This is a genomic window from Lactococcus sp. LG1074 (genome assembly GCF_017309525.1).
GTDB lineage: Bacteria > Bacillota > Bacilli > Lactobacillales > Streptococcaceae > Lactococcus > Lactococcus petauri.
Window position 1 is genome coordinate 1,612,547 of record NZ_CP071293.1, and the last position, 115,343, is coordinate 1,727,889.

Here is a 115,343-nt window from a genome sequence, read left to right on the forward strand (position 1 = left end):
TCGCCATCCTTGAGCCATGTTAATCCTAAAATAATTACAATTAATGCCGAGATACCTAATAAGTTATATTCCATTTGTCTGCTCTTCCTTTCCTATAAGACTGTTTACCAGCTTAAATTTATTATATCCTTCATTATTAGATTGTTCCACTTCGTTTAAAAAATTATACTTTAGCCTTTGTCAGTGTTATAATTGGTATAGGCAGATCACAATAATATAATTAATACATCTTTCAAAGGTCACCTCTCTGCCTAGGTGGCTTTTTTCATAACCTGTACTTACTTTAGTCACTTCTTTCTCCTCTCATAACTTCATTTATCTAAAAAATTAGCGGAAGCGTTCGAATTTCAGAAAAAAAATATAAAACATGGTAATATAGAGATAATGGAAACTTACGATTATCATTAAGCTTTCGTATAGAGTACATAAATGAAATACACACATTTATTAAAAGGTTAAGTTAATAGAAGCTTACATGTCCTTGAAATAAGACTTTTAATAGAAACTCGAAAGAGAGGAAAGAACAATTATATATCTAGATAATGCCGCAACAACACCGATACTTCCTGAAGTTGTTGATGTCATGACGGAAGTTCTTGCTAACAATTTTGGCAATCCGTCCAGTACGCACACTTTTGGTCGCCAAGCGAGCCAACTCGTACGTCAGGCACGAGAAACAGTAGCTAAGGCACTTCAAGTTTCACCTGGAACAATTACTTTTACTTCCGGCGGAAGTGAATCCAACTCCACCGCTTTGGTCGGTTACGCTTTAGCCAACCGTCAAAATGGTAATCATATTATCACCACTGCCTTAGAGCATCCATCAGTACTTAATGCCCTTGACTACTTGAAAACACGTCATGGCTTTGATGTTACTTTTGTTCAACCCAAAACTGATGGCTCTTTCCCCGCCCAATTGATTGAAAATGAATTGCGGGAAGAGACAATTCTTGTTTCAATGATGATGGCCAATAATGAAACTGGGCAACTACTTCCCATCAAAGAAGTGGGGCAACTTTTAGAAAATCATCAAGCTGTTTTTCATGTTGATTCAGTACAAACAATGGGGAAAATCCCCGTACATCCTGAGGAGCTAAAAATAGATTTTCTATCAGCTAGTGCTCACAAATTCCATGGTCCAAAAGGTGTTGGCTTTCTTTATCATCGTTCCGGACTAAAATTTGACAGTATTATACACGGCGGCGAACAAGAAGAAAAACGACGTGCAGGTACAGAAAATCTTCATTCTCTTTTGGGTATGGCAAAAGCACTACAAATTGCAACAGATAACATGAGTGCTAATTATGCCCATGTTGAAAAACTGAAAGCTTCACTTCTAGACGATCTTGCAGATATTGAGTATTATACACACGAATTTGGTCCGAGTATGCCACATGTTGTAAATATCGGGTTCCCAGGGAAAAATCATGATTTATTACTCGCAAAACTTGATCTTGCTGGTGTGGCAATTTCAACTGGTTCAGCCTGCACCGCTGGAACAGTTGATCCTTCCCATGTTCTCGAAGCTGTATATGGTAGTGAATCACAAAAACTTAAAGAAAATATTCGTGTTTCTTTTTCAGAACTCAATACTGAAGAAGAAATTCACAATTTTGTTCAAACACTAAAAGAAAGGGCACTATAAAAGATGGCTTTTATTACTGAAAAAAAACTTGAGGGCTGCAAATACAGCTACACATTATCACCAAAAGTTAAGAAATTTACTCTCAAAGACACAACTTTTTCTCAAAATAATATTGGAAACTTTGAATTTAAACGTATACTTGAAGAAGTTCCAAATTCGGGTCAAGGTTTTCTCCTTAAAATTATTATTAATCCTGATTTAACAGGTTTTAAACTATCAGTTACTGATAAATCTGGATTACGTAATGTGAATATCTTTAAAAATGCTAGCGAAATTATCCAAGAAAAATTTTATTTCCAAATGGATACTTTTGTTGATCGTGAAATCTTTATTAAAAATGAAGTCTAAAAAAACTCCCAAATGGGAGCTTTTTTATTTTCTAATCTCAAACCTATTCATCAAAAAAACCTCACAAAATGTGAGGTTTTTTAGGAAGTGAGTTCACTTCAATAATTCTTAACGAATTATGCTTTGATTTCAGCTACGATACCTGAACCAACAGTACGTCCACCTTCACGGATAGAGAAAGTAGTTCCTTGTTCGATGGCAACTGGGTGGATAAGTTCAACATCGATGTGAACGTTATCACCAGGCATTACCATTTCAGTACCTTCTGGAAGTTTAACTGAACCAGTAACGTCAGTTGTGTGGAAGTAGAATTGAGGACGGTAGTTGTCGAAGAATGGAGTGTGACGTCCACCTTCTTCTTTGCTCAATACGTAAACTTCACCTTCGAATTTAGTATGTGGAGTGATTGAACCTGGTTTAGCGATAACTTGACCACGTTCGATTTCGTCACGTTGAACACCACGGAGAAGTACACCAACGTTATCGCCGGCAAGACCTTCATCAAGTGTTTTACGGAACATTTCGATACCAGTAACGACAGCTTTTTTAGTGTCTTCTTTGATACCAACGATTTCGATTTCGTCGTTGACTTTAACAGTACCACGTTCGATACGACCTGAAGCAACTGTACCACGACCAGTGATTGAGAATACGTCTTCGACTGGAAGCAACAATGGTTTGTCAGTGTCACGTTCTGGAGTTGGGATATATTCGTCAACGATGTCCATAAGTTCTTCAACTTTAGCAACCCATTGAGGTTCACCGTTCAAAGCACCAAGAGCTGAACCAGCGATTACTGGAGTATCGTCACCTGGGAAGTCGTATTCTGACAAGAGGTCACGTACTTCCATTTCAACAAGTTCCATAAGTTCTTCGTCATCAACGAGGTCAGCTTTGTTAAGGAATACGATAAGGTATTTAACACCAACTTGACGTGAAAGCAAGATGTGTTCACGTGTTTGTGGCATTGGTCCGTCAGTTGCAGCAACTACGAGGATCGCGCCGTCCATTTGGGCAGCACCAGTGATCATGTTTTTAACGTAGTCCGCGTGACCTGGGGCGTCGATGTGGGCATAGTGACGTTTATCAGTTTCGTACTCGATGTGAGCAGTGTTGATAGTGATACCACGTTCGCGTTCTTCTGGCGCAGCATCGATAGATGCGAAATCAGTCGCTTTAGAGTAACCTTTGTCAGACAATACTTTAGAGATTGCAGCTGAGAGGGTAGTTTTACCATGGTCAACGTGTCCGATAGTACCAATATTTACGTGCGGTTTGCTACGGTCGTAAACTTCTTTAGCCATTTTAAAATGTCTCCTTTGAGAAAAAATATATTTTTTATAGGTAGCAGTGCTTTACACAAACTACCGTTCCATAACATTATACTGGATTTTCGCTTTAAATGCAAACTTTATTGCTATTTATCTGGCTTTTTTTGACTTTTCGTAGTAAAATATATAAAAAATGATAAGGAGTAATATCGATATGGGATTAACTTTTAGAAAACGTGATGATTTCGATAAAATGATGGATGATTTAGGCGTCTCAACCGGTAATTTAGACACTGATAAAGCAACAGCGAAAACTGAGAAGCAAGAAGATCCATTTGCAAAATTCTTAGAACCAAAAGAGTCTTCAAAATCTGAAACGGACAATTCTGGTAAATAGTGTGACATTTTACTAATTTATTGCTAGAATAGAACTGAGAATAATAAATATTGAGGAAACTATGGCTTACAAAAAGAAACAAAAATCTACTTTTCAAAAAGTGACGATGGTTGTTGTCGTTGCGATGCTGCTACTTATTGTCTTTAGCTCCCTAGCTATGGCTCTGTCTGCATTTTAAAAACTGCTTGAAGCAGTTTTTTATATTATAAAAAGCTTGGATATCCAAGCTTTTTATTTTATTCAAACCCATCAGTTAATACTTGAGGAAATTCATTTTTTACAATGGTAGCACAGCTTGAGCAAAGGGCATGTAAATGTTCATTTTCATCAGTCCCAACGGTCACATCTGTACGGCGACAACGGTCACATACTTGACCTGCTGCTTGTTCCACAAGAATAGCTACATCATCAAATTTAACAGCTTCTTCTGGTGCTCCCTCATTTGATACAGAGAATTCTGAAACAATGAGAAGTTGAGCAACATTTTCATCAAGACTTACAAGAAGACTTGAAACCACTTCATTAGGATATACAGTAACTTTTGCTTCAAGTGATTTACCGATTAATTTTGCTTCTCGTGCTTCTTCAAGCGCTTTAAGTACTTTATTTCGGAAATCAAGGAATGCTTCCCATTCACCGAGTAACTCTTCTGAGCCAGTGAAGTCTTTAACTTCAGGCATTTCAGCAAGATAAGCGAACTCTTCCGTTTCTGCTTCAAGGTATGACCAGATTTCTTCTGCTGTGTGCGGCAGAATCGGAACTAAAAGTTTTGTCAAATCTGCAAGCATTGTATACATCACGGTTTGCATTGAACGACGATCTGCAGCATTGACTGCCTCGATGTATACCACATCCTTAGCAAAATCAAGATAGAAAGCAGACAAATCATTGGTCAAGAAGTTAATCACTTGCTTATAAACACTCATGAAATTGTATGAATCATAAGCTTCACGTACTGATTCTACTAGTGTATTGAATTTGACAAGCATATATTTATCAACACTACGTAAGTTTTCATAAGAAACCGCATTTGTGTTTTTATCAAAATCGGTAGTATTTGCGATTAGGAAACGCATTGTGTTACGGATTTTACGATAAACTTCTGAAACTTGATTAAGGATCTCCATAGAAACACGAACATCGGCTTCAGTATCGACAGAAGCTACCCAGAGACGAAGAATATCTGCCCCTAATTTTCCTGTCACATCTGAAGGTAAAATTGTATTACCAATAGATTTAGACATTTTACGTCCTTTTCCATCAAGAACAAAACCTTGTGACAGAACTGCTTTGTATGGAGAAACACCGTTAACAGCAACTGAAGTTGTGATTGATGAGTTAAACCAACCACGATATTGATCTGAACCTTCAAGATAAAGATCGGCAGGGTAAGATAGGTAATCGCGTTCGTTCAGAACACCATTCCATGATGAACCTGAATCAAACCAGACATCCATGATGTCTTTTTCTTTTGTGAATTTACCGTTTGGAGAACCAGGATGAGTGAAGCCTTCTGGTAACAACTCTTTAGCTTCACGTTCAACCCAAACTTTTGAACCGTGTTCCGCAAAAAGCTGGGCAACATGTTCTGTTGTTTCCGGCGTAATGATTGCCTCTCCATTTTCCGCATAGAAGATTGGCAGTGGAACACCCCAAGCGCGTTGACGAGAAATGACCCAATCTCCACGGTCACGAACCATATTATAGAGACGTGTTTTCCCCCAAGGGATAATCCAATCCACTTGTTCAATTTCACTTAGGATATTTTCACGGAAGTCATCAATCGATGCAAACCATTGTGGTGTTGCACGGAAAATAACGGGTTTCTTCGTACGCCAATCATGTGGATAACTGTGTGTAAAGAAGTCAAGCTTCAGCAAAGCTCCTTTTTCTTCTAACCATTTACTTACAATTTTGTTTCCTTCATCGTAGAAGATACCTTCTAAACCAGGTGCTTCATCCGTATAGTAACCACGGTTGTCCACAGGTGATAGAACTTCAAGTTTATATTTACGGCTAAAGAAGTAGTCATCTTCACCATGACCTGGTGCGCTATGAACGAGTCCAGTACCAGAATCAAGTGTGACATAATCCCCATTCATAATCAATGATTCACGATTATAAAATGGGTGATAAGCCGTCATCATATCCATTTCAGAACCTTTAAGTGTTTGAATTACCGTTGGGTTTTCCCACTCTAAAGTCTCTGCCACCTTGCTAAGCATTTCTGAAGCAACAACAAATTTACGATTTCCTACTTCTACAACTGAATATTCGTAGTCTGGATGTACAAAAATCCCCATATTTGCTGGCAATGTCCAAGGTGTCGTTGTCCAGATAACAAATTCTGCATCTTCTGGTAACAAGCCCTTAACATCTTTTGCTTTGAAAGCCACAAAGATTGATGCCGAACGGACATCTTGGTATTCAATTTCCGCTTCTGCCAATGAACTTTCTGATGAAGGAGACCAGTAAATTGGTTTTTGACCTTTGTAGATATAGCCTTTTTCCGCCATTTTACCGAAGACACGAATTTGTGCAGCCTCATATTCTGGGAGAAGTGTCATATATGGACGTTCCCAATCTGCTAAAACTCCTAAAGACTTAAAGTCTGAACGTTGCATATCTACTTGCTTGAGCGCATATTTGCGACACTCCTCAAGATAGTCTAACATGTCCATTTCTTTACGGTTCATACCCGCTTTTGAAAGTTGTTGTTCGATAGGTAAACCGTGAGTATCCCATCCTGGTACATATGGTGCACGGAAACCAGACATGGATTTATAGCGTACAATAATATCTTTCGAAATTTTATTTAGGGCATGTCCAACGTGGATATTTCCATTTGCATAGGGAGGTCCATCATGCAACATAAACGATGGTTTACCTTCATTCAGTTCTTGACGTGCTTCATAAAGTTTAGCTTCTTCCCAGCCTTTTTGCCAGCCAGCTTCTTTATTTGGCAAGCCTGCTCGCATCGGGAAAGCCGTTTTCCCTAAATTCAATGTATCTTTAATTTTCATAATTTTTACCTTTCTTTTAAACTTTATCTGTTTACCAGTATCTCTAAACTCTCTGTTTCTTGCGTATTATCATTCTAATCCGCTAAAGCGGAAAGAATGATAATAAAAAACGGTCTTTCGAAAAAGGACGAAAGACCGTGGTACCACCTTAATTTTTCTCACGAAAAGTGAGAACTCTTACGTACGTAACGTGTACAGCGTCTAAACTTACTTGACTTGGGCTTAGAATAATTTAGGTGATAATCCGAAAAACAGGGAATATGAGACTTCCATCAACTCTCACTTGCTGTAAATATATTTTTCTTTTCTTGTCCTAAAATTAAATTATTTATGTTCAGGTACTTCTACTTCTGGAACTTCTGTTTGCATTTCTGGAAAAACTGGATAAGAAGTTTCTTCATTTTTTTCAGTTTCTGCAACTTTCCCTTCTTCTGAGGGTATTTTTTGAGTTTCCTCTTCAAGAGCAGGAGCCAAAACTTCTTTCACAGTCTGTGGAATTTCAGTTTCTTCAACTTCAACTATTTTTTCAGTTTCTTCCTTAACTGTAGGTTCTACAACAGTGTTTTCTTCAGCCTTAGCGGGTTCATCTTTAGCGATATTTCCTTGTAAAGATGTATCACTCAACTGCATATCCACAATTTCTTGAAGCTTTTCTTCAGGATTTGTAATATGTGAAGATGTTGCTTCTAGAGTATCTTGCCAATCTTCTGAATGAATACTTGCCAACTGAGCCTCAATGATTGAAGTCATACGTTGGTGATAAAGACGCATTTTACGTTTCAAATCATCTGTATCACGAACCAAGCGACGTGCATCATCCGAAGCTTGATTAAGGATTGTTCCTGCTTCTTTTTTAGCGGCTTCAATAATGAGCTGACCTTTTTGACTAGCTTCAGCAATAATGCTGTTTGATTCACTCTGTGCTTGAACACGTAAATTGTCGGCCGCATCTTGTGCAACGACAATAGATTTATTCAAGGAATCTTTCATATCATCGAAATATTTTACGCGTTCACGTAAAGCCTTAAGCTCACGCTCTTGATCTTTAATTTTTTGTGCAAATTCATCGTAATCACGAACAACGATATCTAAAAATTCTTCAATTTCATGTTTGTTGTAACCACGCATTTGTGTATTAAATGTTTTATTTTGAACATCTAAACTATTTAATGCCATAAGTACCTCCAATCTCCCAAGAGACTCTATCTTTTCTTATGATTCTTAGTAATTTCACATTCGATTTTCTGTTTACCTTTTTTGGTTTCACCTAAAATTCTTAGAATCTTAATACGACCTAGGCCACGAACACTGATTAAATCTCCTTGTTCGACAGTAAAATCTTTCTTTTCAATTTCAAGGTAATTTAATTTTACCTTTCTTGATTGTAACATATTTACGGCAAGATTGCGAGAAATCTCGAAAGTGCTTGCAATAATTTTGTCAATACGCATACTCGAAACTAAGACTACTTTCATTACTGAGGCAGCTTCTGTTTCTATCAGCTCTTCAAATGGTTTTTCAACAAATTGTACGGTGGCAGAACCAATTTTTTTGATATTATTCTGAAAGATTTCAAGAAGATGTTTGGAAACAAAAACTTGTGCCCTTCCTTCGCTTAAAATAATATCGCCAAGCTCTGAACGCCGAATTCCCGTTTGACCTAAGAAACTTCCCAAAATTTGGGAATGCTTGAGTTGACAAAATTTCTTAGCGTATAAAATTTCTAACAACGCCAGGTCAAAGTCTGCGACATCTAACTGATAAAATTCAGGCGCAATAATAATCTTAGTAAGTTCGGTCTGGGCAATATCCTGAGTAGAAAAAATCTGAAGTTCCCGCTTATTTGCTAAAGATTCGAGAATTTCAACTTCTCTAGGATTTAGAAAATAAGTAGTAACTACAGAATAATTGTTTTCCACACGATCCATCCAGTCTAAGACGCGATCAATAAATTGCTTTTCATCAGGATAAAAGTGTTGATATATATTTTCATGACTCATAAGAAGCGTAAAAGAAGTTGTTGAATAACTTGTAAAGCAATTACACCAAGCACGATTGTGAAATCTAATCCTGCAAAACGTAATGGAATACCTTCAAATAAGCTCAGATAAGGTCTTGAAATTTTGACAATAAAACGGCCTACAGCTGTATCATAAAGGCTTGGTATCCAACTCATCAGAGCATAAGCTACTAAAACCCAGGTATAAAGACCAATCAGTCGAATTAAAATATATATAATCATAGTTTATTAAATATCGAAGTTCTCAAAGTTTTGCCCTGCCAAGATACTTAATTCTTGGGAAGCATCAACTGTGATATTCGCCGGTGTAAGTAAGAAAATTTGTCCGCCAACATTTTGAACATCACCATCAAGTGTAAATACAACACCAGTCAAGAAGTCAATTGAACGTCGTGCTTGGTTATCTGGCATAAACTTGAAGTTAACCAAAACCGACTCTCCATTTTTAACGATGCGCGCAGATTCCATAATATCAGAATAGGCACGTGGCTCTTTGATGGCAATAACTTGTCCTGCATTTGTTGTGGCTTGATTCATCATAGGTTTTTGAACTTTTTTCTCTGTTGTTTTAGTGTTATTTGTTGTTGAAGAAAAGGATGCTGGGCGTTTAGCAGTTGATTTTGCTTGCGCTTGTCTTTGAGGTTGAACCGGACGATTCATACCTGTGGCTTTCTTTTCTGTGTTTACTGCTGAAGACTTTTGCGGTTGTGGTTGTGGCTTTTGTGCCGCTACAACGGGTTCATCATACTCATCGTCGTCCTCTTCGAAAAATTTTTTTAATTTATCAAATTGATCTTTTAAGGCCATACTTCCCTCCGTTTTCAATGCTTAAGATTCTATACAAATTTTATTCAAAAAATGCTGTACCAATTCGAACAAAGGTCGCTCCTTGTTGAATTGCTCTTGTATAATCACGGCTCATTCCCATACTCAATTCAGTACAAGGAATATTAGTAATTTCTTTAGCCGCAATTTCGATTTGCAATTGCTTCATCGAAGCGAAAATGTTATCCAACTGCTCATTATCAGCATCAATCGGCGCCATCGTCATCAAGCCCACAATTTCCACATTATCTAACTGTGAGATTTCTGCTAAAGCTTGATCTATGTCTTCTGGCGCAAATCCATGTTTTGTCTCTTCACCTGAGATATTGACTTCGAGGAAACATTTTATCATATGTTCCGCACGTTTTTCAATTTCTTTGGCAAGCTTGACCGAATCTAAAGCATGAAAGTAATCAACTAAATTAATGACATCTTTTACTTTACGGCGTTGCAAATTTCCGATGAGATGCCAAGTAATATCTTTGTTTTCAAGAGCCTTATATTTTTCAAGAAATAAATCTGTACGATTTTCTGCTAAATGATGAATACCTGCTTCAACTACTTGTGCTGCTTTTGCAGTATCGACATACTTGGTTACGGCAATCACCTGAACGTCTTGATTTGAATAAGGAGATGTAGCTTTTGCCACATCTACCTTGTTCAAAATATTTTTAACATTTTCTGCTATACTCATTATTTACGGAAAAATGGTGGAGTATCGATATCTTCATCTGTAGATGGGATACCTGAGAAGCTTGTAACATTCGAAGAGTTTTCACGGTTTTGATTTCCGTTTTGACGCGGTGAAGCATCGCGACGAAGATCCCAATCACCAAAAGCAGATCCTGATTTTTGTGTAGGAGCTTGTTGGGCTTGTGACGGCTGTGAAGCTTGTGCTGGTCGTGAAGTTGGCGCTGAGGCTTGTTTCATCGAAGTATGTTGAAAGTTCGGTTGACGACGTGGTTCATCTACAACTGGAGCTGTAGATGTTCCTAAATATTCATCAGTTGCATCTTGTGAAACACCTGTGGCTACAACAGTAACACGAATTTCATCACTGAGTGAGTCATCAATAGATGTACCCAACAAGATGTTCACATCGTTACCTGCAGCTTGAATAACAATTTCTGAAGCATCCTGAGCTTCAATAAGGCTCATATCCATACCACCTGTAACATTAAGGAGGACATTTTCAGCACCTTCAATTGTTGTTTCAAGCAATGGTGAGTAAATCGCTTTACGTGTTGCTTCAATGACACGATCTTCACCAGTTGCAACACCGATACCCATGAGGGCATCTCCTTTGTTCGCCATAACTGTTTTCACATCAGCGAAGTCAAGGTTAATCATACCTGGATTTGTAATCAAGTCAGTAACACCTTGAACACCTTGGCGGAGAACATTATCTGCTTCACGCAATGCCTCTGTCAAAGGAGTTTTCTTATCAACGATTTCAAGCAAGTTGTTGTTTGAGATGATAAGTAATGTGTCTACATTTGCACGAAGATCTTCAATGCCTTCTGTTGCAAAGTAGCTACGTTTTGAGCCTTCAAAACCAAATGGACGAGTTACAACTGCAACTGTCAAAGCACCAATTTCTTTTGCGATTTGAGCGATTACAGGAGCAGCACCTGTTCCTGTTCCACCACCCATACCAGCAGTGATGAAGACCATATCTGCGCCTTCAAAAGATTGGGCAATTGTTTCTGCAGATTCTTCTGCGGCACGGCGACCAACCTCAGGCTGTGCACCTGCACCAAGTCCTCGTGTCAATTTTGGACCAAGTTGAATTACTGTATCTGCTTTTGAACTGCGCAAAGCTTGTACATCTGTATTAGCTACGATAAAGTCAACGCCAGAAACGCCTTCTTCAATCATGCGGTTAACTGCGTTACCACCGCCGCCACCAACACCGATAACTTTAATTACAGCGCCTTGAGCGATTTCTGTATCAAATGAAAATTCCATGTTTTATTTCTCCGTTATTAAGTCGTTTTAGTCAAAAAGGTTTGAGAACATGTTGCGCATACGATCCACAACACCTTCTTTTTCTTCTTCAGGTTCAGCTGCTGGTTGAGCAACTGGACGAGTTGGAGCTTCTGTTTGGTAGAAGTTATTTTCTTCATAATCCATTGTATCTGTTGCCGGAAGAACAGGTTCTTCATATTGCGCAACAGGAGCAACATATGTGCTGTCAGAAGCAATGGCTTGTGATACAAGTCGATCAATGTCTGTGCGTTCACCAACGTAGTTGACAACACTGATTACTTGAGCGAAAGCTGGGTTACGTAAGCCCATTTCGCTTGGTACGAAAAGACGTGCATTCATCCCAATAACTTTTGTTGCAAGATTCACTGTGCCAGGCATTGCCGCAGCTCCGCCAAGGACCACAATTCCACCAGGATAATCTAATGAACGTGTGTTTTCCAAATCTGATTTCACACGGTTAAAAATTTGTGTTAAACGTGCTTCAATAATTTGTGAAAGGTAATATTCTGTGATTTCTTCTGGGTCTGTTTGTCCAACAACGTCAACCGGGAAGTATTCTTCTTGACTGGCGCGCTCAGTACTTGCTTCACCATAATTTAGTTTCAAATCTTCTGCTTCACTCAATGAAGTATTAAGTACAGTAGAAATGTCACGTGTCACATAATCGCCACCTTCTGGGCTTGTATGTGCAAACTTCAGCTGTTGATCACGAACAGCGGAAACTGTTGTTTGGCCTGCACCAAGATCAATCATTACTGTACCAAACTCACGTTCTCCTTCTGAAAGTACATAGTGACTCATAGCCAGCGGAGCAATCACGAGATTATCCACAATCAAGCCAGCACGTTCCACAACTTTACGAATGTTGTGTACTAATGTTTTTGGACCAGTATAAATGATACCACGCATACCTAAACGCACACCAAACATCCCACGAGGGTCAGATATTCCTGTGAAATCATCAACTGTAAACTCAGTTGTCTCTACAGAAATTATTTCACGTTCAGGAACTACACCACGCATCAATGCATTTTGCACCGTTTGCATTACATCATCTTCTGTAATTTCTTTTGAAGTCCCGATAATTGGAACCATGCCTTGGCAGTTTTCCATTTCGAGTTGATTGGCAGGAATACTGACATTAATTTTGTCAATCGTAATCCCCGCACGTTCTTCAGCAGCGTTAACAGCCTTGCGCAAAGCTGTTGCCACCTTTTCAATATCTACAATAATTCCGTTTTTTAGACCGTCAGATTTTGCATTACCGACGCCAATTATATTCATTTCGTCTGAGACGTACTCCGCAACCAACACTTTAATAGTATTTGTACCGATGTCAACGCCCGTATAAAGTCCACTTTTTAGCATAAAAGCGACCCCTTTCCTCACATATCACAATTCATATTTTCAATTTATCGAGTTTACACTCACTCTATATTTTAACACAAAATCACAGTAAAACAAGAGTTCAACTGTGATTTTTTATATTATTTTCTATTTTTTTTAGTAATTGAAAAAATCGCCAAAGTACCAGAACCTGTATGAGTGACAATCGTTGGACTCAGAGGACGGATGTCAACCTTGTCAACATGTTGTTCCAAGAAGAGTTGTTTCACTTCTTGAGCAGTGGCTTCGCTCCCAGAATAGGCCACAATTACATGTGAATAAGCCGGGTCCATCTCTTCAAGTGTCATGTCAACTAAACTTTTTATTGCTTTCTTCTTGCCACGTACTTTAGTCAGTTGTGTCAACTTGCCTTCTGTATCTACGGTAAGGAGAGGTTTGATGTTGGCCATCGTTCCAACCATAGCAACAGCTTTGGGAATACGTCCTCCACGTGCCAGATGATTCAAGTCGTCAACCATGAAAAGACTCTTAAGGCGTAAAATAAGTGTTTCAAAAATAGGCAACGCTTCTGTCAAACTCTTCCCAGATTCTCGTAGATTCACCATTTCTTGGACCAAGAAACCCTCTCCAGAAGCTGCGGCCAATGTATCCACTACCGTAATTTTAGCTTTCGGATATTCTTCTAGAATCATTTCTCGAGCAATAACGGCAGATTGATAAGTACCTGATAAGCCTGATGAAAAGGCCAGATACACAATTTCTTCTTCTGGATTTTGGCTTATAAATTTTTTGAATAACTCGGAAAACTGGCCAGAATTAATTTGTGATGTTTGAACAGTTTTGCCTGCTTTAATTTCTCGGAGAAGGTGTTCATTACTCAGGCTATTTTCGCCAATAGTTGGATAGGTTTGCTCACCAATAGTGACAGTCATTCCTAATACAGCTATGTCGTACTTTTGTAAATAATCTTCACTCAAATCCGCTGTTGAATCAGTAACAATGCGAAAAGTCATCTTTTTCCCCTTACATCTTATTTCTAAAAATTTCGTACATCAAAATACTGGCAGCAACACTTGCATTCAAACTTTGAACATGGCCAACCATCGGAATAGTAATCATCTCGTCCACTTGTTTCTTCAGATTTTGACCAATACCTTTTCCTTCATTTCCAATCACCAAGGCAACTTTACCCGAGGTATTCCATTTAGAATAAGTGGTACCGTCCATGTCGGTTCCAAAAGTCCAAAAACCAGCTTCTTTTAGTTTATCTAACGTTTGAGAAAGATTAGTAACACGTACCACGGGCACATGTTGCAAAGCACCTGTACTTGCTTTTACTGCTGTTGGCGTGATCCCTACCGCGCGGTGTTTTGGAATAATAATCGCATCTACTCCTGTTGCATCTGCTGTTCGGGCAATTGATCCTAAATTGTGAGGATCTGTCAGCTCATCTAAAATTAAAATTGTCGCAGTTTCTTTATCCGAAACTTGTGCTAAAATTGTTGCCAATTCTGCATAAGCAAATTCTGCCACACGGGCAACAAAACCTTGATGAACTCCGTTTTCTGATATTTTATTTAATTCAGTTTTAGGTGTCCAAGAGATGTTTACTTTTTTTTCACGCGCAAGTTCCTTGATTTTCTCAACGTTCTTACCCCGTAATTTTTCCTCGACATAGAGTTTATTGACTACTCCTGCATTGAGTGACTCTGTTACAGCGTGTAAGCCGTATATGATATCCGTATTTTCCATAATATTATTATAGCAAAAAAGATGTCCATATGGGACATCTTCTCTTCTTTTAAGCCAAAGCTCCCATAGGATCCCAAGGTAAGAGGATCTGAGGTTCAGCATTGTAGGCTGCAAGTTCTTCAGGAGTGAGCAAATCTTTGCGTACTACGATTTGGTAGGTATATTCATCCATCCAAGCATCAGAGGCCACAAAATAGCCTTCCTTACCAACATCTTTCCCCCAAGAGTTTTCAACTTTCCATTTCGTAGGTGCTCCATTTTCATCCAAATCTACACCTGTTAAAACCATAGCATGTGTCATTAAAGATTCAGCATAATCTAAGCGTGAGGCTTTGTCCTGTGTAAAGTGAATATCAAGCGCTGTCTCAAAATCATATGCATCAAGAGTCAACAAACCATCCTTACGATTTGAAACTTGTCCAACATCACAACCAAACCAAACTGTTTCACCTGCTTGCATTTGTGCAATGGCGAGTTTTTTGAAACGATCCATGTCAAGATTCAAGTGCTTAACATCACGAGCTCCAACCACATTTCCCAGAAATTCAACTGTGTATGATTTGTTGTAAGGTTTATCTTCTGTTGGTGCATTAATGACCGAAACATAGTCATCAAGTTTGATATCTACATATTGAGCATAAAATTCTTGGGCTGTGCCTGAGAATTTTTCTAATGCGCTTTCTTTGTCACGGAATGCATACTCAAAATGTTGCGGAGGAAGTCCAAGAGTTGCTGCTAAAAAGTTAAAAATTTCTTGTAACAAATCTTCTTTAAGAACTTGTACATCTTCGCCCTTTGCCAGTGCTTCTCTCAATAATTGAGCATCTTGGCGCAACAGTTTGTCTAAATACTGGTTGAGTTCACGCGAATTAGAAGATGCTGCTGATTCAGGATAAATATCCTTAGGAACAACACCGTATTTTTCAAAAAGCGCCACAACCATATCCCATTGTCCACCATCTTGTTGTGGTGTTTGGAGTAAAAATTTCAAGCGACGATCGTCCATATCTACATGGTTAATAATTTGTTCCATAAACCAATTTGACTTTTCGTATTTATCCCAAAAGAAAGTGTAAGCCTGTGACAGTTCAAAGTTTTCTAACTTAAATTGTCCAATCATTTTATGACGGAAAGTATTCAGAGCAGCAAACATCCAACAACGACCTGATTGTTTTTGATTCGTTACTTTATCTTTGGTAAGGTCAATTGAAAACTCTGGAATATTGTTGGCATGTGAGCTACGAACTTCCAAAGCATTCAGGAGCCCATTTTTCGTCGCTGCATTCTCTACAGCACGAAATTTAGGGTTTTCCGCAAAGTTGTCATAAAGTTTTTGTGTGAAATCTTGAGTAATAGTCATTTCATTCTTCTCCACTTCCATGTATTGATTTTATTATTATAACTTTTTCTGGTGAAAAAGTCAGCTAATTATCGTTTATTCCATATTGTTCAGAAAATTCATTAATGTTTGGGCAGATTTGCGACCAGCTTCAATAATAAATTCATCAAATTTCACATTTGCATCGTGGCTTGCTGTATCCGACATCGCACGAATAATGACAAACGGTTTTTTCAAGGCTGTTGCTGCTTGGGCAATCGAAGCCCCTTCCATTTCAACGGCCAAAACATCTGGAAAGTGTTTTTTAATTTCAGCAATGCGGCCGTCGCTAGAAATAAAGCTGTCAGAGCTTGTAATCAGACCAACAACAGGATTCTCAATCGCTTTTTTAAGCTCTGAAACAAAATATTTACTGCTCTCAAAATAAAGCGGCTGTTGCGCCATTTGCCCAAAAGCATAGCCAAAAGCTGTAACATCAACATCATGATAAGCAAGCTTGTCAGCAACAACAACATCGCCTATTTTTAATTCGTGATTAACCGCACCAGCAGAACCTGTATTAATAATCCCTTCAACGGAAAAAACTTCAACCAACAAAGTAACTGCCATTGCAGACATCACTTTACCTATTCCTGATTGGACCAGTACAACCTCATGACGACCTATTGATCCGGTATGAAAGACATAACCGTGACGTGTAATCTTACTTGCATTGTCAAGATTTTCTACAAGAGTACGGAGCTCTTCTTCCATTGCACAAATAATTCCTAATTTCATTTTTATTCTCCTTTTTCTTTCATTGTGGTAAGTACATTATATAGTATAAAAGTTTAAAATAAAACCCCACATATATGTGAGGTATAGATATCGTTTAGAAATAGTACCAGAAAAACAAAATTCCTATCCCAATTACAACAAGCGAAGTAATAAGGAGCCATTTGTTTACACGACTACTTCGTTTTTTCTGCTTGGCATTTTCAATGCGGCGACTTTTATAAACCGCATTTTTTGATAAATCACGTTCAAGTTTATCGTATTTCTCTGATATTTCTCGATCTTGCTCTAATTCTTCTTTGAGACTTCTCTCTAAACGTCTTCTTTTTCGCTCTGCATCCTCAATGATATCATCTGTCAAAAGTGGTTTAGGCATCTAAATCTCCTTGTTTTTTCAGATTTTTCAGCTCCCAGTACCAAACAGCCATGATTGTCTTAGCATCACAAATTTGCCCTTCTTCAATCATTGTCTTAGCTTCCGGAAGCGTCACTTCAATCATTTCAAGAAATTCTCCTTCGTCTTTCGGACGAGGGTTTTCAACCTTCGTGAGTCCAATAGGGAAATAAAGATATGTTTTTTCAGAAGAAAAACCAGGTGTACCATAAAAGCTCGTAATTTCGACAAGTTGTTCTGCTGTGTAGCCCGTCTCTTCTTCTAATTCACGTAAAGCGGCGGCTTTCGGGTCATCCAACTCATCGGCTTCTAGTTTCCCCGCAGGCACTTCATAAATAAATTTTTCAAAAGCTTTACGATATTGTCCTACCAATACAAGCTTATCTCCACTTATTGGTGCAACAGCAACACCACCATTATGAAAAACTAGCTCTCTTGTTGCCATTGTTTCATCTGGTAAACTTACTAAGTCTTTTACCACTCGAAAAATTTGTCCGTGAAAAATTTGCTCACGAGACAAAGTGGGTTCTTCAAACTTTTTCTCGTCAAATTCTCGCATGTTTATCTCCGTTATCTTTATTTTCTTATTTTTTACTCACCACGAAAATGCGGCAAGCGACGTGCAGCACCTGACTTTTCAACTTGACGTGAACGTCCAATTGCGATACTTTCTGGTGCAACATCCTTAGTAATGGTTGAGCCGGCAGCAGTCAAGGCGTTTTTACCCACACGAAGTGGTGCTACTAATGTTGAGTTAGAACCAATAAAGGCAAAATCATCAATTTCCGTATTGTATTTATTTTGACCATCATAATTTACAGTGATTGTTCCAGCACCGAAGTTCACTTTTTCACCAACTGTTGCATTACCAATGTAAGTAAGGTGACCGGCTTTTGTTCCTTTACCGAGTGTTGAGCCCTTGATTTCAACAAAGTTACCCACATGAACTTTTTCGCTGAGAACCGTTCCTGGGCGTAAGTGAGCATATGGTCCAACATTACTCATAATGTTCATTTTACTGCTTTCAATCCATGACGAACGGATTTCACAATGAGAATGAATTTCTGAATTCTCAATGCGGCTTCCACTTGTAATCAAGGTTTTCTTACCAATAACGGTATTACCCATAATTTGTACATTTGGTTCAATGACCGTTTCTTCACCGATTTCGATATCTGCATCAATATAAGTTGTTTCTGGATCAATAAGTGTCACACCATTAACCATATGTTGATGGTTGATGCGACGACGCATAATTTTTTCTGCTTGTGCTAAAGCAACACGATCGTTTACACCAAGACTTTCATCAAAGTCTTCTAAAATATGGGCCGTAACAGTTTTTCCTTGCTTTTTGAAAATTTCGATAACATCTGTCAAGTAGTATTCACCTTGTGCGTTATCCGTTGTGAGATTTTCAAGCGCTGAGAACAAAGCCTTGTTATCAAAGATATAAGTACCTGTATTAATTTCTTGAATAGCTTGCTCTTCTGCAGAAGCATCTTTTTGCTCCACAATTTTTTCCACACAATCCTCAGCATCGCGGATGATACGTCCATAGCCTGTAGGATTTGGTGCAATAGCTGTTAAAATAGTTGCGGTAGCTTTTTGCGCCACATGATACTCAAATAATTGTTCTAAAGTTTCGCCTGTAATTAAAGGTGTATCTCCCGCAATAACCAAAGTTGCACCTTCTTCATTTTCAAGTAAATCTGAGGCAATACGAACCGCATGGCCAGTTCCTAATTGCTCATCTTGTTTCACAAAGTTTGTTCCTTTAGGAAGAGTTTCAATAACTTTATCTGCTTCATGCCCAACAATCACGATACGTTTTTCCATATCCACTTGATTCACACTTTGTAAAACGTGACCTAGCATTGTTTTTCCTGCCACATTGTGAAGAACTTTTGGTAAAGACGATTTCATGCGCGTGCCTTTTCCAGCCGCGAGTATAATTGCATATTTTTCCATTTTATATGGCCTCCAAAACTTGTTAAATTTCTAATAGAATATACATCGATTATATCACATTCTAAGAGTATTTCTAATTATTGTCTTTGTTTCTATAAATATGCTAAAATATATGCTAAAATATATGCTAAAATGAAGGAAGTTCTACTATAAAGAAAATGGAGATAAAATGAAAACAATTGGTTTTATAGGTGTCGGTAAGATGGCATCTGCTATCATTACTGGACTTGATAAGTCAAATGTCCGCGTGCTTATTTCGGGACGTGATTTGAGAAAGACACAGGAGCAAGCTGATAAATTGGGTGTGTTTGCTAGTCATTCACATGGTGAGCTCGTTGAACAATCTGATCTTATCGTTATGGCTGTCAAACCTCAAATTTTGCCTGACATCATGGAAGAAATTTCCCCTCTGTTTACGAAAGATAAAACCCTTATTTCTATCGTAGCCGGTTTCGATTTGGAAGCCTTATCAGACATGTCTAAAACATATGACTTTCCTATCATTCGCGTAATGCCAAACATTAACGCACAAATTCAAAAATCGACTTCTGCGATTGTACGTAATGAGTATGTAAGTTCTGATATCTATCAGTTGACTCAAGAAATCTTCTCTTCCATCGGTACTGTTCATGAAGTTGCTGAAAAAGATTTTTCTACTTTCACAGCGATTGCTGGTTCTAGTCCTGCATATATCTATATGTTTGTTGATGCTTTGAGCCGAGCTGGTGTTCTTCATGGTATTCCTAAAGATCAAGCTACCAAAATCGTTGCAGAAACCGTTGCAGCTTCTGCTCAAATGATTTTGGAATCAGGTGAAGGTCCTTGGACTTTGGTCGATAAAGTTTCAAGTCCTGGCGGGACCACTGTTGCCGGTGTTGTTTCTTTAGAACAAAATCATTTTGTAGCCACAGTAATTGATGCAATCACTGCAACGATTGAAAAAGAAAATACCTTAAACTAAAACAGCTTTTGTTACCTAATAAGCTTGTAAAAAGTCTAAAAATAGTGTAAGATAAGTAGGTAGTTTTTTACAACTCATTCTTGGTTTTGCGCTTTGCCTGCGCTCTACTCGGTATGAGCACTAAATAAAAAGGAGAAAAACTCATGGCAATCTCAAAAGAAAAAAAACAAGAAATCATCAAGCAATATGCGCGCACTGAAGGCGATACTGGTTCACCTGAAGTTCAAATCGCTGTTTTGACTTGGGAAATCAACCACCTTAACGACCACATCAAATCACACAAAAAAGACCACGCAACTTACCGTGGATTGATGAAAAAAATCGGTCACCGTCGTAACCTTCTTGCTTACCTTCGTGAAAAAGATGTTCAACGTTACCGCGAACTTATCGCTTCACTCGGTCTTCGTCGTTAAGACTCAGAAAAAACTGCCTTTGGGCAGTTTTTTTCTTTTACTATATAAAAAACTTCCAGATATCTGGAAGTTTTTTTTGTGTCAAGACGCTTGTTCCGTTGTACTATTCGTGTCTCCATTGTTTGATGAAGAATCTTTTTCTTGGTTGGAAGAGTCTTTACCTTGTTCTGGTGAAGTCTCTGGTGTTGTTTCTGGAGTCGTCTCTGGTGTTGTTTCCGGAGTTGTTTCAGTTGTAGTTTCTGACGTTTGATTGCCACCAGTATTACTATTGTTAGCTTTAGCCACTGTCAATGTAATTTTTGTATTTGAAGGATTAAATTCTTTTCCTGATTCAGGGCTGGTCTGTGTTACATAATAACCATCGAGGTTAGAACTTGAAACCTTGCTAGCCGTGCTAGCATCAACAAAAGTTATATTGGATGTAGGAACACCAAGACTTTCAAGCTGATTGAGGTAACTGATTGCTGATGTTGAGCTTAATCCACCTGAAGTAAGAGCAAGCGCAGGCATAATTACTGTCTCGCCTTCGGATACATCAAATGTAATTTGATCGTTACCTGTCGGATCGAAAAACTCTCCTTTAGCTGGCGTTTGTTTCACAATAGTGCCAGAATCTTCGGAGCTTGTCACGTAGTTAACCTTAATTTGGCTCTTACTGATATTTTTATTCAAAACAAGCTCGTCAACAACGTCTTCATATTTTTGACCTACATAGTCGTCCATCTTGAAGCCGGTTGCACCTTGTGAGACATAGATATCTACTTTGCTATTTTTTCGGACATTTGATCCAGATTCAGGATTTGTACGTGTTACTTTATCTTTTTCAACCGTCGTACTTAGTTCGGGAATAATATTTCCTACAGCAAGATTTTTCTCTTTCAGTTTACTTTCTGCTTCTGCCTGTGTCATATTTGTCACATCAGGAACAGAAACATTTTGAGGTGTTGTAATCATCCAAGCTGTGATGCCGCCTGCAATAAGTACAAGGGCAAGGATAATCCAAGCAATTAAGCCTTTGCGTGATTTTTTCTTTTTTGGCTCAGAATCTGTTTTTGCCTTATCTTCAGACGCTTTATCTTTAGCTTCATCCTTTTGCTCAGCTTGCGGATGATCAATTAATGGCTTCGTATCATAAGGATTAATTAACTTACTAGGCAAAGCTTTAGTTGCATCTAAATCCTTATCAAAGGTAAGTTTCGGTTCTCCTTTACGATCCAAACTGGTAGCCGTAGCGAGATCTGTCATCATCTCCTCAACATTCGCATAGCGATTGTCGATATCTTTAGCTGTTGCTTTGATTACGACATTTTCTAACGCTTGAGGTACATTTTTGTTGATGTTGATAATGCTGGGTACATTTTCCTGAAAATGTTTCAAGGCAATGGCTACGGCAGAATCACCATCAAACGGGATCTGCCCTGTCAACAACTCAAACAAGATAATACCAATAGCATAAATATCTGACTGAAGCGTTGCATTGGCACCACGCGCTTGTTCTGGCGATAAGTAGTGAACACTACCAAACATCGTGTTCGTTTGTGTTAAACTCGTTTCTGTTAAGGCTTTGGCAATACCGAAGTCCGTCACTTTCACGTTACCACTTTGTGAGAGTAACACATTTTGCGGTTTCAGATCCCGGTGAATAATGCCATGGTTATGTGCACATTCCATAGCCGAAAGTATTTCTGAAGTAATATTCACTGCCTCATCATTTGATAAAGGGGCGTGTTCATTGATGTATTGCTTTAAAGTCATACCATCAACATATTCCATTACGATATATTGTTGATTTTCAGACTCTCCTACATCAGAAATACTAACGATATTGGGGTGAGAAAGTTCTGCCATTGCGAATGCTTCTCTTTGAAAACGAGCAATGGCAATATTGTCATTTTCAAAATTAGAACGCAAAACTTTAATAGCGACTTGCCGATTATCAAGATACGTATCTTCACCTTGATAAACATTAGCCATACCACCACGACCAACTTCTTTAATGATTTTATAGCGATCTGCAAAGATTTTTCCGATTTGAATCATCAGTCAACCTCCACATCTTCATTCACCACTGCAGACTCTTCGTCAATTTTCACCAAGATTACTGTGATATTGTCATGACCACCTGCTTCATTTGCAAGACCTACAAGTATTTCCGTTTTCTCTTCAATACTAGCCTCAGAATAAACAACTTCTAAAATTTCCTCAGCAGAAATCATATTGGTCAAACCATCAGAGTTCATCAACAGATAGTCCCCTGGCTGAACATCAACAGCTTGTAAATCAGCTTGTACTTCGGCTGACTGGCCAAGAGAACGTGTAATGATATTTTTGTTAGGGTGTATTTCAGCTTCCTCTTCAGTAATTTGACCTGCATCAACAAGTTCTTGAACTAAAGAATGATCTGTTGTAATTTTTTGCAATTGTCCATCACGAATGAGATAGGTACGACTGTCACCAACGTGAGCCGAAATGACTTGTCCTTCTTGCATCACTAAAGCTTCAAGAGTTGTTCCCATCCCTTGATATTCATCTAGTTTACCTAAATCTGCAATATTTTCACTTTCATTACGGATTTGATTGCGAAGCCATGTTTCCATTGTCGCAACAGGTGTGCCATCATCAAAAAATGATTCGGACCACAATTTCCCCAAATCCTCTACGGTTAATTTACTAGCGACATTGCCTGCTTTGTGACCACCCATACCATCTGCTAAAAGAAAAAGACGATAACCTGCGCGGTTAACATAAGTGCCTGCAAAGTCTTGGTTGGCAGTACGTTTCATACCAATGTCTGATAAAATACTATATTCCACTTTTGCTCCTTATAAAAGAATTAAAGTTTTCTGAATTTCGCAATAAAGAAACCATCTGTATGGTACATTTCCGGTGTAATGAAAATACAACCGTCTGTGACAATATCTTCTTTTTCGTGCGAAATTTCAACCTGTTCAAATTCTGGATGAGCCTCAAGGAACTTATTGACTACCTCAAAGTTTTCTTCATCAAAAATTGTGCAGGTACTGTAAACCATTATACCATTTTTCTTCAGCTTTTTCGAAGCACTGTCCAATATTCTTAGTTGGATTTCCTGTAAATTAAGAAAATCAGAGCTTTCTTTACGATAGCGAATATCAGGTTTGCGACGAATTAAACCAATACCCGAACACGGTGCATCAACCAAGATGCGGTCAAAGTCCTCATCATCTGCAAAACGTTCTTCTAATTGTGTTGCATCGGCTTTGACTGTCGTAATTTTTTCCCACACGCCTTGACGTTCCGCATTGTCTTCAATGAGCTTTAGCTTGTGATCGTATAAATCACAGGCTGTAACATGTCCTGTATCAAGATATTGAGCGATATGTGTTGTTTTACCTCCTGGGGCAGCACAGGCATCAAGAACCCGCTCGCTTCCCGTTAAATCAAGTTGTGGGGCTACCAACTGACTTGTCTCATCCTGAATGGTCATTTTTCCTTCAATAAATGCTTGGCTATGAGCAAAATTACCATGGTCTGCCACACGGCCAACCGGCGAGAGTTCTGAAGGAACTGTGTCAGGAATAGTAACTTGAGGATCAATTATTCTGAGACTGGCTTTACTTGGTTTTTCTAAGCTCTCTAAAATCATTCCTGTACGTTTCCCACCAAACTGACGTACCATTTTATCCAAAAGAAGTTTCGGCATAGAATATTTGATTTCCCAAGTTTTTGGTTCTTCATTTCGGCGTTCTGACCGCATAAAATTACGTAAAACAGCATTAATAAAGTTTCCTGCTTGCTGTCCATCCTTACGTTTAGCTATCTTAACAGCCTCATCAACCGCAGCTGAAGTTGGCACTTTATCCATAAAAAGGATTTGATATATAGTCATTATCAAAAGCATCTTGGCCCAAGGTTTCGGTTGTTTTTTAAAGAAAGGCTCTAGATACCACTCCAAAAGTTTTTCCTTGGACACTACACCATAGACCAAAGCCGTTACAAAATTACGATCTAAGTCCGAAAGTTGTACCTCACGTAACGTTCTATCTAAGGCGATATTCGCATACGCATCATTCCCAAAAATATCATTAAGCACATCGAGTGCGACTTGTCTTGCATTACTTGCCAAATTGATCACCTATATTTACTTTCTGTCCTAAACCATTGAGGAAACTAACAATATCCATTTTGGGCTTTCCAGCCGGCTGTACTTCTAAAAGTTCTAAGGCACCAGAACCTGTTGCCACTACGAGCGATTTTTTTGTTTTGTCAATGATTTCGCCAGGCTGTCCGTGTTTGTCTGTGTCAATGGGACGACTATTGTAGATTTTGAAACGCCCTTCATTCCATGTGGTATGTGCCACAGGGAAAGGATTCATACCACGAATCTGATTAAAGATTTGACGATTATTTTTTGTCCAGTCTATTTTTTCTTCTTCAGGACTAATGTTTGGCGAAAAAGTAGCTTGCGTTTCATCCTGTGCTTCTGGCTTGATTTCTCCTGCAACATAGAGAGGGAGTGTTTCAAGAAGAAGATCACGACCGACAACAGCTAATTTTTCAAACATTGTACCTACATTATCTTCTTCTAAAATCGGAGTAGAAGCTTTTGCAACCATATCGCCTGCATCCATTTTTCTAACCATCTCCATAATGGTCACGCCTGCTTCTTTTTCGCCATTCATAATTGCATAATGAATAGGTGCTCCGCCACGGTATTTAGGCAATAAAGACGCGTGAACATTTACCGCAAAAGCCATTGCATCAAGCAATTTCCCCGGCAAAAATTGTCCGAAGGCTGCCGTTACAATACCTGCACCTTGAGCGCCAAAGGCTAACAATTCTTCCATTTCAGGTGAACCAGATAATTTCTCTGGTTGTAAAATTTTCAAGTTAGCTTTCAATGCTAACTCTTTTACAGGTGTTTGTCGAAGTTCTTGCTTACGTCCCACCTTACGATCTGGTTGCGTCACCACAGCTAAAATATCATAACGTTGGCTATCAATTAATCCTTGCAAAACCGTTTGAGAAAACTGAGGTGTCCCCATAAATATGATTTTCGTTTTTGTCATAGTATTATTTTAACACGTTGTCTAAACCTTTTTCTTAATATTTCAAGTTCATGATAATTTCCTTGAACAGGTTACTCGTGCTCTTTATCCTCCTCTTTTATTTTTCATAAAAAATTTTTTCTTATCCTATAAAAAATGTGTGCCCTTTATTATAACATTTTCTTACTCCCTATTCCTTTTCATACCCTTAATTATAGGCTTTCAACTCAGCATAACTCTTCTTTACGATAAAAAAGAAAAAAGAGAGAAAATCAATACCTCTCTTTTTGTTATTTGTTCGCCCCGAAATGAATAAAAAATAAATAATAACTATATATATTTGCCGGTATAAGGTATAGTTTGAGCTTCCATAAAATCATATGTTTCTACTTGCTCAGCTTCGGTAAAGAAGGCGGTATTTCGCTCTGTGAGCATAATATTTCCCGGTACATCTTCCTCAAAACGTACTAAGAAAGTCGGTTTGCCTTTCGCAATCGCATAGCCTAATTCCCATGCAGTGCCCGAATCAGTATCCTGGCCATCATAATCCAAGATGGCAACAATCACATCAGCAGCTTCAACTTCTTTAACATCGTTTTCCATCGTAGCTTTTGCCCACACTGGTGTAAATGGCTCAATATCCTCTGCTAATCCTTCTGGACGTTGGCAACGCATCGGACTAAAATAAGACGCTACTGTTTCATTACTTGCAAGTGCTGCTTCTAATTTTTTCACTTTTTGAATTTGACTCTCGCTGAAAAAGGGTGCTGCAAGATATACTTTTACTGCCTGTTCAAATGGCTTGTTCATAATTTAAATCTCCTAATAACTCCATTGCTTGTTCGGTTGTTTCAACAAGATGAACGGCTTCTAAAACTTCTAAAGATAACATTTCTTCTTGGGTTTGTTGTTGAATCATATTAAATAAAGGAAGATAAAAGTCTTTATCAATGAAAATAACTGGGCGAATTGCTGTTTGCCCAATACTCATTTCTGTCAAGAGTTGAAAAACTTCTTCCATTGTCCCAAATCCTCCAGGCAAAATAATAAATGCTTCGCCCAGATCAATCAACTTGCGCTTGCGTTCATCCATATTTTTGGCCAGATAGAGCTCTGTTGCATTTTGGCGAGGTGGTTCTAAAGGCAAAACCCCATCCGGGTAAACAGCAATAACTTGTCCTTTATTCTCTAGCACCGCATCTGATACAGCACCCATACATCCTTCTTGGGAACCTCCATAAACTAAGGTATGTCCACAACGCGTTATCGCTTCACCGAGTTTCTTGCTACGTAATAAATGTGTCGGATTTTTCCCATCACGAGCCGATAAGAAAACAGTCAGATTCATTTGTTGTTCTCCTTCTCAATTTCTGCGAGTTTATCTTTAATTTGTTCAAGGACAAACAATTTTGCTTCTTCATCCTCAACAAAATCATACTTATCGCCGTCAATCTGAATTTTAGGACAAATATCAAAATCCTCAAACCATTTTTCGTAACGCTTGTTTAACTCTTGATAATAGCCATACAATGAACTATCGTATTCCAATTGTTCAAATTCGCGTCCTCTTTTTTGGATACGTTCCAACATTTTTTCAAAAGATACACTTACATGAATCAATAAATCAGGGCGCTTTTTAAAAGTTAGCGTATTGATTTCCTCTAACATATTTTCCAGTAAAGCATCATAAACCTCTACTTCAATCTCTGTTGCTCGTCCCAAATCTGCATTCAGGTGAAAAAGCAAACTGTCCTCATAAATTGAACGATCAAGCACGTTATTGTTATGCGAAAGTGCTCTTTTAATCGAGTCAAATCTCTTATTTAAAAAATAGATTTGCAACAAGAAGGCATATTTTTGTGGATCTTGATAAAAGAGAGGCAAAACCTCATTATCATCTACACTCTCATAGAACGCCTCTGTTCCCAGCTCTTCTGCTAACATCTCTGTAAGTGAACTTTTGCCAGCTCCAATTGTTCCAGCTAATACTAACACTGCCATTTTTTCCTTCCTAACTTTTTGTATTCTTACTCCCAGAATACTATTTGAAAAGGTTCATTGATCTCATGAACACACTTTTTTTGTTCAAAATCGCTCCAACGCACAAACACAACATGTAGTGGTTAAAGGCATTTTTAATTATAACACAACACAACATATAGTGCTAACTTTAAAAATGTAAGCAATGAAAACCTGATAAAATTCAGACAATGTTCCACAAAAAAAACGACAAGTAGCTTGTCATTTTTATACAAAACTTTGGGGTTCACTATCGATAAGAACTCTAACATCTTTATTTTCACGTTTTTGTGTTAAATCAAGGACCTGATTTAAGACTTCTTCCAGTTGCTCCTCAAAACGATACTTCACCAGTATCTGATAATGATAAAGATTATGTGTTCGTGCAATAGGTTTTGGAGTTGGTCCTAATATTTTAGCCTTCTCTGATAAACTGGCCTTAATTATGCTTGCTATCTCATAAGCTTTTTTTGCAACTGTATCCTCATCCTTATGACTAACTAAGATCTGAACCGTAAAATAATAGGGCGGATAAGAAAGTTGTTGCCGGTAATACATCTCTTGACGGTAGAAGGCTTCATAATCTTGATCAGCAACAAGTTTAACCGCATAGTGACCTGGATTAAATGTTTGGATGATAACTTCACCTTTTTTATCCGCACGCCCAGCACGTCCTGCAACTTGCATGAGCAGCTGAAAACTGCGCTCACTTGCTCGAAAATCGGGGAGATTTAAACCAGTGTCCGCATTAATCACACCGACCAGTGTCACATTAGGAAAATCCAGTCCCTTCGCAATCATTTGTGTTCCTAAAAGTACATCTGCCTCATGATGACCAAATTTCTTTAAAATTTTCTCATGGGCATTTTTTGTTTTTGTTGTATCAACATCCATACGTAAAATGCGGATTTCTGGTAGAAGTTTTTCTAATTCTTCTTGAACCTTCTGCGTACCTGAGCCATAATACCGTATTTTTCGACTTTGACAGCTCGGACATGTTTGTGGAATCCCCTCTTGATGACCACAATAATGGCAATTCAAAGTTTTTGTATCCATATGAAGGGTCAAAGAAATATCACAGTTCGGGCATTCAACAACAAAACCACAATCTCTACACATCACAAAAGAACTATAACCCCGACGGTTAAGCATCAAGATTACTTGTTCATTTCGCTCAATTTTTTCGCGAATTTTTTGTAGTAAAATATCTGAGAAATTGGCCGACTTGTCACTAAGGTTATTACGCATATCTACGATTTGAACTTCAGGTAGGAAAGCTTGGTCATTAGCTCGATGTGTGAGTGTCAATAAATGATAAACATTTCGCTGAGCACGTGCTCGGCTTTCGAGACTAGGGGTCGCTGAACCGAGAACTAACCGTGCATGATGATATTGTGCACGTAATAAGGCAATATCTCTGGCATGGTAACGTGGGCTCGAATCTTGCTTGTAGCTTGTTTCATGCTCCTCATCAATAATAATAACCCCAATATTTTCTAAAGGTGCGAAGATAGCGGAACGCGCCCCCACAACAACCTGAGCTCGTCCTTCCTTTATCTTACGCCATTCGTCATATTTTTCACCGTCCGAAAGTCCCGAATGCATAATCGCAACTTTTTCCCCAAAGCGCGCAATAAAACGATTAGACATTTGTGGTGTTAGAGAAATCTCAGGCACCAGCATAATTGCAGTTTGTCCCTTTTCCAAAAAATGTTCAATAACCTGTAAATAAATTTCTGTCTTTCCTGATCCTGTAATTCCTTCCAGTAAAAAGGGCTTTTCTGCAGAAGAAACAATTGCCTCAAAGGCAAGTTGCTGCTCATGATTCAAAACTTTTGCTTTATCAGGAACGACAGCTTCAAAAACAGCCGCTGTTCTTGAAATCTCTTTTTCAGTCACTTCAACAAGTTCATTTTCTATAAAATACTTGATGATAGCCGAAGAAAATGGTAAGTCTTTTTGACGCACACTTGCTTCTTGGTTTAAAAGATAATCTTTCAATTCTGCTCTTTTTTTGGCCGCTTTGCCAATCTCAAAGGTAGCCAATTTAGCATTAGCCTTTAAATACTTTTCTGTTTTCTTATTTTCTTTTGACTTTGCAGAGTAGTTAACGGATAACTTTCCTGACTTGACATCTTTTAATGCTCGGACTTTTTGACTTTCACTAAGCGCGCTCCATTTGGTTTGAATGCCTTCTTGATTAGTCAAAATCTTATCATAGCTTGAATTCAATAAATTAGGCAACATGGCTTTAAGGCAAGAAATTTTGTAAGAAAAGACAGTATGGCGCATTTCATCTGCCAAGCGGAGTTGTTCCTTTGTCAAAACAGGCTCTAAGTCGAGCAGCTCCGCTATTTCTTTGAGTCCCTCTTCTTCCTCATCTACACTTTCAATAATAATTCCTTGAACCAGCCGATTGCCTTTACCAAAGGGAACATGAACGCGCATTCCTGGCTCAATCAACTCTTGCAATTCTGTAGGAATAGCATAGGAGAACGGTTTGTCTATCTGCATCAGAGGAACATCTACAATAATTCGTGCTGTTTTTTTGAACATTTTTCTCCTCTGCTTACTTCTTCTGTATCTAAATATAGTAATTTAATTATAGCAAAAAGAGCTAACCGAATGTCAACTCTGAATTTGGGATAAAGAAAAACTTCCAAAGATTTTCTATATAAAATAAATCTTTGAAAGCTGGTACCATTTCTTATTCAGCTGCAGCTGCAGCTGCTTTAGCTGCACGATTACCTTTTTGTTTTGCTTCTTCTTCGGCTTCTTCTTTCGCGATTTGTTCGCGGATAAGTTTTTCAGCCATTTTTTGTTGAAGACGTTCTAATTCACGTTTTTCTTTCAATGTTTCACGTTTAGCATCTGGCGAAGGGTGAATCGTTACTGTTCCTGCCGCGATTTCTTCCAAGGCTTGTAATGTACGTTTAACAGATTTAAATTCCATTGTAGGACGTTCGCCATCACGCAATTCATGAGCACGTTTGGCTTCCAAAACAACGAGTGAATATTTTGAATCCACGTGTTGGAGTAATTTGTCAATTGAAGGTTCTAACATCATATCAGTTTCCTCTTTTCTTTTCTGTACGCTGTTTCATTGGATCTCAGTCACCAATGGGTTCTTCTTACTTTAAAACAACCTAAGCGTCTTTCAGCTAAAATCTCAAGCCTCTTGTTTTTAATTTTTACCGTCTTCGTCTAACTTCTCAATCATATGTGCATAACGCTCCATTACACGATCGACACGATAATGTTCTGCCTCAATAATCTTGATGACACGTTCTGCAGCAAGTTCAACCTTATCATTGACAACAGCATAGTCGTATTCACTCATCAAGCGAATTTCTTCTTTTGCTTTCATCATCCGGTTATTGATTACTTCTGCACTATCAGTACCACGGCCAACAAGTCGACCACGTAGCTCCTCCAAATCCGGGGGCGTCAAGAAGACAAATACACCATCTGGTACTTTCTCCTTAACTTGCAAGGCTCCTTGCACTTCGATTTCAAGAAATACATCCTTACCTTCATCTAAAGTTTGATTGACATAGGTTAAAGGTGTACCGTAGTAATTGCCGACATATTCAGCATACTCTAACATCTCACCTTTACGTATCATTTCTTCAAACTCTTCACGTGTGCGGAAATAATAATCTTTTCCATCTACTTCACCAGGGCGTTGTGCACGTGTTGTCATTGATACAGAGTAATCAAAGTTATTTTCATTTTCAAAAATTTTCGCACGGACAGTACCTTTTCCTACTCCCGAAGGACCAGAAAAGACAATTAATAAACCACGTTCGGGCATCTTTTTAACCTCACTTATTGTTTACAATCTATTCTAGCAAAGTTGGGCTTATATATCCACTTTGCGTAACACAAAGTAACTTTAATTAATTTAATTGTAACATAACTTTTTTATTCTTCTTCAAAATAAAAAAGTACTGCTGGGAGTACTTTTTATTTTGCATAGTCAATAGCCCGTGTTTCACGAATAACTGTAACTTTAATATTTCCTGGATAATCCATCTCGTCTTCAATACGATTTTTCACATCTCGTGCAAGAATTACGATTTGATCATCTGTAAGCTTTTCTGGCTTAACCATGACACGAACTTCACGTCCTGCCTGTAATGCAAAGGCACTTTCAACACCGTCAAAGCTTGTTGAGATATTTTCCAAATCACGCAGACGTTTAATATAATTTTCAATCGACTCACGACGTGCCCCAGGACGTGCTGCACTTAAAGCATCAGCTGCAGCAACCAAAGTAGCAATATTACTGTTTGGTTCTGTATCTCCATGGTGACTCGCAATAGTATTAATAACGACTGGATTTTCCTTGTACTTACGTGCAAGTTCTGTACCAATCTCGACGTGGCTACCTTCAACTTCATGATCCAGAGCTTTACCGATATCATGTAAGAAGCCGGCACGTTTTGCAAGACTCACATTTTCGCCCATCTCTCCAGCAAGGTTTCCAGCAACATTTGCCACCTCAACTGAATGGTCAAGAACATTTTGACCATAAGAAGTACGGAAATGCAAGCGACCCATGATTTTCATTAAATCTGGATGGAGGTTATGTGCTCCCACTTCAAAGGCAGCTTGTTCGCCATACTCGCGCATCTTGTGATCCAATGCTTTGCGATTTTTCTCAACAAGTTCCTCAATACGTGCAGGGTGAATACGACCATCTTGAACCAGTTGCTCCAAGGTCATTCGTGCAATCTCACGTCTAATCGGATCAAAGCCAGATAATACAACAGCTTCTGGAGTATCATCAATAATTACGTCAATACCCGTCAAGGCTTCAAAGGTGCGGATATTCCGACCTTCACGTCCGATAATCCGTCCCTTCATGCCATCATCTGGTAAAGTAACTACTGATACCGTTTGTTCAGCAACCGAATCACTAGAGACACGTTGGATTGCAAGTGAAACAATGTTTTTCGCACGTTTATCAGCTTCAGCATGTGCTTTTTCTTCACTTGAACGTATCAGCTGTGCCATTTCTTTGGTTAAACCATCACGGGTTTCACTAAGAATGATTTCTTTCGCTTCATCTTTTGTTAAAGCAGCGATACGTTCTAATTCTTCTTGTTTCTTTTCTTCAATTTCTAAAAGTTCTTGCTCACGTTTATTGAGTGTATCAGTTTTTTTAGAGAGCGCTTCCTCTTTAGAGTCTAAGCTACGTTCTTTATTTGTAAGTTTATCATCCTTACGGTCTAGAACTTCTTCACGTTGTTTTAGGCGTTGTTCAGTTTCTTTTAACTCCTTACGATCTTGCTTAAATTCATCTTCGATTTCACGGCGTTGCTTTTGTTCTTCTTCGCGAAGATTAAAGCGCGCTTCTTTCTTGAATGCTTCTGCTTCGTCCCTCAGGATTTCCGCTTCTTTTCTTACAAGAGCAGCATCACGCTGTGCATTTGCCGTTATCTCATTTGCCTTGTTTTCTGCCTGCATAAAAAGACTCTCAGCATCTTGCTTGTTTTTCTTAATATTTTGGGCATAAAAAATAAAGGCAATAACCAATACAATCAACAAGACAAGCAGAACGAGTGATATGACGTTCATTTGTCTCCTTTTATTCATACCTGCCTTATCGCGGTTCAATAAGGCAGATAGCTTGATTATAATTCATATGTGTTTGCAGAGAAACACTACCTATATTTTACCATTTTTTAGGATATATTTCAATTAAGTATTTTACCGCTTTCAACTTTTTGACATTTTGATTTTAAAAGCATGATATCCTGAAGAGTGAAAGATGAAAGATTATGATTAGTAAAACCAGTAAAGCAACTGCGTAATAACGTCCTTTATAGCATTTTTATAAAATAAAAAAACTGTGCATAATAACACAGTTTTGTTGTTTAAAGCAATTCTTTAAGTGTTTCAACCTTGTCTAAACGTTCCCATGGAAGATCAATGTCTGTACGACCAAAATGACCATAAGCGGCGGTTTGTCCATAAATTGGGCGGAGCAAATCTAGCATTTCGATGATACCAGCCGGACGCAAATCAAAGTTTTCACGGATAGCTGCCAATAAGATGTCGTCAGAAACTTTTCCAGTACCAAAGGTTTCAATATTTACAGAGGTTGGTGTAGCTACACCAATCGCATAAGACAATTGGACTTGAGCTTTATCTGCCAAACCGGCAGCAACAATATTTTTGGCAACATAACGTGCTGCGTATGAAGCTGAACGGTCAACTTTTGTGGCATCTTTACCTGAGAAAGCACCACCACCATGAGGTGCGTACCCACCATAAGTGTCTACGATTATCTTACGGCCAGTCAAACCAGAATCTCCTTGAGGTCCACCAATAACAAAGCGACCTGTTGGATTAATAAAGTATTTTGTTTCATCATCAAGAAGATTTTCCGGAATAACTTCCTTGATTACTTTTTCAATAACATCTCGGCGAATTTCTTCATTAGTAGCTTCAGCTGCGTGTTGTGTTGAAATAACCACTGTATCTACACGCTTAACTTGTCCTGCTTCATCATATTCTACTGTAACTTGTGATTTTGCATCTGGACGAAGGTAGCTGATATCACCTGACTTACGTAAGTCTGCTAATTTTTTCACTAGCTTATGGCTAAGTGAAATCGCAAGTGGCATATATTCTTCTGTTTCGTTGGTTGCATAACCAAACATCATCCCTTGGTCACCAGCACCGATAAGATCAAGTGGATCAATGATTTTTCCATCTTTACCACGAACTTCTTCTGCTTCGTTTACCCCTTGGGCAATATCTGGTGACTGCTCTACAAGTGAAACATGGACACCGACTGATTTATAGTCAAATCCATTTTCACTGTCTGTATAGCCAATATTTTTGATTGTCTCACGAACCACTCCAGCAATATCAACATAAGCTGATGTTGATATCTCCCCAAATACATTAACTGTACCTGTGTAAACTACTGTTTCACAGGCTACGTGTGCATCTGGGTCTTGTGCCACAATGGCATCAAGGATAGCATCCGAGATTTGGTCAGCAACCTTATCTGGATGTCCTTCTGAAACTGATTCTGATGTGAATAGACGTTTTTCTGACATTCTTTATTTCCCCTACTTCTTAAGTATTTTTCGGTTACAGGCTTAATGGTAGTGATTGCTCACTTGGAGAGTTCTCTCCCGCCATCGGAAATTGTAACTCCTTTATTTTAGCACAAAAAGAGAATTTTTGATATACTTTGCCTAAATGAAAAATCCTTTAGATAAAAAAATTATTTTAGATGCTAATCCTTGGTTAAACGACGTTAAAATCCTTGATGAATCCATCTCAACACAGTTGGATGCTAAAGCTGATGGTCAAGCCAACACTTTATATATGTCTGAAAAACAAACAGGTATTTATGGCCGTTTTGGGCGGGAATACTATGCCAGTCCTGAAGGAGGTATCTATATGACACTCCTCTTAAAGCCTGTCGGATCTTTGGGAACTCTGCCTAATTACACACTGCTTGCCGCTGCAGCTGTCGTTTCAGCAATTGAAACACTGACCACAAAGAAAGTAGATATTAAATGGGTCAACGATATTTATCTCAATCATAAAAAAATTGTAGGGATTCTCGCAGAGGCCCAAGTCCAACCAGATACGAGTTTGCAGGTCGCCTTAGGCATCGGAATAAATTTTCATATTTCAACATTTCCTGAAGCAATCGCTCACAAAGCTGGCTCATTATTTACAGAAACTCCTACAATAACACGCTCTGAGCTTGTTGCCAAAATCTGGTCAGAATTTCATCAGCTCTCTAAAAGAGACTTCTTTGAAATTTATAAAACTCATTCCTTCATTCTTGGGAAAACAGTAGAATTTGAGGAAAATAAAGTCTTATATAGAGGTACCGCAGTAGACTTAACACCATCTGGTCAACTCATTGTTCACCTTGAAGATGGTCAGATAAAAACTCTCTCAAGCGGTGAAATCTCGCTAAAAAACTGGACGTGATGGACGTCCAGTTTTAATTTTTTCATTTATATTATTAGGAGTTTAGGAAATTCGGAATTATTATTTTTTAAAAATCTGACCAGTCATCTTTTTTCTCATCTTCAACTGGTTCAGCCTCTTTCATCTTACGGCCAGATGAGTGAGATGAAGATTTGCTTTGCCAACGGTCCGCATAGCTTGACCAGTTTTCTTCATTTGTTCTGCGGTAGTTTTGTCTCCCAGCATTACTTCCAGCACTTGGAATAATCCAACTGGCAATAAAGTATACAGGAATAAGACTTCCCCAACTTCCGAAAGCTAAGAGGACATATAAGATCCGTACAAAAGTAATGATATCAGGGCTCCAACCAAAGTATTCACAGATACCTGCAATCGTACCCGTCAACATTCGATTGTTTGGTGATTTTGTTAATTGTTTTTGAGACATTTTCTTTCCTTTCTAGAAGCTGTCCTTCGAATGATTAATGAGGGCTAGGTATTAGCCAACTCGCTACGATATATACAAGTGCAAGTGTTCCAAAACTTCCTAAAGCGAAGAACACATACAAAATACGCATTAGTGTAATTATATCACGACTTAAGCCAAAATACTCGCCTACGCCAGCTATGGTCCCCGTCAGCATACGGTTACTCGATGATTTTGTAAGTTGTCTTTTAGACATATGTTTTCCTTTCTAAAAAGTTTGGAAGGATTTCTGCTTAGTCAATATCTTTAAGCCAGATTGTTCCTGATTTTGTTTCGAGTTCAAAGGTTAAAGTATCTGGACCAGTACGAACGACTGCCGCACCGTTACGACTTGCTTCAAAAGGATTATCCAAGTTCAAACGTGTTTTATAGCCACCAAAGACTGTACGCACATGTCCAACAAGACCGAGATATTCTGGTACAGAAAGTTTCACATCACCATTGACATTTTTCACCATTAATTTTCTTGGTGTATCTTGGTTTTGTGTCAAGAGAATATTCCCATTAACCAAGTTGACATCTCCATCTTCAAAAGCTGATGTAACTCGAATGTTACCATTGACTGAATTCAACTTCAAAACATTTGTTGAACCATCTAAAACTTTAATTTCACCATTTTTAATAGTTACGTTAATGTCTTTGTTGGTTGTTTCCACAAGTTCAACTTCACCATTGACTTGATCAATCTCTAAGTTATCCACTGCTATTTTTTCTACTTTAATATCCCCATGTGCAAACTTGAAATCAAAAGTTTCATACACTTTTTCAGGTAAGTAAAGTTCCAAATTAACAGCTGTACGCAAGCTATCAGATGTCGTAATCTCTAAAACGCCGTCGTTAACTTCGAGTTTTGTTTTTTCAGCCAGATATTCATCAATTTTTTCTTGATCCACTGCACCGTAAATTCTGTATTCAGCTTTTACATGAGCATTTTCACCAGGATAAACGGAAATTTTACCTGCCTTAATGTCTAAATTAACGGAATGAAAGTCGCCGTCAATATCTTTTTCCACAGTTTTTACTGTTGATTTTACTTTTGGAAAGCCTTTAGAGAAGTCGATATTGTCATCGATTGCTTTCGAAGCATCTTTGAACACTACTTTTCCTTTTGACACGATTTGGTCCATGATACCTTTGAAGGAGTCCATAAAGTCAACCTCGTGGTTAACAAATCCCTCTGTATCTGTATAATTAAATTTTTCTTTATTTTCGCTTTGGCCTTCTTCAGCCATAGGATTTGATTTATCAAGCAATTCCAAAGCTTCATCTTCGGTAATAATTCCCCGACGCATCAAGTCCATAATTCTATCTTTTTTATTCATTTTTGTTCCTCCTGTTATAGAACTGAGATCTGTCAATCTCTATATTTAAATTATCCCATACTTTATTGTGGATAATCTCAGTCTTTGGACTGATTTTTTTCTTTAACTTTTTTTAAAAAGAACAAAAAAAGGTTCTTACGAACCGTTTTTTTATTTTTTAGGTTGAATATATGTGGATAAACTTGCATCGCTTGCAGATATCGTACGATAGTCCACAACATTGAGGCCTTTAACATTCATTTCGGAAACAAGGATTGAACCATCCTTATTTACTTTTTCCACAAAAGCAACGTGACCATACTCAGCAGAAGCTCCAGCTACACCCGGTGGGAAACTTACCGCATAACCCACTTGTGGAATAGTCGTTGTGTAATAACCTTGTGCGGCACCGTTTGAACCCCAAACGCCACCATTACCCATGAATTGGCCAATTTTTCCACCCAATTGGAAGATACGGTTATACACATATTGTGTACAATTTCCCCAAGCATAGCTTGAGGCACCTGGATATTGTTTGCCATCATATTCTGGGAATTTCAAGTCAGTCGGCATTTTTTCCAATAATGGACTTGCAGGAGCATCAAGATTTTTAAACTCATCTGACAAGTTTTCAATATCGTCATACTGAGTCAAGTTGTATTCTTTAATAATTTGAATGAGCTTAGCCGCATACTCCGGATCCGTAGCAAAAATTCCTTGCAATGAACGTGCTGCATCCTCAACACTGTCACTATTGACCTTCCAGCTTCCAGCATAAATCTTGCTGTTCCAAGTTGTCCCATGCAACATCAAGTTGATGTAATCTACAAGGGATTGGTCAAAATTATCATAGGCCCGATAAGTTCCCGAAGAAATTGTTACGGACTGTCCATTAAATGCACCAATGATATTAAACAAATTGTGGTAGATAGATGCGACATTACTATGTCCGTAGCCTGACTCCAAAATAGCTTGTGCAATAATTAAAGAAGCATAGAGATTATTTTGTCCTGCAAGTTGTGAAATTCGAGGAGCAATACTTTTGATAAAATCTTCAACAGTTGTGTTGTTAATTTTTGTCAATGGAGGTACTGCAATATTTGTTTTATTGAATTTCAAATCGCCATCTGTACTTGCCTGTTTATAAGTCGTTACCGCATCCTGTGCTGTATAATTTGCTCCAGAATAAACGGGTGCCACATAATTATAGTTAGGTGCAGATGGAGCTGGTGTAGGCGCCGGTGCCGGAGTGCTAGGTTTTGGCGTTGATGGTTTTGGTTTAGAAGGCTTTGGCTTTGATGGTTTCGGCTTTTCTGGTTTTGGTTTCTCAGGGTTCACAGGTTTACCAGGATCTGTTGGGTCAACTGGGTCTGTAGGATCTACTGGATCCGTTGGGTCAACCGGGTCTGTAGGATCTACTGGGTCCGTTGGGTCAACCGGGTCTGTAGGATCTACTGGATCTGTTGGGTCAACCGGGTCCGTTGGATCTACTGGATCCGTTGGGTCAACTGAGTCCGTTGAATTTGTTGAATCCGTTGAGTTTTCTGAATTACTACTGCTCAACTGCCCATCATCCCCAGCTTCAATCTTGTTTACCTCTGAGTTCTGAGTCACAGTATCTACATTCGTTACCACTTTGAAATCTGATGAAGCAGTTGTTGTACTATCCGCATGAGCATTCGCACCAAAAGCAGCGACGCCTAATACTGCCGCTGCACTTAGAGTGACCTTTGGTAGAGCTTTACGCTCCTTTACCTTCATATGTTTATATTTTTTTTCAGCCATTGTTAATTTTATCTCCTCAAGTCAATCAAAAAATCTTGGTTTTATAATCTTTTTTTAATAAAACTATTGGTCACTTTATTCTAACAAAAATTATTATTTCACTCAACCAATATGAGCGATTATTTTACAGTTATTTCATTTATTTTACAAGCCCCCATTTCCCAAGCTAATCTGCTATACTAACATCAAGGACAAAATCATGGAAAAATATATTATTACAAGTGATAAGGTGAAAATTTACTATAAAGTTGAAGGTAAAGGACCTACACTTTTACTGTTGCACGGCAACTCACAAAATAGTAATATCTTTAAGCCACTTATCAAAAGGCTAAAAGGTGATTATACTTGCATTTCAATCGATACACGCGGTCATGGAAAAAGTCTTTTTAGCGGAAAAAAACTTAGTTTTAATCGTTTAATGGAGGATGTACTTGAAGTGATGCAAGCTGAAGATCTTCAGTCTATCAATCTGCTTGGTTTCAGCGATGGCGCAAATATTGCAATGCTTCTAGCCAGCAAGTACCCTACGCGCATACATCGCTTAATCCTTAACGCTGGCAATTCCACCTATGCTGGACTTTATAGCTTGGTACGCTTCACAGTAAAATCACTAAACATTTGTGCACATTTACTGCGTAGACCCTCACCTGCTTTGCAACTTCTTTTAGAAGATGTGCTTCAAAATATGAATGAACTAGAAAATATCACTGCTCCCACACTTGTCATCAATGGCCAGTTTGATGTGGTTAAAACTGCCCATGCGCATGATATTGCAAAGCATATTCCTAACAGTCAGTTTTTTATTATCCCTTGGGGAAGCCATCTGAGTTTCTATTTTCGTCCCACAAATTTCAGTCAGATTGTCCGTAATTTTCTAGAGGATACTTGGAAACCTCCTGTTAATAAAGCTCTCAATAAAAAAACCACTTAAAGTGGTTTTTTATTTCAAAGTCTTTGACCGTTTGATGCAATGACTTCTTTATACCAATCAAATGATTTTTTCTTCGAACGTTTTCCTGTACCATGAATTTCATCATCCAAATCCACATAAATGAAGCCATAACGTTTGCTCATTTCTCCAGTTGAGGCAGAAACAAGGTCAATACAGCCCCAAGGTGTATAGCCCATCAAGTCCACACCATCTTCAACTGCTTCTTCCATGGCGATAATGTGTCTGCGTAAATAATCGATACGGTAATCATCTTGAATGCTGCCGTCAGCTTCAACTTTATCAATAGCTCCTAAGCCATTTTCTACTATAAAGAGTGGAACCTGATATCGTCCATAAAGATCATTTAAGGCATAACGTAATCCATCAGGGTCAACGGCCCAACCCCATTCACTTTCTTTAAGAAACGGATTTTTTACACCCCCGAGTACCATATTTCCACTTGCTTCAACTCCTTCTTGGGTTTTCGATTCTACAGTTGACATATAGTAACTAAAACCGATGTAATCGACTGTTCCTTTTTTCAAAGTTTCCAAATCTTCTTTCGTTATCTCTAAGTCTTCTTTTTTAATTCCATATTTTTTATGAAGTCGATATGTAAAGACAGGATACTCCCCTCGCACTTGAACATCATTACAGAAGTAATTGAATTCTTGAATACTTTGTTGAGCAGCTATCTGATTGATTGGATTGGCATCAAAAGCATAAGTTGTCGAATAAATGCTCATACAACCGATGTGTAAATCTTTGTTTAAGGCATGTCCAAATTCTACAGTTAATGCACTTGCAACAAATTGATTATGCCAAGCTTGAAAGACATTCTTTTTATCATCTCCACCATTTGAAGGTACTAAACCTTGACCCAGAGCCGCAAAGAAAGTTGCAGAGTTAATTTCATTGAAAGTCATCCAGTATTTCACTTTGTCTTGATAACGCTCCAACAAAACTTTGGCATAACGAACATAGAACTCAATCAATTCACGATTTTTCCATCCACCATATTCTTTAGCAAGATGAAGTGGCATTTCATAGTGAGAAATTGTGACTACAGGTTCGATATTGTATTTCAAACATTCGTCAATCAATTGGTCGTAGAATTTAAGACCGGCTTCATTAGGTTCACTTTCGTTTCCCTTCGGAAAGATGCGGGACCAAGCTACAGAAAAGCGATAAGCTTTAAAACCCATCTCGGCGAACAAGGCGATATCTTCTTTAAAATGATGGTAATGATCAATCCCTTTGTGGTTAGGATAAACATATTTGTCTTCATCAATGGTCCAGTCAAAGTCTGGTGAATTGAGAATTTCTAAGCGTTCTTTCCCACCTGGCATCGCATCTGCAACCGAAAGTCCTTTTCCATCCACATCAAAGGCACCTTCCAATTGATTAGCAGCTGTGGCACCGCCCCATAAAAAGTCTTTTTTAAATGTCATTTTATTTTTCTCCTAAAATCGTTTCGCCATTTGAGGCAATTACTTCTTTGTACCAGTCAAAGGATTTTTTCTTTGAACGTTTTAATGTTCCTTTACCGTCATTGTCCATATCTACATAGATAAAACCATAACGTTTCCGCATTTCCCCAGTTCCTGCTGAAACCAAATCAATACAGCCCCAAGGTGTATAACCCAGGAGATCCACACCTTTATCAATTGCACGGCTCATCGCCTTGATATGTTTTTGGAAATAATCGATACGATAATCATCATTGATTGTACCATCTGCTTCGACTTTGTCTTCCATGCCTAAACCGTTTTCCACAACAAAGAGCGGGACTTCATAGCGGTCATACAAATCCATTAAGGTATATTCTAACCCTGTCGCATCAATCTGCCAGCCATATTCACTGGCTTCCAAGTAAGGATTTGCTGCACCTCCCATCAAGTTCCCCATCGAAGGCTCTGCCCCTTCTTGAGTCGTTACGCAAAGTGTCATATAGTAACTGAAAGTGTACATATCAACTCTTCCTTCTTGGAGCAGCGCATCATCACCTTCTTCTTTTTGGATTTCAATTTTTTTATTTTGAAAGTATTTTTCGATAAGCGCTGGATATTTCCCTTTAACTTGGACATCACCGACAAACTTATTCACAAGCAGGTCGTATTCTTTGGTTTGCAAGATATCTTCTGGGTTTGGTGTAAGAGGGTACATAGTCAAATGAGCAATCATACAACCAATCTTAAACTCTGGATTAATCTTATGGCCCTCAATGACCGCCTTTGCACTGGCAATAAAAGTATGGTGTAAGGCTTGAAATCTTTTATGCTCATCTTCTGGAATCGCATTGAGCGCAAAATCACCATGTGGATGAAGGCCTAAAACTGTAAGTTCACCGTGTGGCATTGTACCAAAATTTAGTTCGTTAAAAGTGATCCAGTATTTCACTTTATCTTTGTAGCGCTCAAAACATACTTTGGCATAATTCACATAGAAATCAATGGTTTCCCGGCTTAAAAAGCCGTCATATTTTTCCATCAATCCCAAGGGAATTTCAAAGTGACTGAGTGTAACCAACGGTTCAATGCCATGTTTCAAACATTCATCAAATACGAGATCATAAAAGAGTAAACCTTCTTCATTAGGTTGCGTTTCGTCTCCCTGAGGGAAAATGCGCGACCAGTTTATACTCAGTCTAAATGTTTTAAAGCCCATTTCTGCAAATAAAGCAATGTCTTCTTTGTAATTATGATAGAAATCAATCGCGCGATGTGAAGGGTAATATGTCTCCTCGTCAAGCACTGGTGTAAAATGACGTTCCTTATTTTTTCCACCTACTGTTTTCATATCAGCTACAGACAGTCCTTTACCACCAACATTATAAGCACCTTCTGCTTGATTGGCCGCGATAGCTCCACCCCATAAAAAGTCTTTTTTAAAGCTCATTTCTCTCTCCTTTTTTATACCGGCTGAACGACCAAACCATCAGCTGTTTTTACAAGACCAGTTAATAACTCTTCTGCTTTATGAATAACTGTCTTGTCAGTGATTACAATATCTGCAAAATCACTGCTATTAGTTATAATAATCGGCACTTGTGTACTGAAACCTGCAGCTTCAATAGCTTCCATATCAAACTTCAACAATAAATCGCCTTTTTGAATCTTTTGTCCCTGTGAAACAAAGGATTCAAAATATTTTCCTTCTAGCTGCACGGTATCAATACCAACATGTATAAGGAGTTCTGTTCCTTGCTCTGAAATTAAACCAATAGCGTGTTTTGTAGGGAAAACAGTCATCACTTGTCCATCAAATGGGGCATAAACTTCACCAAGTGTTGGCTCAATTACTGCTCCTTTGCCCATCACACCTGCAGCAAAAGCTGCATCATTGGCTTCAGATAATGGAAGAACTTTACCTTCTAAAGGAGTCGTAATATGTTCTTCACCTACTGCTTGTGATACACGAGTTTGATTATTTTTTGCTTCTTTTGGTTGTTCTTCCTCTGAGTTTTCATCTTCAAAACCAAGAATCCATGTCAAGGCAAAACCTGCGATTACAGCAATGATTGCTAAAATAATCATCTTAACTGCTCCCGAAATATCACCATCTAAACTGATATTTGTTGTGAAACTAAAGACACCTAAGCCGCCCATTGTGTATCCTTTAATACCCATTCCCATAGCAAATGCACCAATAATACCACTTACCACACATGAAGCCCAGAAAGGACGTTTCTTTGGAAGTGTTATCCCGTAGATTGCTGGCTCTGTTACGCCAAACCATCCTGAAATGAAAGCAGGGATTGCTAACTCACGTAATCGTTTATCTTTTGTTTTCACCATTACTGCTCCCACTGCACCAGTCTGAGCAAATGAAGCACCTGATGCTGCAATAAGTAATGCAGTTGGTTCACCTTGTGCTAAAGAAATGATGGCAAAAGGCACAATTGCCCAGTGCAAGCCAAACATAACCAAAATTTGCCACGTAAAGCCTAACACAAGTCCAAAGATAATTGGACTGAATCCTTGTAAGGCGAGAAGTTCTTTCCCTAAAGCATCAGAAGCAATGTTCATGACTGGCCCAATAATGAGAAAACCTAAAGGAATTGCAATCAAAGCTGTAAAGAAAGGTGCTAGAAAAAGTTTCACCACGTCAGGGATAATTTTCTTGAGCTGTTGTTCAAGAAAGGCCGCAAAAGCTGTAATAGCGATAATAGGCATAACTGATGAACCATAACCTGCTGCTGGCACTGAAAATGGAATGCCAAAGAAGTTTAGCCCTCCACTCTCAGCGAAAGTTTTTGTGACTGAACCATCCACAAATCCAGGATAAACCAAGGCTGCGGCAATCAGCATCCCGACAAATGGCGAACCGTTAAATTTTTTCATCGCTGTATAGCCGATAAAAATTGGTAAGAACAAGAAAAGTCCATCGCCCATAGAATTAAGGACAGCATAGGTTGATGAAGCCTGGAAGCTTGCACCCAATGCAAAGGATAAAATCGCGTTCAACCCTTTAATCATACCTGCTGCCGCTAAGGGTGCTAAAATAGGCTGGAAAATTCCTGAAATCATTTCGACAAACTTATCGAAAATATTTCCCTTAGCTTTCGTCTGAGAAGAATTCATCTCTAGCTTACCGATAACATTATCTACGTCAGCGCGGACATCAGGAACATGGTTCCCAATGACAACTTGGTACTGTCCCCCAGCTTGCATGACAGTGACAACACCATTCATCTTCTTCAGTACTTCTGTATTCGCGAGACTTTCGTCTTTCAACTTAAAACGTAGTCGCGTAATACAATTTGTCAATGAGAGGATGTTTTCTTTCCCTCCCACATTTGCTACAATGTCTTTTGCAAGAGCTTCATATTTGCCCATCACAAACCTCCATAATATAATATATTTTTAGAGGTCTCGCCAACTTAATGTCACGATCCATTTGTTACCAAAGTTTAGTTTTATTGGATTTTCTCCAAGATACGTGCCAAATGCACAGTCATGTAAATCTGTTCGCTTTCAGAGACTTCATAATCCCTTGTTTGATTTAAAAATTCGCTCACTTTACGTGTGCCAAGATAAGCATTGGGATATTTGCGCACAATAAGAGCAAAAAGTTCCTTGTCGGTTTCTTCTACTCTAGCACTACCTGCTAAAATCCGCTCAGTAAAGAATTTTAAATGTGTAATGAAGCGTTGGAAGTAAATATCTTGTTCATCAAAGGTGATTTTCAAAGTATACTTTAATGTCGTTAAAATTTCTTCCATAAGCTTGGTCAGCTGCATCGCGTACTCATGACCAGTACCAAGTGTACCGTTAACGATATGCATCGTCAGAAAACCTGCTTCATCTTCTGGCAGTTCTACACCAAATTGTTCTTTGACCTTTTCCAATGCTTTCAAACAGATTTTGAACTCTTCTGGAAAGAAACGTTTAATATCCCAGAGCAGAAAATTCTTCACCGAGATGTTTTCTTCAGTACGCAGAAGCGCTGCATGAAGATGGTCCGCAAAAGCAACAAGCGTTGTATCTGAAACTTCCTTATCAAACTTAACTTTAACCTCGGATAAAGTCACCATCGAAAGCTCAATGATAGCACTCGGAATTTCGTTTAAAATCTCCGAAAAACTCTGTATATCTGAACTGGCTTTTAAACCAAAAATCTTTTCGATTTTATCAACCTCAACTGCTTGACCTATTCTTTTCTTGAAACCAATACCAAGCCCCATAAGGATGATTTCTTCATTTCTGCTATTAATTGCTATGACCACATTATTGTTTAGGATTTTTCTGATTTCCACAATTCACCCCTCATTTCACAAAAATAGACCCTATCGCCCCTATGACAAAAATAGAGTACGATAAGGTCTAGCTTAACTTAATAATCACTATCCGTTTTTTATGAAACCGCTTTTATATTAGTATACTGTATTATCAAAATCTTGTCAAGGATAAATTTTAAAATAAAAAAAACTGCTAATACCTAGCAGTTTTTATTTTTTTTGTTGAATTAAAGTTTTAAGTGTATCTGTCAGTATTCCTTCGAATTTTTCAGTATCTTTCGTGATATCGATCCCTTTTTCTAATGAAGCAGCTGCACTCCAGCCAATCGCTTCAGTGATTACCGCAGCTATCGAAGCATTGACCACACTACCTACACCTGGAATCAAAGTAGCCAATGATCTTCCGATGTACGGAATCAATGTCACCCTTATAAAGTTTACGACAAATTTATCACTAAACTTCACGTCATAAATATTATAAATATTTTTCAGCATCTTTAACTGAATAGGTACTAAAATTAAAGCATCCGCAATAGGTATCGGTAGAGCGCCTACGCCCGCAGCAGTGATTGAGGCTCCGTGAATTGTTCTATGAACCTTAGAAGCTTTATCACTACTTATAGATTTTTTTACCGTTTGAGGTATTTGTCCGTTCATTTCTTTTGAAACTTCTATATTCTTACGTTTTTTTATTCCTATCATCTCTCCCCCTCATTTCTTCACTATTTATTGTCTGAGCTTCATCGATCTAAGTATCAGATTTATCCTGCAAATCGTATGTTCTTTGCTCTTCTTTAAGTTTAACATTTTCTTTCAAATTTTTGACTCAATCTGACTTCACTTACTTCCTACTCCTAAGTTCACACAAAAAAAGCTTGCCAAAAGCGACAAGCGTTCTTTTAATCATATTTCAAAAAACTGATTAATCTTGGTTTGCTCACAATCAAAGATTGCTTCGCAAATCAAAAACTATATTTGTTTGCTCACAATCAGAGATTGCTTCGCAGAACAAGGCTTACGCCTTGTTTGCTGAACCGAAAACGTCGATACGTTCTTCAACTGATGCAGTGATTGCGTCGAAACCAGGTTTCAAGAATTTACGTGGGTCGAAGAGTTTTTTCTTCATGTATTCAGCTTCGTTAGCGTTAAATTCAACGACGAATTCACGAGTTGCTTTTGCAAATGCAAGTTGGCATTCTGTGTTTACGTTGATTTTAGCTACACCATTAGCGATTGCTTCGCGGATTTGATCGTCAGGGATACCTGAACCACCGTGCAATACGATAGGAACATTTTTGCCCATAGCTTCAACGAGTGCTTCGTTCAATTTAGTCAAGTGATCGATGTGGAGACCTTTCCAGTTTTCTGGGTAAGGACCGTGGATGTTACCGATACCAGCCGCAAGGAAGTCAACACCAAGTTTAGCCATTGCTACTGCATCTTCGATAGGAGCAAGTTCGCCTTCACCGACGATACCGTCTTCTTCACCACCGATAGAACCAACTTCACACTCAACTGAGATACCTTTAGCGTGAGCTTTTGTGATAACTTCTTCAGCAAGTTTAAGGTTTTCTTCGATTGGAAGGTGTGAACCGTCAAACATCAATGAAGAGTAACCAACTTCGATACATTCCAAAGCGTCATCAAAGTGACCGTGGTCAAGGTGAATAGCTACTGGTACAGTGATTCCCATTGATTCTACAAGAGTTTCAATGAGGAGTTTACACATTTTGTAACCACCCATGTATTTAGCAGCACCCATTGAAGTTTGGATAAGTACTGGAGTCTTTTTAGCTTCTGCTGCGCGCAAGATAGCTTGAGTCCATTCAAGGTTGTTTGTGTTGAAACCACCGATAGCGTAACCATTGTCACGAGCGGCTTGTACGAATTTTTCTGCTGAAACGATTGCCATTTCAAATTCCTCCGAATATTTTCTATTACTGTCTTAGTATAGCATTTTGTGAACTATTTTTCTAGTTATAAGTCGTGAATGCGCTTGTATTCTGGTTTTTTTAGAAAATAAAACATATGGTAATGACAAATAAAAAGAGAGTTCCCTCTCTTTTTATTATTTAGTACGGCTGTAGTTAGCTACGTCTTCTTGAATATTTTCGATAAATTGATCCAAGCTAATAACTTCAGTATCTGTTGAACCATAACGGCGAATGTTTACAGTGCCATCTGCCATTTCTTGATCACCCACAACGATTTGATAAGGAACTTTACGTGTTTGGGCTTGACGGATTTTATAACCCATTTTTTCATTTGATTCATCAACAACGATACGCAATCCTTTTTCTTGGAGACGTTTTTTGATTTCCCATGCGTAATCGGCATGAATTTCGTTGTTTACAGGAATGATGATTGCTTGAGTAGGTGCCAACCAAGTTGGGAACGCACCTTTATAAAGTTCAATCAAGTAAGCTGTAAAGCGTTCCAAAGTTGAAATTACACCGCGGTGAATCATAACTGGACGGTGTTTTTCACCATCTGCACCAACATATGTGATGTCAAAGTTTTCAGGGTTAAGGAAGTCCAGCTGGATAGTTGAAAGTGTTTCTTCATTACCTAAAGCTGTCTTAACTTGGATGTCCAATTTTGGTCCATAGAAGGCTGCTTCGCCTTCAGCTTCAACGTAGTCAAGATTCATATCATCCATGGTTGCTTTAAGCATACGTTGTGATTTTTCCCACATTGCATCGTCTGGGAAATATTTTTCTGTGTCTTCCGGGTCACGATATGACAAACGGAAGCTGTAATCGTCGATACCAAAATCACGGTACATTTCCATAATCAATTCAAGAATTTTTCCAAATTCTTCTTGGATTTGATCAGGTGTCACAAATGTGTGACCATCATTTAGTTGCATCACACGTACACGTTGAAGACCTGAAAGTGCGCCTGATTTTTCATAACGGTGCATTGTACCGAACTCAGCGATACGGATAGGTAATTCGCGGTAGCTGTGTACGTGGTGTTTATAGATAGCAATGTGCGATGGGCAGTTCATTGGACGAAGCTCCATTTGCTCGCCATCACCCATATCCATTGGTGGGAACATGTCTTCATGATAATGTTGCCAGTGACCTGATTGTTTATAAATATCCAAGTTCATCAAGTTTGGTGTGTTAACGTGCAAGTAGCCTGCAGCGATTTCACGGTCTTCTACGAAACGTTGGATTGTACGGCGAATAGTTGCTCCATCTGGAAGCCAGTAAGCTGTACCTGCTCCCAAAGAAGCTTCATTGAAGAAGAGATCTAACTCTCGACCGAGCTTACGGTGATCACGTTCTTTCGCTTCTTCACGCATTCTCAAGTTTTCTTCGAGGTCTTCTTTATTAAACCAAGCAGTACCGTAAACACGTTGCATCATTGCATTATCACTATTTCCACGCCAGTAAGCTCCTGCCACATTAAGCAATTTGAAGAATTTAATAAAGCCAGTTGATGGCACATGTGGGCCACGGCAAAGATCTGTGTATTCGCCTTGACTATAGATTGTCAAGCCGCCTTCATCTTCATTGTGTTCTTCGATAAGCTCAAGCTTATAAGGATCACCAGCAAAGATTTCTTTCGCTTCTTCTTTGCTTACTTCTTTACGAATTGAAGGGAAATTTTCTTTTGAGATACGACGCATTTCTGCTTCGATTTTTTCCAAATCATCGTTTGAAATTTGTCCTTCTTCATTATCAGTATCGTAGTAGAAACCATTTTCAATAGCTGGACCTACACCAAGGTGAATATTTGGAAAATGACGACGTGCTGCTTGAGCAAATAAGTGAGCTGCAGAGTGACGAAGTAAACCAAAAGCATCTTCATGATCCGGTGTTACAATTTCAAAAGTTGCATCTTCTTTGATTGGACGGGTCACGTCAATAAGTTTGCCGTTGACTTTACCAGCCAAGGCTTTTTTAGCCAAACCAGGTGAGATTGATTTCGCAATTTCAAGTGTTGAGATGCCTGCCTCAAATTCTTTGACAGCACCATCTGGGAAAGTGATTTTAATCATATAAGCCTCCAATTTTTTTGTTAACATATTTTAGTTTTGGGGATGAGCACTGAGGAAATAAAAAAACGCAGATCAACTCCCTCTAAAGGACGCGATCTGCGTGTTACCACCTTCTTAATTTTTTCAGCATAAAAAGCTTCAAAAATATCTCATCTTTGACGTAACGTGTCAGCCACGCTTTCTGTTCTCAGAAAGAATTATCAGAGTGGTATCTTTAGCAATCACAATACGAGTTCGCACCACACACTCGCTCTCTTGGAAAGAATTGGTTAAAGACTTGTCTCTAATGACCATTTTAGGATTTTCTTTATCTTTTGTCAAGTCCTTTTGAGTAAGTTTTTTGATTTTTTAGAAAATAATCTTTATTTTTTCTTTGGGTTTCCTTTTAATTAACTGAAAACCTTAAAATACACTTACCAAAAAGAACAATGATGCTTTTATATAGTAAATCTACTTTCTTCTTTTTCCACCGTCTGTGCTTCGCTTACGTCGTTTTTTAGCCAGATATATGGCACTAGCACTTAAAGTTAAACCTAAAGTTCCTATAGCTATTGCGGAATCACCAAGTGCAGGAATTCTTTCCCGAGATAGAGTAGGTACTGACGTTCTAACACTTAAAGCTTCTGTGATAGGGCCTTGGTAGTGATTCCGTGTCTCAATAGATTGAGCAAAGATATAGTAAGTTGTATCTGCTTCCAAACCTTCAAAGTCACGTCCTTCTTGCCAGATTTCTGGATTTTCGCTATAACTTTCAATTCTACTCATATCGGGCGAATCGCTAATTGTATAAACAATCGTGAAGTCATTATCTGCTTCACGTAACACGCTCATTTCTGGTGGTGCTGGTGTATTATCTTGCAGAATATTTGCAGGTTGAACACGTATCGCAGTCTCTCCTCTACTTTCTACTGCTAAACTTAAATCCGGACCAGGCGCCTGACTAATCCTTGTCACAATATTTGGCAGCTCTCCAACGAGTTGATAGTTGCCACTTTCTGCACCTCTTAAGCCAAATTCAATATTATGTTCGAGGAGACCAGCGGTATATTGCGATTGAATATTGCCATTTGCATCGGGCAGTCCATTAACCGTTTGCTGACCAATGAAGTTGGACAGAGATTTTGCCACATCATCATGTAAAACTTCATTTGGTGTGCCATCTTCAGCTCCAATATGCATGATTGCCAAATTCGGATCATCAGGATCAACACCTTCAATCACGGCAGTAAAGTTATGTGGTCCATTGTCTAAAGAAACATAAATGTGGTGTTCTGCTAAATTACCGTTAAAATCTGCTGTACGGTCAAAGACCTTTCGCATCTCAATCTGTCCATTAAATTGAATCGGACGTGGACGTATTACGGCTGGCTCAAATTCTGGTTCTAATGCGCTAAATCTTGGTAATGCAAATGCTTGTGGTCCTGTGGCAGCAACAATCTCATAGTTCCCAGCCATATCTCCCTGAATAGACCAGTCGCCAATGGCTTGAACTGCTTGGGCAATAACCTGCCCTTGTGTATCACGGTGGACATTAAAGTCGACAAAGCTTGCGCCCCCTTTATTTACAATGACTTCTTCTCGGTCAATCGTCAAGATACCAGCTCGTCCATCATTTCGTCCTATGAGTTCGATTTCATCATTGACTATGACTGCTGTACGAGTTCGGTCATAATACTTATCCTCTACTTGAAGTTGATTCCAATGAATCTGTCGTGGCGTAATTTCTCCACTAAAAAGATGTTGTGTCAGATATTCCAGCGCCTTATCCGTCAGAATAAAGTCTTGGTTATTCGCTAACCTTAGATTTTCCACAAGAATAGTGTTAGTTTGAGCCACTTCCGTATGACGATGAGCAAAATGAACATCATCGACTTCAAGCATAAGGGCTTGGCTTTCTGTTTCAGACCAAAGATAGAGCAAACTACTTGATAAGTGGTCAAGATAAAATGAACTAAGGATAATTTCAGTTCCATCATACTCACGGCTCAGATCAATTGTTTGCATACTTGTCCAAGTTTGAAGGTTCCTTATCGGTGTTTCCACCTCTACATCCTCCCCATGATTTTCCTCATCTGGTAAAGGGATAATTATGGGTTCATCTTCTCCAGTGCCAAGTACAATCGGCGTAATGGCTGCACGACTTAAAGTTGGCTGAATAATTGGTTCCACTGCCTGTAAATCCAGTTCTTCCCCATCTTCATCCACCAAACGGTAGTTCAAGCTCCAAGTGCCTTGAGGACTACTATCCAAGATTGTCCACCATTGGTCGGGCATAATCGATACTATCTTGTTTGCCCCTATCTCTGCCGATTCAAATTCAATGAGGCCTTCATTCCAAGTCACATAAGGCTTGTCAACCTCCACTAGAGCAACTTGCTCCCCTGCTGATGAACCAGCATAGATAAGCTTGGGATGCTCTGAATCCTTAAACTGGGCTGACCTGTTACGGTCATAAACTTTATCTGCAACCTGTCCCTGACTCCAAGCCACTAGACGTGGCTCAATTACTGCTTCAAAGATGGAGCTAAGATTAAAGTTTTCTGCTAAGACCAAGTTGTCCTCCGTCAGAAGAGCTTCCAGACTTGCAAGAGCGACTTCTGTATTACCAATAAGCAACTCGGAACCTACATCTGCCTGAGCGAAGGATAATCCCCAAAGGCTAATATCCAGTTCTTGAAGTATACCATCATTATCTCGATAGCTGGGTGCAATCACGTGTTTGTTCAAATCAATTTCGACTTGACCGTCATATTCCTTACTTACGCCTCCTTTGCTTTCAAGAATCGCCCATTGTTCCAAATCCTCCCAATTTTGAAGTTGGGCTGGTGTAATTTCAAAGCTCAAGAGCGGTTCTGCAAGTAGTTTATAGTTTGCTGCTTGCTCACCTTCCAGAATAGTCCAACCTTGTCCTTCAACGTTGTCATAAAGTCCAACATTTATGGCATCATCTGGCCAAGTCGCCTGATTAACTCCAGCATCTGGAAGCAAGACCTCATCCCCTGCAATGATGCCTTCTAGCTCTGGACGTCCTTGATTATGTAAATATTCTAAGCCAAAATCTGAAAAACTAAGTGCATTGCCTGTAAAAGTATGGCTTCCCAAGCTCCCTGTACTAATCGTTAATTCTCTAGCTGTGATTCGACCTGTGAAGAGAGAATGAATATCAAATTCTGAAGTTAAGCGAATAAGTCCAGACCCAAAAACTTCATCAATGTAGTCTTGTAACTGCTGAATAATCTCTTCTGCTTCCACACTGATAAGATTAACGGCTATGTTGTCACCTACATTTGCTTGGGCAAATTGAAGAAGCCATTCCTCGATATCGACCTCTATGGTCTGCGAAGTTTCTGTCACAGTCAGCTGTGGCGCACTAATCTGAATATCATCTACACCGATAATGCTTACTGTACGGTCATAAACCTTTTCGACATGACCAGGGTTCGCCAATCCCATCTGAATCAGCTCGTCCCAGTTTTCGATATCTTTCTCACCAATAGTAATCAAGAAAGTAGGCTGATTCTCGACAGCGAAATTACGTTGGTCATAAATACTGCCTGCAATCCACCAATCTAGTCCTGAAATGACATACTGACCAGAATTTTTAGGGTCTGTCCAGCTTGCAGGATCAATATCGCGCTCAAGCAACTGCGGACGAGGTGCCTCATGCCATTCCGCTCTGCTTTGTGGTACCAAGACTGGTCGGTCTTCCGCATGGAAATTAGTCCGTCCAACCAGCGGAGGGAGAGTGACTAAATTCCAGTCATCATTTTCAAAGTTTGGCAAATAGTAGGAATTTCCAGTATAGGCGCGAGGCATAAATATACCTTGCCCAGCCTGTAAAACTCTCGGATCAATGCTTCCCTCAAAAAGGCGACTTTCTATCCAATCAAGGGCTGCGTCAGTCAGTCTAACATTAAGATTATCTTCATGATTTGCCAAACCTTCTATGACAATGCTTCTCTCCTCGTTTTGGTCAGGTACATGACGCTCATCGAAGTTCACCGTTGCTGCTGTGAGCGAAACTTTCACATCATCTGCCTCATCAAAAGTGACAATGATGATTTCAGAGAGAAGAGTAAGGAAGTCCTTAAAATCAGCATCTGACTTCGTCCCTTGATAAACTTCTGTAGTACCATCATACTGACGTGTCACATCTATGACATCTGTCCAAAGTTCAGAGATATCTCGCTCCTCTGGATTATCCGTTCCCTTTTCACCAATCCACAAAGGTGTAATGGCGCCTGCATGTATCTGAGGATTTAAGACTGCGCCCAGCCTTCTTCTACCCTAATCGCCGCTCTGTCCCGTGCACCAATAACTTCTTCAAGTCTTGATCCTGCACGTGCTAAGTCTGGCATAGTTCGAACGCGGTGTACCTCAGGAGTGCCATCCCACTCCTTATCAAACACTTGACCTTCTGTCCATTGGATACGGCGTGGAGTGATGTAGGCTTCTCGATAGGCTAAAATATCGTTCATAATATATTCCTGAACTTTACCAATATTTTTAAAGTAATATTCATATACCTCATCAAAGAGAATTTCGTTTAAATCAAGTTCATTAGTACCCGCATGTACCTGCTTAAAGTGAAGATTTTTTGCAAGGTAAGGAATTTCAAGTTCAGTGCCATCGTCAAGAAAAATATCGGCTACCCATCCATTATGTATGATATCGTTCGTGCCATTATATTCTCGTCCGTCGATAGTAAAATTTGAATTCACTGATGTTATCGTCCCTATATCATATGGGAGGATTGATGCTTGAGTCGGAAGAAGCTTTTGCACCCTATAATTTCCTTCATATATCGAATCGCTAAACTCATGTCTCAAACCAATCTCTATATACCAGTCAAATATATAAAGTCCTGGAAGTTCACTTTCAAATTCAAGAGTATCCAAAAAAGGTTGGTAGAGTAATCTCCCCTATGATGTCAACTGTACCATTATACCGTCGTGAAGGTATGCGTCCATTTTCCCAGCGTAGAATACGTGGTGTGATTTCCCCTGCAAAAAGGCTAGTGAAATCAAAATTATCAGCAAGTACTTGGTTTGGTCCGAGTAAGTCGTTTAACTGCGCACGAACCAATTCAGGATTTCCAATGGTCAGATACTTTGCCCCAAGCACATGAGGAGAGTTAAAGGACAGATCCCAATTGCTAATATCCAAGTCTACGGTATTCAAGCGCGGACGCCTAATGATATCGTCTTCTGAGAAATACCTCGTATTATCAAAGAGTCTTGTTGCCAAGCCTGCTTGAGCGCCAGCTATTTGCTCAGGATCCCAAGCGGTTACTTTGCCAGCAACTATCTCCCACTCAAGTTCATCTGCCTTGAGCAGAATGTAGTTGCTTGCCCCGTCGCCTGTAATGTCCCAGATGTCATCTAAAGCGGTTCTTGCTGTACCTCTCTGCGTGTTATTCTTGTGTATAAGTCCACCTATAACATCATTTACTCTACCCTCCTCTAACTCTTGGACTAATAAGGCTTGTTTGGTGTTATCTATCGTGCTTAGACTTGGAAGAATCATCTCTGGCTCAATTTTCCTGCCCTTATAGCTATGGCTTACGCTTGGGTCCGCTAATGCCAGACCCGTAAACTGAACGTCTAGCGGATGAATCACCGCATCAGCGAAAGCGGGCTGCATACGCTCTGCTATAAAGAATTCTGGCATTGCGAAGGCAGACTGGCCAAAAAGCTGGTTGGGCAAGTCAAAGTCGACAGTTCCTATTTCTTCTCCTTCTAGCGGTCGCGCGACCAGCTCATAGTTAGACGCATATAAACCGCCATCGATAAACCAGTCACCAAGGGTACGGACAGACTGGCCAGTAACATTATCGTCGGTATCAAAGGCAACATTTTCAGATGAAAATTCAGCTGAACCTGTTTGCAGTATTACACGCTGGGCTCCTTCTTTATCTATGTCAGCAATTCCGAAATCTCCTGTAGCTTCGGGAGCTGGAAGAAGTTGCACTTCACCTTTGATAGTAGCTGAAACCTTTCCATCGTAATCCTTGTCCCCCACTTGGCCCAAGCCCCAGAAAACTTGACGTGGTGTAATCTCGCCATAGAAAAGCTTATCACGCAAGTACTCACGTAATTCTGGTGACAGCTGGACAGGCGATTCAACTGAGTTTTGCACCCCGAGACGTTGTAAACCAAAGTCGGACGTGACACGCACTGGAACAAATCCATCCGTCACGTGGCGGCTGTCAAAATAAAGCTCATCAAAGGCATCATAGAAGACAAAGCGGTAGCGGTTATTCTCAGCTAGCCCCTCGATTTTTTCAATAATAAGCGGTGTGAGAGAACTATAATCATAGATATTTGTAGCGTTATATTGACGGCTAATTTCGCCACGGTCAAAGATAAGACGTCCAATATCTTCAACTTCTAAAGTCAAAGGGTTGATAGTAGCTCGCGCAAATTCAGGAGAGTTGCTAATCTTATAGTTGGGCAGGTTAGCACCTGAAATCTGGTCACGACGATTCAGCATGGAATCATTAAAGTCAAAACCTTCAATCCACCACTCTCCAGGCAGACTGCTGGCAAACTGTAGACGATTTTCCAAGTCGCCAAAATCCCATGCGATAGTATTGCTATCCCCCTCAACAAAACCTGTCAACTCAGGCGCTACAATGCCTGTCACAGCGGTCGTACCATCATATTCCCTACTATCAACGTGACCTACTGTCCAACTGACTTCCTTCTGGTTAATATTTGTATCAACGAAAAGTCCGCCTTGCTCCGCTAAAGTCTGGATTGCCTTCTCAATTTGTACACGGTAGTCCGCCAAGAAAACTGGTAGGTCTTCTGTGCTAAAAAGATCCTCTATCCCAGCCGTAATGTCTAAGCTCTTATAAACATAGGGTTGCACCACAATCTTGTGACGCCCTACGTGGGAGTTAGCAAATTTCAAATCATGACGGCCAATAACCAAGGTGGCGGTAGCAAAGCGTACTTCTCCTACACCGGCAGGATTTGGTCCCTTGATGGCAAACTCAAAGGTATATTCTTCTTGACCATCCACGACAAGCTTGGTATTATCAAAGGTCTTATCTGGCACTGCTTGAAGATCATCGATAATCGTTGGGGTAAAACCAGTGGTCGCCAGAGTGATTGTCCCGTCATAAAGTCCATTGGCTTGTGCGGACTGTGTCAGGATAATCTGCGTCAGCTCAGAGAGAAGTTCCTCACTGAGTGTTTGTGGCAAATCTTGGGCTGCTTCACGCACGGCTGCATGAACGGCTGGAGAGTGATTATGCCCCTCGATATGAACAAAGGAAGCAGACAAGCCCGCGCGATTATGACGTAAGATTTCCTTAGGAAGTTGTACTTCGAATTTCTCAACCTTCGGAAGTCGGTGGCCATTCGCCATCTCAATCTCAAAGTCCAGAGAGATATGCCGAGAAATATTCTGGACGGTCCGTGTACCATCAAAAGGACGTTCAGGGACTAAACCTCGATTAATCTGGATATTTTGAAGCGCTACAGGAACGTTTTCATGAACTTGTGCCTCGTAGAAAAGACCTGTGCCCGTGAAGGCGGATTCCAAGGCAGCAATGTCTACCTCATATTGCATATCTACAAGTTGTCTTTGCTGGGTAAGTTCCAGCACCAAGTCAGCAGCTATACTTTCCCAATCAACTGCTCCATAGTTAATTTGTGCTGGCCCAACATAGTCAGTACTGTCAAAAACAATAGCTGCTATTTTATCCCTAAAATAAAAATTCCCCGTAAATCCTAAATCACCCAAGTCCAAGTGTGGCCATTTGATAACATAATCAACCGGAACGTCATCACCGACAAACTTGTCAGTTACTCGACCCAAACGAATATCTTCCTTTGCGAAAACTATGGGGAAGAAAGGGTTTGGGCGGAGCTGCCCACCAATAAGGCGAATGGACTCCTCACTCTTTCCTGTGTTCCGGCCATAAACACTTATCTGGCCATATGTCTCAGGATTTACTCCTCGTAAAGTAAGAAAACTCCTATCTCCTCCATCATGAGTATAATCTCCAGCTAACATGATTTCAGAAAGTTCATCTCCCACTCCTATTTTAAATTCTATATCCTTAAATTGACCCACTCCAATATTAAAAGTTTTACTTGGATCATCTACTTCAGGAAAATTTCTTGAAAATTCAATCCGAACTTCGTCTTTCTCTACCCACTGTACGCTGTAGATTGTTCCAAGAGGCCAATTGTCCCTGTTTCCCCAGTCATTCCATGGCATGTTCAGAGGCACAATCCCACATAAGCATCACTGGCCTCAAACTGAGTCAATCCCCCTTCAGAAAAACGCGGTGCCTCAAATTTTTGTGGCGCTTCAAAAGTAGCTGGAGTTTCGATAATTTCCTGTATCTCCAGTTCTTCTAACACCTCAGCTTCTTTTGCTTCTTCATACATTGCTTCAGCATGTGTTTCTGGCAAGACAACGTCTGCGATTTCCTGCTCAGGCATTTCGACAACTTGTTCGATACCGGGCACTTCTTCATCATGTCGGCCCCGGATGAGTGTAGCTACAGGTGCACCTTTGGACATTACAAGTGGCAACATTGCAGCGACAGTGCCTGCTTTTTTAAGTCGCGCACGGCGTATGGCTTGCTTCTTTGCTTTGATTGCTTTTCTTTCTGTCATATATTCTTCTCCTGAAATCTTTTGGGAATCTCATGATACCGCTCGGATATAACGTAATGTTTCTCATATTACAAATTATATCAAAGATTAAAATTATAAAGAAGTAATATTACACTCATTTGTTTTTAATTAAGGAACACAAAAAGCAGTTTCTCAGAGAATCTGCTTTTTATTTTCAATATAGTCCCGCTATTAGTGCTTACGATTAATTTCTTGTTTCACTTTATATTCAAGGAAATCTTTTGCCACTTCTTTGTCAAAGTCATTGAGCTGGTTGACCACTTGGTTTTGAATTGTGTCAATCTCAATCTTATCAAAAGGAATTTCAGCGATAACTTTCTCAACAACCTTAGCAACATTGTTGGCAATCATATTGGCATGCAAGGGTTTGTCTTTGTATTTTCCATTAATTGCAGCTTTAAAAACCGCTGTTTGTATACGAAATGAATCCCAATCGACAACGCGACCATTACGTTTTATCACTACTTTATTGAGCAATTTTGCTTCCATATCTTCTCCTTTATGTGCTTTATCTTGCGTCCTTAGTTCTAAGGAATTTTTCGAAATCATATTTTGGCTCATATCTTGATTATCTCAAAATATTTTATTGCCTCAAACAGTAGCAACGCTAGTCTTTTTCGAGTAGTATTACTTTCTTTTATTATAGCAAATTATCATTTTTCCTACAAAAAAAAGCCCTAAGGCCTTTATTAACTTATTTTACGATAATGAAACGGTCATCATCTGCCATGTAAGTTTTTTCTCCTGCTTCGTCTTCGATAGAACCGAATACGAGTTGACCACGTAGTTTCCAGTTTGCTGGAACATTCCATTCTTTAGCAACTGCTTCATCAATAACTGGATTATAGTGTTGCAAGTTTGCCCCAATACCAAGTTCTGCAAGAGCTGTCCATGCATTGACTGAAGTGATACCTGAAGCTTGCTCGCTCCATACTGGGAAGTTGTCTGCATAAAGGGCAAATTGTTCTTGCAAACCTTTTACAACGTCTTGATCTTCGAAGAAGAGAGCTGTACCATAAGCAGCTTTGAAGCCATCAAGTTTTGCTTTTGTACCTTCCCAAGCAGACTCAGGAACACCTTGTGCTTTCATTGTTGCTTTCAATTCGTCAGCCACGATTTGGCCCCAAAGTTTTTCTTGCGCCTCACCTGTAACGATAAGTACACGTGTTGTTTGGCTGTTGAAAGCTGATGGGCTGTGTTTTACTGCTTCTTTAATTGTTTCGATAGCTTGGTCTGCATCTTTAACATCTTTACCAAGTGCGTAGATTGAACGACGATTTTTGAGTGAGTTGATAAATGACATAGTAATGTCTCCTTTTATTTTCTTATTTATGTTTACAATTGTAATCTTAACACATAAATTTACGCTTGTAAACTATTTAGCTCAGGATTTTTATTTTTTTTATAAAAAAACGCTAGAAAGCTTTTACTCTCTAACGTTTTAAAGTTTTATTATTTTGTTCCGAACAAACGGTCTCCAGCATCACCAAGTCCTGGAACGATGTAGCCATGTTCGTTAAGGTGATCATCAAGTGCTGCAACATAGATATCAATATCTGGATGCGCTTCTTGGACTGCTTTTACACCTTCTGGTGCTGCAACAAGACAAACGAACTTGATATTGTTAGCATTACGCTTTTTAAGGCTATCAATTGCAAGAATTGCTGAACCACCTGTAGCTAACATTGGATCAACCAAAAAGATTTGGCGCTCAGCGATATCTGTTGGGAGTTTAACCAAGTATTCAACTGGTTTGAACGTTTCTTCATCACGATACATACCAATGTGGCCCACGCGCGCTGCTGGGATAAGTTTCAAGATACCATCTACCATACCGATACCTGCACGAAGAATTGGCACAACTGCTAATTTCTTCCCTGCAAGTTCTTGCGCAGTCATGTGCGCAACAGGAGTATCAATTTCGACATCTTGTACAGGCAAGTCACGAGATACTTCATAAGCCATAAGCATACCAATCTCGTCAACGAGTTCGCGGAACTCTTTTGTTGAAACGTCTGCACGACGCAAGATTGAAAGTTTGTGTTGGATAAGTGGATGTTTTACTACTTGACAGTTTGACATAAGAAACCCCTTCATTTTATATACTTTGACTATTTTATCATTTTTCTTGTCATAAGTCTGTTATTATTGTTATTTTAGTCTTTTTTCAAAGAGAGCTTGATTAGGAACGGTGCAATCAGAGTGCTGAGGATAATCACGATAACCAGCTCTGAATAAATATCGCTATTAATCACTTGTGAAGCAAGACCAATCTGCGCGATGATTAAAGCCATTTCACCACGAGAAACCATTCCTGTACCGACCAAGGCACTGTCTGAGCTTGTAAGTCCCGTTGATTTCCCGATGAAATAAGCCGGAATAAACTTCGTCAATACGGCTAATAAAGTAAAGAAGAGAATCAAGATTGGATGTTCAAAGATGCTCTCGAAAGTTACGGAAATCGCAATGGAAACGAAGAAAACTGGGATGAAGACGACATAAGCAATAGCGGAACTGTATTCCTCAATCTTATGAGAAACGTCTGTTTGACTTAAAGCTAATCCAGCAAAGAAAGAACCAATCACAGCTGACATACCCGCTGCATCAGCAAGGAGGCTTAAAACCAAACAAAGAATGAGCGCCGCTGTTGTATTTTTTGCGTAGACCGGAAGTTTCTCCACAAAGCGCCAAACTTTAGGGATTGACTTGTGTACCAAGACAAGGAAAAGAAGGAAGAGGAATTCCATGAAAAACTGCTTTGGCAAGTTGCCAGAAGAGCTTTGTGTAGATGTGAAGATAGATAGAGCTAAAACAGCCAGAATATCGTCTACAACAGCCGCACCCAAGATAATAGAGCCTGCCTTTGTGGAAAGCTTACCGTATTCTTGCAAAACTTCAACTGTAATCGAGACAGAGGTTGCTGCAAAGACGATACCATAAAAGATAGCCGTTGAGAAGGCATAGCCCATCATCGTTGTTACGCCCCAGAAAACCAGTAAAGGAACAAGGACACCCGCTAGGGCAACCAGTAAAGCAGGTTTAAAGTTTTTCTTTAAAACCCCTAGGTCACTCTCTAGCCCTGCCAGAAACATGAGCAGAATCACCCCAATTTCGGAGAGGACCTCAATGGTGTGTCCTCCTTGCAACCATCCCAAAGCAGCAGGTGCTAAGACAATACCAATCAGTATTTGACCGACTACTGCGGGAATTCTTATTCTTCTTGCGATTAAAGTTGCGACTAATGAAGTCACTAAAATCAGTGTAAGTTGGAAAATATCATTCATACTTTCTATTATAGCAATTTACAGCTGCTTTTTCTCGCGGTCTTTCTTAAAAATTTAGAAAAAGATAGACTTACTGTCTATCTTTTTGTCTTAGTTTATTTCAATGACATATTCACAGCTAAAAGTTTCATGTGGAGCAAGTTGATTCATCCCAAATTTTTCGGTAAGTTCGCCTGTTGTGCTAACTTCATCTGCTATACCAGCCCAAGGTTCGATACAAACAAAAGGAGCTTCAGCTGGATAGGGACTCCAAAGACCAAAGAAAGGCATGTTTTCCCAAGTGACTTTCACACTTCGACTATCTAAACGGTTTGTTAAAGCCACTGACATCTCATCTGATGATGTATAAACGAGCGCGTCTTTAGAAAAGCGTTCATGGTTCAGTGCTATATCACTCACCTCAACCTCAGATTGCTCTTCTCTCTTAAGCGTACCCGTTGGTAAATCTAAAGGAATAAATGTACGTTTTTCGGCTGGGGCTATCGTCAAGGTGTAATCCTCAAAGCTGCCTTTTTCGAGAGGAACGTTAAAAGCTGGATGAGCACCCACACCAAAAATCATCGTCGTTTCATCTTTGTTTTCCACTTGATAAAGTACGCGCACTTGATTTCCTGTCAATTTGTAACTTACCTTAAAGCTAAATTCAAAAGGATATTGTGCAAGTGTATCAGCATTTGAGGTAATTTCATAAACCAACTCATCCTCTTTTTCCTGTACGAGTTTGAATTCTGTATCACGTGCAAAGCCGTGTCCTGACATCTCATAGTTTTTACCTGCGTAGCTGTAATGTCCGTCTTTTAACTTCCCAACAATCGGGAAAAGAACAGGAGCATGACGTCCCCAAAACGCTGGAGCTGCTTGCCAAAGATATTCGATACCCTCTTTTTGAACAGAGTGTAATTCTGCACCAAAAGTGTCAACTGCAACCGTTAATGTATTATTTTTAAGTGTGTGTTTCATCTTTTCTTCTTCTCTTTAGTTATCTAATGGTTTATAAAAGTTACGATTTTCCAAGGCAAAGACGCGTTGACTTGATTGTCCCGGTTCAACATTATTTAGAGCGGTCATCATCATCATCATGCTAGCATCCATCATATCAATCTGATGAATGATTTCTGCTTCCATGATTTTAGGGCGGACAGGACTGCCATATTCTAACTGGCCGTGATGACTCAGTAAGACATGACGCAGTAAAAGCAAGTCCTCTTTTTCATCACTGATGTCAAGTTCGATCGCTGCTTTACTGACTTCTTCATCGATAAGAACGATGTGTCCTAAGAGATTTCCACGCAACGTATAACTTGTGTTTTCATAACCAGTAAACTCTAAACATTTGGCCATATCATGCAAAAGAATACCTGCAAACATCAAAGATTCATTGAGCTGTGGATAAACTTCACATACTTTTTCGGCCAGTTGGAGCATCGTGGTTGTATGATAAGCTAACCCACCTTCAAAGGCATGATGATTGGTTTTTGCAGCAGGAAACTGATAAAATTCACGGTCAAATTTTTTCAAGATATGACGAACGATACGATTCCATGTTGCATTTTCAATACGGAAAACGATACTTTCAACATATTTACGGAGATCCGTCTCATTTACCGGTGATTTTTCACGATAATCTGCAGGGTTAGCTGGTTCGTTACCTTCCGGCAAACGTAGGCTAATTCGATTGACCTGCGGCATACCGTTGTAGAGTTCTTTTAAGGCTTTCATATGAACCACACGCCCCGCAACAAACTGCTTGACAGCTTTAGGATTGGCATCCCAAATATTGCCCGATATTGTTCCTGTCCGATCTTGAAAAACAATCGCAAGGAAATCCTTACCTGCGCGTGTTCGACGAAGCTCGACTGATTTTATCAGGTAGAATCCTTCAAAAAATTCTCCCATAGCTATGTTTTTTATCAGAACCATCTTAGTCCCCTTCTATTTCTAAAAGCGCAGCACTCGTGTCTTTGTCAACGGCATCAATCGTGCGCAATTTACGATTCATGACATTCGTTCTTGTCGTAATCAGCGTATTGATTTCTTTTTCGGACTGTTGCAAACGTTCGTGAACTTTCTTAAGCGAGGTTTCAAACTTACCAAATTCGGTTTTAACAGCCCCAAGCATTTCATAAACTTCACTTGATTTTTGTTCTATCTGTAAGGTCTTAAATCCCATTTGCAAGCTATTCAAGACTGCTGTCATGGTTGTTGGACCAGTAACATTTACCTTATAATCACGGCTGAGTTGCTCATAAAGGTCTGTGTTATTTACCACTTCCATGAAAAGCCCCTCAATAGGTAAAAACATGATTGCAAAGTCGGTTGTCTTTGGCGGTAAGATGTATTTCTCCGAAATTGATTTTGCCTGAGCTTTAACCGCGGCAAACAAGGCTTTTCGTGATGCTTCAATCGCCAGCATATCGTTTGTTTCAAGCGCAGTTTGCAGGCGTTGGTAGTCTTCCAAAGGAAACTTTGAGTCAATCGGCAATAAAACATCACTGCCTGCTACTTTACCAGGCATGATAACCGCAAAATCTACTGCATTTCGGTCTTGAATGTTGACTTGCTCCTGGTACTGACTTGAGGTGAAAATTTGCTCTAAAATACGGCCAAGTTGTACCTCGCCAATAATACCTCGTGTCTTCACACCCGTCATTACTTTTTGTAGGCTATCGACATCACTGGCTAGGTTACGCATTTCGCCTAATCCTTTATCAACTGAAGTCAGAAGATTTGTGACCTGTTCAAAGCTTTGGGAAATCCTTTTGTTTAATGTTTCCTGAAGCTTTTCATCCACCGTGTTCTGAATTTGACTGAGCTTTTTATCATTAGCCTCTTGCAGCTCCTGAAACTTACGGTCAAATTTATCCGTAATAGCTGCTGACATTTCTGCTAAGTTAAGCGCAATTTTATCTAGTTTTTGCTCGTTGGAACTTTGTAAATCCTTAAACTGGTAATCAAATTTAGCATTGATATTTTCTGTCAGATTTCCTAAGTTTGCATTCATATTATGCGATAAGCTTGAAACTGTTCCGGAAATTTCTTGGCGATTTTGCCCCAACTGTTGCGACATTTCTATACGTAACTCTGTCAGGTTTGAAGACAGATTTTCGACCCGCGCATTCAGTTTGGTGTTAGACGTTGGCTTTTTGAAAAAATTAGCAATCCCAATCAGAATGGCTAAAATCAAAAGAATAATAATGACGACGTTCATAATCTATCTCTTAACTTTTGAATGTTATCAGCCACATCGCCTTTAAAGACAAAAGATCCAGCTACAAATACATTGGCGCCTGCTTCTCGTGCTTGGTCAACAGTTTTATCGTCAATACCACCATCAACTTCAATATCAAATTCTAGATTATTAGCTTCACGTAATTTCACAAGTTCACGAATTTTATCCATCGTTTCAGGAATAAAGGCTTGACCTCCAAAACCAGGATTGACAGTCATCACCAAGACCATATCCACCATGCCGAGAACAGGTTCAATCATTGAAACGGGAGTTCCAGGATTGATGACCACGCTTGCTTTCATTCCGGCTGCTTTAATCTTTTGCAATGCACCATGGATATGTGCTGTTGCTTCAACATGAATACTCATGATATCCGTACCGGCTTTCGCAAACTCCGTTACATATTTTTCTGGATTTTCAACCATCATGTGCACATCCAAAACCATATCTGTATGTGGGCGAAGTGCAGCAACGACACCAGAGCCAAAAGTCAAGTTGTCAACAAAATGACCATCCATAACATCAATGTGTACATAATCAGCACCAGCAGCTCTAATCTTTGCGACTTCTGCTGTAAAAGCACCAAAGTCAGCAGCGAGAATAGATGGTGCGATTTTATTTGTATATTGTTTCATGTTTCCTCCTATTTTTTCAAGCCAAAGAAAGCTTTATTGATTTGGTATAAACCCCAAATAGTTAAGACAACAAGCAAGCCAAAAAGTGGCCACTTCCAATCTCCTAAACTATTTTTAAACAGAATGATAAGGCCCCAAAGAATCACTAAGCCTAAAAAGCCGGCTTGCTTCATCCAAATGTTCCCTTTAATTTTGTTTTTTTCTTTGTTTGGCATAAGTTTCCCTCGTGTTGTTTATTTCAGTTAATAATTGTAGATAGTTCTCATAACGGCTCGCTAAAATCCTACCTTCTTCAAGTGCTTCTTTGACAGCACAAGAAGGTTCATGTGTATGGGTACATTCTCTAAACTTACACCCATGACTTTCTCGTAAAATTTCTGGAAAGGCCGCATTTAAATCGGGTTGGTTAGAGACATCATAGTCTAGATTTGAAAATCCTGGGGTATCTGCAATTAAGCCTGATGCCACTTCAAAGAATTCCACATGACGCGTAGTGTGACGTCCACGTCCTAGTTTGTCTGAAGTTTCTCCCGTAGCCAAGTTCATACCTGGTGCAATTAGATTCAACAAAGTTGTTTTTCCAGCGCCCGTTTGCCCCATAAAGACCGTAACTTTATCTGCTAATACTTCTGTCAGTTCTTTCCAGTCAAAGAAAACTTGATAGCCAATCGTTTCATAATTCTTTTTGAACTGTTCATACTCACTGACATCCTCAAGCAAATCTAGTTTCGAAATGTAGATGAGAGGCTGAATATCTTTATGTTCCAAAAACACAAGAAAGCGATCCAACAGGTTCAAGGAAAAATCAGGATTAACCGTTGACATGATGATGACAGCCTGATCGATATTCGCAATGGAAGGACGAATCAAGCTGTTTCTGCGTTTGTGTATATCTAAGATATAACCTTCTGAATTTTCTTCAGCTGAAAAGTCCACAAAATCACCAACGATTGGTTTCATCCCTTTCTTACGAAAGTTACCACGCGCTCGTGTTTGATAAACTTGTCCCTCAGATTCTACATTGTAAAACCCTGCTAAAGATTTAATAATACGTCCTTTTTTTACCATACTGATATTTTAACACATTTCATATAATTATTATTCTCTGCTCCTTGAAACCCTTACGACTATCTCTCTTATAAAAAACAATTGTTCTTTGAATGATACATCTATACGTACAAAACCATAGTCAACTCATATCGCAAAACGATATTTTCATCTTGACAATCAATCATCCATCACTTATAATGAACAACATGAAAGAAATATCGAAAATTAAGACCACCTTTCTCAAGGTTGCACTTGTACCTGTTATTGCATTTATCCTTTTTTTCTTTGTTGTTTTGACACAAGGGCTCATCAGTTCCTACTCTGATCATGATATTTATTTTGTAAAAATTCTCTTTTATTTGGCGCTTTACATAGCTGCGGCCCTATCTCTTGTCGTAACGATTTTTGTCTATCGTATACTGTTACTTATTGAGCGTGGTACAGCCTTTACTGAGCCGGCCTTAAAGATAATTTCTACTATTAAAAAATTATCATTTGCAACTTTCTTTGTGCTTCTTGGAATTTTACCTATGACCTATCACATCATCGAGGTGATTCATGCACCGGTAATTATGGTTATTGGTGTAGCCATTAGTGTTACTCCTTTTATTGTTGCTATCTTTATTGCAACAATTGAAAAGCTCCTGCAAAGTGTCATTCAGATTAAATCAGAAAATGACCTCACGGTTTAAGAAAGGAGTATAAAATGGCAATAAAAGTACATATAGATCGAATGCTTGTAGAGCGTGAAATGTCTGTGACTGAACTTTCAGAACGAGTGGGTATCACAATGGCTAACATTTCTATTTTAAAAAATGGTAAGGCTAAAGCAATACGCTTCTCTACACTTGAAGCACTTTGCAAAGCACTCGACTGTCAACCTAAAGATCTCCTTGAATATCGAGAAGATTAATAAATGCAAGGAAGCAAGCTCGCTTCCTTTTATTGACTCATTCAATTTTTTAGCTTGACTTCTATTCTATTTTAGCTTATAATATTGATAAATTCAATAAAAGAGGATGGAAGCATGAATCTAGGACAAACCTTAAAAAAGCTACGTAAAGAACATCAGTTTACTCAAAAAGACATTGCCAAGATGCTTGACATCACTCAAGGGACTTATGCGCTTTGGGAGAAGAAAACCAGTAATCCTGCTTTAGAAATGATTACTAAACTTGCAGATATTTACAAAACACCTATTGATCTTATCCTCAACGAAAATCAAGGACATTCTTCTTTTATTGAGCTTCTCGATATTTACAAACAGTTAGATGCTGAACAGCAAAAGAATGTCTTGAATTTTTCACAGTTTCTTGCCAGTCAGAAACCACAAACTCTTCCTGACTCAGATAATATCATTCCTTTACGTACTTACCGTCGTGAGGAACTATATACGATTGAGGTAGCTGATGAGCAATTATCTGCTGGTTTTGGTCAGGCTCTGAATGACACCCAAGAGACTTACACCATCTTTACAGATGTACGTCCAGGCCGTTATGACGGTGCTGCACGCATCAAAGGAGACTCTATGCAACCAGAGTATCCTAACTTCTCTATTGTCACCTTTGTTACGACTGGTTTTGATAGAGATGGCGATATTTATGTCATTTCAGAGGGCGGACCCGGAGAAGAACAGCTGTATTGTAAGCAAGTTTTTCGAGACGGAGAAAGTTTCCGCTGTCACTCACTCAACACCGATCCACAATACAAGGATTTTTACTTAGATGAAGAAACTTCAAGAATCGTCGGCCCTGTCGTTGATTGTATTGAAGAAATAACGCCCGAATTAATCGAGAACTAAGAATATTATAAAAGAAGGTCACAATGGAATTTATAGAAATTGTTTTAATGTTTGGTGGAATGGGCTTAGGTTTTGCAGCCCTCTATGAAATAGCCCTCTGGTTTAGTCCTGAGGAGCGAGATTTACGTAAGACTAAAAAAGTAAAACAAGTTGAAGCTCAAAAATTCATCACTCTGCCAACAGCGATAAAGTTAAAAACTGGTCAGAAAGTTTCATGAAAGAAAGATAAGTGCAGCCTTGGCTCACAAAAAAAAGCCCAAGAAGACTTTGAATAACCTCTTCTTGGGCTTTTTTAGTACTTATAAATGCAAAACAAAAAGCATACTTAAAGTAGTTTTGAAAGGCTACTGTAGATATGCTGTTGTTTGTTAAGCAAGTACATTAATCTGAATTGTCTTACGTCCCCAAGCTTGCGCTTGAGCTGTTGTTGGAAGATGGACATCAATAATATTTCCCTTGATGGCTCCACCTGTATCACCTGCAATAGCAATGCCATATCCTGGGACTTCAACCATCTTTCCTAAGGGAATGACAGAAGGATCTACGGCAATACACATTGGATTTTGGTGCAAGTTAATCCCTGTAGCTGTGATAAAACCTAAGCCGTTATCTGAGGAGTAAGCTGTAGCCGAAACAGTCAAGGAAGTTCCACCATCACTACTCGGAGCTGTAATCGTCGTATCTTTAGGCTCCGAAACTTGAGGTGCTTCATTTTTCTTTGAAGCCAACTGCTCTATTTTAGGCTGATCTGCATTCTCGTCTACTGTTGTATCTTTAGCCATTTCTGCTTTGGCTTTCATCTCCTCCAGTATGTTCTGGTTATCAGCCATTTTATTTTTTAGGGTATGAATACTCTCTTCAAGGTTCTCCGCTTGCTCTTGGTAGTCTGCCTGAGCAGTTTTTAACTCATCTTTGGTTTGCATAAGTGAGCTTTGCATTGTTTCCAAATTTTTCTGCGTGTCAACTAAGTCCTTAGCTTGCGCATCCTCAGCTCTTAATATCACACTCAGGTTTGTCCAAGCCTGTATTGCTTCATGAAAATCATTAGCATTCAATACTACATTAAGAACAGAAGCTGAAGCTCCACCGTGAGCTTGCATGGCACGCATTTGCTTCGCTACTGTTTCTTTTAAAGAATTGTATTTTCCCTCAGTTCTTTCAATTTCTTGATTCAGACTTGCAATCTTTTCTTGCGTTGTTTTTAGCTTATTTTGCGAATCAGTTGCTTTTGCGTAGATAGCATTTGTCTGAGAAAGTTCTGAGTTGAGCTGTTGTTGAAAGTTCTCGATATCTTTATTAATCGTACTTTCGTCAGCTTTAGCAACTTGTAGGCCCATTGTCAGCATTCCGACTGACAGTCCAAGTAAAGTTGCACCTTTTTTCCAATTGTTCTTTTTCATATTTTACTATTTTAACACAAAAAGAACGCAGGTTGATGTCAAATACATTACGAAGAGACATACAAACTTAATGTAAACCGCTTTTATTAATACTTTATCTCTTGACTTTTTTAAAACTCATAATAAAAACCTTAGAATATACTTCTAAGGTTTTTCATTTAACGGATTTCAAGCGCTAAAGTTTCTACAAGATTTTTCGTAATTTTTGCCATTGCTTTTGCAATTTCTTCTTCTGTCATTGTCTTTTCACGACTTTGGAAAGTTAAGCTATAAGCCATTGATTTCTTACCTTCTGGTAAGTTTTCACCTTGATAAATATCAAAGAGCTCAACTTTGCTTAATGTTTTAACTTTACTTGAAGTGATTGTTTCTACGATTTCAGCATGTGTTTTCTCTGCATCAACTAGCATCGCAATGTCACGATGCACAGCTTGAACTTTTGGAATTTCCACAAAGACTGTCTGCGCTGGTGCAAGCTCAAGCATTGCATCCAAGTCCAGTGAAGCCACATAAGTTTCTTTCACATCATAAGCTTTTGCTGTTGCAGGATGAACTTGCCCAACGAAACCAACTTGACGGTCACCCAAAAGAATACGTGCAGTACGCCCTGGGTGCATTTCTTTGACTTCAGAATAAGCTTCAAAAGCAAGGTTGTCATAACCTGCTAGGAGTTGTTCAACAATAGCTTTTGCATAATAAAAGTCCACAGCTACAGCATCAGAACTGTAGGTTTTGTCTTCTACATTTCCAGAAATAGCAAAGGCAAGATGTGGAATTTCAAGAGGACGTGTATCTTCAGAATCTGTCGCTACAAAAATATTGCCTACTTCATAAATTGCAACATCTGCATTTTTGCGGTTTTGATTGTAATTAACAATATCTAAGAGACCCGGAATTTGACTGCCACGTAAGGTTTGACGATCTTCTGTCATTGGCAACATCAACGATGTTGTTGCCCCTTGTGTTTCTACAAATTCTTGCGCTTTTTCTGCTGTAGTTAAAGAATAACCAATAACTTCTGAAAGCCCTGCCGCTTCGACGTGTGTGCGTACCTTGCGACGTAATTTTTGCATGGCAGTTAATTCACCTGCTGTCGCACCTGAAGGTAGAGTACTAGGTAAATTATCATAGCCATAAATACGAGCTACTTCTTCCACGATATCGGCTTCAATCTTGATATCCCAACGTCGTGAAGGAATTTGAATGTTAAATTGTCCTTCTTTTTCTTGTGTTTCAAAACCAAGTTGCGCTAAAATCGCAAGTACTTCTGCATCTTCAAGTGATGTTCCTAAAGCCGCATTGATACGGTCCAAAGTAATGTTAACTTCTTGAAGTTTGGGCATGAAGTCATTTGACTCTACCACACCTGAGAGAATCTCTCCACCAGCCAGTTCTTGAATCATGGCTGCTGCAAAGTCTAGTGCTTCACGTACTGTACCTTGGTTGATTCCTTTTTCAAAACGGCTTGAAGATTCTGAACGTAAGGCAAACTTATGTGAAGTTTTACGGATTGAAGTGCCGTTGAAAAGTGCAGCTTCTAAAGCTACTGTGACTGTTTGATCAGTAATTTCACTGTCAAAGCCACCCATGACACCTCCAAGAGCTACCGGTTGGCCATTAGCTGTAATTACGATATCCTCAGGGCTAAGTTCCCGCTCTTGCTCGTCGAGAGTAATAATCTTCTCTCCTTGATCCGCCTGACGCACCACAATTTCATCTGCACCAAACTTATCAAAATCAAAAGCATGAAGCGGTTGGCCGTAGTACATCAAAACATAGTTGGTTACGTCAACGACATTATTAATGGGGCGAATACCAGCATTCATCAAGGTATTTTGTAGCCAAAGTGGTGATGGAGCAATTTTGACATTTTCAATCATACGAATTTTATAAGTCGGAACTTGTTCTGTACTTGTTTCCACTTTTACAGCTACCTTATCAGCCGCTTTTTTGGCTACTTCGGTTACCGTTTTTTCTTCAAAATTGACTGTTTTACCATAGATAGCTGCTACTTCATAAGCAACACCACGCATTGACATTGCATCAGCACGGTTGGCCAAGATATCGGGTTCGATAATTTCATCATCTAAGTCAAGATATGGCAAGACACTGTCACCAATCACTGCATCTTCAGGTAAAATATAGATGCCATCTTCATGCTTCATTGGATTAACAGATTCAGGAATACCAATTTCATCAAGTGCGCACAGCATTCCTAAGGAAACGATACCACGGATTTTTCCTTTTTTGATTTTATAGTTATCCGCGATACGTGCACCCACAAGTGCTGTAATGACTTTAATTCCAGCTTTGACATTTGGAGCACCACAGACGATTTGGAGCGGTTCTTCTTCTCCAACATCAACTTGGCAAATATGTAGATGTGTTTCAGGTACATCTTCACAAGTCAAGACTTGACCGACAACAATTTTTGACAAACCTTGTCCTGGTACAGTTACACCTTCAATTTCAATACCTGAAAGTGACATTTTTTCTGCCAAATCAGCAACAGGAACATCATCAAGACCGTTGACTAATTTTTTTAACCATTTATATGATACTAACATTTTATTTTTCCTTTTATTCCGTATTCTTTTATGTCTTTACTTCTGAAATTATTTTCCAAATTGTTCTAAGAAACGTAAGTCACCTTGATAGAAGCCACGAATATCATTGATACCATAGCGGAGCATTGCGATACGTTCTTGTCCCATACCAAAAGCAAAACCAGAATATTCCTTGCTGTCGATACCACTCATTTCTAAAACGTTAGGATGAACCATACCCGCACCGAGAATTTCAATCCAGCCAGTATATTTGCAGACATTACATCCCTTGCCGCCACATTTGAAGCAGCTTACATCGACCTCAACAGAAGGTTCCGTAAACGGGAAGTAAGAAGGACGTAGACGAATCTCACGGTCAGCACCGAACATTTTTTGAATGACAAGTTCAAGCGTACCTTTAAGATCGGCCATCGTAATGTTTTTATCCACAACTAAGCCTTCGACTTGATGGAATTGGTGGCTGTGAGTAGCATCATCCGTATCACGACGGTAAACGCGACCTGGAGCAATCATGCGTAAACCACCTTTACTAAAGTCATGTTGGTCCATCGTGCGCGCTTGCATTGGCGATGTATGTGTGCGTAATAATACCTCGTTTGTTACATAGAAAGTATCTTGCATATCACGCGCAGGATGATCTTTAGGCAAATTCATACGCTCAAAATTATAATGATCCGTTTCGACTTCATAGCCGTCAACAATCTCATAACCCATACCTAAGAAAATTTCCTCAATCTCTTCTGCTGTTTGAGTCAAAATATGACGTGCACCTTTTTTAGGTGCATGACCGGGTAAAGTCACGTCTAAAGTTTCAGAATTTAAGGCTGCATTCATGGCTGCTGCTTCAAGCTCTGCTTTTTTCTCCTCAAGTTTCGCTCCGAATTCGTCACGGAAGGCATTAGCTAGAGCACCGATAACTGGACGTTCTTCATTTGTTAGGTCTTTCATCCCTTTGAGAATTTCTGTCAACTCGCCTTTTTTACCCATGATTGCTGTTCGCAAATCATTCAGCATTCTTTCTTCAACAGCTGCTGTTAAATTATTCAAAGCTTGTTCACGTAAAGCTTCAATTTTTTCTTGTAAATTCATTTTTTCTCCTAATACCTTCTAACCGTGATGACAAAAAAACCACGATTTCAACCCCTACACAAAGGAGCGAAAACCGCGGTACCATCCTATTTTATCACTTAATTAAAGACTATTTTAAATTAGAACGAGGTGAACTTCAATAACTTTTCCGTGTGATGATTTGCAGTCGACGACATCACTCCCTTAAACGTTCCAGTAACCTACTCTTCTCATTCTTTATATGTTCTTATTTTAGCAGATTTATCTCATTTGTCAATGGTTATCGCTGCCTTAAGCATTTTCCACAATTATTAACAATTTCAAAGAATTATTACTTCTTGATTTTAAGGATATACCCCTTACGCCTATTGAGTTCTTTTTCTTCTACTTCTGTTTCTGGTGGCAGATTGAAAGCTGGCGGACATAGGTGGGATAGACTACGGCATTTCCTGAAAACATCCCATCTTCAATCGTTTTTACTACTGCAGAATCCGTTTCAAAAGCCGTACGGAGCCATTTTTTCACGACTATAAACATAGCAATAAGTATTTGGACAAAACTCAGGCTCACAAACAGCACTACTCTTATTCTCTTTTTCAATAATATTCTCCTCCAAAAATCAATAATTAATTTTTAGCAACTAATACGAGAAAAAAGGCACCAAAAAAAGCAATCAACTCAATGATTGCTTGCTCTTAGATTTATTTCCTTAGGCTTCCCAAACGTTTTCCAAAACGTTTGTTTGGTCACGGTCTGGACCAACAGAGAATGTTGAGATACGGACACCAACGAGTTCTGCAACACGAAGAACATAGTTGCGTGCTGTTTCTGGAAGTTCTTCCAGAGTACGCATTCCAGTAATATCTTCAGACCATCCTGGCATTTCTTCGTAAATTGGTTTGCAACGTTCCAATTCTTTAAGACTTGCTGGGTAGTGAGTGATTTCTTTTCCGTCAAGTTCGTAAGCGACACAGATTTTCACTGTTGGTAATCCTGCCAGAACATCAATAGAGTTCAAGCTAAGATGAGTCAGACCTGAAACACGTCGTGAGTGACGCATAACGACCGCATCAAACCATCCTACACGGCGTGGACGACCTGTTGTTGTACCATATTCATGTCCAACTTCACGGATTTGGTGACCTGTTTCATCAAAAAGCTCTGTTGGGAATGGACCATCACCAACGCGTGAAGTGTAGGCTTTACATACACCAACTGCTTTATCAATTTTTGTTGGACCAACACCTGAACCGATAGCTACTCCTCCTGCCAATGGGTTTGAAGATGTAACAAAAGGATAAGTTCCTTGGTCGATATCTAGCATAACACCTTGTGCACCTTCAAAGAGGACGCGATGGCCTTCATCAAGCGCATCGTTCAAGATTACTGAGGTGTCCGCTACATATTTTTTAATTTGTTGACCGTATTCATAGTATTCGTTAAAGATTTCATCGAAATCAAGTGCTTCACTATCGTAAAGTTTAACAAATTCACGGTTTTTATTTTCAAGATTTGTACGTAGACGTTCTTCAAAAATTTCTTTATCAAGAAGGTCTGCGATACGGATACCGACACGTGCCGCTTTATCCATGTAAGCTGGGCCGATACCTTTGATTGTCGTACCAATCTTTTGATCGCCTTTAGCTTCTTCTTGAAGGGCATCTAACTTGATATGGTAAGGCAAGATAACGTGGGCGCGGTCTGAGATACGAAGATTGTCTGTTGTTACACCGTTTTCGTGGAGGTAAGCAATTTCTTTTACCAGGGCTTTGGGGTTGATGACTACACCATTACCGATAACAGATGTTTTTTCTGGGAAGAAAATACCAGATGGGATAAGGTGGAGTTTGTACTTAAAGCCGTCAATAACAATAGTGTGACCGGCATTGTCCCCTCCTTGGTAACGCGCAATAACCTCTGCGTCTGAGCTGAGGAAGTCAGTAATTTTACCTTTTCCTTCATCTCCCCACTGCGTTCCTACAACAACAACTGATGGCATAATAGCTCTCTTTTCTTTTAATATTTGTACGCTCTATGTCTCCTTTTCAAGAGGCACAGCTGGCATTTTGATATTGAAAAGCTCCTATCGCACTATTCCCATTATAGCAAAAAATATAATTTACTTTGAGTAAGAAACGAGTTTTTTTCTATAAAACTACTATTTTGTTCGGAAATATCTAACTTTATTTCTATTTTTTCTAATAATCTTACTTTTTTGACTACCTTCGTTCTCGTTATAAAACATCAGTGTCAAAATAAAATCCTAACAATCCATGACGTTAAAAATATGTTAAAATAGAAGAAGTTATGACTGATAAAATATTAAAATCCATTTCAAAAAATGGTCACTTTCGTGCTTTTGCTCTTGATTCAACATTAACTGTCCGTGAAGCTCAGGAACGTCATCAAACGATGCCTACTTCTACTGTTGCCCTTGGTCGTACCTTGATTGCTGCCCAAATTTTAGGCGCTAATGAAAAAGGGGACAGTAAAATTACGGTCAAAATCTTGGGTGATGGTGCTATGGGTGCAATTGTTGCCGTAGCAGATGCTAAAGGAAATGTTAAAGGTTATGTTCAAAACAAAGATTTAGACTATAAAAAAGCTTCAACAGGAGAAGTACTTGTTGCTCCTTTCATTGGCAATGGCTTCTTTGTCGTTATTAAAGATATGGGACTTCGTCAACCTTATACAGGCCAAACTGATTTAATTACTGGAGAAATTGGGGAAGATCTGGCCTGGTATTTTCTCTCTAGTGAGCAAACACCTTCTTCTGTTGGTTTAAATGTCTTGCTCAATGACGGGGAAGACAGTGTTAAAATCGCAGGGGGATTTATGCTCCAAGCCTTGCCTGATGCAACTGATGATGAAATCACTCTGATGGAAAAAAACATCAAAGCAATGCCAAGTATTTCAGAAATGCTTTTAAAAGAAAAGCCGCTTGAAGCCATGTTAGCTGCACTTTATGGTGAGCTCGAATATACGATTCTTGCTGAATCACCCTTAGCCTTTGCGTGTGACTGTTCAAAGGAACGATTTGCTGAAGGCTTACAAAGCCTCGGTAGTCAAGCACTCACCGAAATTATTGAAGAAGATCACGGGGCTGAAGTCCTCTGCCAATTTTGCGGACGCAAATATGAATTTACAGAAAAAGAACTCAATGATTTAATCTTGGGAGCTGCTCAAAAATGAGACTATTGATTAAAGATCTTTCACAATCGTCAAACAAAAATATAGGTTTAATTTTTTTAAGTCTATTGGTTGGACTGGCAGCTGGCTTCTTAGCCAGCTTTTATCGTTTGGCCCTTTCTCTAGCTGAAAAATTAGGTGCTGCTCTCTACCATCAAGCCAGCACTCACCTTATTTATGGGCTTTTCCTCCTTCCCACCTTGCTTCTCCTTGTCTTTATTGTCAGTACCTTGATGAAAAAATACCCTATGTCGACTGGTAGCGGAATTCCTCAAGTCAAAGGGCAATTGCTGGGCTACTTTAAACCAGACTGGTTTTCAACGGCTTGGGCTAAGTTTGTCGGAGGAACACTGGCCATGTTTGCTGGGTTATCCTTAGGTCGTGAAGGACCATCGATCCAGCTCGGGGCTGCGATGGGACAAGCCTTTGGTCAAAGATTTTCCTCTACTGAGCGACACCAACGTTTGTTGATTGCTTCTGGAGCTTCCGCCGGTTTATCTGCTGCTTTTAATGCACCGCTTTCGGGTATCATGTTTACGCTTGAAGAAGTATTCAAATACTTCTCACCTTTGATATTATTAACTTGTATGAGCTCTGCTATCATGGCTGATGCCGTTTCGCGTATTATTTTTGGTCCAGCCAGTATCTTTGATTTCCAAATCGTGAGCAGCTTTCCCCTCTCAGATTATTGGCTACTCTTACTTTTAGGCATCCTTATGGGAATTTTTGGTGCAGTTTATAATGCTGCTCTTCTAAAGAGTCAAAGCCTCATGAAGGGGAAGATAAAAAGTCCTTTTCTTCGTGTCTTGTTCAGTTTTGCTGCTTCTGCTCTTGTCGCACTCTTCTTTCCACTAATCAGCGGCAGTGGTCACCAGTTGATTGACCAATTGACGCTTACTTGGGGACTTGCCTTTCTCTGTCTGGTCTTTGTTGCAAAGTTTTTGATTTCCCTCATCAGCTATGCTTCAGGTGTTCCCGGAGGAATATTCTTCCCCCTCTTAGTACTCGGTGCTAGTCTTGGTAGCATTTTTGCTACAACAGTCATTCCTCTCTTGCATTTGTCGCCCAACCTATTCCCAAATTTTATTATTTTAGCGATGGCTGCAACTTTTACTGCTATCGTTCGTGCACCAATGACTGGAATTCTCCTTTTAGTCGAGATGACAGGTTCCTTTGATCATTTATTACCTCTGGCTTTTGTTTCTCTAATTTCCTATCTTGTGGCCGAGCTTTTACACTCTGAGCCAATCTACCACTCATTACTCCACAATCTACTTACTGTTGATTCGGAAATAGCTACTGAAAAAGAAGGTCATATTATGATTGAAGCCTTGGTACAGTTTGATTCGGAAGCTGACAATCAACCGGTTCAAAATCTCCATCTTCCTAAAGATAGTCTTCTGATTGCTATTCAAAGAAATGGTGAAAAAATTATTCCACGAGGAGATACACTACTCCATGCTGGAGATGTTGCAACCTTTTTAACCACTCAAGCTCAGGAAGTTTCTGTACGCCAAAAAATAAAGCACTTATTTACTGATTAATCTAAAAAACCTTCGTTAATTTATCTACGAAGGTTTTTTCAGTGCAAAGTTTTAGCAAATCCCCTAAAAAATGGTAAAATATTCTCTATGACTATGGATTCAAAATACACACGCCCATGGAAAATTGGGGATATAGAAATTGCTAATAAAATTGTACTCGCTCCAATGGCGGGAATTAATAATAAAGCCTTCCTGACAACAGCTAAAGAGTTTGGAGCCGGACTTGTTGTTACTGAAATGATTTCTGATAAAGGTATCGAACATCGTAACAAAAAAACGCTTCAAATGATGGACTTTGAAGGCGTTCCGCATCCACTTTCCATGCAGATTTTTGGTGGTGAAGTTGATACACTGGTTGAAGCAGCGAAATTTGTTCAAGAAAATACAGTAGCAGACATCATTGATATCAATATGGGCTGTCCTGTTCCGAAGGTAACCAAAAATGAAGCGGGAAGTCGCTTACTACTTGACCCAGATAAGGTTTACGATGTAGTGAAAGCTGTCAGCTCTGCGATTGATCTACCACTCACTGTAAAAATTCGTATCGGTTGGGATTCTGATCATCTCTACGCTGTCGAAAATGCCAAAGCTATTGAAGCAGCTGGTGGTGCAGCTGTTGCAATGCACGCACGGACACGCGCTCAACTCTATGAAGGTAAAGCCGACTGGACATGGCTTGAAAAAGTAGCAAGCAATATTAACATTCCTTTCATCGGAAACGGCGATGTTAAAACACCTGAAGATGCTAAACGCATGATTGATGAAACAGGTGTTGATGCAGTCATGATTGGTCGAGCAGCTCTTGGAAATCCGTGGATGCTTCACCGTACGGAACACTACCTTCGCACAGGGGAATTACTCCCTGAACCAACTGTGGATGAAAAAATGCGTATCGCTAAGATTCACTTGCAACGTCTTGTTGACCTCAAAGGCGATAACTTAGCGTCACGCGAATTCCGTCAACATGCAGCTTACTACCTCAAAGGTGCAAAACGTGCTGCAAAAGTTAAAGTAGCTGTAAATCAAGCAGAAACACAAGCAGAAATTGTCAAGATTTTAGATGATTTCGTTGCTCAAAATTAAGAGATTGGCTTTTGCCAGTCTTTTTGTTTATAATAAGGTTAGTATCATAAAACAAGGAGGGACTCTATGCGTACATCAAAAGCTCTTGTCGAAATCGAAAAGGCAATTATTCACCTCAAGAAAGCTAAACGTGAGATTAGTAATTATAGCTTTGAAAACCAAACTCAAAGCCTCATTCAAATCAATCAAGCTATCGATCGCTTACAAATTCTTAAGGACGGCGTTAATGCTGATTCTTCTGATGTAGAAGGTGTTTCTTCTGTAGGCCGACTTGAAGGCGAACGTCTAACTTCAAAACTTTTTCAATAATAGCCATTAAAATAAAAAGAACCAAAATCTGGCTCTTTTTTTATTTTTTCTTACGTTTATATTTACTTTGTGGATAAGTAAAATCTCCCATAACTTCATGAACATTTATTACTGTTGAGAAGGCTTGAGGATCTATTTCAGCAATCAGAGCTTTAACCGTCATGACTTCTCGAGGGTTAAGCACCACATAGACCACACGTTTTTCTGTACCTGAATATGCGCCTTCACCATGTAAGAATGTTGCACCACGTCCAAGTTCTGCCAGGATGGCATTTGAAATTTCTTGATACTTAGGACTGATAATAAGCATCCCACGAACGGTATAACCACCAGATTGGATAAGGTTAATCACTTGGGCACTTACGAAACTTGCAATTAATGTATAAACCATATGATTAACATCAATGTAAGTGAGAGAAAGTGTCATTACAAAAAGGTCTATTGTGAAAATCACACGCCCCACTGCTGTGCCTCGCTTAATTTGCAACAGCTGAGCAATGATATCTGAACCTCCAGTTGTTCCGCCAAAGCGGAAGATAATCCCAATCCCCGTTCCGGCAAATACCCCGGCCAGGAGAGCTGCGACTAAGTTATCATGCAAAAGATTAATACTAAAATCAAATGCTTGGAAAACTGAAAGGAAAAGCGAGATGTTAACAATCGCATAGACCGTATAGGTAAAGGTCCGTTGTCCTAAGAAACGGTAACCAATAAAAAGCAAGGGGATATTCAGAATGAACTGACTTAGGGCCGGATCCAACTTGAATAATGCGTGCAAGATCAAGGTAATACCGGAAAGGCCACCTGCAGCCAACTGATTGGCCATATTTAACTTTACAAAACCAAAAGCAAAGATAATTGCGCCTAAGCTGATGGCAATAAAGTTACGAAAATGGATTTTAATGAGGCTCATATCCTTCATACAACTCTCCAATCTAATACCATTTTTACCTTATAAAAATGGCTTTATAATTTCTTGTAAAACCTCTGTCACAGTTGACAGAGGCCTTCTCTAATTTATACTAAAACGGTCATTTTGTCAACTTAATCAGTAATCTCACTAAAGTTCCCTATTACACGAACGTTTTCTGAGATAGAGACAAAAGCTTTCGGATCATATTTTGTGATGATTTCTTTAAAATCTTGATACTCATACATGGTGATAACCGTAAACAAAATTGTCCGTTTCTCGTGTGAGTATGCACCTTCAGCATTGTTCAAAATTGTTGCACTGTGATGCATTTTTTCAAAGAGTTTGCGGATGATGATTTCAGGATTCTCGGTAACTATCATCACCTGCATACGTTTTTGACGTGTAAAGATTGCATCTGTGACACGTGAGCTCACAAAGATAGCAATCATAGAATACAGCATATATTCCCAGCCAAAGAGTACGCCTGCAGTAAAGATAATTACTCCGTTGACAATGAAACCTAGTGTACCAACATTATGGCCTGTTCTCTTCCGGATATAAAGGGCAATGATGTCCGTACCACCACTTGAAATACCATTACGCATGGCATATCCAACACCTGCACCCATGATGGTACCACCAAAGATGGCATTGATGATTGGATCAGGTGTCAGCGTTGTTTCAGGAACAAAGTGGATAAAAATGGAGCTCATGGTAACCGTTAACAAAGTAAACAGAGTAAACTGTTTCCCTAAACGGAACCAAGCTAAAATCATTAAGGGAACATTGATCAGGAAGAGCGTGGCTGATATGGGAAGATAGTTGTGCCCCAAAATTCGTGTTAAAATTTCCGTTGCCACCTGTGCTGCCCCTGTCGCGCCACTTGCATAAACTCTTCCGGGTTGATAAAAGAAGTTCAATGCAAAAGCAGATGTGATTCCATATAAGACAGATGCTGAGAAACGATGTGTCAACTTTTCCCAGCCACCAAACATGTTGATAAATTTAGTCAAGTTTTTCAAGTTTAATTCTCAATTCTTCCAGTTGGCTCTCACTGACTACTGATGGCGCTTGTGTCATCGGGTCTGTGGCTTTATTATTCTTAGGAAAGGCAATAACTTCACGAATATTGTCTTTTCCTGCAAGCAACATAACGAAACGGTCCAAACCAAGGGCCAATCCTCCGTGTGGTGGGAAGCCATAATCTAAAGCTTCCAACAAGAAACCAAATTGCTCTTTGGCATCTTCTAAACTAAAGCCTAGCGCTTTGAGCATTTCTTCTTGTAATTCACGCGTATTAATACGAAGTGAACCACCACCGAGTTCGTAACCATTCAAAACAATGTCGTAAGCATGCGCACGCACTTTACTAAGATCTCCTGAAAGTTCCCCTTGTGTTTCAGCAGTTGGTAAAGTGAACGGGTGATGCGCACTCATATAACGCCCTTCTTCTTCTGACCATTCAAACATTGGCCAATCAATAACCCAGAGGAAATTGAATTTCGAATAATCAATTAAGCCTTGCTCTTTGGCAATCGTTTGACGTAAAGCACCCAGTGCTGAATTTGCCACTTCTAAACTGTCCGCCACAAAGAGAACCAAGTCGTTGTTTTCTAAGCCCAAAGTTTCAACGAATTCTGATGTTTTATCTGTCAAGAATTTAGCAATTGGACCTGCCAATTTATCGTCTTCAAACTTGATCCAAGCTAAGCCCTTGGCACCATTTTGTTTGGCTTGCTCTGTTAATTTATCAATAGCTTTACGAGAGTACTTATCGGCATTATTTTTAACAACAATGGCTTTAACAACTGGCGCCTCACTAAACACTTTGAAATCTACAGTTTTCGCAAGGTCTGTCAAGTCTGTCAAGAGCATTTCGTAGCGTGTATCTGGCTTATCTGAACCATAGAAATTCATAGCATCATCGTATTTCATACGCGGAAATGGTAAAGTTACATCAACGTTTTTAACGTCCTTCATAACTTTCGCAATCAAACCTTCAGTTAAATCTTGAATTTCTTCTTCCCCAAGAAAACTTGTTTCTAAGTCGACCTGTGTAAATTCTGGTTGACGGTCACCACGCAAGTCTTCGTCACGGAAACATTTCACGATTTGATAGTAACGATCAAGGCCCGCAGTCATCAACAATTGTTTCATAAGTTGTGGACTTTGTGGTAAAGCATAAAATTCGCCTTTATTAACACGAGAAGGAACAAGGTAATCACGTGCACCTTCTGGAGTTGATTTATTCAAGAAAGGTGTTTCAACATCGATAAAGCCTTGATTATCTAAGTAGCTACGGATAGCACGTGTTGTCGCATGACGCATCGTAATATTATTAAGCATTTCCGGACGACGTAAGTCGAGATAACGGTATTTCAACCGTGTATCATCAAGCACCTCAACTCCATCTTTAATCTCAAAAGGCGTTGTTTTTGAAGTGCTGAGAATTTGCATTTGGTTGGCTTCAATTTCAATTCCACCTGTTTTAATATTTTCGTTTTTGCTGGCACGTTCAACAACTTTACCTGTAATTTCAAGGACGTATTCGTTCCGGACTTTATCCGCTACCTCAACAATTTCTTTTGCTGCTGTTTCTGGGTTAACGACAATCTGGACAATACCTTCGCGGTCGCGCAAATCAATAAAGATTAAGCCTCCAAGATTGCGACGCTTCGCAACCCAACCTTTTACGGTAACTTCTTGATTTAAATATTCTTCGGTAATATTTCCTGCATAGTTTGTTCTCTTCAAATTTAATCTCCTTATGTTTTTTAGTACTCTTGTTCTCTAGAACTACTGAACTTTGTTATTCTCCAAGCGCTTCCTCAAAGATAGGCGCAAATCCTTTCGCAACTTCTGCCAAAGTTGTTTTCACTTCTTTACGCGTTTGGTTATGTTTAACTGTAATTTCACCTGTTTCCACTTCATTATCCCCAAGCGTAATTATCACTTCTGCTTTTGCTTTTTCAGCTGATTTAAATTGTGCGCTAAGCTTGCGATTAGAGAAATCACGTTCGACTTTAAAGGCTTGAGCACGGAGGCTTTCTGCGAGTTGTGTCGCTGCTAAGCTGGCTTTATTTCCCATAACGGCAATATAAACATCAAGTGTATCTTCTTCATGGAAATCAACACCTTGCATTTCAGCAACCATCAACAAGCGCTCTACACCCAGTCCGAATCCAAAACCTGGTGTGGCTGGACCATCAAAGTATTCAACCAAACCATCATAACGGCCGCCTGCACAAACCGTCAATTCTTGTCCTTTGACATCTACGATAAATTCAAAAATTGTATCATTATAATAGTCCAAACCACGAACCATATTAGTATCAATGACATATTCAATGCCTAAACCATCGAGCAGATCACGTGTCATGTCAAAGTGATTTTGAGACTCTTCTGTAAGAAAGTCCAAGATAGATGGTGCATCCTTGACGATTTCTTTGTCTTCTTTTTCCTTGCTGTCAAGTACTCGAAGAGGATTTTCGTGAAGACGACGTTGGCTATCTTTTGAAAGTTGTTTTTCAAAAGGTGTCAAATAATCAACCAAAGCTGTACGATAAGCCTTACGTGTTTCTAAATCCCCCAGAGAATTCAAGTGAAGTGTCACACCAGAAATACCGATTTGTTCAAATAATGATTGTGCCATGGCGATAATTTCGACATCAATTGCCGGATTTTTTGCTCCGAAACACTCTACACCAAATTGATGGAATTCACGTAAACGTCCAGATTGAGGGCGTTCATAGCGGAACATTGAGCCCATATAATACATTTTGACAGGTTTTGGCACTTCTGGGGCAAAGAGTTTATTTTCAATATAAGCGCGAACAGTTGAAGCAGTTCCTTCAGGACGTAAGGCAATGTGACGTCCACCTTTATCGTCAAAGTCATACATTTCTTTCGTCACAATATCACTTGTTTCACCTGTTGCACGACTGAACAGCTCATAACTTTCAAAAAGGGGTGTACGGATTTCTTTGAAATTGTAATCTTCAAATACTGCACGTGCCATCATTTCTACATATTGCCATTTTTGTGACTCTTGAGGCAGAATATCTGCCGTACCTTTTGGTTTTTGTAATTTCATATTATCTCCTTTGTATCGAATACATTTATGATTTAAACATTATTAAGAAAGCCTTTGTGAGCCTTGCCGTTCAGCATTAGCACCTTTAGGTGCAATGCTGGTAGCAAATTAAAACGCCCCAAGCATAAAAGCTCTAGGGCGTCAGTAATCTTATCGCGGTACCACCTAAATTTGTCCTGTCTTCCAGAACCTCAGTTTAGCTATAACGTTGCTACCGTTTCTTATCGTCACTTTAGGTTTTGTAAGCTTTCAGCCAAGTCTTACTCTCTGTATGTTTAAGTATAACGCAGACTTCTATTTTTTTCAAGCTTTAAATTCACATTAATTTTTAAAAACTTGCATATTTTTGGCAAAGTAATCATAGCCGGAATAAATCGTGAAGATAAGGCAAACATAAAGTAAGATTGTGCCAATATAAATGGGATCACCAATTAGTAAGAAAATAATAGACAACATTTGTGTAAATGTTTTAATTTTTCCTGGCATAGCTGCAGCCAAGACTGCACCACCTTGTTCAACCAGTAAAAGGCGAAGTCCAGTCACAGCAAGTTCACGACATACGATGATTGCAACAACCCAAGCTGGAGCTAAGCCTAGAGCAATTAGCATCACAAATGCAGCCATCGTTAACATTTTATCCGCTAAAGGATCTGCAAATTTACCAAAATTAGAAACAACTTTCCACTTGCGCGCCAAATAGCCATCAAGCCAGTCTGTAATTGAAGCTACAGCAAAGATAATTGCTGCAACAATCCATGAAACATAGCTTGTACCCACAGCTGCACCATGTGGCAGATAAAGGACAATGAGAAAGACAGGAATCATAAAGATTCTTAGTATCGTTAGTTGATTAGGGAGTTTTTCTTTTTTCATAATTACTTTCTTCGCTTCTTAGAGTTGGCCTGCTCGTGGCTCAACTTTTTATTGTGTTACAGGTGCTGTAGTGCTTGCATAAGTCACCGTTAATTGCACTTGAACTGGAACGCCTACTGTAAGAGCAGACAAATCGACAGTGCTACCGTTGATTGTCATTGTAAGTCCTTGGGTATTGGACAAGTTAATCACGGTGTTAGTTAATCCTGCTCCGAGCGTTGCTGTAGCTGTATTTTCGGCATCAGATAACGTGCGTACTGTTGCCCAATCCGCATTGGTCAATGAAACAGTTGTCACTGCGCCAGCTGCTGTTGTAAAGACAATTTGTGTTGGGCACGTAGCATTTTCTACCTTGACATTGAGCTGCGCACCACTTCCAGTAATCGTAATTTGGTTTTGGGGCTCTGGTTTTGATTCAACAGGCTTTTCTGATGATTCTGTTGTTTTCTTTTGTTCTTCTGTTGCCTTTTTTGTTTCGCTCGTTTTATAAGTATAAGACGTATCACTCAAGTCTGGCTTTGGCGGGCGCGTAAGTAATACAACAGCTGTGACACTTCCGACAATGGCTAGTGCAACAGCAGAAAGCAAGATAATGGGAACATAATGACGCCATGCAGGCTTATTACTTTCTTCCTCTTCCTCTTCCTCTTCTACGCGTTCACTTGGTTTCACAAATCGATAAGTTTCTTGGATGTCTTCGTGTTCTTCAACAGACATTGATCCATCCTTCTCATATGCAAACATGATTTGATCTGCATCAAGATCCAACTTTTCTGCATATTGTTTAAGATAAGCTTTAATATAAAAATCACCGGGTAAAGCCTTATAATCCCCTGTTTCTAAAGCAATAATATATAATTTCGGAATATTTGTAAGTTTTTCGGCTTCACTTAGCCCGAGGCCAAGTTCCGTCCTCTTGTCTTTGAGGACTTCGCCTATTGTTTTAATTGCCACCATGTCCTCCTCTCAGCTTTATGAAATACATGGATTTATTCATAACTGTTCGTATTATTTAGGGTAGATGATAAAATCTACAGTTTGCATATTCTCAACAAATTTTTCAGCGTATTTGCTGACTTTTTCAAGGGTTAATCCTGATAAAATTTCAGGTAAATCAAAGAAGTTAATCTCGCCATAAATATTTGATGAAAATTGATTGGCGATATATTCTAAAGAGCTTAGGGATTTATAATAGTCCCCTAGTGTTTCACGTTTCAGTATTTCTAGATTTTCTTTTTCAAAATCCTTATCTATTTTATAACTTTTTAGGGCTTCCTGCAAAACTTTACTTACTTGCTCTGGTTTTTCAGTATCTACTGTAATATTCGCAAAGTGAAAACTTTTATCCATATCAAAACCATAGCCAAAAGAATCATCAACTAAACCTGCATTATACATTTCCTCATAACGATGACTTGTTTTCCCAAAAAGCATATCGAGAAGCAACTGATTTGAAAGTTTATATTCTAATAATTCGCGGGCATCAGTTGGTAAAGCATCTTCTCCACGAAAACCAAGAGCCAACTTGGGCATCGCAACTTCAAACGCAAGAGTTTTTCCTGCAATCGGCTGACTCCCCTCAACAGTTTTTCTCTGTATGGGTTCAGCTTTAACAAAAGCTTTCTTCTCTTGATTCTCATTTACAAATGCAGCCATGTAATCCACATCAAAAGGACCTGTTAAAAAGAGGTTCATGTTTGAGGGATGATAAAAAGTTTCATAGTTAACATACAAGTCAGCTGCGGTAATTTCCTTAATCGAACGTGGAGTACCAGCAATATCATCTGCCAATGGTGACTCAGGATAAAGCGAAGCTAAAAGCCCTGCAAACAAACGCCAGTCACTATCATCTTGATACATCTGGATTTCTTGTTGAATAATACCTTGCTCTTTTGCAACATTTTCTTCCGTAAAGTAAGGTTCTTGCACAAAATCAAGCAGTAAGTTCACACACTCATAGATATTTTCACGTGTCGAAAAAAGATAAGACGTTCTCGAAAAGCTTGTAAAAGCATTGGTTTGCGCCCCATAGGCTCCAAACTTGTACATTACATCCCCTTCTTTTTTCTCGAAGAGTTTATGCTCCAAAAAGTGAGCGATACCTTCTGGAAAAGTCTTTATCTCTTGACTTCCCATAGGGACAAAAGAGGTATCCAATGACCCAAAGTTTGTCGTAAAAAGACCGTAGGTACGATTGTAATCAGGTTTCGGTAAGTAATAAACCGTTAAACCGTTGGCTAGAACATCAGTATATAAGATTTCACCCGTTTTTTCATATCTCTTCTTCTGCATAAACTTCTCCTTTCATGAAATATTGAGCCTGTAGTTTTAAACTTTGCGCCAAGCGCATAATATCTTCTTTGCTCACAGCTTCTAATGCTTTCAAAAAAGTTGCTTCATCAACATAAAGTTCAGGCAAAACTTCGTGAATAAAAGCTTGTTCGATGAGATTCGAAGAAGAGTCAAGCGACATGAAGTAAGAATTTTTTAGCATTGTTTTAGTTTGCTCAATTTCTTGTGCGGTAAAGTCTCCAGATTGCATGGCTTGAAGTTGTTCTAGAATCAGCTCTCGTGCCTGTTGATAATTTCCTGCATCAATTCCTGCATTAACTCTTAGCAGGCCTGTAAAACTATCAAAAGCTGAACTTGCATAGTAAGCCAAGCTTGCCTTTTCACGGACATTCATAAATAATTTAGAATGTGCAAAGCCACCAAAAAGGCCATTCATCACTTGTAAAGTCATGTAATCCTTGCTGCCATAAGTTGTCGGTTGCGCAAAAGCCATTTGTAAAATAGACTGTTGCACCTCCTTAGCTTCGATTTTTTCTTGATAATCCTTGAGCTCTTGCTTATAAAAAATTTCAGAATGCCTCTGACGATCCTTAAAGTCAAAGTTTTGGAACAAACGTACAACTTCAGCTTCTTCCACATCACCTAGAACAAAAATATCAATCAGATTGTGATTAAGCATTTCAGTGTAATAATTAAAAACAGCTTCTGCTGTTTCTGACTGCAAAAGTCCCACAGTTGCTACACCTGGGAGAGATTGATTTGGATCCGTAAAGAAAAGGGCAGCCAACTGACGGCTGGCATAATAAGAGCGATCTTCATTCATAGCTTTAAGGTAGTTGATGAGATTTGTCTTTTCCCGCTGGAAAACTTCAACATTATTATCTGGACTAAAGAGCGCTTTATGCATAAAGTCAACGGCACCTGCCAAAGTATCCACATCAACAAACTTAGGATTAACAAGATTCATATGAATGCTTAACAAATGTTGACTGCCTTTTTTATTTACTGCAGTTGAGAAAGATGTCCCATAAAGTTCTGACAAGCGGCTTGAAAATGCTTGAGCTGTTGGGTATGCTGCATTGGTCGTTTCCCATAAATTAGAGATAATCACACGCTTAGCAATATTTTCTCGCGAAAGTTCTTCACGAAAGCGCACCATGAGACGTATTGTTTTGAATTTTGTTTCTTTTATAACATGGAGATTTACTCCGCTGGCTAGTTTCATAGATATCCCTTGTCTACTCCTCTTTTTAAGTTTAAAGGAACTTCTTTTAATCCTAAAAAGAGCAGGAGCTGTAATATCTCTATTATAGCAAATTTTCCACTATTTTTGAGACTCTTTATGCTAAAATAGAGTTATGCAAAATTACATTTTATTTGAAGAATACATCACCTTAGGACAAGTCATTAAAGAATTGGCCATTGTCAATACAGGAGGCCAAGCTAAGCTTTTTCTCGCTGAAAATGAAGGCAATATTTTCTTAAACAAGGAAGCTGAAAATCGCCGTGGCAAAAAACTGCGTGCGGGAGATGTTTTGGAGATTCCTGAATTTGGACTGATTCTCACATTTGTCCAAGCTTCTGAAGAAGAAATTGCTGAACGTGAAGAAGATAAGGCCGAGGAAGAACGCGTCAAAGCACTTGTCAAGAAAATGAACGCTCAAGTCAAAACTCAAAAACCCAAAAAAGCGGCCAAGCCAAGATTCCCCGGCGCTAAATAAGCATGAAACTTAACAATATACAGCTCTATAATTTCCGAAATTATGATAAGCTTTCCCTTGAATTTCATCCCAATCTCAATATCTTTTTAGGACAGAATGCCCAAGGTAAAACTAATCTTTTAGAAAGTATCTACTTTCTTGCTTTAACACGTAGCCACCGCACCCATCATGATCGGGAACTGATTCGGTGGGATGCCAAAGAAATGAAGGTTTCTGGTACTGTCACAAAAGGTCACAGTAATATCCCTCTAGAAGTTGCTTTGACTCCTAAAGGACGTACGGCTCATGTCAATCATTTGAAAGAAAACCGCTTAGCAGACTATATCGGTCAGCTGAACCTTATCATGTTTGCACCTGAAGATTTAGAACTTATCAAAGGTGCACCAAGCATTCGCCGTCGCTTTCTGGATATGGAGATTGGTCAAATACGCCCCGTTTATCTTTATGATTCGGTGCGCTATAACCGCGCTTTAAAAGAGCGCAATGCTTACCTCAAGATGGAACGCAAACAGATTGATACTACTTTTTTAGATGTTTTAGACAGCCAACTGGCAGAACACGGTCAGAAGATTAGTACTGAACGTCAAAATTTTATTGACAAACTAGAAAAGCTGGCACAAAAAATTCATGCTCAACTCACTCATGGGCTTGAGGAGCTGCAGATTAATTATAAAGTTAATTCCACAGCTCTCTTAGAAGATTTGAAAAGCGCACGTGATAAGGATATCTTTCGTCATCAGACCTCTGTCGGTCCTCACCGAGATGATTTGACTTTTTTTGTCAATGGTATTAATGTTGCGGACTTTGGCAGCCAAGGCCAACAAAGAACCGTTGCTTTATCTGTCAAGCTCGCTGAGATTGATTTAATTTTTGAAGAGACTGGAGAATATCCTATTCTTTTGCTCGACGATGTCATGAGTGAGCTCGATAATAGCCGTCAGTTGGATCTTTTAGAAACAACGCTCGGAAAAACACAAACCTTTATTACTACAACGACGCTTGACCACCTCAAAAACCTGCCAGAAAACTTAAGTATTTTCAATGTGAAGCAAGGAGAAATTGAAACAAATGGACAAGAAAGAACCACCACTGACTGAGGATAACCTGTTCAAATTTAAGGCACTGGAGGCAGAAGGGGATTCTACGTTATTAAAACGTATTTCCCTTCTTGTTGAACAAGAACGTGAATTGCGCCAACAAAAAGATAAACTCGAAGAAGATTTACGTGTATTGGTTCATATCAAAAATAGCCATTACTCACAATTAGAGCAAAAAAATTCGGAACATTAATTCCGAATTTTTTTACGTTATTTATAAGCCAAGTAACTCTCTTAAACCATAATGATTGCCAATCAAGCCAAAAGCTGCAAAGATAGACAAACCGATAATTACAAAAAGAACAATAATTTCTACACGAGAAAGTGTCTTACCATTTTCTTTCTTCGCTAAGTAGTAGAAAATAAAACCAATTGCATAGAGAATCGAAGCCATCCAAACATACTGCCAGCCTGAAAGCCACAGCGCTAAAATTTGGAAAGCAAGGGCCACAAAGCCAATGACTATATTTTTTGTATTTTTTTCTTCAAGACCGTGTTTCATCATATATGCACCGACCAAAGCGTAACAGATCATGATACATGCTGTACAGAGGTACACCATTACATTATAAGCATTTGCGACATAAAAAGTAACGATGATGAAAAATTGAACAAAGATTTGTGTAAGCCAAAGAGAATTTGCAGGAGCGTTATGTTTATTTAAGCGTCCAAACCATTCTGGGAGTAATTTTTGATTGGCCAACTGTGTTGTTGATTCCACTGGAAGCATCGTCCATGATATCCAAGCCCCTAAAACGGAAACAACAAGACCACTGGCCATCAATGCGCCTCCAAAGCTACCAAGCATATCTTTTAGCATATAAACCATGCCTGGCGTTTTCATGGCAGCTAATTCTGCTTGATCATAATAGCCGAAAGGTAGGAGTGAAAGCAAGATGTAGATAAAAAGTAAAACGATAAGACCAATGATTGTCGCGCGGCCTGCATCAGATTTTTTCTTGGCACGATCGCCCATCATTGCCGCACCTTCAATCCCGACAAAGACCCAAATCATGACCATAAGAGAGCTTTTAACTTGATCGAGTAAGCCGCCAGCGGTCATTGACCCTTGAGCTAGAACCAAGCCTTGAGTATTTTCTGTAATATTGTTCCAAAAACCTGCAGTGAATACTCCTGCTTTGAACATAAAGATCCCTGTAATCATAAAAACAAAGATTGGGATTAATTTACAAACCAGAACAATGGTATTCACAATCGCTGCAGATTCGACCCCTTTACTCACCATCAAAGCTAAAAGCCAAGAAAGAATCGATACGGACACTACTGCAAAAACGCTTAGACTTCCATTTGCATCTGTAAATTTACCAGGGAAAAAGTAATCCATAGATATCATCATGAGCACGGCAAAGGCAATATTACCTAACCATGTGGACAACCAGTAACCCCACCCAGAAAGAAAACCTACCAAATCGCCAAACCCTTCTCGCGCATAATCAGAAACCCCTGAAAGTTGTGGTTTGTTAATAATCAGATAGTTTAAGCTCAAGACAAGCGCTAAAAGCCCTAAACCAACGAAGAGCCATGCTACGATTACACCACCTGCAGTTGCTCCATTGGCTAAATCGTTGGAAAGGTTAAATACCCCACCACCAATAGCACTGGAGACAACGATGGAGACAAGGGCTATCAGCCCCATCCCTTTTTTATTTTCCATTTATTTTTCCTATAATTCCATTTTATTTATATTGAAATATTTTCTTAATATAACATTTTTTGCATTTTCATGCAACTTTCATCTGCTTTCAATCTTGTTTTCTTTATATTTTTACATTTTGAAGCGTTTTCTTACAAAAATAACGAAAAAGCAACCCAAATTAAAAGATTGCTTTTTCCATTTGTATTAATATCCATTTGGATGAGAGCTATGCCATTTCCAAGCATTCTCGATAATATATTCTAAATTATTTTTCACGTGCCAATCCAAGACTTCTCCTGCTTTCGTCGAGTCTGCCACCAACATATCTGGATCGCCAGGACGACGTTCTCCCATTTGTGATGGAATTTCTTTACCGGTAACACGGCGTGCAGTTTCCAAGACCTCAAGGTTAGAGTAGCCTTTTGAAGAGCCAAGATTAAACTGATCCGAAGCACCGCCCGCTTTAAGATATTCTAAGGCTTTGATGTGTGCTTCAATCAAATCTTCCATGTCAATATAGTCACGTACGCATGTACCATCAGGCGTATTGTAATCATCGCCATAGATAGTGATAAACTCACGTTGGCCTAAAGCTGTTTGTAAAATAAGCGGAATCAAATGCGTTTCATTTTTATGTGCTTCACCAATGCTTCCGTCATGTTTAGCACCAGCAACATTGAAGTAGCGCAGTGCTACATAAGTCATATCCGTTGCCTCTGATTGCCACTTCATCATTTTTTCCATGATGAGTTTGCTTTCGCCATAAGGATTGATTGGTTTTTGTGGAGTTTTTTCAGAAATAGGGCTTTCTTCGGGTATTCCAAAAGTTGCAGCCGTACTCGAAAAGACAATATGCTTAATACCAAATTTTTCCATGGTTTCAAGAATAACCTGTGCCCCACCAACATTATTATTAAAATACATCAGGGGTTTTTGCATTGATTCACCTACCAATGAATAGGCACAAAAGTGCATTAAACCTTCGATATCTTTTTCTTTTGTAAAAACATCAGCCAAAAAAGCTTGATCGCGCACATCTCCTTCATAGAAGCGTACATCTGCTGGGACAGCTTCACGATGTCCTGTCACAAGATTGTCTACAACGGCCACATCATAACCACGTGCTACTAGAATATCAACAGCATGGCTACCTACATAACCTGCGCCTCCAAGTACTAAGACTGTCATTTATTTATCCTCCATTACTTTGATGTACAAAGTTTTTAAATACTATTTATCAATCACTTACAAGTATAACCTTATTCATTTATAAAATCAATGAAGCGCTTAAACCCGGCATATCCTGCTTTGTCATCTTTAAATACTCCCGCATCTTGCAATACTCTTGTAAAGACAGCTCCAACTGCTTCACGGACATACTCTGAGACATTTTCTTCAGTAAAATCCCCTTGATTTTTTAACTCTTGTGCCCAAGGTAAGTGCATATCTTTCATATGATGTGGCTTTCCTAAGAGATACTGTTCCACTTCTTGCAGTTCATTTTTCAATCGCGGAGGTAAAACAGCCAAACCCATGACCTCAATCAGGCCAATATTTTCTTTCTTGATATGATGCAGGTCTGCATGAGGATGAAAAATCCCATCAGGATATGTTTCATTAACATTATTGTCTCGCAAGACTAAATCCATCTCGTAAGCCCCCTCACGTTTACGAGCGATTGGCGTAATCGTATGGTGTGGCGTACCATCAGCAGAATGAGCAATGACATCAATGCTTGTATCCGAATACTGTTGCCATTTCTTCAAAATGTAGTCCGCAAGTGTCAAAAGCTGCCCTTTGTCCTCAGAAGACAAACGTACCACACTCATAGGCCAATTCACAATGCCAACTGCTACTTCTGGAAAAGCTTTGAAGGCTACTTGTTCTCTTAATTTGGCTTTAGCCATCGGAAATTCATGACGTCCTGCTTGATAGTGATCATGGGTCAAAATAGAACCCCCAACAATTGGTAAATCAGCATTGGATCCAATCATATAGTGAGGGAACAAATCCAAAAAGTCCAAGAGATTACTAAAAGATCGGCGATTAATTTTCATTGGCTTGTGCAAGTTGTTGAGCACAATTGAGTGTTCATTATAATAAGCATAAGGCGAATACTGAAAGCCCCATTCTTCATCCTGTAATTTTAAACGGATGAGGCGATGATTGCTTCGTGCAGCTTTATTCCCTCCACCATAAAGCCCCTCGTTTTCAATACAGAGCGCACAGGCTGGATAACTAGAATCCTTGACTAATTTAGCTGCAGCGATAGCTTTTGGATCTTTCTCCGGTTTTGAGAGATTGATTGTGATTTCTAAATCGCCATATTTTGAGTGATAATTAAAGGCGATATTTTTTGCGATATCTCTCGTCTTGACCTGATTAATTTCCTGAGTCAGTCCATAAAAATAATCTGTTGCTTTTTTAGGACTCTCTTGATAATTCTTCCAGAACTCACGATTAATTTGACTTGGTGTTGGACTAATAAAGTCCATCAGAGCCGCTTCATAAAACTCTTCTTCTTCTGGCGAAAAAGCTTGATTGTCTCGTGCAAGGATCATGAGCTGATCCATTAAAGTTAGTGCATCATGTTCTTCTGTAACTTGTGGTTCGTCCCAATCGTTCATCCCCAAGAAATGGAGTAATTGATTACGCCAATATATTTTATCAAGCGTTTCAATTCGATGATTTTTTTCTGCTAAATTAATAAATTCTTGAACAGCTTGATATTTTTCCATTTTTACTTTTCCTACTCCACATCCAGTTTTGTTGATCCTGAACCAATTTGGGCGACATAAAAGCTTGCTGGATAGCCAACTACTTTTTCATATTCCGCTCCCACTGCTTCTTCAAAATCTGCGACTTTATCATGAGCGACTAAAGCAATTGCACAACCGCCAAAGCCTGCACCTGTCATACGTGCGCCTAATACACCTGCTTGTTTTTGTGCGGTTTCAGCCAGCGTATCAAGTTCAATCCCAGTCACTTCATAGTCGTCTTTGAGGGAAGCGTGTGAAGCATTAAGTAATTCACCAAACTTCGTCAAATTACCAGCAACAAAAGCTTTTTGTGCTATTTTTGTACGGTTATTTTCATATACGGCATGGCGCGCACGTTTAATCAGGGTTTCATCACCAATCAAGTCTGTATTGGCATCAAAATCCTCATTAGAAAGTTCACCCAGGGATTCAATAGCTAATTTACTTTGCATACGTTTCAATGCTTCACGTGTTTCAGCAAAACGCTCATTATATTTTGATTCTGTTAAAGCACGTGGTTTGTTTGTGTTCATGATGACAATATCATAATCACGTAATTCTACCGGCACCATTTCATACTTAAGAGTATTACAGTCCAATAAAATCGCTTTTTTCACTTCACCAAAACCAATCGCAAACTGGTCTAAAATACCAGAGTTGACACCAATGAATTCATTTTCCGTTTTTTGTCCGAGTTGTACCAACTCCAAGCGTGGGACTTGTAAATTAAACAGGTCGTCTAAAACTACACCGACTAAAAGTTCCAAAGAAGCTGAAGATGATAAACCAGAAGCTGTTGGAATTTCACCATTGATAAGTAGTTCAAAACCTTTATCGATGGTATAGCCTGCACCTTGAAGCATCACTATCATTCCTTTAACGTAATTTGACCAACTGTCATCATCTTTTTCCTTGACCTCTGTTAAAGCAAATTCGATAAGACCTGCTTCTGGAAAGTTTTGTGAAAAAAGTCGGATTTTTGTATCTTCACGTAAACGGGCCAAACCTGTTGTCCCAAGTGTAATTGAGGCTGGGAAAACGTAGCCGCCGTTATAGTCGGTATGTTCACCAATCAAGTTAATACGACCTGGCGAAAAGAAGTATTCCACATTTTCTGTATCCCCAAATACTTTTTCAAAACTGTTTGTTAATGCTGTTAAAACTTTACTGTTTTCCACGATTGTTGTCATTTTCTTTTCCTCATTTTTTCTCTTCTTTATGGAGTTTATAAATTGTTTTTGAATAGTATTTCTCACCTGCTTTGAGTGTGATATCACCCAACTCCGGAATTTGTTGACTGCCTGGCGCCACTTGTGTTTCAAAAGTGATTCCGCCATGATTTACTTCTTTTTTTCCTTGATACACTGCACCAGATTCGCCAAAATTTGCTGAAAAAATAACAATACTTGGACGATCAGTATAAACAGAGATACTTAACTCTTCAAAGCTTAAACGTGCTTGCTCCTTCTCTATGCTTGGCTCATCTAAAAGGAAAGGATGATCAAGACCATCAACCAAAATCACTTGCTCCATAGTACTTTGAAAGACTTCCGAGAGCCTTTTGCCTGAACGCAAATCTAAGTCTGTACCCGCTAACTCCGCAATATCTCCACGTACTACCTCGCTCTTGTCTAACAAAGGAACAAAACGAGAGGCACCTAAACGCAAGAAATGGTTGTCTATACTTTGAGCTACATCTCCAGACAAATTAAAGTAAACATGACCTGTAGGGTTAAACACCGTGTCTTTATCAGAAACGGCATCATATTCAATGGACCAAGCGCCATTTTCATCAAAACTTTGAGTTACAGTAACTTGTATCTGTCCTGGATAGCCATTTTCACCATCGTTTGACGTCAAGTAAAATTGAACTTTTGCTTGTTCTGCTTCTTGAAAAACTTCAAACTGCCAGAGTTTACTTTCAAAGGAATCTTGCCCTCCATGTAAGGTTTGCGCAGCTTCATTTTGTTGCAATTGTACGTTCTTGCCTGCTATCTTCACTTGACCGTCTTTGATACGGCCAGCTGTTCGGCCAATTGTGGCACCAGGATAGTTATCTTTTTCGACATATTCTTGTGTAGAATCAAAGCCCAAAACGATTTTCTTACCATTGACTGTCCAATCCACGATTCGGGCACCGTAATTGCTCAATGAGAGCGTATCTCCTGCCTTGTTTGTTAAACAAATCAAATGCGCGCCTAAGCCAAAGTCTTTTGTTGTTATTTCCATAATTCACCTGTCTTTAAATAAGGAGAGCTAGCGTCACCGCTAGTCCTTATCTTTATTTTAATTTATTTTCGAGTTCCGCAACAATTTCTTTATGACGTTTCTCTGTTAATTTTACCTTAAGAAGATAAATCGTGAGTGAGATAATCATCAGAACGGCTGGAAGAGCGAAGGCATAAAGCTTAAAGGTCGTTACCCCGTAAACTTTATGTGGATCAAAAGTTGAACCGGTCATACCAGCTGCAATCGCCACAAACCCAAAGATCCCATTAGAGAAAGCACCAGCAATTTTATCCAGTAACGGACGCATTGCCAAAGTGACTGCTTCATTACGCACACCATTTTTCCATTGACCATATTCTACAGAGTCTGTGATTGTCATCAAAACTGATAAGAACACAAGCTGATAAGGTGTAGTCAGAAAGATAAGACCGAGAATTGTCATTGGCACTGAACTTCCAAAGATAAAGAAAGCATAACCGACAAGCATCGAGAGAATTGCACCTGTCAAAACTTTACGACGGCCAAATTTCTTCGCTAAGACAGGGAACAGTGGTACTAAGACGATAGAGCCGATAAAGCCGACAATCCCTGTAATTGAATACAGTGCAGCTTGTCCTAAAACGAAGGTAAACATCAAGATCAAAGTTGCTGTTGTTGCGACATAGGCTAAAGCAAACAAGATATAAGACAATGACAACCACATCAGCTGATCATTTTTCAATAAAGCTTTAAACACATCAATGGTTGTTGTTTTTTGTGATTGTTGACGGATAACAGAATCCTTTTCTTGGGTACCCCAAGCTGTAATTAAGGCTGTTCCACCTGAAACAATCGCAGCAATGACACCAAATGCAAACCAACCTGATGCACCTTGGGCATGGTGCCCCGTCATGAGTTGAGTGAATCCATAGGTAATCGGGATAACGAGAATAGTTGTTCCTTGAGCACCAATAGCTGAACCAAAACGGGCAAATGTTCCGAGTGACTCACGTTCTTCATTCTTTTCAGAGAGCGCAGGAATCATTGACCAAAAGGCAATGTCCTTGAAGGAATAAAAAGCATCCAGAATGACAAAAGAAATGATAAAGACAATAATAAATAAGGTTGTATTGGAACTTTTGGCTAATCCAAAGAAGTCTGAAAACATCAATACAATCATTACAGATGATATTAAACCGCCAGCAACCAACCAAGGTTTAAATTTTCCCCAACGCGTGCGTGTGTTGTCAATAATACTCCCAATAATGGGATCAAAAACAATTTCTACCAATCGAATAATGACGACAAGTGATGTCACAAGGGCAATCATTGCATCTTCATGTTCACTACCTGCAAACATTTGACTCGTAACAAAAGCAATAAAGAACACGCTAATTGCTGCATAATAGGTATCGTGACCCAAAGCACCTAAAGCATACGAAATTCTTTGTTTCATTTTTCCTCCCTCCATCGGGAACCTCCTTTTTCGATTTCCTTACACCGAAATCGCTTACATTAATATGATAGCATTTTCTTATTCGGAAAAGTTTCCCATTGGGTAAAGAAGGCAGGAAATACTTCCTAAAATACCGCTTACAAAAGCTAAGAATGTAAGTTGTGGTTCACAACTCGCTTCGCTCCCTGCGTATTATCGTTCTAATTTGCTAAAGCAAAAAGAACTTTATGTTGTTCACAACTCGCTTCGCTCCCTGCGTATTATCGTTCTAATTTGCTAAAGCAAAAAGAACGATAATAAAAGCAAAGCTCCTTGGCTTTGCTTATTATTTGTTTTTCATTGTTTTTTATAAATAGAGTAAGCATCAAAGAGGACACGTACTAAAATATACAAGGGCAGTCGACTATGGACATCAAGATCAAAATAATTAACTTCTAAAGAGCTTTTATAGCCAATTAGGGAGACATCTGCAAGACATACTAATGGACTTTGCTCCGTTACAGTCAAGGTCAAAATTTTTGCACCATGGGTTTTTGCCACTTCGGTTGCTTCAATCAGTTCTAAAGTTTCGCCACTCAAGGACAAATTGATGATTAAGCTGTTCTCTTTGACAAAACTTGCATAATAAGTCATATATTTATAGTCATCATGAAGTGTCACTGGCTTATGGAAAAGTTGAAGCTTCTTCATCATCTCTACAGCAGCATGAGTGGAAAGACCACGCGCAAAGAGAATGATCTCACCAGCTTGGTCAATAGCACGCACGGCTTGTTCAATAGCAGGAGCCGAAATATTATGAATGGTCCGCAGGAGTTCTTCTTCGTTTTTACCAATTGCGGCCAAAACTTCATTTGAAAAACCATTAATATTGGGAAGTGGCTTTTCTTTTATCGAATAGCGAAATTCGGCATAGCCCGAAAAACCTTTTTTCCTCACTGTGCGATTAATCGTTGATAAAGAGCAATGAGCTAATTCTGCCAAATCTGTAATAGAAAGTTGGGGAATTTCATCATAATGCTCTTGAATTACTTGCCATGTATAGGCTTCGGCACTTGATAACTTTTGGTTAACCATGTTTCCTCTCCTAATATTTTAAACGGTCAATTTGAATCCCTGTATACTGACTAATTGCATCAATAGCATGATAATAGCGCCCGAGATAAGCGCGTGTGTCACGCGTCGTTTCTTCATCATCTAAACGTACAACTTTTTCAGCAAGTGCTTGCTCTGCTATCTCCCTTAAAAGTGCTTCGTCATTATCAGATGGAATTAAAAGCACCAGATCCATATCCGGAGATAGAGTATTATCAATAAAGATTATACCTTGATTTCCGGCTGAAGTGATAGCCTGTTCAATATCCTTTGCAAAGGGGGCATTGTTAAAAGTACGTGCTAAACGTCTAGCCAAGGTTGACTTACCACTTTGTCGGCCACCAATTATACCAACAATTTTAGTGAAATGTCTACGAAAAGCGGGATTTATCTCGTTCCAGTACAACAATGGATTTTCACGTATGTCTGTTGCGGATATCTTAATATCTTGCCTATCAGCCATTTCTACCTTATAGGTACGCAAATCTTGCGGAAAACGTGCACTGAGCTCAGTTACATATTCCGGCTCTCCCACATAAAAAGTAATTTCCTGGCTCTGGTAATTTTTTAATAAGTCAAACAAACGTTTAAACCAAGCATCCCATCCTTGTGGCATCGGAGGTAAATCCGTTTCATCTAACATTGCAACCTCAATGTCCTCTTCATCAGCAAAAGCTTCCTGTAAATAGTGATAACGTAGGGCTAGAGGCAAGCCAATCTTATCACCTCGATCATGAGTATAGCCTGATACGACTAAGAGAACCTGATCATTAAGTGCAGCACACTTGTAAATCTGTTGCTGGTGCCCCTTATGAAAAGGAGCAAAAGTACCAAAATAAACGCCTAATCTTGTCTTTTCTGTCATTACGCTCCTCTATTTAATCTTTTTAAGCACGCACTGTTTTAGCCGCACCTGATTTTTCGTAAAGATTGATTAAGCCTGCACCTGATTTACGGATCATATCTCCAGGTTGTACAGGCGTTTCCACATCAATATGTAAAAGGGTCATTGGATTTGGTGCACGGTCGATAGATTCTCCTGTTTCTGCCAAACGTAAGTTTTTAATTGTTGTTTCAGAATGACGGAAGCCAGGCCCATAAAATTCAATCGTATCACCTTCTGTAATGACGTTCCGTTGACGAATCGTCGCAACCTTACTGTCTTCATCGTAAGCAACAACTTCGCCAATAAACTTATATTCTGGAATTTTACGACGTGCACCAAAAAGTTGTTTATTTTCATCAGGAATACCATAATAAAAGCCTGTATCCAATTCACGTTGCGCCACTTTCCAAAGTTCATCAACCAAATCTGGCTTAATAGCCTCAAACTTTTCCGGACTTTCTAGATAAGCATCAATGGCCGCTTTGTAAACATTTGAAACTGTTGAAACGTAGTGAATAGATTTCATACGTCCTTCAATTTTCAAGGAATTTACACCATTTTTGATCATATCAGGAATATGTTCAATCATGCTCATATCAACTGCAGACATTGAAAATTCTTCGGGAATTTCACCTTTGATTGATTTGCGCTCACTACCAAAAGGCATATCATAGAGGTCATATTTCCAACGGCATGATTGTGAACAGCCACCTCGATTGGCATCACGCATGCTCATATAGTTTGAAAGTACACAGCGTCCACTATAAGAAATACACATAGCACCATGGACAAAAGCTTCAATTTCCACAGATGTATGTTTTCGGATTTCTGCTAATTCTTCCATAGAAACTTCACGGGCTAAGACGACACGTTCCAGTCCTAAACCTTGCCAGAATTCTAAAGTTTCGTAATTCGTTGCTGAAGACTGCGTAGAGAGATGAATTGGTAAACCTGGTGCTTCGGCTGCACAAATTGCTATCAATGCAGGATCCGAAACGATCACTGCAGAAATTCCTAAATCACGCAGTGTACGGAACCATTCACCTGCACCTTCCTCATTCCCTTCGTGTGTGACCATATTGGCCGCAACATATACCTTAGCATTGTGGGCTGAAGCATACTCTACGCCTTCACGCATCTCATCAAAGGTAAAGTTACCTGCGCGTGATCGCAAACCGTAGGCTTGTCCACCGATATATACAGCATCTGCGCCATAATCAATCGCTACTTTAAGTTTTTCCAGTGTGCCTGCAGGTGAAAGTACCTCAGGTCTTGTATAATTTTCTTGCATTTTTTCTCCTATTTTCAAGATAAGATTTTTGATAAGGTCTGCCGACCAAAACTTCTTTAATAAAATAAACTATGGTTTTAATAAAACTTTGCCAATATTTTTTCCAGACTCTAAATACTGATGAGCTTCCTTACCTTCAGATAAGGGAAATACAATTGCTTCCGCTGTTTCAACTTTTCCTCTTTCAAAGTAATCAAAGAGACGCTGACTTCGGCGTTCCCTTTCAGAAAAGCTGGTCAAAAAATCCCATAAGTCACCCGTTAGGATATTTTTGGATTTAGACATCATCTTCACGAGATCAATTTGTGGCGGATTGCCTCCCGCCATACCAAAGAAAATCAGACTTCCTCTGTTCCTCAAAAGCTCTAAATTTTTATTCACAGTGCTGCCCACGCCATCATAAACCGTATCAAATTTAATAGACAACGCTTGTCGCCACTCATCCGTTCGGCTTGGATAGACTTGACACACTCCACGAGAAAGGGCCAAAGCTTGTTTTTCTGCATTCGATGCCGTACCATATACTTCCATACCATCTGCCACAAGAATTTGAGACAAGATCTGCCCGACACCACCGCTAATTCCTGTAACAAATACTTTGTCCCCTATTTGATTTTTCCCTAAATCATGCGCTAAGAAATCTGCAGTCAAACCTTGAAGACCAATACTGGCGGCTAACTTTAAATCAATATTATCAGGCAAATAAATCAGCTTTTCTTTAGGCACAGCAACATATTCAGCATTAGCAAAGGGAACATCGACAAAAAGAACTTTTCTTCCTTTCTGCTTCCCTTCGACAATTTCACCAGAACCTTCGTATCCATTAATATAAGGATGGTGTTCCTCGATATGATAGCCTCCTCGGCGGCGATAAATATCTGCAAAATTGAGGCCAATATATGCCGTTTTGACTAAAACTTCATCTTCTAGCACTTGTGGCAAGGGAACTTTGCCATATTTAAGGACATCACTATCCCCAAATTCTTCAAAATACAAAGCTTTCATCATTTAATTTTACCTGGGTCTAAGTCATAGAAACCATGTGATAAAGTACGCCCTGCTGGATGAAGTTTACGCACTTCTTCTTCAAGCTGAAAGGCCTTATCTGCAGTGAAATTTCCTGCTACAATGGCATTTTTCGCTTCTACAAACAACTTCGTAATGGCAACAAAATCCGCACCGCGTGTAAAGATACCGTCCAGTTTCCAATGGTCAAAGCCCATTTTTACCAGTTCCGAGAGCTCGCTCATCATATTAAGATCATCGTTAGCAAAAATGTGTGTACCATGATTGTCTTCAAAGATACTATAGTGGGTATCTTCCTTTTTGGGTTCCGAAACAAAAAGATTACGTTCACGATCTTTTCCTGTCTCTTCTGTCTTAATAAAATTGTAGTAATTTTGCACTAAAGGACGTTTACTTTGATGAATAACAGTTGCTCCATAAACCAATACCTCGCCGGGTACATCTAAGTTTCCCGTCATGGCTTCAAGTTCCGGTTTGGGAAGCTCCCGTGCTAACACAGCTTCGACAGCACCTTGGCCCGCCCAGAAGTTGATTTGGCGGCTTGAAGTCACCATGGTAGAAGCATCATAAGTAAAAGGCAAGTCATATTTGTCTCTTTGAAGCACGAAGATAACTCCTGCATCTCCTACGGCTATGCGATCTACTTGAATATCTTGCAAGAAGTCTAAGTAGGGTTTTATTTTAGCCATCATATCAACGTGCATCAATGCATTTACAGCAACAGTCACTGTTTTTCCTGCTTCATGTGCAAGAGCTGTAATCTCACGAATTTCATCGTAACTAAGCGCTGTGGGTAAGCGTAACCCAAACTCGGCTTCACCAATATAAAGGTTGTCAGTTCCAGCAGCAAGTAGAGCCTTGGCTTGCTCCACACTTTCTGCGGTAGTAGTAATTTTAATCATAGACTAAATTATATCACTATTTATCGCTCTTGACACGTCAGATTTTCATTTTATTTTATTTTCCGATTAACAAAAAAGTAATATAAGACATGAAATTGTATTGCAAACATTTACATAATTTGTTATGATGTGGTATAGAGCTTAATTATCAGGAAAACTTAGGAAAAAAACTATGGAATTAAAAAATTTAAACGATTTCTATGAGAAGCAAGAATACTATTCATATGATGAGCTACATGAACAAGAAAGCCATCTTACCAAACGTGTGCACGAGCTGACTTTCTTTCTTAATGTCGCAAGCTTTTCAGTCATCATGGCAATGATGGTCTATATTTTTATTACAATGACAAGCAGTTTAGTTGCTGTTCCAGCTGCTCTTGTTGTTGGTTTTATCGTTTTCCTTGTTTGTAAAAAAGGAATCAAAAAGATTGTACACCTCCTCATGAAATAATAAATTTTATGTTCTAACAGAAAAAACCTCAAGAAGAGGTTTTTTATTTTTGCCCGATTAAAACTTGCACATGAATAGTTGCCTGGGTGGGGGGATTTTTTCTTGCTGCTTCTTTTATCTTAGAGGATACCGCCCATTCTAAAGGACTCATTTCCAGAAAATCTAAACGAAGGGCCTCAGGAATCTCAAAACTATAATGAAGTTCTTTTTCCACGGCATTAGGATATTCCTGCTCAAAGCGTTGAATAACCTCTGTATTGTCATAGTTAACTGGAAAGCCATATACTTTACGCAACTCTTGAAGATAATATCGATCTGGTACAATCTTGATGATATTCCCCCCTGACTGTAACACTCGATTAAACTCTTTATAGTTTGAAGGTGTAAAAATATTTAAGACACTCGAAATAGAAGCATCAGCAAAAGGTAGTCTTGTCAAATCTGCCAAACTTAGAAAAGCTGAAAAAGGCAAATCAGTCGCCATTTCAATACCATCTTTTGCAATATCAAAGCCAAATTTGTTCCCTTGGTAAGACAACAACTCCAAAAACTTGCCTTCACCTGTACCCACATCCAACAAATTGCCAGATAAAAGGGCTTTTTCAATTTCCTTAAGTACAGGTGTGTACATGCCAGCAGCGATTAAGCGACGTCTGGGTTCAAACATCTTCTTTGTATAATGTTCCGTATCTGCTTTTGTTTGTAAAAAGTTAACATACCCTTTTTTATTTAAATTGAAGGTATGCTTATTCTCACAACGCAGTGCATAAGGCTCCAAAGCAAAGGAAGTGTGGCATAAAGGACAGCTGAGACTTTCGAGATTTTTTTCTAAATAAACATAGGCTTTTTCAATTTTTTTTAACATAAACCTATTATAGCATTTCATCAGATGCTTTAACTTTTCTGGATCCAAGTAATCCTATAAAGCGTAGGAATCACAAATATCCAAGAAAATATTTTTTCTATTTATGCAGTATTTTATATCAAATCGCATGCCTCGTTTGCTATACACTAGCTTTTTATTCATTAAAAACAGCAAAGCTACTTTTTTTGTTATAATAAAGAAAAAGTCAGAAAAGGAAATAAAGAAGCCAATGATTATTCGTGAACTTTGTGTTGAAAATTTTACTGAAATTCCTCAAGCAATTGCTGCAGGAGTCGAGCGTATTGAACTTTGTGATAACCTTGCTGTGGGTGGAACAACACCAAGCTATGGTGTCATTCAGCAAGCCGCTGAATTTATCGGAGACCAAAAGACAACTTTAGCTGTTATCATCCGCCCACGTGGAGGCAATTTTGTCTATAATTCTTATGAATTAAAAATCATGGAAAATGATATTCTCAAAGCTATCGAAGCTGGTGCACAAAATCTCGTTTTAGGCGCTCTAACAGAAGACAATCAAATTGACGTTGAAGCCCTTGAAACACTTATGGTGGCTTCTCAAGGTCTTCCTGTGACCTTCCACATGGCCTTTGATGAGATTGAGGACCAGCATGCTGCCATCGATACATTGGTCGAAGCTGGCGTCGAAAAAATTCTTATGCATGGAGACAGTCTCGACAAGCCACTCAATACCGAAAAAATTGCAGATCTTGTTAAATATGCGAAAGGAAGAATTGCTATTATTATTGGTGGTGGTGTAACTGTTGATAACTATGAAGAATACGCAAACTTAACAGGTACAAACTTTGTCCATGGAACAAAAATTATTGCAAAATAAAAAAAAACAGCTTAAGCTGTTTTTTTATTTGCCCTTCAAACGCATTTTTATATAAAATTTCACTAACAAGAAATTCACCAGTAAAAGTACAATCAGATAAAGGCGTGGTTGCAGAAAGACTAAACCGAAAATGACTTCTACGACTGTCGCGAAAAGCATTATACGTGAGAGGACATTTTTAATTGCTGCAAATTTTGATGATTGACGGAGTGGATAAATTCGCGTCAACACTTGGTAATCAAAAGAATCTTGGAGGGCAAAAAGTTGAAAAAGCAACAAATAATTAAAGACCGATGCCAAAATAACCGCAAGAATCGGGTTACCAATAAAAATTAAAGAAAGTACACTAAGAGCAATCAGACGCAACGTCAGCGAGAGATAGTCTCCGGAGCGCAAAAAAGCACGACTAAAGAGATACTCATAGGTTCGCAGCGTTTTCGGTAAGAGAAAATCTAAATATTTGCGACGACGGCTTTGTGTTTTCAGTCCTTTAACATTGGTAAAAAGGGCAAAAAAGCGTAATGTATTCGTTTTGCGGTTTTCTTCGTAAGCGATAAGTCTCTCCCAAGAAATAATTCCATTGGGCATGAGTTGACGTAAGCGAAGGCCTAAACCAGCTGCTTTTAACAAAACTAAAAGAATAAACCATAGCAAAAGATAGAAGAAAGACCATTTTAAAAGAGGCGCCACAATTCCGACTAAAACAAGACTAATAAGCGCAGGGAAAAGAAGCGAACGCAAGCAAGACAGAAGTAAATGTTTGCGCACTGCTTTCTCTTGCGGTAAGAGAAACACCTTATCCGCAGGTTCCACGAAGCTGGCCAATCTTCCAAAAATCTGGCTTAGAATGGTGATTAAAAGAACTAAACCAACTTTTCCAGCAGTATTTAAACTGTGAGCTTGTAAAAATTGAGCATACTGTACGGCTAAAGCGCCCAATAAAATCATCAAAAAGAGAACAAAATGATCATTAAACACATAACGCAAATATTTGAGATTTTGCCGATAGTATACTTTGCGGCGTTCTTCAAATAAGCTATTCATGAGCATTTACACCTTTCGTCAATTCTAAATAAATTTCATCAAGGCTGGCATCTTCCTTGCCAAATTTGGCACGCAAATCTTCCATCGTTCCCGCAATCAATACCTTACCTTCATGAAGGATGACAAATTTGTCACAGAATTTCTCTGCTGTTGAGAGAATATGTGTACTCATCAAAATCGAAGCACCAGCATTACGCATGGAAAGCATAAGTGTGATTAAATCTTGAATCGCTAAAGGATCTAATCCTAGAAAGGGTTCATCAATAATGTAAAGACTTGGATCCGTCAAAAAGGCGCAAATAATCATTACTTTTTGCTTCATTCCTTTAGAAAAATTGACCGGGAACCAGTCTAACTTATCTTCCAAACGGAAGGTTTTTAGGAGTTCTTCTGCCCGAGGCATTGCTTCTTCTCCAGGAACTCCATAAGCTAAAGCTGTAAGCTCAATGTGCTCACGCAAAGTTAGTTCCTCATAAAGACTTGGTGTTTCTGGAATAAAGCCAATCTTTTTACGATAACCTTCAAGATCTTCTTGGAGCGTAATTCCATCCAATTCGATCTGACCTGAGTAAGGCGTGAGCAGTCCCATAATTTCCTGAATAGTTGTTGATTTACCCGCACCATTAAGACCAATAAGTCCAACCAGTTCTCCATCCGCTATCTCAAAGCTTACATCTTCAAGAACCGGATTACCAAAGTAGCCTCCAGTCACGTTATTTATTTTTAGAGCCACATTAATATCTCCATTTCTAATCAAATTTAGTATAAGTTAATTTTATCATATCCCAACTTCTTTTGCTTTCCTCTAATGTTATCTCTTTTTCTTAATTTTTCTACTAAAAAAATGAGGGACTATGTAGAAAAGTCCCTTATCATTCATGCACTTGATTTGTTGCTGATTTTCTCAAAATCTTTTTGGAAAACTTCCCGTAGTTCTAAAGCTCCGATTTCGGATAATATTTTTAAAGCACGTGCAGTCAGTTGTTTACCCGTAATTTGGTTTTCAAACGCGTATATCCAACATCCCTTTACAAAAAGGGAGGATATTCGAACATAGGTGTCAAAGACTATCGTTAATCCTTCAAACGCTTTGAGAAATCGTTCTGAATCATCTCTGTAGCCGTGACGTATCATTACAAGTGTCGCTCGGAGAACAACACGAATAAGCAGATTTCTAAATTCTGTTATTTCTTTCAAGTAATGTTCGTTTTGGGAAAGCATTTGCCCTACAAGATCTTGCAATAACCTGGGATCAATCTCCTCTAAGGTATTTACTAAAATATAAAGTTCATAACTATGCCAAATATGATAGCTTTTTAATCTCGTTTCAATATAAGAAACTTCCACTGGAGATAAATGGCTATAACAAGCTTTAGCAGAAAGTGCAATAACTTTATTTTCTTCTAAATCATATTCAATATTGTCTAAATAGACTTGCTCTAATAAAGAGAAATTCTTGTTAAAATAAGCTTGCTCTATTTTCTTAAACTGATTTAACCAATAATCTTCTTCATCATTATTGAGCATCAGCATATAAGATCTGAACGTTGTATGCATTTCCTGCAAGGCAAGGTCTAGTTTATCAAATGAAATCAGTGTTTTTCCATTTTCAAAGGAAGATATAGTTGACTTTGATAAACCAATGCGCTCAAAATCACGCAAAGAAAGTTTATGTTGGACACGTAATTTTTTAAAGATTTCCCCGTATTTTTTGTAAATCATAAAACTCATTCCCCTAAAGTTAAATAACTAAAAGTTTTATTCATACATCTCCCTTAAAGGTTCAGCAACTCGTCTACTTGTTTTATCAAAAAGTCGGGATGCTGGTCTGCTAATTCAGCAGCATCATGTGCACCCCAAGTTACAGCACATGTCTGTACTCCTGCGGCTTTCCCCATCTGTATATCGAAAATGGCATCACCAATCATTACGGTCTGATGCGTGCTCAAGCCGTATTGTTTTACTATGTAGAGTACACCATCTGGTGCAGGTTTATAATTTTCTACTTGATCTGAACCAATCACACCTTCAAAATAAGAAGCAATCTCAAGAAATTCTAAATTTCTTTTTAAAGCTGTAGAGTGTTTACTTGAGACCACATAAAGCTTTTTACCGGAATGGCGCAGGTTTTGAAGCACTTCTTTTATTTGAGGGAAAAGTGTAAGATTTTCTTGCTCATATGCCTTATAGTATTTTCGAAAGGCACTTAACAACTCTTCAAATTCTTCTTCCTTAAATGTATGCCCCACAGCCATTTTCTTAAAAGACTTTTCAATCGGAATACCTGTGTAATAGTTAATTGTCTCGTTTGAGGGAATACTTAAGTTAAACTGCTGAAAAGCAGCTTGTGTTGCCAATATACCCGTACTCCCCGAATTTGCTAATGTTCCATCGAAGTCAAAAATATACGCATCCATATTAAATTTCTCCTTATTTATAATTTATTAAAAATTATTATAACATAGATTTGATTTTTTTAATGTTTTTAATCTATTTATCTTTTTATGGTTGGAAATGGTAGGATGCCTTACTTATATTTGTTTATTTTTCGCACAAAGACTATTACTCCTCCTATTAAAAATAAGAGAATAACACCAATGATGGTCAAAAATTTTCCATTATCTTCTCCTGTCGCCGGAAGATTAGCTTGATACGTTTGATTTTTCGCGTACAAGTATTTTACTTCTTGTTTGGTAGAGGTAAATACACCTTTTGGATTTCCCTGCACGCCTTTTATACTATAACCTGGGAGCTCTTTTGGTGTCGAAACATATTCTTCACCAATGTTGCCTGTAAGAACTGTATCTTCTGCTATTTTTTTACCATCATCGCCTGTGTATTTTACAGTTACTGTTTCACCTTTTACTGGTAATTTAGTATAAACATAAGTGATGGTTTGCGCCTGATCTGTAAAGATTCCTGTGGGATTCCCTTGTACTTCTTTAAAGGTATAACCCTCGATTTCTTTTTGCTCGGAAGTGTAAGGTTGACCAATGTTTCCCTTGAGTGTAATATTATCTATGAGCTTATTTCCCAATTCGTCAACATATTTGATAAGTACATCACCAGCAAGATCACCTGTTCCTCCTCCACCTTGTCCATGATAAGTTGCAGTGGAAACTGCACTATCAATTAGAGTTGTCCCATCATAGGAAAAAGCTTGATTAGGGTATTTATTATTCACAGGATTAGATTTTAATTTTGTCTGATAATGTATGACGACTGAATTGGGTTCGGTGAGAGATGCTTCTGTGTCACCATGGAGATGTCCAAGATTTAAGGAGGTGGATTGACTCCCATCTGCATTAGGATTAAAAACCAAATCCGTTGACTCTGTTTTAATAACAGTATTTTTATAGTTTCTATAATGTATACTGGTCGAACCCGGTATATAGTCCTGCGTGTTGCTCATCGTATCAGCAAAATTCGCATCGGAAACTTCATAACCACCATTGTTTATGGTTATAGTCCAAGTCACTATATCATTTGCTTCATAGTGCAACGTTTTAGCAATTGCACTGTTCCCTGACCCTTCACCTGAGCTACTTTTTGAAAAATTAACGTGAATACTATTATTTAAATTATTTTTTGTCGGAAAGGCTAAATCATTCCCCGCATCATAATTTAAGTATTTTTATTAAAGCCAGACCAAAAGTTAAAAAATAATGTACGATTAGATAAATTGTTGATAACAGGTGCAAAAACAATATTAAGCATATTATTTTGGATAGTCACTGAACCTAACAATGTACCATCTTCTTTAGTCAGCAAAATTGGAGCAGTTCCTGTATACTTTAATTCCTGAGGTAATGGCATTGTGTACGTTTGCGCCGTATCAATGACTGTACCGTTTGGAATACTAAGCGTATAGGTAGCGTTGACCAAAGAAGCATCACTTATTTTATTTGAGTTTATTGGACCATTGTTATTACTTAGAACAACTTGATCTACAAATTGTATTGCACTTGGAGACGTTGTTTCAGCACTCACCAATGGGATAAGATTCAAAATGCTCCCCAACATGAGGATGAAAAGCAATAATTGGTTTGAAATTTTTTTCATGACTTTACCTCCTATTTTGTTTTTCTTACCATGATAATACCAATTTTAAACATTAAAAACTATTTATTTGTCTTAACGCTTTCTAAAAAATTTTCTTAACAAGTTACACTAAGCAAAAGCAGAAGAATTTGTTATAATTTACTTATAACAAAGTAGTGCTCAACTTTTGAGACTCTACAAATGGACAGGGAGATTTCTTATGGATAATTGTATTTTTTGTAAAATAATTACGGGTGAAATTCCAAGTACGAAAATCTACGAAGACGATAACTTGGTAGCCTTTCTTGATATCACACAGACCACAAAAGGGCATACTTTAGTTGTACCTAAAACACATACACGAAATTTATTGGCAATGGAACCCGAGCAAGCCTCTCAGCTTTTCTCTAGAATTCCAGAAATTGCTAATAAACTTGTGGATTCTCTAGATGCCAAAGGGATGAATATCCTACAAAACAACGAGGAAATAGCTGGACAAACTGTCTTTCACACTCATGTACACCTCATTCCACGTTATGCTGAAGATGATGGTTTCTCTGCTGCTTTCACAGCACATACTTATGATCTTAATGCAATTGCGGAGGAAATCTTATGAAAGAATTCATCAATGACGTCTCAGAAATCTTTTCACGGTTAAGTAAAGAAATAGATGAGGTCAAAGCGAACTTAGAAAATGTAAAAATTGAAGCAAAAAAGGCTGAGCTTACCGGACAAGAAATTCAAAGAAAAGTGAACGAATTTCAAACCCTTGCTCAACCTAAAGTTGATAAAATCAATGAAATTTTAGAAAAACTTTCAGAAAAAAGTAGTGAAGGATGATTCACTACTTTTTATTTGGATTAATATAAAATTGACTGCCCCAAAAGATTCCTAAAATTTGGGAGATAATAAATGATCCAGCGATAATTAAAATTTCAGTCACATCGCTATCATATTGGATATATGTGAAAAAATAACGAGAATTATAAAAGGTAAAAAGGAAAAATACCAAGAAAATATCAATAATGAGTAAATAGGGCCAAGCACAAGTTCCATCAAGTTTCACCAAGTAAAAAGTCGTAAAAAGTAACAACAATGAAATTATTTGTAAACTTATTAAGGGAAATTCAAATACTGTTCCGATATATATAGTTATCCAAACAGCTGCTATAAAGCCTATTAATAGAGTCATTCGTTTCATATTACTATTGTAACATGAAAAAGCATGTTTCTCTAATTCAAATTACAAAAATTACATATTAGTTTCTAAGATATGCAAAAAAAACTCCCTGAGGAGCTTTTTTAATTTTCAACTTAGAAGCTTGTTGTATCAACTTTAACACCAGCACCCATAGTTGTAGTAACTGAAAGGTTTGTGATGTAAGTACCTTTAGCTGTAGCTGGTTTAGCAGCAACAACTACGGCATTGATAGCTTTGAAGTTTTCGATAAGTTTTTCGTTGTCGAATGAAACTTTACCGATTGGTACGTGGATGTTACCCGCTTTATCAGCACGGTAGTTAACTTTACCAGCTTTTGATTCTTCAATAGCTTTAGTTACGTCCATTGTTACAGTACCAGTTTTAGGGTTTGGCATGAGGTTACGTGGGCCAAGGACACGTCCAAGACGACCTACAACAGCCATCATGTCAGGTGTTGCGATTACAACGTCGAAGTCCAACCAACCACCGTTGATTTTAGTTACGAGTTCATCAGCACCAACGAAGTCTGCACCAGCTGCTTCTGCTTCTTTAGCTTTTTCGCCACGAGCGAAAACAAGAACACGAGCAGTTTTACCAGTACCGTTTGGCAATACCATTGCACCACGGATTTGTTGGTCAGATTTTTTAGTATCGATGTTAAGATTGTATGCAACTTCTACAGATGCATCAAATTTTGCGATTGAAGCTTCTTTAGCGAGTGCTACTGCTTCTTCAACGCTGTAAAGTTTAGTTGCGTCTACTTTTTCGATAGCAGCGCGCATTGATTTGCTTTTTTTAGCCATTTCTATATTTCTCCTTGTGGTAATATCGGTTGTCTGTTATTATAACAGCCTTCCACTTGTGTGGAAAATGAGCGATGATTAATTAAAAATTAACCTTCTACTACAAATCCCATAGATTTCGCAGTACCTTCGATCATTGACATTGCTGCTTCAAGTGAACCAGCGTTAAGGTCAGCCATCTTAGTGTTTGCAATTTCTTCAACTTGTGCTTTTGTTACAGTTGCAACTTTAACTTTGTTAGGTTCACCTGAACCTTTTTCAACTTTAGCTGCTTTTTTCAAAAGAACTGCTGCTGGAGGAGTTTTTGTAATGAATGTAAATGATTTATCTTCATATACTGAGATTACAACTGGGATGAGCATACCAGCTTGGTCAGCTGTACGCGCGTTGAATTCTTTAGTGAATCCCATGATGTTGATACCTGCTTGACCCAAAGCTGGACCAACTGGTGGAGCTGGTGTTGCTTTACCGGCAGGAATTTGCAATTTAACGAGTTTTTCTACTTGTTTAGCCACGATAAATTTCTCCTTATAATATTGTTTTCGTGATGTGGTATGATGATAGACCATTCTATCTTCCACGCCTATATGCTAAAAACATACTTAAACAGTCTACCAAATATAGTTGTTTTTGTCAAGTCTCTATATTTCAACGAATTCATCACATGCTGCAACAACAGCTGGATCATGCGTGACAATGATGACTGTTTTTCCCTTTTCTACTTCTTGGCGTAACAATCCCAGTATCAAGGATCTATTTTGTTCATCTAAAGAGCCGGTCGGCTCATCAGCCAAGATAATCTTACTGCGTTTCAACAAAGCACGCGCCAGAGCTACACGCTGTTTTTCCCCACCAGACAAAGCGTATACTTTTTCGCTTAGCTTATGAGCAATACCTACTTGATTTAAAATCTCTCTCATCCTACGTCGCTTTTCTTTGCCTTTTATTTTCTCATACACTAGAGAGATATTGAGATTTCGCTCAATGCTCTCATCTTCAATCAAGGCAAAGTTTTGAAAAAGAAATGCTATCAGGTTGCGCCGCATAAGTAACGCTTCTTTGCTGTTTATCTTAGGTGCTTTTTTCCCTGATATATATAACCTCCCAGAATCTGCGCCTTCAATCAATCCGATAAGATTAAGAAGCGTGGACTTTCCGGCGCCACTTCTTCCGAGTATCGCTGTCATTTTCTGAGCTGGAATACTGAGGGAAAAATTTTCAAAAATCTGATGTTTCCCAAACTTTTTACTCACTTCTTGCAGTTCTATCATGCTGTATTATGCTCCTTTCAAGGTGTTGACTAACTCTTTCTTTTCGAGGCGAGTGAGGAGGTGGAAGACTAAAAATATCTCAATCAAAGCATAAAGTATATAAGCCTCAATGACTGTGAAATCATAGCCTAAAATCATCGATTGAGTAAAAAACACTATGTTTTGAATGATAATGATTATAAATAGAAAGCGATAGCTTCTTAGACGGAAAAATCCTTGTATCCGAAAAAGGACAAGCTTTTCTTTATTGACTCTGAAATAAATCATTGTTGTGGATAGTATCATGATGATAAAGAGAATGAATGCCAGAAGGTTCATCAATACCCATGACCAGCGCTCTCCAATATACATCTTCATATCATTCTCTGCAATTTTTGAGCTAGAAACAAATGAAGTAAAACTAGCTTCTACCTTATCCTTCCTTAAACTAGGGAGTAGATCTAAATAAGTTTTTTCCGCACTTTTCTTAATAGGAAATAAAGCACCAAGAGTGTTCCCATTATAAAACATATTGATGTAGGTGTTTACTCCCGCATTATTTACCGTATGGACCTCTACTATATCTGCTCGTATTTCCTCTTTTCTTCCATTAGAAAAAATTCCGCCTCGTTCCCCTTGAAAAGCTGGTATTTTTTGCTTATCTTTGATGATAATGAAACGACTATTCTTTCCTTTAAACCAAAGACCAGACATATCTAGAAGTTCCAAATATCCTTTTTTTATCTCATGCAACTTATCTTTATAGCGTTCGTTAATTAAAATCACCGCTTCACTTGTTTCAGTCGGGATTTTAATATCATTTCCATTAACATCTTCTATCTTATATTTTTGAAGATAAGCTGAATTAATTTCCATGCCTTGATATTTCTCCAAAAATTTCTGCGGTAAAAATTTCTTTGCAGCGTGTAAACCACCATTATTCTCCATGTATTTAAAAAGGGATTCGTGCTGTGTATGACTCTTCAAACTTTCTAAATAACCCGAACCGCCGCCATGAAAAGTACCATAACCTTT

The 115,343-nt window shown here is 38.9% G+C and carries 113 protein-coding genes (2 of these 113 running past the window's edge); 23 read left to right on the top strand and 90 right to left on the bottom strand.

Translation table 11 applies throughout. The annotated features are described in order from the left end of the window. Positions 1 to 74, bottom strand: the 5' end (the start) of a protein-coding gene (locus tag J0J36_RS08070; protein WP_017370576.1) for a hypothetical protein. 301 nt of this gene lie to the left of the window's left edge; only the first 74 of its 375 coding nucleotides appear in the window; it begins with the start codon at positions 72 to 74; its stop codon lies off the left edge, out of view. A gap of 452 nt (positions 75 to 526) precedes the next feature. On the opposite strand from J0J36_RS08070, the gene J0J36_RS08075 reads away from it, so the two are divergent. After that, positions 527 to 1,645, top strand: a complete 1,119-nt coding sequence (locus tag J0J36_RS08075) for a cysteine desulfurase family protein (RefSeq protein ID WP_026063896.1) — start codon at positions 527 to 529, stop codon at positions 1,643 to 1,645. 3 nt (positions 1,646 to 1,648) lie between these two features. Then, positions 1,649 to 1,993: a DUF1831 domain-containing protein gene (locus J0J36_RS08080; protein WP_017370574.1), complete on the top strand. Its 345-nt coding sequence runs from the start codon at positions 1,649 to 1,651 to the stop codon at positions 1,991 to 1,993. Positions 1,994 to 2,109: 116 nt separating this feature from the next. Here J0J36_RS08080 and tuf read toward each other — a convergent pair whose 3' ends face one another. Further along, positions 2,110 to 3,297: an elongation factor Tu gene (gene tuf / locus J0J36_RS08085; protein ID WP_003133474.1), complete on the bottom strand. Its 1,188-nt coding sequence runs from the start codon at positions 3,295 to 3,297 to the stop codon at positions 2,110 to 2,112. Between the two features lie 181 nt (positions 3,298 to 3,478). On the opposite strand from tuf, the gene J0J36_RS08090 reads away from it, so the two are divergent. Both J0J36_RS08090 and J0J36_RS08095 read left to right on the top strand, forming a co-directional pair. Next, positions 3,479 to 3,661, top strand: a complete 183-nt coding sequence (locus J0J36_RS08090; RefSeq protein ID WP_017370573.1) for an SPJ_0845 family protein — start codon at positions 3,479 to 3,481, stop codon at positions 3,659 to 3,661. Positions 3,662 to 3,722: 61 nt separating this feature from the next. Then, on the top strand, positions 3,723 to 3,839 hold the full coding sequence (locus J0J36_RS08095) for a DUF4044 domain-containing protein (protein WP_004259413.1): 117 nt from the start codon (positions 3,723 to 3,725) through the stop codon (positions 3,837 to 3,839). Between the two features lie 58 nt (positions 3,840 to 3,897). Here J0J36_RS08095 and ileS read toward each other — a convergent pair whose 3' ends face one another. The 15 genes from ileS to glmU all read right to left on the bottom strand — a co-directional run bounded on the left by ileS (position 3,898) and on the right by glmU (position 19,092). Continuing rightward, positions 3,898 to 6,684: an isoleucine--tRNA ligase gene (ileS, locus tag J0J36_RS08100; protein WP_017370572.1), complete on the bottom strand. Its 2,787-nt coding sequence runs from the start codon at positions 6,682 to 6,684 to the stop codon at positions 3,898 to 3,900. 324 nt (positions 6,685 to 7,008) lie between these two features. Continuing rightward, positions 7,009 to 7,860 carry a DivIVA domain-containing protein gene (locus tag J0J36_RS08105; protein WP_019335361.1) on the bottom strand — a complete coding sequence of 284 codons (852 nt, stop codon included), beginning with the start codon at positions 7,858 to 7,860 and terminating at the stop codon, positions 7,009 to 7,011. Positions 7,861 to 7,886: 26 nt separating this feature from the next. Beyond that, complete coding sequence (locus tag J0J36_RS08110) at positions 7,887 to 8,684, bottom strand: RNA-binding protein (protein ID WP_153925339.1); 798 nt, start codon at positions 8,682 to 8,684, stop codon at positions 7,887 to 7,889. Further along, entirely contained in the window at positions 8,681 to 8,926 is a 246-nt protein-coding gene (locus J0J36_RS08115; RefSeq protein WP_003133468.1) for a YggT family protein, read from the bottom strand. Before J0J36_RS08115 ends, J0J36_RS08110 begins: the two co-directional genes overlap by 4 nt. Positions 8,927 to 8,932: 6 nt before the next feature. Next, a complete protein-coding gene (locus J0J36_RS08120; protein ID WP_017370569.1) occupies positions 8,933 to 9,511 on the bottom strand; it encodes a cell division protein SepF in 579 nt (192 codons plus the stop codon). 40 nt (positions 9,512 to 9,551) lie between these two features. Next, entirely contained in the window at positions 9,552 to 10,223 is a 672-nt protein-coding gene (locus tag J0J36_RS08125; protein WP_017370568.1) for a YggS family pyridoxal phosphate-dependent enzyme, read from the bottom strand. Further along, entirely contained in the window at positions 10,223 to 11,497 is a 1,275-nt protein-coding gene (gene ftsZ / locus J0J36_RS08130) for a cell division protein FtsZ (protein WP_017370567.1), read from the bottom strand. The genes J0J36_RS08125 and ftsZ overlap by 1 nt, the downstream gene beginning before the upstream one ends. Positions 11,498 to 11,524: 27 nt before the next feature. Continuing rightward, entirely contained in the window at positions 11,525 to 12,886 is a 1,362-nt protein-coding gene (ftsA, locus tag J0J36_RS08135; protein WP_017370566.1) for a cell division protein FtsA, read from the bottom strand. Positions 12,887 to 13,005: 119 nt separating this feature from the next. Next, positions 13,006 to 13,878 (bottom strand): DegV family protein, encoded by an 873-nt coding sequence (locus J0J36_RS08140; RefSeq protein ID WP_153925342.1) that lies wholly within the window; start codon positions 13,876 to 13,878, stop codon positions 13,006 to 13,008. Positions 13,879 to 13,888: 10 nt separating this feature from the next. After that, positions 13,889 to 14,617: a 23S rRNA (guanosine(2251)-2'-O)-methyltransferase RlmB gene (rlmB, locus tag J0J36_RS08145; RefSeq protein ID WP_017370564.1), complete on the bottom strand. Its 729-nt coding sequence runs from the start codon at positions 14,615 to 14,617 to the stop codon at positions 13,889 to 13,891. A 49-nt stretch (positions 14,618 to 14,666) separates the two neighbouring features. After that, on the bottom strand, positions 14,667 to 15,977 hold the full coding sequence (pepC, locus tag J0J36_RS08150; protein ID WP_017370563.1) for an aminopeptidase C: 1,311 nt from the start codon (positions 15,975 to 15,977) through the stop codon (positions 14,667 to 14,669). A 75-nt stretch (positions 15,978 to 16,052) separates the two neighbouring features. Further along, positions 16,053 to 16,733 (bottom strand): 5'-methylthioadenosine/adenosylhomocysteine nucleosidase, encoded by a 681-nt coding sequence (locus J0J36_RS08155; protein WP_017370562.1) that lies wholly within the window; start codon positions 16,731 to 16,733, stop codon positions 16,053 to 16,055. Between the two features lie 94 nt (positions 16,734 to 16,827). Then, positions 16,828 to 17,106 carry a cell wall synthase accessory phosphoprotein MacP gene (gene macP, locus J0J36_RS08160; protein ID WP_003133453.1) on the bottom strand — a complete coding sequence of 93 codons (279 nt, stop codon included), beginning with the start codon at positions 17,104 to 17,106 and terminating at the stop codon, positions 16,828 to 16,830. Beyond that, positions 17,099 to 17,683, bottom strand: coding sequence for an NUDIX hydrolase (locus J0J36_RS08165; RefSeq protein WP_017370561.1), 585 nt, complete (start codon positions 17,681 to 17,683; stop codon positions 17,099 to 17,101). Before J0J36_RS08165 ends, macP begins: the two co-directional genes overlap by 8 nt. 32 nt (positions 17,684 to 17,715) lie before the next feature. Further along, positions 17,716 to 19,092 (bottom strand): bifunctional UDP-N-acetylglucosamine diphosphorylase/glucosamine-1-phosphate N-acetyltransferase GlmU, encoded by a 1,377-nt coding sequence (glmU, locus tag J0J36_RS08170; protein WP_017370560.1) that lies wholly within the window; start codon positions 19,090 to 19,092, stop codon positions 17,716 to 17,718. 169 nt (positions 19,093 to 19,261) lie between these two features. Between glmU and proC the strand changes: the two genes are divergently transcribed. After that, on the top strand, positions 19,262 to 20,053 hold the full coding sequence (gene proC / locus J0J36_RS08175; RefSeq protein ID WP_153925345.1) for a pyrroline-5-carboxylate reductase: 792 nt from the start codon (positions 19,262 to 19,264) through the stop codon (positions 20,051 to 20,053). 143 nt (positions 20,054 to 20,196) lie between these two features. Further along, positions 20,197 to 20,466 carry a 30S ribosomal protein S15 gene (rpsO, locus tag J0J36_RS08180; RefSeq protein ID WP_017369110.1) on the top strand — a complete coding sequence of 90 codons (270 nt, stop codon included), beginning with the start codon at positions 20,197 to 20,199 and terminating at the stop codon, positions 20,464 to 20,466. 81 nt (positions 20,467 to 20,547) lie between these two features. On the opposite strand, the gene pknB is transcribed toward rpsO, so the two are convergent. From pknB to metK, 12 genes are all read right to left on the bottom strand, one after another. Further along, positions 20,548 to 22,506, bottom strand: a complete 1,959-nt coding sequence (pknB, locus tag J0J36_RS08185) for a Stk1 family PASTA domain-containing Ser/Thr kinase (protein WP_019292453.1) — start codon at positions 22,504 to 22,506, stop codon at positions 20,548 to 20,550. Beyond that, a complete protein-coding gene (locus J0J36_RS08190; RefSeq protein ID WP_017370557.1) occupies positions 22,506 to 23,279 on the bottom strand; it encodes a Stp1/IreP family PP2C-type Ser/Thr phosphatase in 774 nt (257 codons plus the stop codon). The genes pknB and J0J36_RS08190 overlap by 1 nt, the downstream gene beginning before the upstream one ends. A gap of 20 nt (positions 23,280 to 23,299) precedes the next feature. Further along, complete coding sequence (gene rsmB / locus J0J36_RS08195; protein WP_017370556.1) at positions 23,300 to 24,571, bottom strand: 16S rRNA (cytosine(967)-C(5))-methyltransferase RsmB; 1,272 nt, start codon at positions 24,569 to 24,571, stop codon at positions 23,300 to 23,302. Further along, positions 24,561 to 25,514, bottom strand: a complete 954-nt coding sequence (fmt, locus tag J0J36_RS08200) for a methionyl-tRNA formyltransferase (protein ID WP_017370555.1) — start codon at positions 25,512 to 25,514, stop codon at positions 24,561 to 24,563. The genes rsmB and fmt overlap by 11 nt, the downstream gene beginning before the upstream one ends. 309 nt (positions 25,515 to 25,823) lie before the next feature. After that, positions 25,824 to 26,303 carry a nucleoside 2-deoxyribosyltransferase gene (locus tag J0J36_RS08205; protein ID WP_017370554.1) on the bottom strand — a complete coding sequence of 160 codons (480 nt, stop codon included), beginning with the start codon at positions 26,301 to 26,303 and terminating at the stop codon, positions 25,824 to 25,826. Then, positions 26,287 to 26,841: a TIGR00730 family Rossman fold protein gene (locus J0J36_RS08210; RefSeq protein ID WP_017370553.1), complete on the bottom strand. Its 555-nt coding sequence runs from the start codon at positions 26,839 to 26,841 to the stop codon at positions 26,287 to 26,289. Before J0J36_RS08210 ends, J0J36_RS08205 begins: the two co-directional genes overlap by 17 nt. Beyond that, complete coding sequence (locus J0J36_RS08215) at positions 26,838 to 27,494, bottom strand: deoxynucleoside kinase (protein ID WP_019292455.1); 657 nt, start codon at positions 27,492 to 27,494, stop codon at positions 26,838 to 26,840. The genes J0J36_RS08210 and J0J36_RS08215 overlap by 4 nt, the downstream gene beginning before the upstream one ends. 246 nt (positions 27,495 to 27,740) lie before the next feature. Then, positions 27,741 to 30,068 (bottom strand): primosomal protein N', encoded by a 2,328-nt coding sequence (locus J0J36_RS08220; RefSeq protein ID WP_017370551.1) that lies wholly within the window; start codon positions 30,066 to 30,068, stop codon positions 27,741 to 27,743. Positions 30,069 to 30,219: 151 nt separating this feature from the next. Further along, the gene (gene rpoZ / locus J0J36_RS08225) at positions 30,220 to 30,579 is read right to left on the bottom strand and encodes a DNA-directed RNA polymerase subunit omega (protein WP_003133436.1); all 360 of its coding nucleotides are present in this window, start codon (positions 30,577 to 30,579) and stop codon (positions 30,220 to 30,222) included. 117 nt (positions 30,580 to 30,696) lie between these two features. Then, positions 30,697 to 31,326 carry a guanylate kinase gene (gene gmk, locus J0J36_RS08230; protein ID WP_017369120.1) on the bottom strand — a complete coding sequence of 210 codons (630 nt, stop codon included), beginning with the start codon at positions 31,324 to 31,326 and terminating at the stop codon, positions 30,697 to 30,699. Positions 31,327 to 31,478: 152 nt separating this feature from the next. Next, positions 31,479 to 33,095: a ribonuclease Y gene (rny, locus tag J0J36_RS08235; protein WP_017370550.1), complete on the bottom strand. Its 1,617-nt coding sequence runs from the start codon at positions 33,093 to 33,095 to the stop codon at positions 31,479 to 31,481. A gap of 299 nt (positions 33,096 to 33,394) precedes the next feature. Continuing rightward, entirely contained in the window at positions 33,395 to 34,588 is a 1,194-nt protein-coding gene (gene metK, locus J0J36_RS08240; RefSeq protein ID WP_017370549.1) for a methionine adenosyltransferase, read from the bottom strand. A gap of 145 nt (positions 34,589 to 34,733) precedes the next feature. Here metK and J0J36_RS08245 point away from each other — a divergent pair, with 145 nt between their 5' ends. Beyond that, complete coding sequence (locus tag J0J36_RS08245; protein ID WP_017370548.1) at positions 34,734 to 35,483, top strand: biotin--[acetyl-CoA-carboxylase] ligase; 750 nt, start codon at positions 34,734 to 34,736, stop codon at positions 35,481 to 35,483. A gap of 67 nt (positions 35,484 to 35,550) precedes the next feature. Here the strand turns inward: J0J36_RS08245 and J0J36_RS08250 are convergent, their stop codons facing one another. The 4 genes from J0J36_RS08250 to J0J36_RS08265 form a co-directional block, all read right to left on the bottom strand. After that, the gene (locus J0J36_RS08250; protein WP_017370547.1) at positions 35,551 to 35,910 is read right to left on the bottom strand and encodes a PspC domain-containing protein; all 360 of its coding nucleotides are present in this window, start codon (positions 35,908 to 35,910) and stop codon (positions 35,551 to 35,553) included. A gap of 34 nt (positions 35,911 to 35,944) precedes the next feature. Then, on the bottom strand, positions 35,945 to 36,145 hold the full coding sequence (locus J0J36_RS08255; protein ID WP_017369124.1) for a PspC domain-containing protein: 201 nt from the start codon (positions 36,143 to 36,145) through the stop codon (positions 35,945 to 35,947). Positions 36,146 to 36,182: 37 nt separating this feature from the next. Continuing rightward, positions 36,183 to 37,271, bottom strand: coding sequence for a DUF4097 domain-containing protein (locus tag J0J36_RS08260; RefSeq protein ID WP_017370546.1), 1,089 nt, complete (start codon positions 37,269 to 37,271; stop codon positions 36,183 to 36,185). Between the two features lie 150 nt (positions 37,272 to 37,421). After that, positions 37,422 to 39,035 carry a glucosaminidase domain-containing protein gene (locus J0J36_RS08265; RefSeq protein WP_019292178.1) on the bottom strand — a complete coding sequence of 538 codons (1,614 nt, stop codon included), beginning with the start codon at positions 39,033 to 39,035 and terminating at the stop codon, positions 37,422 to 37,424. Between the two features lie 199 nt (positions 39,036 to 39,234). On the opposite strand from J0J36_RS08265, the gene J0J36_RS08270 reads away from it, so the two are divergent. Next, positions 39,235 to 39,966: an alpha/beta fold hydrolase gene (locus tag J0J36_RS08270; RefSeq protein WP_019292179.1), complete on the top strand. Its 732-nt coding sequence runs from the start codon at positions 39,235 to 39,237 to the stop codon at positions 39,964 to 39,966. Positions 39,967 to 39,980: 14 nt separating this feature from the next. Here J0J36_RS08270 and J0J36_RS08275 read toward each other — a convergent pair whose 3' ends face one another. The 21 genes from J0J36_RS08275 to rsgA all read right to left on the bottom strand — a co-directional run bounded on the left by J0J36_RS08275 (position 39,981) and on the right by rsgA (position 66,588). After that, positions 39,981 to 41,417: a glycoside hydrolase family 1 protein gene (locus tag J0J36_RS08275; RefSeq protein ID WP_017370543.1), complete on the bottom strand. Its 1,437-nt coding sequence runs from the start codon at positions 41,415 to 41,417 to the stop codon at positions 39,981 to 39,983. A 1-nt stretch (position 41,418) separates the two neighbouring features. Then, complete coding sequence (locus J0J36_RS08280) at positions 41,419 to 42,864, bottom strand: glycoside hydrolase family 1 protein (RefSeq protein ID WP_017370542.1); 1,446 nt, start codon at positions 42,862 to 42,864, stop codon at positions 41,419 to 41,421. 14 nt (positions 42,865 to 42,878) lie between these two features. Next, entirely contained in the window at positions 42,879 to 44,804 is a 1,926-nt protein-coding gene (locus J0J36_RS08285) for a beta-glucoside-specific PTS transporter subunit IIABC (RefSeq protein WP_153925348.1), read from the bottom strand. An 80-nt stretch (positions 44,805 to 44,884) separates the two neighbouring features. Beyond that, positions 44,885 to 45,724, bottom strand: coding sequence for a BglG family transcription antiterminator LicT (gene licT, locus J0J36_RS08290; RefSeq protein ID WP_017370540.1), 840 nt, complete (start codon positions 45,722 to 45,724; stop codon positions 44,885 to 44,887). Between the two features lie 192 nt (positions 45,725 to 45,916). After that, entirely contained in the window at positions 45,917 to 46,408 is a 492-nt protein-coding gene (locus J0J36_RS08295) for a YcjF family protein (RefSeq protein WP_019292181.1), read from the bottom strand. A 313-nt stretch (positions 46,409 to 46,721) separates the two neighbouring features. Next, complete coding sequence (locus J0J36_RS08300; protein ID WP_017370538.1) at positions 46,722 to 47,618, bottom strand: class II fructose-bisphosphate aldolase; 897 nt, start codon at positions 47,616 to 47,618, stop codon at positions 46,722 to 46,724. A gap of 156 nt (positions 47,619 to 47,774) precedes the next feature. Then, entirely contained in the window at positions 47,775 to 49,715 is a 1,941-nt protein-coding gene (gene thrS, locus J0J36_RS08305; RefSeq protein ID WP_017369132.1) for a threonine--tRNA ligase, read from the bottom strand. A 450-nt stretch (positions 49,716 to 50,165) separates the two neighbouring features. After that, on the bottom strand, positions 50,166 to 53,942 hold the full coding sequence (locus tag J0J36_RS08310; RefSeq protein ID WP_153925351.1) for a hypothetical protein: 3,777 nt from the start codon (positions 53,940 to 53,942) through the stop codon (positions 50,166 to 50,168). A gap of 32 nt (positions 53,943 to 53,974) precedes the next feature. Beyond that, positions 53,975 to 54,613: a hypothetical protein gene (locus J0J36_RS08315; RefSeq protein ID WP_153925353.1), complete on the bottom strand. Its 639-nt coding sequence runs from the start codon at positions 54,611 to 54,613 to the stop codon at positions 53,975 to 53,977. Beyond that, on the bottom strand, positions 54,600 to 57,947 hold the full coding sequence (locus J0J36_RS08320) for a hypothetical protein (RefSeq protein ID WP_242520610.1): 3,348 nt from the start codon (positions 57,945 to 57,947) through the stop codon (positions 54,600 to 54,602). The genes J0J36_RS08315 and J0J36_RS08320 overlap by 14 nt, the downstream gene beginning before the upstream one ends. 2 nt (positions 57,948 to 57,949) lie before the next feature. Next, positions 57,950 to 58,351, bottom strand: coding sequence for a hypothetical protein (locus J0J36_RS10605; RefSeq protein WP_242520612.1), 402 nt, complete (start codon positions 58,349 to 58,351; stop codon positions 57,950 to 57,952). A gap of 192 nt (positions 58,352 to 58,543) precedes the next feature. Further along, complete coding sequence (locus tag J0J36_RS08325; RefSeq protein ID WP_003133409.1) at positions 58,544 to 58,861, bottom strand: ATP cone domain-containing protein; 318 nt, start codon at positions 58,859 to 58,861, stop codon at positions 58,544 to 58,546. A gap of 205 nt (positions 58,862 to 59,066) precedes the next feature. Beyond that, positions 59,067 to 59,675: a nitroreductase family protein gene (locus tag J0J36_RS08330; protein ID WP_019292184.1), complete on the bottom strand. Its 609-nt coding sequence runs from the start codon at positions 59,673 to 59,675 to the stop codon at positions 59,067 to 59,069. A 149-nt stretch (positions 59,676 to 59,824) separates the two neighbouring features. Then, complete coding sequence (gene upp / locus J0J36_RS08335; RefSeq protein ID WP_003133406.1) at positions 59,825 to 60,454, bottom strand: uracil phosphoribosyltransferase; 630 nt, start codon at positions 60,452 to 60,454, stop codon at positions 59,825 to 59,827. Between the two features lie 74 nt (positions 60,455 to 60,528). Further along, positions 60,529 to 61,656 (bottom strand): cation:proton antiporter, encoded by a 1,128-nt coding sequence (locus tag J0J36_RS08340; protein WP_206886704.1) that lies wholly within the window; start codon positions 61,654 to 61,656, stop codon positions 60,529 to 60,531. 90 nt (positions 61,657 to 61,746) lie between these two features. Beyond that, on the bottom strand, positions 61,747 to 62,616 hold the full coding sequence (locus J0J36_RS08345; protein ID WP_019292185.1) for an aldose 1-epimerase family protein: 870 nt from the start codon (positions 62,614 to 62,616) through the stop codon (positions 61,747 to 61,749). Positions 62,617 to 62,631: 15 nt separating this feature from the next. After that, a complete protein-coding gene (locus J0J36_RS08350; protein ID WP_003133400.1) occupies positions 62,632 to 63,576 on the bottom strand; it encodes a 3'-5' exoribonuclease YhaM family protein in 945 nt (314 codons plus the stop codon). Between the two features lies 1 nt (position 63,577). Continuing rightward, positions 63,578 to 64,864, bottom strand: coding sequence for a DNA recombination protein RmuC (gene rmuC / locus J0J36_RS08355; protein ID WP_019335372.1), 1,287 nt, complete (start codon positions 64,862 to 64,864; stop codon positions 63,578 to 63,580). After that, positions 64,861 to 65,520, bottom strand: coding sequence for a ribulose-phosphate 3-epimerase (gene rpe, locus J0J36_RS08360; RefSeq protein ID WP_019292187.1), 660 nt, complete (start codon positions 65,518 to 65,520; stop codon positions 64,861 to 64,863). Before rpe ends, rmuC begins: the two co-directional genes overlap by 4 nt. An 8-nt stretch (positions 65,521 to 65,528) precedes the next feature. Beyond that, positions 65,529 to 65,735 (bottom strand): hypothetical protein, encoded by a 207-nt coding sequence (locus J0J36_RS08365; RefSeq protein ID WP_019292188.1) that lies wholly within the window; start codon positions 65,733 to 65,735, stop codon positions 65,529 to 65,531. Beyond that, a complete protein-coding gene (gene rsgA, locus J0J36_RS08370; protein ID WP_019292189.1) occupies positions 65,707 to 66,588 on the bottom strand; it encodes a ribosome small subunit-dependent GTPase A in 882 nt (293 codons plus the stop codon). The genes J0J36_RS08365 and rsgA overlap by 29 nt, the downstream gene beginning before the upstream one ends. Before the next feature lie 92 nt (positions 66,589 to 66,680). Between rsgA and J0J36_RS08375 the strand changes: the two genes are divergently transcribed. From J0J36_RS08375 to J0J36_RS08390, 4 genes are all read left to right on the top strand, one after another. After that, positions 66,681 to 67,262: a DUF2975 domain-containing protein gene (locus J0J36_RS08375; RefSeq protein WP_242520613.1), complete on the top strand. Its 582-nt coding sequence runs from the start codon at positions 66,681 to 66,683 to the stop codon at positions 67,260 to 67,262. A 14-nt stretch (positions 67,263 to 67,276) separates the two neighbouring features. After that, positions 67,277 to 67,483 (top strand): helix-turn-helix transcriptional regulator, encoded by a 207-nt coding sequence (locus J0J36_RS08380; RefSeq protein ID WP_019292191.1) that lies wholly within the window; start codon positions 67,277 to 67,279, stop codon positions 67,481 to 67,483. Positions 67,484 to 67,597: 114 nt separating this feature from the next. Next, entirely contained in the window at positions 67,598 to 68,371 is a 774-nt protein-coding gene (locus tag J0J36_RS08385) for an XRE family transcriptional regulator (RefSeq protein WP_019292192.1), read from the top strand. A gap of 23 nt (positions 68,372 to 68,394) precedes the next feature. Further along, positions 68,395 to 68,589 carry a hypothetical protein gene (locus J0J36_RS08390; protein WP_019293884.1) on the top strand — a complete coding sequence of 65 codons (195 nt, stop codon included), beginning with the start codon at positions 68,395 to 68,397 and terminating at the stop codon, positions 68,587 to 68,589. Positions 68,590 to 68,739: 150 nt separating this feature from the next. Here the strand turns inward: J0J36_RS08390 and J0J36_RS08395 are convergent, their stop codons facing one another. From J0J36_RS08395 to J0J36_RS08415, 5 genes are all read right to left on the bottom strand, one after another. Beyond that, positions 68,740 to 69,771, bottom strand: a complete 1,032-nt coding sequence (locus J0J36_RS08395) for a 3D domain-containing protein (protein WP_019292194.1) — start codon at positions 69,769 to 69,771, stop codon at positions 68,740 to 68,742. Positions 69,772 to 69,929: 158 nt separating this feature from the next. After that, positions 69,930 to 72,338, bottom strand: a complete 2,409-nt coding sequence (pheT, locus tag J0J36_RS08400; RefSeq protein ID WP_040086145.1) for a phenylalanine--tRNA ligase subunit beta — start codon at positions 72,336 to 72,338, stop codon at positions 69,930 to 69,932. 48 nt (positions 72,339 to 72,386) lie between these two features. Continuing rightward, positions 72,387 to 73,427 carry a phenylalanine--tRNA ligase subunit alpha gene (gene pheS, locus J0J36_RS08405; RefSeq protein ID WP_019292196.1) on the bottom strand — a complete coding sequence of 347 codons (1,041 nt, stop codon included), beginning with the start codon at positions 73,425 to 73,427 and terminating at the stop codon, positions 72,387 to 72,389. Between the two features lie 363 nt (positions 73,428 to 73,790). Further along, positions 73,791 to 73,931 (bottom strand): hypothetical protein, encoded by a 141-nt coding sequence (locus tag J0J36_RS08410; RefSeq protein ID WP_230318217.1) that lies wholly within the window; start codon positions 73,929 to 73,931, stop codon positions 73,791 to 73,793. 184 nt (positions 73,932 to 74,115) lie between these two features. Further along, positions 74,116 to 75,405, bottom strand: coding sequence for an adenylosuccinate synthase (locus J0J36_RS08415; protein WP_017368598.1), 1,290 nt, complete (start codon positions 75,403 to 75,405; stop codon positions 74,116 to 74,118). Positions 75,406 to 75,713: 308 nt separating this feature from the next. Between J0J36_RS08415 and hslO the strand changes: the two genes are divergently transcribed. The 4 genes from hslO (at position 75,714) to J0J36_RS08435 (ending at position 79,531) form a co-directional block, all read left to right on the top strand. Then, entirely contained in the window at positions 75,714 to 76,598 is an 885-nt protein-coding gene (gene hslO, locus J0J36_RS08420) for an Hsp33 family molecular chaperone HslO (protein ID WP_019292198.1), read from the top strand. Further along, on the top strand, positions 76,595 to 78,139 hold the full coding sequence (locus tag J0J36_RS08425; protein WP_019292199.1) for a ClC family H(+)/Cl(-) exchange transporter: 1,545 nt from the start codon (positions 76,595 to 76,597) through the stop codon (positions 78,137 to 78,139). Before hslO ends, J0J36_RS08425 begins: the two co-directional genes overlap by 4 nt. Before the next feature lie 87 nt (positions 78,140 to 78,226). Beyond that, entirely contained in the window at positions 78,227 to 79,222 is a 996-nt protein-coding gene (gene dusB / locus J0J36_RS08430) for a tRNA dihydrouridine synthase DusB (RefSeq protein ID WP_003133380.1), read from the top strand. A 66-nt stretch (positions 79,223 to 79,288) separates the two neighbouring features. Further along, positions 79,289 to 79,531, top strand: a complete 243-nt coding sequence (locus J0J36_RS08435; RefSeq protein WP_019292200.1) for a hypothetical protein — start codon at positions 79,289 to 79,291, stop codon at positions 79,529 to 79,531. Positions 79,532 to 79,571: 40 nt separating this feature from the next. On the opposite strand, the gene J0J36_RS08440 is transcribed toward J0J36_RS08435, so the two are convergent. The 8 genes from J0J36_RS08440 to yfmF form a co-directional block, all read right to left on the bottom strand. Beyond that, positions 79,572 to 80,453, bottom strand: coding sequence for a YitT family protein (locus J0J36_RS08440; RefSeq protein WP_017368602.1), 882 nt, complete (start codon positions 80,451 to 80,453; stop codon positions 79,572 to 79,574). A 122-nt stretch (positions 80,454 to 80,575) separates the two neighbouring features. Beyond that, on the bottom strand, positions 80,576 to 81,439 hold the full coding sequence (locus tag J0J36_RS08445; RefSeq protein WP_029343371.1) for a YitT family protein: 864 nt from the start codon (positions 81,437 to 81,439) through the stop codon (positions 80,576 to 80,578). A 10-nt stretch (positions 81,440 to 81,449) separates the two neighbouring features. Further along, positions 81,450 to 83,198: an aspartate--tRNA ligase gene (gene aspS / locus J0J36_RS08450; protein WP_019292202.1), complete on the bottom strand. Its 1,749-nt coding sequence runs from the start codon at positions 83,196 to 83,198 to the stop codon at positions 81,450 to 81,452. Positions 83,199 to 83,253: 55 nt separating this feature from the next. Beyond that, the gene (gene hisS, locus J0J36_RS08455) at positions 83,254 to 84,537 is read right to left on the bottom strand and encodes a histidine--tRNA ligase (protein ID WP_019292203.1); all 1,284 of its coding nucleotides are present in this window, start codon (positions 84,535 to 84,537) and stop codon (positions 83,254 to 83,256) included. Positions 84,538 to 84,858: 321 nt separating this feature from the next. Next, positions 84,859 to 85,410: a CDP-diacylglycerol--glycerol-3-phosphate 3-phosphatidyltransferase gene (pgsA, locus tag J0J36_RS08460; RefSeq protein WP_019292204.1), complete on the bottom strand. Its 552-nt coding sequence runs from the start codon at positions 85,408 to 85,410 to the stop codon at positions 84,859 to 84,861. A gap of 48 nt (positions 85,411 to 85,458) precedes the next feature. Beyond that, positions 85,459 to 86,367 (bottom strand): RodZ family helix-turn-helix domain-containing protein, encoded by a 909-nt coding sequence (locus tag J0J36_RS08465; RefSeq protein ID WP_153925359.1) that lies wholly within the window; start codon positions 86,365 to 86,367, stop codon positions 85,459 to 85,461. A gap of 51 nt (positions 86,368 to 86,418) precedes the next feature. Beyond that, the gene (yfmH, locus tag J0J36_RS08470) at positions 86,419 to 87,702 is read right to left on the bottom strand and encodes an EF-P 5-aminopentanol modification-associated protein YfmH (RefSeq protein WP_153925363.1); all 1,284 of its coding nucleotides are present in this window, start codon (positions 87,700 to 87,702) and stop codon (positions 86,419 to 86,421) included. Then, a complete protein-coding gene (gene yfmF / locus J0J36_RS08475; protein ID WP_019292207.1) occupies positions 87,683 to 88,927 on the bottom strand; it encodes an EF-P 5-aminopentanol modification-associated protein YfmF in 1,245 nt (414 codons plus the stop codon). Before yfmF ends, yfmH begins: the two co-directional genes overlap by 20 nt. Positions 88,928 to 89,060: 133 nt before the next feature. Between yfmF and J0J36_RS08480 the strand changes: the two genes are divergently transcribed. From J0J36_RS08480 to J0J36_RS08490, 3 genes are read left to right on the top strand one after another with little or no spacing between them, the layout of a single operon-like run. Further along, a complete protein-coding gene (locus J0J36_RS08480; protein WP_019292208.1) occupies positions 89,061 to 89,423 on the top strand; it encodes an RNA-binding S4 domain-containing protein in 363 nt (120 codons plus the stop codon). 2 nt (positions 89,424 to 89,425) lie between these two features. Then, positions 89,426 to 90,520 (top strand): DNA replication/repair protein RecF, encoded by a 1,095-nt coding sequence (gene recF, locus J0J36_RS08485; RefSeq protein ID WP_019292209.1) that lies wholly within the window; start codon positions 89,426 to 89,428, stop codon positions 90,518 to 90,520. Beyond that, complete coding sequence (locus J0J36_RS08490) at positions 90,492 to 90,713, top strand: transcriptional regulator (protein ID WP_019335376.1); 222 nt, start codon at positions 90,492 to 90,494, stop codon at positions 90,711 to 90,713. Before recF ends, J0J36_RS08490 begins: the two co-directional genes overlap by 29 nt. A gap of 21 nt (positions 90,714 to 90,734) precedes the next feature. Here the strand turns inward: J0J36_RS08490 and J0J36_RS08495 are convergent, their stop codons facing one another. The 11 genes from J0J36_RS08495 to J0J36_RS08545 form a co-directional block, all read right to left on the bottom strand. After that, positions 90,735 to 92,195, bottom strand: coding sequence for a basic amino acid/polyamine antiporter (locus J0J36_RS08495; RefSeq protein ID WP_206886705.1), 1,461 nt, complete (start codon positions 92,193 to 92,195; stop codon positions 90,735 to 90,737). A 186-nt stretch (positions 92,196 to 92,381) separates the two neighbouring features. Continuing rightward, positions 92,382 to 93,365 carry a UDP-glucose 4-epimerase GalE gene (gene galE / locus J0J36_RS08500; RefSeq protein WP_019292212.1) on the bottom strand — a complete coding sequence of 328 codons (984 nt, stop codon included), beginning with the start codon at positions 93,363 to 93,365 and terminating at the stop codon, positions 92,382 to 92,384. A 71-nt stretch (positions 93,366 to 93,436) separates the two neighbouring features. Next, entirely contained in the window at positions 93,437 to 94,915 is a 1,479-nt protein-coding gene (galT, locus tag J0J36_RS08505) for a UDP-glucose--hexose-1-phosphate uridylyltransferase (protein WP_019292213.1), read from the bottom strand. Positions 94,916 to 94,926: 11 nt separating this feature from the next. After that, complete coding sequence (locus J0J36_RS08510) at positions 94,927 to 96,126, bottom strand: galactokinase (RefSeq protein ID WP_019292214.1); 1,200 nt, start codon at positions 96,124 to 96,126, stop codon at positions 94,927 to 94,929. A gap of 10 nt (positions 96,127 to 96,136) precedes the next feature. After that, on the bottom strand, positions 96,137 to 97,165 hold the full coding sequence (locus tag J0J36_RS08515; protein ID WP_019335377.1) for a galactose mutarotase: 1,029 nt from the start codon (positions 97,163 to 97,165) through the stop codon (positions 96,137 to 96,139). A gap of 52 nt (positions 97,166 to 97,217) precedes the next feature. After that, the gene (locus tag J0J36_RS08520; protein WP_019292216.1) at positions 97,218 to 98,615 is read right to left on the bottom strand and encodes a glycoside-pentoside-hexuronide (GPH):cation symporter; all 1,398 of its coding nucleotides are present in this window, start codon (positions 98,613 to 98,615) and stop codon (positions 97,218 to 97,220) included. 321 nt (positions 98,616 to 98,936) lie between these two features. Continuing rightward, complete coding sequence (locus J0J36_RS08525; protein WP_153925369.1) at positions 98,937 to 99,674, bottom strand: MurR/RpiR family transcriptional regulator; 738 nt, start codon at positions 99,672 to 99,674, stop codon at positions 98,937 to 98,939. A gap of 10 nt (positions 99,675 to 99,684) precedes the next feature. Continuing rightward, the gene (locus J0J36_RS08530) at positions 99,685 to 100,557 is read right to left on the bottom strand and encodes an adenylyltransferase/cytidyltransferase family protein (RefSeq protein ID WP_019292218.1); all 873 of its coding nucleotides are present in this window, start codon (positions 100,555 to 100,557) and stop codon (positions 99,685 to 99,687) included. Between the two features lie 22 nt (positions 100,558 to 100,579). After that, a complete protein-coding gene (locus tag J0J36_RS08535) occupies positions 100,580 to 101,869 on the bottom strand; it encodes a U32 family peptidase (RefSeq protein ID WP_003133356.1) in 1,290 nt (429 codons plus the stop codon). A 69-nt stretch (positions 101,870 to 101,938) separates the two neighbouring features. Further along, the gene (locus J0J36_RS08540; RefSeq protein WP_019292219.1) at positions 101,939 to 102,877 is read right to left on the bottom strand and encodes a zinc-binding dehydrogenase; all 939 of its coding nucleotides are present in this window, start codon (positions 102,875 to 102,877) and stop codon (positions 101,939 to 101,941) included. After that, the gene (locus J0J36_RS08545) at positions 102,874 to 103,797 is read right to left on the bottom strand and encodes a peptidase U32 family protein (protein WP_019292220.1); all 924 of its coding nucleotides are present in this window, start codon (positions 103,795 to 103,797) and stop codon (positions 102,874 to 102,876) included. Before J0J36_RS08545 ends, J0J36_RS08540 begins: the two co-directional genes overlap by 4 nt. Before the next feature lie 172 nt (positions 103,798 to 103,969). Between J0J36_RS08545 and J0J36_RS08550 the strand changes: the two genes are divergently transcribed. Further along, positions 103,970 to 104,248, top strand: coding sequence for a DUF3270 domain-containing protein (locus tag J0J36_RS08550; protein WP_019294186.1), 279 nt, complete (start codon positions 103,970 to 103,972; stop codon positions 104,246 to 104,248). A gap of 43 nt (positions 104,249 to 104,291) precedes the next feature. Here J0J36_RS08550 and J0J36_RS08555 read toward each other — a convergent pair whose 3' ends face one another. Then, positions 104,292 to 105,113, bottom strand: coding sequence for a putative RNA methyltransferase (locus J0J36_RS08555; protein ID WP_019292222.1), 822 nt, complete (start codon positions 105,111 to 105,113; stop codon positions 104,292 to 104,294). Positions 105,114 to 105,342: 229 nt separating this feature from the next. On the opposite strand from J0J36_RS08555, the gene J0J36_RS08560 reads away from it, so the two are divergent. Next, positions 105,343 to 105,969 (top strand): copper homeostasis protein CutC, encoded by a 627-nt coding sequence (locus tag J0J36_RS08560; protein WP_019292223.1) that lies wholly within the window; start codon positions 105,343 to 105,345, stop codon positions 105,967 to 105,969. A 24-nt stretch (positions 105,970 to 105,993) separates the two neighbouring features. On the opposite strand, the gene J0J36_RS08565 is transcribed toward J0J36_RS08560, so the two are convergent. The 6 genes from J0J36_RS08565 to J0J36_RS10615 all read right to left on the bottom strand — a co-directional run bounded on the left by J0J36_RS08565 (position 105,994) and on the right by J0J36_RS10615 (position 111,075). After that, entirely contained in the window at positions 105,994 to 107,013 is a 1,020-nt protein-coding gene (locus tag J0J36_RS08565; RefSeq protein WP_019292224.1) for an ABC transporter permease, read from the bottom strand. Beyond that, positions 107,006 to 107,746, bottom strand: a complete 741-nt coding sequence (locus tag J0J36_RS08570) for an ABC transporter ATP-binding protein (protein WP_029343375.1) — start codon at positions 107,744 to 107,746, stop codon at positions 107,006 to 107,008. Before J0J36_RS08570 ends, J0J36_RS08565 begins: the two co-directional genes overlap by 8 nt. 143 nt (positions 107,747 to 107,889) lie before the next feature. Further along, on the bottom strand, positions 107,890 to 108,735 hold the full coding sequence (locus tag J0J36_RS08575) for an Rgg/GadR/MutR family transcriptional regulator (RefSeq protein ID WP_153925376.1): 846 nt from the start codon (positions 108,733 to 108,735) through the stop codon (positions 107,890 to 107,892). 53 nt (positions 108,736 to 108,788) lie between these two features. After that, positions 108,789 to 109,430, bottom strand: a complete 642-nt coding sequence (locus J0J36_RS08580; protein ID WP_019292227.1) for an HAD family hydrolase — start codon at positions 109,428 to 109,430, stop codon at positions 108,789 to 108,791. A 110-nt stretch (positions 109,431 to 109,540) separates the two neighbouring features. After that, positions 109,541 to 110,491, bottom strand: a complete 951-nt coding sequence (locus tag J0J36_RS10610; RefSeq protein ID WP_242520614.1) for a MucBP domain-containing protein — start codon at positions 110,489 to 110,491, stop codon at positions 109,541 to 109,543. A gap of 146 nt (positions 110,492 to 110,637) precedes the next feature. Beyond that, complete coding sequence (locus J0J36_RS10615; protein WP_242520615.1) at positions 110,638 to 111,075, bottom strand: hypothetical protein; 438 nt, start codon at positions 111,073 to 111,075, stop codon at positions 110,638 to 110,640. A gap of 199 nt (positions 111,076 to 111,274) precedes the next feature. On the opposite strand from J0J36_RS10615, the gene J0J36_RS08590 reads away from it, so the two are divergent. Both J0J36_RS08590 and J0J36_RS08595 read left to right on the top strand, forming a co-directional pair. Then, positions 111,275 to 111,670 carry an HIT family protein gene (locus J0J36_RS08590; RefSeq protein WP_019292229.1) on the top strand — a complete coding sequence of 132 codons (396 nt, stop codon included), beginning with the start codon at positions 111,275 to 111,277 and terminating at the stop codon, positions 111,668 to 111,670. Beyond that, complete coding sequence (locus tag J0J36_RS08595; RefSeq protein ID WP_019292230.1) at positions 111,667 to 111,894, top strand: hypothetical protein; 228 nt, start codon at positions 111,667 to 111,669, stop codon at positions 111,892 to 111,894. Before J0J36_RS08590 ends, J0J36_RS08595 begins: the two co-directional genes overlap by 4 nt. Before the next feature lie 4 nt (positions 111,895 to 111,898). Here the strand turns inward: J0J36_RS08595 and J0J36_RS08600 are convergent, their stop codons facing one another. The 5 genes from J0J36_RS08600 to J0J36_RS08620 all read right to left on the bottom strand — a co-directional run. After that, positions 111,899 to 112,255, bottom strand: coding sequence for a hypothetical protein (locus J0J36_RS08600; RefSeq protein ID WP_019292231.1), 357 nt, complete (start codon positions 112,253 to 112,255; stop codon positions 111,899 to 111,901). Positions 112,256 to 112,368: 113 nt separating this feature from the next. After that, positions 112,369 to 113,058, bottom strand: coding sequence for a 50S ribosomal protein L1 (gene rplA, locus J0J36_RS08605; protein WP_003133341.1), 690 nt, complete (start codon positions 113,056 to 113,058; stop codon positions 112,369 to 112,371). A gap of 89 nt (positions 113,059 to 113,147) precedes the next feature. Continuing rightward, entirely contained in the window at positions 113,148 to 113,573 is a 426-nt protein-coding gene (gene rplK / locus J0J36_RS08610) for a 50S ribosomal protein L11 (protein WP_003133340.1), read from the bottom strand. A gap of 126 nt (positions 113,574 to 113,699) precedes the next feature. Next, positions 113,700 to 114,329 carry an ABC transporter ATP-binding protein gene (locus J0J36_RS08615; RefSeq protein WP_019292232.1) on the bottom strand — a complete coding sequence of 210 codons (630 nt, stop codon included), beginning with the start codon at positions 114,327 to 114,329 and terminating at the stop codon, positions 113,700 to 113,702. Between the two features lie 6 nt (positions 114,330 to 114,335). After that, positions 114,336 to 115,343, bottom strand: the 3' end of a protein-coding gene (locus J0J36_RS08620; protein ID WP_242520616.1) for a DUF1430 domain-containing protein. 1,011 nt of this gene lie beyond the right edge of the window; the window shows 1,008 of its 2,019 coding nt (coding positions 1,012-2,019); its start codon lies beyond the right edge, outside the window; the stop codon is at positions 114,336 to 114,338.

Excerpts from the sequence above, each read along its gene's own strand:
- J0J36_RS08080 (WP_017370574.1), top strand. The coding sequence starts at position 1,649 with ATGGCTTTTATTACTGAAAAAAAACTTGAGGGCTGCAAATACAGCTAC.
- tuf (WP_003133474.1), bottom strand. The coding sequence starts at position 3,297 with ATGGCTAAAGAAGTTTACGACCGTAGCAAACCGCACGTAAATATTGGT.
- J0J36_RS08090 (WP_017370573.1), top strand. The coding sequence starts at position 3,479 with ATGGGATTAACTTTTAGAAAACGTGATGATTTCGATAAAATGATGGAT.
- J0J36_RS08095 (WP_004259413.1), top strand. The coding sequence starts at position 3,723 with ATGGCTTACAAAAAGAAACAAAAATCTACTTTTCAAAAAGTGACGATG.
- ileS (WP_017370572.1), bottom strand. The coding sequence starts at position 6,684 with ATGAAAATTAAAGATACATTGAATTTAGGGAAAACGGCTTTCCCGATG.
- J0J36_RS08105 (WP_019335361.1), bottom strand. The coding sequence starts at position 7,860 with ATGGCATTAAATAGTTTAGATGTTCAAAATAAAACATTTAATACACAA.
- J0J36_RS08110 (WP_153925339.1), bottom strand. The coding sequence starts at position 8,684 with ATGAGTCATGAAAATATATATCAACACTTTTATCCTGATGAAAAGCAA.
- J0J36_RS08115 (WP_003133468.1), bottom strand. The coding sequence starts at position 8,926 with ATGATTATATATATTTTAATTCGACTGATTGGTCTTTATACCTGGGTT.
- J0J36_RS08120 (WP_017370569.1), bottom strand. The coding sequence starts at position 9,511 with ATGGCCTTAAAAGATCAATTTGATAAATTAAAAAAATTTTTCGAAGAG.
- J0J36_RS08125 (WP_017370568.1), bottom strand. The coding sequence starts at position 10,223 with ATGAGTATAGCAGAAAATGTTAAAAATATTTTGAACAAGGTAGATGTG.
- ftsZ (WP_017370567.1), bottom strand. The coding sequence starts at position 11,497 with ATGGAATTTTCATTTGATACAGAAATCGCTCAAGGCGCTGTAATTAAA.
- ftsA (WP_017370566.1), bottom strand. The coding sequence starts at position 12,886 with ATGCTAAAAAGTGGACTTTATACGGGCGTTGACATCGGTACAAATACT.
- J0J36_RS08140 (WP_153925342.1), bottom strand. The coding sequence starts at position 13,878 with ATGACTTTTCGCATTGTTACTGATTCAACAGCGGATTTGAGTGAAGAT.
- rlmB (WP_017370564.1), bottom strand. The coding sequence starts at position 14,617 with ATGGAAAATACGGATATCATATACGGCTTACACGCTGTAACAGAGTCA.
- pepC (WP_017370563.1), bottom strand. The coding sequence starts at position 15,977 with ATGACTATTACTCAAGATTTCACACAAAAACTTTATGACAACTTTGCG.
- J0J36_RS08155 (WP_017370562.1), bottom strand. The coding sequence starts at position 16,733 with ATGAAATTAGGAATTATTTGTGCAATGGAAGAAGAGCTCCGTACTCTT.
- macP (WP_003133453.1), bottom strand. The coding sequence starts at position 17,106 with ATGCCTAAACCACTTTTGACAGATGATATCATTGAGGATGCAGAGCGA.
- J0J36_RS08165 (WP_017370561.1), bottom strand. The coding sequence starts at position 17,683 with ATGCGAGAATTTGACGAGAAAAAGTTTGAAGAACCCACTTTGTCTCGT.
- glmU (WP_017370560.1), bottom strand. The coding sequence starts at position 19,092 with ATGGAAAAATATGCAATTATACTCGCGGCTGGAAAAGGCACGCGCATG.
- proC (WP_153925345.1), top strand. The coding sequence starts at position 19,262 with ATGAAAACAATTGGTTTTATAGGTGTCGGTAAGATGGCATCTGCTATC.
- rpsO (WP_017369110.1), top strand. The coding sequence starts at position 20,197 with ATGGCAATCTCAAAAGAAAAAAAACAAGAAATCATCAAGCAATATGCG.
- pknB (WP_019292453.1), bottom strand. The coding sequence starts at position 22,506 with ATGATTCAAATCGGAAAAATCTTTGCAGATCGCTATAAAATCATTAAA.
- fmt (WP_017370555.1), bottom strand. The coding sequence starts at position 25,514 with ATGACAAAAACGAAAATCATATTTATGGGGACACCTCAGTTTTCTCAA.
- J0J36_RS08205 (WP_017370554.1), bottom strand. The coding sequence starts at position 26,303 with ATGAACAAGCCATTTGAACAGGCAGTAAAAGTATATCTTGCAGCACCC.
- J0J36_RS08210 (WP_017370553.1), bottom strand. The coding sequence starts at position 26,841 with ATGAATCTGACTGTTTTCTTATCGGCTCGTGATGGGAAAAATCCGACA.
- J0J36_RS08215 (WP_019292455.1), bottom strand. The coding sequence starts at position 27,494 with ATGGCAGTGTTAGTATTAGCTGGAACAATTGGAGCTGGCAAAAGTTCA.
- J0J36_RS08220 (WP_017370551.1), bottom strand. The coding sequence starts at position 30,068 with ATGTTCAAAAAAACAGCACGAATTATTGTAGATGTTCCTCTGATGCAG.
- rpoZ (WP_003133436.1), bottom strand. The coding sequence starts at position 30,579 with ATGATGTTAGAACCTTCAATTGACAAATTACTCCAACACGTGGATTCA.
- gmk (WP_017369120.1), bottom strand. The coding sequence starts at position 31,326 with ATGCCCGAACGTGGTTTATTAATTGTCTTTTCTGGTCCTTCGGGAGTA.
- rny (WP_017370550.1), bottom strand. The coding sequence starts at position 33,095 with ATGAACGTCATATCACTCGTTCTGCTTGTCTTGTTGATTGTATTGGTT.
- metK (WP_017370549.1), bottom strand. The coding sequence starts at position 34,588 with ATGTCAGAAAAACGTCTATTCACATCAGAATCAGTTTCAGAAGGACAT.
- J0J36_RS08245 (WP_017370548.1), top strand. The coding sequence starts at position 34,734 with ATGAAAAATCCTTTAGATAAAAAAATTATTTTAGATGCTAATCCTTGG.
- J0J36_RS08250 (WP_017370547.1), bottom strand. The coding sequence starts at position 35,910 with ATGTCTCAAAAACAATTAACAAAATCACCAAACAATCGAATGTTGACG.
- J0J36_RS08255 (WP_017369124.1), bottom strand. The coding sequence starts at position 36,145 with ATGTCTAAAAGACAACTTACAAAATCATCGAGTAACCGTATGCTGACG.
- J0J36_RS08260 (WP_017370546.1), bottom strand. The coding sequence starts at position 37,271 with ATGAATAAAAAAGATAGAATTATGGACTTGATGCGTCGGGGAATTATT.
- J0J36_RS08265 (WP_019292178.1), bottom strand. The coding sequence starts at position 39,035 with ATGGCTGAAAAAAAATATAAACATATGAAGGTAAAGGAGCGTAAAGCT.
- J0J36_RS08270 (WP_019292179.1), top strand. The coding sequence starts at position 39,235 with ATGGAAAAATATATTATTACAAGTGATAAGGTGAAAATTTACTATAAA.
- J0J36_RS08275 (WP_017370543.1), bottom strand. The coding sequence starts at position 41,417 with ATGACATTTAAAAAAGACTTTTTATGGGGCGGTGCCACAGCTGCTAAT.
- J0J36_RS08280 (WP_017370542.1), bottom strand. The coding sequence starts at position 42,864 with ATGAGCTTTAAAAAAGACTTTTTATGGGGTGGAGCTATCGCGGCCAAT.
- J0J36_RS08285 (WP_153925348.1), bottom strand. The coding sequence starts at position 44,804 with ATGGGCAAATATGAAGCTCTTGCAAAAGACATTGTAGCAAATGTGGGA.
- J0J36_RS08295 (WP_019292181.1), bottom strand. The coding sequence starts at position 46,408 with ATGATAGGAATAAAAAAACGTAAGAATATAGAAGTTTCAAAAGAAATG.
- J0J36_RS08300 (WP_017370538.1), bottom strand. The coding sequence starts at position 47,618 with ATGGCAATCGTTTCAGCAGAAAAATTCGTACAAGCCGCTCGTGACAAT.
- thrS (WP_017369132.1), bottom strand. The coding sequence starts at position 49,715 with ATGATTAAAATCACTTTCCCAGATGGTGCTGTCAAAGAATTTGAGGCA.
- J0J36_RS08320 (WP_242520610.1), bottom strand. The coding sequence starts at position 57,947 with ATGCCATGGAATGACTGGGGAAACAGGGACAATTGGCCTCTTGGAACA.
- J0J36_RS10605 (WP_242520612.1), bottom strand. The coding sequence starts at position 58,351 with ATGACAGAAAGAAAAGCAATCAAAGCAAAGAAGCAAGCCATACGCCGT.
- J0J36_RS08325 (WP_003133409.1), bottom strand. The coding sequence starts at position 58,861 with ATGGAAGCAAAATTGCTCAATAAAGTAGTGATAAAACGTAATGGTCGC.
- J0J36_RS08330 (WP_019292184.1), bottom strand. The coding sequence starts at position 59,675 with ATGTCATTTATCAACTCACTCAAAAATCGTCGTTCAATCTACGCACTT.
- upp (WP_003133406.1), bottom strand. The coding sequence starts at position 60,454 with ATGTCAAACTGTCAAGTAGTAAAACATCCACTTATCCAACACAAACTT.
- J0J36_RS08340 (WP_206886704.1), bottom strand. The coding sequence starts at position 61,656 with ATGAATGATATTTTCCAACTTACACTGATTTTAGTGACTTCATTAGTC.
- J0J36_RS08345 (WP_019292185.1), bottom strand. The coding sequence starts at position 62,616 with ATGAAACACACACTTAAAAATAATACATTAACGGTTGCAGTTGACACT.
- J0J36_RS08350 (WP_003133400.1), bottom strand. The coding sequence starts at position 63,576 with ATGGTTCTGATAAAAAACATAGCTATGGGAGAATTTTTTGAAGGATTC.
- rmuC (WP_019335372.1), bottom strand. The coding sequence starts at position 64,864 with ATGAACGTCGTCATTATTATTCTTTTGATTTTAGCCATTCTGATTGGG.
- rpe (WP_019292187.1), bottom strand. The coding sequence starts at position 65,520 with ATGAAACAATATACAAATAAAATCGCACCATCTATTCTCGCTGCTGAC.
- J0J36_RS08365 (WP_019292188.1), bottom strand. The coding sequence starts at position 65,735 with ATGCCAAACAAAGAAAAAAACAAAATTAAAGGGAACATTTGGATGAAG.
- rsgA (WP_019292189.1), bottom strand. The coding sequence starts at position 66,588 with ATGGTAAAAAAAGGACGTATTATTAAATCTTTAGCAGGGTTTTACAAT.
- J0J36_RS08375 (WP_242520613.1), top strand. The coding sequence starts at position 66,681 with ATGATACATCTATACGTACAAAACCATAGTCAACTCATATCGCAAAAC.
- J0J36_RS08380 (WP_019292191.1), top strand. The coding sequence starts at position 67,277 with ATGGCAATAAAAGTACATATAGATCGAATGCTTGTAGAGCGTGAAATG.
- J0J36_RS08385 (WP_019292192.1), top strand. The coding sequence starts at position 67,598 with ATGAATCTAGGACAAACCTTAAAAAAGCTACGTAAAGAACATCAGTTT.
- J0J36_RS08390 (WP_019293884.1), top strand. The coding sequence starts at position 68,395 with ATGGAATTTATAGAAATTGTTTTAATGTTTGGTGGAATGGGCTTAGGT.
- J0J36_RS08395 (WP_019292194.1), bottom strand. The coding sequence starts at position 69,771 with ATGAAAAAGAACAATTGGAAAAAAGGTGCAACTTTACTTGGACTGTCA.
- pheT (WP_040086145.1), bottom strand. The coding sequence starts at position 72,338 with ATGTTAGTATCATATAAATGGTTAAAAAAATTAGTCAACGGTCTTGAT.
- pheS (WP_019292196.1), bottom strand. The coding sequence starts at position 73,427 with ATGAATTTACAAGAAAAAATTGAAGCTTTACGTGAACAAGCTTTGAAT.
- J0J36_RS08415 (WP_017368598.1), bottom strand. The coding sequence starts at position 75,405 with ATGCCATCAGTTGTTGTTGTAGGAACGCAGTGGGGAGATGAAGGAAAA.
- hslO (WP_019292198.1), top strand. The coding sequence starts at position 75,714 with ATGACTGATAAAATATTAAAATCCATTTCAAAAAATGGTCACTTTCGT.
- J0J36_RS08425 (WP_019292199.1), top strand. The coding sequence starts at position 76,595 with ATGAGACTATTGATTAAAGATCTTTCACAATCGTCAAACAAAAATATA.
- dusB (WP_003133380.1), top strand. The coding sequence starts at position 78,227 with ATGACTATGGATTCAAAATACACACGCCCATGGAAAATTGGGGATATA.
- J0J36_RS08435 (WP_019292200.1), top strand. The coding sequence starts at position 79,289 with ATGCGTACATCAAAAGCTCTTGTCGAAATCGAAAAGGCAATTATTCAC.
- J0J36_RS08440 (WP_017368602.1), bottom strand. The coding sequence starts at position 80,453 with ATGAAGGATATGAGCCTCATTAAAATCCATTTTCGTAACTTTATTGCC.
- J0J36_RS08445 (WP_029343371.1), bottom strand. The coding sequence starts at position 81,439 with ATGTTTGGTGGCTGGGAAAAGTTGACACATCGTTTCTCAGCATCTGTC.
- hisS (WP_019292203.1), bottom strand. The coding sequence starts at position 84,537 with ATGAAATTACAAAAACCAAAAGGTACGGCAGATATTCTGCCTCAAGAG.
- pgsA (WP_019292204.1), bottom strand. The coding sequence starts at position 85,410 with ATGAAAAAAGAAAAACTCCCTAATCAACTAACGATACTAAGAATCTTT.
- J0J36_RS08465 (WP_153925359.1), bottom strand. The coding sequence starts at position 86,367 with ATGGTGGCAATTAAAACAATAGGCGAAGTCCTCAAAGACAAGAGGACG.
- yfmH (WP_153925363.1), bottom strand. The coding sequence starts at position 87,702 with ATGCAGAAGAAGAGATATGAAAAAACGGGTGAAATCTTATATACTGAT.
- yfmF (WP_019292207.1), bottom strand. The coding sequence starts at position 88,927 with ATGAAACTAGCCAGCGGAGTAAATCTCCATGTTATAAAAGAAACAAAA.
- J0J36_RS08480 (WP_019292208.1), top strand. The coding sequence starts at position 89,061 with ATGCAAAATTACATTTTATTTGAAGAATACATCACCTTAGGACAAGTC.
- recF (WP_019292209.1), top strand. The coding sequence starts at position 89,426 with ATGAAACTTAACAATATACAGCTCTATAATTTCCGAAATTATGATAAG.
- J0J36_RS08490 (WP_019335376.1), top strand. The coding sequence starts at position 90,492 with ATGGACAAGAAAGAACCACCACTGACTGAGGATAACCTGTTCAAATTT.
- J0J36_RS08495 (WP_206886705.1), bottom strand. The coding sequence starts at position 92,195 with ATGGAAAATAAAAAAGGGATGGGGCTGATAGCCCTTGTCTCCATCGTT.
- galE (WP_019292212.1), bottom strand. The coding sequence starts at position 93,365 with ATGACAGTCTTAGTACTTGGAGGCGCAGGTTATGTAGGTAGCCATGCT.
- galT (WP_019292213.1), bottom strand. The coding sequence starts at position 94,915 with ATGGAAAAATATCAAGCTGTTCAAGAATTTATTAATTTAGCAGAAAAA.
- J0J36_RS08510 (WP_019292214.1), bottom strand. The coding sequence starts at position 96,126 with ATGACAACAATCGTGGAAAACAGTAAAGTTTTAACAGCATTAACAAAC.
- J0J36_RS08515 (WP_019335377.1), bottom strand. The coding sequence starts at position 97,165 with ATGGAAATAACAACAAAAGACTTTGGCTTAGGCGCGCATTTGATTTGT.
- J0J36_RS08520 (WP_019292216.1), bottom strand. The coding sequence starts at position 98,615 with ATGGAGGGAGGAAAAATGAAACAAAGAATTTCGTATGCTTTAGGTGCT.
- J0J36_RS08525 (WP_153925369.1), bottom strand. The coding sequence starts at position 99,674 with ATGGTTAACCAAAAGTTATCAAGTGCCGAAGCCTATACATGGCAAGTA.
- J0J36_RS08530 (WP_019292218.1), bottom strand. The coding sequence starts at position 100,557 with ATGACAGAAAAGACAAGATTAGGCGTTTATTTTGGTACTTTTGCTCCT.
- J0J36_RS08535 (WP_003133356.1), bottom strand. The coding sequence starts at position 101,869 with ATGCAAGAAAATTATACAAGACCTGAGGTACTTTCACCTGCAGGCACA.
- J0J36_RS08540 (WP_019292219.1), bottom strand. The coding sequence starts at position 102,877 with ATGATGAAAGCTTTGTATTTTGAAGAATTTGGGGATAGTGATGTCCTT.
- J0J36_RS08545 (WP_019292220.1), bottom strand. The coding sequence starts at position 103,797 with ATGATTAAAATTACTACTACCGCAGAAAGTGTGGAGCAAGCCAAGGCT.
- J0J36_RS08550 (WP_019294186.1), top strand. The coding sequence starts at position 103,970 with ATGGAATTAAAAAATTTAAACGATTTCTATGAGAAGCAAGAATACTAT.
- J0J36_RS08555 (WP_019292222.1), bottom strand. The coding sequence starts at position 105,113 with ATGTTAAAAAAAATTGAAAAAGCCTATGTTTATTTAGAAAAAAATCTC.
- J0J36_RS08560 (WP_019292223.1), top strand. The coding sequence starts at position 105,343 with ATGATTATTCGTGAACTTTGTGTTGAAAATTTTACTGAAATTCCTCAA.
- J0J36_RS08565 (WP_019292224.1), bottom strand. The coding sequence starts at position 107,013 with ATGAATAGCTTATTTGAAGAACGCCGCAAAGTATACTATCGGCAAAAT.
- J0J36_RS08575 (WP_153925376.1), bottom strand. The coding sequence starts at position 108,735 with ATGATTTACAAAAAATACGGGGAAATCTTTAAAAAATTACGTGTCCAA.
- J0J36_RS08580 (WP_019292227.1), bottom strand. The coding sequence starts at position 109,430 with ATGGATGCGTATATTTTTGACTTCGATGGAACATTAGCAAATTCGGGG.
- J0J36_RS10615 (WP_242520615.1), bottom strand. The coding sequence starts at position 111,075 with ATGAAAAAAATTTCAAACCAATTATTGCTTTTCATCCTCATGTTGGGG.
- J0J36_RS08590 (WP_019292229.1), top strand. The coding sequence starts at position 111,275 with ATGGATAATTGTATTTTTTGTAAAATAATTACGGGTGAAATTCCAAGT.
- J0J36_RS08595 (WP_019292230.1), top strand. The coding sequence starts at position 111,667 with ATGAAAGAATTCATCAATGACGTCTCAGAAATCTTTTCACGGTTAAGT.
- J0J36_RS08600 (WP_019292231.1), bottom strand. The coding sequence starts at position 112,255 with ATGAAACGAATGACTCTATTAATAGGCTTTATAGCAGCTGTTTGGATA.
- rplA (WP_003133341.1), bottom strand. The coding sequence starts at position 113,058 with ATGGCTAAAAAAAGCAAATCAATGCGCGCTGCTATCGAAAAAGTAGAC.
- J0J36_RS08615 (WP_019292232.1), bottom strand. The coding sequence starts at position 114,329 with ATGATAGAACTGCAAGAAGTGAGTAAAAAGTTTGGGAAACATCAGATT.